Annotated in this window: 89 protein-coding genes, 3 tRNA genes and 2 rRNA genes (2 of these 94 only partly in view); 46 read left to right on the plus strand and 48 right to left on the minus strand. The window is 61.3% G+C overall.

Annotated features, from left to right (window positions below):
• The 8 genes from WDB86_RS09210 to WDB86_RS09245 form a co-directional block, all read right to left on the minus strand.
• Nucleotides 1-293 carry the beginning of a flagellar biosynthetic protein FliR gene (locus WDB86_RS09210; RefSeq protein ID WP_406735744.1) on the minus strand. 478 nt of this gene lie to the left of the window's left edge, so 293 of the gene's 771 nt are visible here — the first part of the coding sequence; the start codon lies at nucleotides 291-293; the stop codon falls past the left edge of the window.
• Nucleotides 290-2,314: a flagellar biosynthesis protein FlhA gene (gene flhA, locus WDB86_RS09215; RefSeq protein WP_406721628.1), complete on the minus strand. Its 2,025-nt coding sequence runs from the start codon at nucleotides 2,312-2,314 to the stop codon at nucleotides 290-292. Before flhA ends, WDB86_RS09210 begins: the two co-directional genes overlap by 4 nt.
• Before the next feature lie 53 nt (nucleotides 2,315-2,367).
• Entirely contained in the window at nucleotides 2,368-2,760 is a 393-nt protein-coding gene (locus WDB86_RS09220; protein WP_406735745.1) for a hypothetical protein, read from the minus strand.
• Nucleotides 2,761-2,859: 99 nt separating this feature from the next.
• The gene (locus tag WDB86_RS09225) at nucleotides 2,860-3,642 is read right to left on the minus strand and encodes a 3'(2'),5'-bisphosphate nucleotidase CysQ (RefSeq protein WP_406721627.1); all 783 of its coding nucleotides are present in this window, start codon (nucleotides 3,640-3,642) and stop codon (nucleotides 2,860-2,862) included.
• On the minus strand, nucleotides 3,635-4,978 hold the full coding sequence (locus WDB86_RS09230; protein ID WP_339108744.1) for a TldD/PmbA family protein: 1,344 nt from the start codon (nucleotides 4,976-4,978) through the stop codon (nucleotides 3,635-3,637). The genes WDB86_RS09225 and WDB86_RS09230 overlap by 8 nt, the downstream gene beginning before the upstream one ends.
• A gap of 70 nt (nucleotides 4,979-5,048) precedes the next feature.
• The gene (locus WDB86_RS09235) at nucleotides 5,049-6,548 is read right to left on the minus strand and encodes a DUF2125 domain-containing protein (RefSeq protein WP_406735746.1); all 1,500 of its coding nucleotides are present in this window, start codon (nucleotides 6,546-6,548) and stop codon (nucleotides 5,049-5,051) included.
• Between the two features lie 170 nt (nucleotides 6,549-6,718).
• Entirely contained in the window at nucleotides 6,719-8,104 is a 1,386-nt protein-coding gene (gene ahcY, locus WDB86_RS09240; RefSeq protein WP_406735747.1) for an adenosylhomocysteinase, read from the minus strand.
• A gap of 87 nt (nucleotides 8,105-8,191) precedes the next feature.
• Nucleotides 8,192-8,743 (minus strand): hypothetical protein, encoded by a 552-nt coding sequence (locus tag WDB86_RS09245; RefSeq protein WP_339108741.1) that lies wholly within the window; start codon nucleotides 8,741-8,743, stop codon nucleotides 8,192-8,194.
• A 285-nt stretch (nucleotides 8,744-9,028) separates the two neighbouring features.
• Between WDB86_RS09245 and WDB86_RS09250 the strand changes: the two genes are divergently transcribed.
• Together WDB86_RS09250 and WDB86_RS09255 are read left to right on the plus strand one after the other, a co-directional pair.
• On the plus strand, nucleotides 9,029-9,994 hold the full coding sequence (locus WDB86_RS09250; protein ID WP_406735748.1) for a glycosyltransferase family 8 protein: 966 nt from the start codon (nucleotides 9,029-9,031) through the stop codon (nucleotides 9,992-9,994).
• On the plus strand, nucleotides 9,991-10,575 hold the full coding sequence (locus WDB86_RS09255; protein ID WP_339108739.1) for a hypothetical protein: 585 nt from the start codon (nucleotides 9,991-9,993) through the stop codon (nucleotides 10,573-10,575). Before WDB86_RS09250 ends, WDB86_RS09255 begins: the two co-directional genes overlap by 4 nt.
• Here the strand turns inward: WDB86_RS09255 and WDB86_RS09260 are convergent, their stop codons facing one another.
• Nucleotides 10,576-11,607 (minus strand): LacI family DNA-binding transcriptional regulator, encoded by a 1,032-nt coding sequence (locus WDB86_RS09260; RefSeq protein WP_339108738.1) that lies wholly within the window; start codon nucleotides 11,605-11,607, stop codon nucleotides 10,576-10,578.
• A 304-nt stretch (nucleotides 11,608-11,911) separates the two neighbouring features.
• Between WDB86_RS09260 and WDB86_RS09265 the strand changes: the two genes are divergently transcribed.
• The 3 genes from WDB86_RS09265 (at nucleotide 11,912) to WDB86_RS09275 (ending at nucleotide 14,724) form a co-directional block, all read left to right on the plus strand.
• Nucleotides 11,912-11,988 (plus strand) — tRNA-Arg (locus tag WDB86_RS09265).
• Nucleotides 11,989-12,281: 293 nt separating this feature from the next.
• Complete coding sequence (locus WDB86_RS09270) at nucleotides 12,282-13,379, plus strand: helix-turn-helix domain-containing protein (protein ID WP_406735749.1); 1,098 nt, start codon at nucleotides 12,282-12,284, stop codon at nucleotides 13,377-13,379.
• Complete coding sequence (locus tag WDB86_RS09275; RefSeq protein ID WP_406735750.1) at nucleotides 13,372-14,724, plus strand: plasmid recombination protein; 1,353 nt, start codon at nucleotides 13,372-13,374, stop codon at nucleotides 14,722-14,724. Before WDB86_RS09270 ends, WDB86_RS09275 begins: the two co-directional genes overlap by 8 nt.
• 416 nt (nucleotides 14,725-15,140) lie before the next feature.
• Here the strand turns inward: WDB86_RS09275 and WDB86_RS09280 are convergent, their stop codons facing one another.
• Together WDB86_RS09280 and WDB86_RS09285 are read right to left on the minus strand one after the other, a co-directional pair.
• Nucleotides 15,141-16,028 carry a hypothetical protein gene (locus tag WDB86_RS09280; protein WP_406735751.1) on the minus strand — a complete coding sequence of 296 codons (888 nt, stop codon included), beginning with the start codon at nucleotides 16,026-16,028 and terminating at the stop codon, nucleotides 15,141-15,143.
• Nucleotides 16,029-16,158: 130 nt separating this feature from the next.
• Entirely contained in the window at nucleotides 16,159-16,740 is a 582-nt protein-coding gene (locus WDB86_RS09285) for a helix-turn-helix domain-containing protein (RefSeq protein ID WP_406735752.1), read from the minus strand.
• A 136-nt stretch (nucleotides 16,741-16,876) separates the two neighbouring features.
• On the opposite strand from WDB86_RS09285, the gene WDB86_RS09290 reads away from it, so the two are divergent.
• Together WDB86_RS09290 and WDB86_RS09295 are read left to right on the plus strand one after the other, a co-directional pair.
• Nucleotides 16,877-17,101, plus strand: coding sequence for a hypothetical protein (locus tag WDB86_RS09290; RefSeq protein WP_406735753.1), 225 nt, complete (start codon nucleotides 16,877-16,879; stop codon nucleotides 17,099-17,101).
• A 238-nt stretch (nucleotides 17,102-17,339) separates the two neighbouring features.
• Nucleotides 17,340-18,425, plus strand: coding sequence for a tyrosine-type recombinase/integrase (locus WDB86_RS09295; RefSeq protein WP_406735754.1), 1,086 nt, complete (start codon nucleotides 17,340-17,342; stop codon nucleotides 18,423-18,425).
• Between the two features lie 67 nt (nucleotides 18,426-18,492).
• Here the strand turns inward: WDB86_RS09295 and WDB86_RS09300 are convergent, their stop codons facing one another.
• Nucleotides 18,493-19,134 carry a hypothetical protein gene (locus WDB86_RS09300; protein WP_406735755.1) on the minus strand — a complete coding sequence of 214 codons (642 nt, stop codon included), beginning with the start codon at nucleotides 19,132-19,134 and terminating at the stop codon, nucleotides 18,493-18,495.
• Nucleotides 19,131-19,574, minus strand: coding sequence for a hypothetical protein (locus WDB86_RS09305; protein WP_406735756.1), 444 nt, complete (start codon nucleotides 19,572-19,574; stop codon nucleotides 19,131-19,133). Before WDB86_RS09305 ends, WDB86_RS09300 begins: the two co-directional genes overlap by 4 nt.
• Here WDB86_RS09305 and WDB86_RS09310 point away from each other — a divergent pair.
• On the plus strand, nucleotides 19,544-20,653 hold the full coding sequence (locus tag WDB86_RS09310; protein ID WP_406735757.1) for an ATP-binding protein: 1,110 nt from the start codon (nucleotides 19,544-19,546) through the stop codon (nucleotides 20,651-20,653). The two genes, WDB86_RS09305 and WDB86_RS09310, sit on opposite strands and share 31 nt — an antisense overlap.
• A 290-nt stretch (nucleotides 20,654-20,943) precedes the next feature.
• Here WDB86_RS09310 and WDB86_RS09315 read toward each other — a convergent pair whose 3' ends face one another.
• The 3 genes from WDB86_RS09315 to WDB86_RS09325 form a co-directional block, all read right to left on the minus strand.
• Nucleotides 20,944-21,417 (minus strand): hypothetical protein, encoded by a 474-nt coding sequence (locus WDB86_RS09315; protein ID WP_406735758.1) that lies wholly within the window; start codon nucleotides 21,415-21,417, stop codon nucleotides 20,944-20,946.
• Nucleotides 21,418-21,796: 379 nt separating this feature from the next.
• Nucleotides 21,797-22,051 (minus strand): TniQ family protein, encoded by a 255-nt coding sequence (locus tag WDB86_RS09320; RefSeq protein ID WP_406737036.1) that lies wholly within the window; start codon nucleotides 22,049-22,051, stop codon nucleotides 21,797-21,799.
• A 6-nt stretch (nucleotides 22,052-22,057) separates the two neighbouring features.
• Nucleotides 22,058-22,237 (minus strand): hypothetical protein, encoded by a 180-nt coding sequence (locus tag WDB86_RS09325; protein ID WP_339108732.1) that lies wholly within the window; start codon nucleotides 22,235-22,237, stop codon nucleotides 22,058-22,060.
• 477 nt (nucleotides 22,238-22,714) lie between these two features.
• Between WDB86_RS09325 and WDB86_RS09330 the strand changes: the two genes are divergently transcribed.
• From WDB86_RS09330 to WDB86_RS09345, 4 genes are all read left to right on the plus strand, one after another.
• On the plus strand, nucleotides 22,715-24,121 hold the full coding sequence (locus WDB86_RS09330; RefSeq protein ID WP_406735759.1) for a PLP-dependent aminotransferase family protein: 1,407 nt from the start codon (nucleotides 22,715-22,717) through the stop codon (nucleotides 24,119-24,121).
• Nucleotides 24,122-24,222: 101 nt separating this feature from the next.
• Nucleotides 24,223-24,927 carry a pyridoxal-phosphate dependent enzyme gene (locus WDB86_RS09335; RefSeq protein ID WP_406735760.1) on the plus strand — a complete coding sequence of 235 codons (705 nt, stop codon included), beginning with the start codon at nucleotides 24,223-24,225 and terminating at the stop codon, nucleotides 24,925-24,927.
• Nucleotides 24,928-24,947: 20 nt separating this feature from the next.
• Nucleotides 24,948-26,162 (plus strand): benzoate/H(+) symporter BenE family transporter, encoded by a 1,215-nt coding sequence (locus tag WDB86_RS09340; RefSeq protein WP_406735761.1) that lies wholly within the window; start codon nucleotides 24,948-24,950, stop codon nucleotides 26,160-26,162.
• 125 nt (nucleotides 26,163-26,287) lie between these two features.
• A complete protein-coding gene (locus WDB86_RS09345) occupies nucleotides 26,288-26,578 on the plus strand; it encodes a ParB N-terminal domain-containing protein (RefSeq protein ID WP_406735762.1) in 291 nt (96 codons plus the stop codon).
• Nucleotides 26,579-27,188: 610 nt separating this feature from the next.
• On the opposite strand, the gene WDB86_RS09350 is transcribed toward WDB86_RS09345, so the two are convergent.
• The 5 genes from WDB86_RS09350 to WDB86_RS09370 all read right to left on the minus strand — a co-directional run bounded on the left by WDB86_RS09350 (nucleotide 27,189) and on the right by WDB86_RS09370 (nucleotide 31,650).
• A tRNA-Pro gene (locus WDB86_RS09350) sits at nucleotides 27,189-27,265 on the minus strand.
• 61 nt (nucleotides 27,266-27,326) lie between these two features.
• Entirely contained in the window at nucleotides 27,327-28,328 is a 1,002-nt protein-coding gene (locus WDB86_RS09355; RefSeq protein WP_406735763.1) for a DMT family transporter, read from the minus strand.
• Nucleotides 28,329-28,488: 160 nt separating this feature from the next.
• Nucleotides 28,489-28,809, minus strand: a complete 321-nt coding sequence (locus WDB86_RS09360) for a DUF6280 family protein (RefSeq protein WP_339108726.1) — start codon at nucleotides 28,807-28,809, stop codon at nucleotides 28,489-28,491.
• Between the two features lie 308 nt (nucleotides 28,810-29,117).
• The gene (locus WDB86_RS09365; RefSeq protein WP_339108725.1) at nucleotides 29,118-29,852 is read right to left on the minus strand and encodes a folate-binding protein; all 735 of its coding nucleotides are present in this window, start codon (nucleotides 29,850-29,852) and stop codon (nucleotides 29,118-29,120) included.
• A 55-nt stretch (nucleotides 29,853-29,907) separates the two neighbouring features.
• On the minus strand, nucleotides 29,908-31,650 hold the full coding sequence (locus WDB86_RS09370; protein WP_406721580.1) for an ABC transporter ATP-binding protein: 1,743 nt from the start codon (nucleotides 31,648-31,650) through the stop codon (nucleotides 29,908-29,910).
• Nucleotides 31,651-31,836: 186 nt separating this feature from the next.
• On the opposite strand from WDB86_RS09370, the gene WDB86_RS09375 reads away from it, so the two are divergent.
• Nucleotides 31,837-33,042: a pyridoxal-phosphate-dependent aminotransferase family protein gene (locus tag WDB86_RS09375; RefSeq protein WP_406735764.1), complete on the plus strand. Its 1,206-nt coding sequence runs from the start codon at nucleotides 31,837-31,839 to the stop codon at nucleotides 33,040-33,042.
• Between the two features lie 22 nt (nucleotides 33,043-33,064).
• Here WDB86_RS09375 and WDB86_RS09380 read toward each other — a convergent pair whose 3' ends face one another.
• From WDB86_RS09380 to WDB86_RS09390, 3 genes are all read right to left on the minus strand, one after another.
• Nucleotides 33,065-33,454 carry a DUF305 domain-containing protein gene (locus WDB86_RS09380; RefSeq protein ID WP_339108722.1) on the minus strand — a complete coding sequence of 130 codons (390 nt, stop codon included), beginning with the start codon at nucleotides 33,452-33,454 and terminating at the stop codon, nucleotides 33,065-33,067.
• Between the two features lie 103 nt (nucleotides 33,455-33,557).
• Nucleotides 33,558-34,670 carry a pyridoxal phosphate-dependent aminotransferase gene (locus WDB86_RS09385; RefSeq protein WP_406735765.1) on the minus strand — a complete coding sequence of 371 codons (1,113 nt, stop codon included), beginning with the start codon at nucleotides 34,668-34,670 and terminating at the stop codon, nucleotides 33,558-33,560.
• 45 nt (nucleotides 34,671-34,715) lie between these two features.
• Nucleotides 34,716-34,982 (minus strand): DUF1674 domain-containing protein, encoded by a 267-nt coding sequence (locus WDB86_RS09390; protein ID WP_406735766.1) that lies wholly within the window; start codon nucleotides 34,980-34,982, stop codon nucleotides 34,716-34,718.
• Nucleotides 34,983-35,067: 85 nt separating this feature from the next.
• Between WDB86_RS09390 and WDB86_RS09395 the strand changes: the two genes are divergently transcribed.
• The 12 genes from WDB86_RS09395 to WDB86_RS09450 all read left to right on the plus strand — a co-directional run bounded on the left by WDB86_RS09395 (nucleotide 35,068) and on the right by WDB86_RS09450 (nucleotide 49,056).
• Nucleotides 35,068-36,342, plus strand: a complete 1,275-nt coding sequence (locus WDB86_RS09395; RefSeq protein ID WP_406735767.1) for an RsmB/NOP family class I SAM-dependent RNA methyltransferase — start codon at nucleotides 35,068-35,070, stop codon at nucleotides 36,340-36,342.
• A gap of 115 nt (nucleotides 36,343-36,457) precedes the next feature.
• Entirely contained in the window at nucleotides 36,458-38,239 is a 1,782-nt protein-coding gene (locus WDB86_RS09400; protein ID WP_406735768.1) for a heparinase II/III family protein, read from the plus strand.
• Between the two features lie 16 nt (nucleotides 38,240-38,255).
• A complete protein-coding gene (purH, locus tag WDB86_RS09405) occupies nucleotides 38,256-39,842 on the plus strand; it encodes a bifunctional phosphoribosylaminoimidazolecarboxamide formyltransferase/IMP cyclohydrolase (RefSeq protein WP_339108718.1) in 1,587 nt (528 codons plus the stop codon).
• 48 nt (nucleotides 39,843-39,890) lie between these two features.
• The gene (locus WDB86_RS09410) at nucleotides 39,891-40,157 is read left to right on the plus strand and encodes a hypothetical protein (protein ID WP_406721573.1); all 267 of its coding nucleotides are present in this window, start codon (nucleotides 39,891-39,893) and stop codon (nucleotides 40,155-40,157) included.
• Between the two features lie 60 nt (nucleotides 40,158-40,217).
• A complete protein-coding gene (gene lspA, locus WDB86_RS09415; RefSeq protein WP_339108716.1) occupies nucleotides 40,218-40,712 on the plus strand; it encodes a signal peptidase II in 495 nt (164 codons plus the stop codon).
• A 52-nt stretch (nucleotides 40,713-40,764) separates the two neighbouring features.
• A complete protein-coding gene (locus WDB86_RS09420) occupies nucleotides 40,765-41,298 on the plus strand; it encodes a DUF3035 domain-containing protein (RefSeq protein WP_339108715.1) in 534 nt (177 codons plus the stop codon).
• A gap of 126 nt (nucleotides 41,299-41,424) precedes the next feature.
• Nucleotides 41,425-42,765: a M16 family metallopeptidase gene (locus tag WDB86_RS09425; protein WP_406721572.1), complete on the plus strand. Its 1,341-nt coding sequence runs from the start codon at nucleotides 41,425-41,427 to the stop codon at nucleotides 42,763-42,765.
• Entirely contained in the window at nucleotides 42,762-44,063 is a 1,302-nt protein-coding gene (locus WDB86_RS09430) for a M16 family metallopeptidase (protein WP_406721571.1), read from the plus strand. The genes WDB86_RS09425 and WDB86_RS09430 overlap by 4 nt, the downstream gene beginning before the upstream one ends.
• Before the next feature lie 85 nt (nucleotides 44,064-44,148).
• Nucleotides 44,149-46,089 carry a DNA mismatch repair endonuclease MutL gene (mutL, locus tag WDB86_RS09435; RefSeq protein ID WP_406735769.1) on the plus strand — a complete coding sequence of 647 codons (1,941 nt, stop codon included), beginning with the start codon at nucleotides 44,149-44,151 and terminating at the stop codon, nucleotides 46,087-46,089.
• Between the two features lie 17 nt (nucleotides 46,090-46,106).
• Nucleotides 46,107-47,537, plus strand: coding sequence for a DNA recombination protein RmuC (gene rmuC / locus WDB86_RS09440; protein WP_406735770.1), 1,431 nt, complete (start codon nucleotides 46,107-46,109; stop codon nucleotides 47,535-47,537).
• Between the two features lie 69 nt (nucleotides 47,538-47,606).
• Entirely contained in the window at nucleotides 47,607-47,951 is a 345-nt protein-coding gene (locus tag WDB86_RS09445) for a DUF3775 domain-containing protein (RefSeq protein WP_339108710.1), read from the plus strand.
• A 139-nt stretch (nucleotides 47,952-48,090) separates the two neighbouring features.
• Entirely contained in the window at nucleotides 48,091-49,056 is a 966-nt protein-coding gene (locus WDB86_RS09450; RefSeq protein WP_406735771.1) for a hypothetical protein, read from the plus strand.
• Between the two features lie 119 nt (nucleotides 49,057-49,175).
• On the opposite strand, the gene WDB86_RS09455 is transcribed toward WDB86_RS09450, so the two are convergent.
• Nucleotides 49,176-49,862, minus strand: a complete 687-nt coding sequence (locus WDB86_RS09455) for a response regulator transcription factor (RefSeq protein WP_339108708.1) — start codon at nucleotides 49,860-49,862, stop codon at nucleotides 49,176-49,178.
• 188 nt (nucleotides 49,863-50,050) lie between these two features.
• On the opposite strand from WDB86_RS09455, the gene ribA reads away from it, so the two are divergent.
• Together ribA and WDB86_RS09465 are read left to right on the plus strand one after the other, a co-directional pair.
• Nucleotides 50,051-51,124 (plus strand): GTP cyclohydrolase II, encoded by a 1,074-nt coding sequence (gene ribA / locus WDB86_RS09460; RefSeq protein WP_406735772.1) that lies wholly within the window; start codon nucleotides 50,051-50,053, stop codon nucleotides 51,122-51,124.
• Nucleotides 51,124-51,654, plus strand: coding sequence for a L,D-transpeptidase family protein (locus WDB86_RS09465; protein WP_339109457.1), 531 nt, complete (start codon nucleotides 51,124-51,126; stop codon nucleotides 51,652-51,654). The genes ribA and WDB86_RS09465 overlap by 1 nt, the downstream gene beginning before the upstream one ends.
• Here WDB86_RS09465 and WDB86_RS09470 read toward each other — a convergent pair.
• A complete protein-coding gene (locus tag WDB86_RS09470; RefSeq protein ID WP_339108706.1) occupies nucleotides 51,651-52,310 on the minus strand; it encodes a YggS family pyridoxal phosphate-dependent enzyme in 660 nt (219 codons plus the stop codon). The two genes, WDB86_RS09465 and WDB86_RS09470, sit on opposite strands and share 4 nt — an antisense overlap.
• Before the next feature lie 121 nt (nucleotides 52,311-52,431).
• A complete protein-coding gene (locus WDB86_RS09475) occupies nucleotides 52,432-53,448 on the minus strand; it encodes a porin (RefSeq protein ID WP_406735773.1) in 1,017 nt (338 codons plus the stop codon).
• Nucleotides 53,449-53,777: 329 nt separating this feature from the next.
• Between WDB86_RS09475 and WDB86_RS09480 the strand changes: the two genes are divergently transcribed.
• The 6 genes from WDB86_RS09480 to WDB86_RS09505 all read left to right on the plus strand — a co-directional run bounded on the left by WDB86_RS09480 (nucleotide 53,778) and on the right by WDB86_RS09505 (nucleotide 61,127).
• Nucleotides 53,778-54,314, plus strand: a complete 537-nt coding sequence (locus WDB86_RS09480; protein WP_406721564.1) for a DUF3576 domain-containing protein — start codon at nucleotides 53,778-53,780, stop codon at nucleotides 54,312-54,314.
• A 150-nt stretch (nucleotides 54,315-54,464) separates the two neighbouring features.
• Nucleotides 54,465-57,020, plus strand: a complete 2,556-nt coding sequence (gene leuS, locus WDB86_RS09485) for a leucine--tRNA ligase (protein WP_406735774.1) — start codon at nucleotides 54,465-54,467, stop codon at nucleotides 57,018-57,020.
• Nucleotides 57,007-57,504, plus strand: coding sequence for an LPS assembly lipoprotein LptE (gene lptE / locus WDB86_RS09490; protein WP_406735775.1), 498 nt, complete (start codon nucleotides 57,007-57,009; stop codon nucleotides 57,502-57,504). Before leuS ends, lptE begins: the two co-directional genes overlap by 14 nt.
• A 57-nt stretch (nucleotides 57,505-57,561) precedes the next feature.
• Nucleotides 57,562-58,584, plus strand: a complete 1,023-nt coding sequence (gene holA, locus WDB86_RS09495; RefSeq protein WP_406735776.1) for a DNA polymerase III subunit delta — start codon at nucleotides 57,562-57,564, stop codon at nucleotides 58,582-58,584.
• Complete coding sequence (locus WDB86_RS09500) at nucleotides 58,581-59,777, plus strand: TIGR03862 family flavoprotein (RefSeq protein ID WP_406735777.1); 1,197 nt, start codon at nucleotides 58,581-58,583, stop codon at nucleotides 59,775-59,777. The genes holA and WDB86_RS09500 overlap by 4 nt, the downstream gene beginning before the upstream one ends.
• Before the next feature lie 114 nt (nucleotides 59,778-59,891).
• Nucleotides 59,892-61,127 (plus strand): MFS transporter, encoded by a 1,236-nt coding sequence (locus tag WDB86_RS09505; RefSeq protein ID WP_406735778.1) that lies wholly within the window; start codon nucleotides 59,892-59,894, stop codon nucleotides 61,125-61,127.
• A gap of 62 nt (nucleotides 61,128-61,189) precedes the next feature.
• Here the strand turns inward: WDB86_RS09505 and WDB86_RS09510 are convergent, their stop codons facing one another.
• The 4 genes from WDB86_RS09510 to WDB86_RS09525 all read right to left on the minus strand — a co-directional run bounded on the left by WDB86_RS09510 (nucleotide 61,190) and on the right by WDB86_RS09525 (nucleotide 63,813).
• On the minus strand, nucleotides 61,190-61,789 hold the full coding sequence (locus WDB86_RS09510) for an outer membrane beta-barrel protein (protein WP_339108698.1): 600 nt from the start codon (nucleotides 61,787-61,789) through the stop codon (nucleotides 61,190-61,192).
• An 81-nt stretch (nucleotides 61,790-61,870) separates the two neighbouring features.
• A complete protein-coding gene (locus tag WDB86_RS09515) occupies nucleotides 61,871-62,542 on the minus strand; it encodes a phosphatase PAP2 family protein (RefSeq protein WP_406735779.1) in 672 nt (223 codons plus the stop codon).
• 84 nt (nucleotides 62,543-62,626) lie between these two features.
• A complete protein-coding gene (locus WDB86_RS09520; RefSeq protein WP_406735780.1) occupies nucleotides 62,627-63,514 on the minus strand; it encodes an SDR family oxidoreductase in 888 nt (295 codons plus the stop codon).
• Nucleotides 63,511-63,813, minus strand: coding sequence for a SelT/SelW/SelH family protein (locus tag WDB86_RS09525; protein ID WP_339108695.1), 303 nt, complete (start codon nucleotides 63,811-63,813; stop codon nucleotides 63,511-63,513). Before WDB86_RS09525 ends, WDB86_RS09520 begins: the two co-directional genes overlap by 4 nt.
• 89 nt (nucleotides 63,814-63,902) lie before the next feature.
• On the opposite strand from WDB86_RS09525, the gene ade reads away from it, so the two are divergent.
• The 4 genes from ade (at nucleotide 63,903) to WDB86_RS09545 (ending at nucleotide 68,627) form a co-directional block, all read left to right on the plus strand.
• Nucleotides 63,903-65,696 (plus strand): adenine deaminase, encoded by a 1,794-nt coding sequence (gene ade, locus WDB86_RS09530; RefSeq protein ID WP_406735781.1) that lies wholly within the window; start codon nucleotides 63,903-63,905, stop codon nucleotides 65,694-65,696.
• Nucleotides 65,693-67,168 carry an AMP nucleosidase gene (locus WDB86_RS09535; RefSeq protein ID WP_406735782.1) on the plus strand — a complete coding sequence of 492 codons (1,476 nt, stop codon included), beginning with the start codon at nucleotides 65,693-65,695 and terminating at the stop codon, nucleotides 67,166-67,168. The genes ade and WDB86_RS09535 overlap by 4 nt, the downstream gene beginning before the upstream one ends.
• Nucleotides 67,169-67,341: 173 nt before the next feature.
• The gene (locus WDB86_RS09540) at nucleotides 67,342-67,629 is read left to right on the plus strand and encodes an HU family DNA-binding protein (protein ID WP_339108692.1); all 288 of its coding nucleotides are present in this window, start codon (nucleotides 67,342-67,344) and stop codon (nucleotides 67,627-67,629) included.
• Between the two features lie 77 nt (nucleotides 67,630-67,706).
• Nucleotides 67,707-68,627: a DMT family transporter gene (locus WDB86_RS09545; RefSeq protein WP_339108691.1), complete on the plus strand. Its 921-nt coding sequence runs from the start codon at nucleotides 67,707-67,709 to the stop codon at nucleotides 68,625-68,627.
• Nucleotides 68,628-68,714: 87 nt separating this feature from the next.
• Here the strand turns inward: WDB86_RS09545 and WDB86_RS09550 are convergent, their stop codons facing one another.
• On the minus strand, nucleotides 68,715-69,329 hold the full coding sequence (locus WDB86_RS09550; protein WP_406735783.1) for a hypothetical protein: 615 nt from the start codon (nucleotides 69,327-69,329) through the stop codon (nucleotides 68,715-68,717).
• A gap of 183 nt (nucleotides 69,330-69,512) precedes the next feature.
• On the opposite strand from WDB86_RS09550, the gene WDB86_RS09555 reads away from it, so the two are divergent.
• The 4 genes from WDB86_RS09555 (at nucleotide 69,513) to WDB86_RS09570 (ending at nucleotide 72,284) form a co-directional block, all read left to right on the plus strand.
• A complete protein-coding gene (locus tag WDB86_RS09555; RefSeq protein WP_339108689.1) occupies nucleotides 69,513-69,764 on the plus strand; it encodes a GlsB/YeaQ/YmgE family stress response membrane protein in 252 nt (83 codons plus the stop codon).
• 110 nt (nucleotides 69,765-69,874) lie between these two features.
• A complete protein-coding gene (locus WDB86_RS09560) occupies nucleotides 69,875-70,243 on the plus strand; it encodes a hypothetical protein (RefSeq protein ID WP_339108688.1) in 369 nt (122 codons plus the stop codon).
• 175 nt (nucleotides 70,244-70,418) lie between these two features.
• Nucleotides 70,419-71,687 (plus strand): lytic murein transglycosylase, encoded by a 1,269-nt coding sequence (locus WDB86_RS09565; protein WP_406721553.1) that lies wholly within the window; start codon nucleotides 70,419-70,421, stop codon nucleotides 71,685-71,687.
• A 36-nt stretch (nucleotides 71,688-71,723) separates the two neighbouring features.
• Nucleotides 71,724-72,284, plus strand: a complete 561-nt coding sequence (locus WDB86_RS09570) for a DUF4202 domain-containing protein (RefSeq protein WP_406735784.1) — start codon at nucleotides 71,724-71,726, stop codon at nucleotides 72,282-72,284.
• Between the two features lie 191 nt (nucleotides 72,285-72,475).
• Here the strand turns inward: WDB86_RS09570 and dapD are convergent, their stop codons facing one another.
• A complete protein-coding gene (dapD, locus tag WDB86_RS09575; RefSeq protein ID WP_406735785.1) occupies nucleotides 72,476-73,303 on the minus strand; it encodes a 2,3,4,5-tetrahydropyridine-2,6-dicarboxylate N-succinyltransferase in 828 nt (275 codons plus the stop codon).
• Nucleotides 73,304-73,442: 139 nt separating this feature from the next.
• Here dapD and WDB86_RS09580 point away from each other — a divergent pair, with 139 nt between their 5' ends.
• Complete coding sequence (locus WDB86_RS09580; RefSeq protein WP_339108684.1) at nucleotides 73,443-74,291, plus strand: LOG family protein; 849 nt, start codon at nucleotides 73,443-73,445, stop codon at nucleotides 74,289-74,291.
• Between the two features lie 6 nt (nucleotides 74,292-74,297).
• Here the strand turns inward: WDB86_RS09580 and WDB86_RS09585 are convergent, their stop codons facing one another.
• The 7 genes from WDB86_RS09585 to WDB86_RS09615 form a co-directional block, all read right to left on the minus strand.
• On the minus strand, nucleotides 74,298-75,023 hold the full coding sequence (locus WDB86_RS09585; RefSeq protein WP_339108683.1) for a gamma-glutamyl-gamma-aminobutyrate hydrolase family protein: 726 nt from the start codon (nucleotides 75,021-75,023) through the stop codon (nucleotides 74,298-74,300).
• Nucleotides 75,020-75,994 (minus strand): amidoligase family protein, encoded by a 975-nt coding sequence (locus tag WDB86_RS09590; RefSeq protein ID WP_406735786.1) that lies wholly within the window; start codon nucleotides 75,992-75,994, stop codon nucleotides 75,020-75,022. The genes WDB86_RS09585 and WDB86_RS09590 overlap by 4 nt, the downstream gene beginning before the upstream one ends.
• A gap of 119 nt (nucleotides 75,995-76,113) precedes the next feature.
• A complete protein-coding gene (locus WDB86_RS09595; RefSeq protein WP_339108681.1) occupies nucleotides 76,114-76,443 on the minus strand; it encodes a DUF3140 domain-containing protein in 330 nt (109 codons plus the stop codon).
• A 118-nt stretch (nucleotides 76,444-76,561) separates the two neighbouring features.
• Nucleotides 76,562-77,743 (minus strand): 23S rRNA (adenine(2503)-C(2))-methyltransferase RlmN, encoded by a 1,182-nt coding sequence (gene rlmN / locus WDB86_RS09600; protein ID WP_406735787.1) that lies wholly within the window; start codon nucleotides 77,741-77,743, stop codon nucleotides 76,562-76,564.
• A 167-nt stretch (nucleotides 77,744-77,910) separates the two neighbouring features.
• The gene (gene lpxK, locus WDB86_RS09605; protein ID WP_339108679.1) at nucleotides 77,911-78,912 is read right to left on the minus strand and encodes a tetraacyldisaccharide 4'-kinase; all 1,002 of its coding nucleotides are present in this window, start codon (nucleotides 78,910-78,912) and stop codon (nucleotides 77,911-77,913) included.
• Nucleotides 78,913-78,937: 25 nt separating this feature from the next.
• Nucleotides 78,938-80,128 carry a 3-deoxy-D-manno-octulosonic acid transferase gene (locus tag WDB86_RS09610; RefSeq protein ID WP_406735788.1) on the minus strand — a complete coding sequence of 397 codons (1,191 nt, stop codon included), beginning with the start codon at nucleotides 80,126-80,128 and terminating at the stop codon, nucleotides 78,938-78,940.
• Between the two features lie 9 nt (nucleotides 80,129-80,137).
• Nucleotides 80,138-80,395, minus strand: coding sequence for a DUF4170 domain-containing protein (locus tag WDB86_RS09615; RefSeq protein ID WP_339108677.1), 258 nt, complete (start codon nucleotides 80,393-80,395; stop codon nucleotides 80,138-80,140).
• A 117-nt stretch (nucleotides 80,396-80,512) separates the two neighbouring features.
• On the opposite strand from WDB86_RS09615, the gene zapE reads away from it, so the two are divergent.
• Both zapE and WDB86_RS09625 read left to right on the plus strand, forming a co-directional pair.
• Nucleotides 80,513-81,610, plus strand: coding sequence for a cell division protein ZapE (gene zapE, locus WDB86_RS09620; protein WP_339108676.1), 1,098 nt, complete (start codon nucleotides 80,513-80,515; stop codon nucleotides 81,608-81,610).
• A gap of 1 nt (nucleotide 81,611) precedes the next feature.
• On the plus strand, nucleotides 81,612-82,541 hold the full coding sequence (locus WDB86_RS09625; protein ID WP_406735789.1) for a hypothetical protein: 930 nt from the start codon (nucleotides 81,612-81,614) through the stop codon (nucleotides 82,539-82,541).
• Between the two features lie 12 nt (nucleotides 82,542-82,553).
• Here WDB86_RS09625 and WDB86_RS09630 read toward each other — a convergent pair whose 3' ends face one another.
• From WDB86_RS09630 to WDB86_RS09645, 4 genes are all read right to left on the minus strand, one after another.
• Nucleotides 82,554-83,594, minus strand: coding sequence for an LLM class flavin-dependent oxidoreductase (locus tag WDB86_RS09630; RefSeq protein ID WP_406735790.1), 1,041 nt, complete (start codon nucleotides 83,592-83,594; stop codon nucleotides 82,554-82,556).
• 85 nt (nucleotides 83,595-83,679) lie between these two features.
• Nucleotides 83,680-84,951 carry a bifunctional folylpolyglutamate synthase/dihydrofolate synthase gene (locus tag WDB86_RS09635; RefSeq protein ID WP_406735791.1) on the minus strand — a complete coding sequence of 424 codons (1,272 nt, stop codon included), beginning with the start codon at nucleotides 84,949-84,951 and terminating at the stop codon, nucleotides 83,680-83,682.
• Nucleotides 84,952-85,082: 131 nt separating this feature from the next.
• Nucleotides 85,083-86,051, minus strand: coding sequence for an acetyl-CoA carboxylase, carboxyltransferase subunit beta (gene accD / locus WDB86_RS09640; RefSeq protein ID WP_406735792.1), 969 nt, complete (start codon nucleotides 86,049-86,051; stop codon nucleotides 85,083-85,085).
• Nucleotides 86,052-86,124: 73 nt separating this feature from the next.
• A complete protein-coding gene (locus WDB86_RS09645; RefSeq protein WP_406735793.1) occupies nucleotides 86,125-87,009 on the minus strand; it encodes a lysostaphin resistance A-like protein in 885 nt (294 codons plus the stop codon).
• Between the two features lie 160 nt (nucleotides 87,010-87,169).
• Here WDB86_RS09645 and WDB86_RS09650 point away from each other — a divergent pair, with 160 nt between their 5' ends.
• Nucleotides 87,170-87,928 carry a TSUP family transporter gene (locus tag WDB86_RS09650; protein WP_339108670.1) on the plus strand — a complete coding sequence of 253 codons (759 nt, stop codon included), beginning with the start codon at nucleotides 87,170-87,172 and terminating at the stop codon, nucleotides 87,926-87,928.
• Here the strand turns inward: WDB86_RS09650 and WDB86_RS09655 are convergent.
• Complete coding sequence (locus WDB86_RS09655) at nucleotides 87,909-89,810, minus strand: acyl-CoA synthetase (protein ID WP_406735794.1); 1,902 nt, start codon at nucleotides 89,808-89,810, stop codon at nucleotides 87,909-87,911. The two genes, WDB86_RS09650 and WDB86_RS09655, sit on opposite strands and share 20 nt — an antisense overlap.
• A 281-nt stretch (nucleotides 89,811-90,091) precedes the next feature.
• Here WDB86_RS09655 and WDB86_RS09660 point away from each other — a divergent pair, with 281 nt between their 5' ends.
• A complete protein-coding gene (locus WDB86_RS09660; protein ID WP_406721625.1) occupies nucleotides 90,092-90,613 on the plus strand; it encodes an invasion associated locus B family protein in 522 nt (173 codons plus the stop codon).
• Between the two features lie 462 nt (nucleotides 90,614-91,075).
• Here WDB86_RS09660 and WDB86_RS09665 read toward each other — a convergent pair.
• From WDB86_RS09665 to WDB86_RS09675, 3 genes are all read right to left on the minus strand, one after another.
• Nucleotides 91,076-91,152, minus strand: a tRNA-Met gene (locus WDB86_RS09665).
• Between the two features lie 60 nt (nucleotides 91,153-91,212).
• A 5S ribosomal RNA gene (rrf, locus tag WDB86_RS09670) occupies nucleotides 91,213-91,327 on the minus strand.
• A gap of 77 nt (nucleotides 91,328-91,404) precedes the next feature.
• Nucleotides 91,405-92,959: ribosomal RNA gene (locus tag WDB86_RS09675) — 23S ribosomal RNA — on the minus strand; it runs 1,276 nt beyond the window's last position.

Raw genomic sequence — 92,959 nt, forward strand, 5'->3', positions numbered from 1 at the left:
AGCCCGTAGATGAACATCCGCATGATCACACCGATCGAAAGGCCGATCGCGGTTTCGGGTAGGATCAGGCCAAGGCTGACATCATGGGGCAAGTGCGCAAGCTGCGGGCTGACCGCGGGGGCCACCACTGCCGTGAAGGCCAAAGCCGCACCCAGCTTGACGCGGCTCGACAGGTTCTGTTCGCCGAAGCCGGGCATGACCGATACCATCGCCCCGACCCGCAAGAATACCGCGAAAACGATCATGAACCCCTGATGGGTAAGATTGAGCACTTGCGCCGCCAGATCGATCATGCGGGCACAACCCCCAGCATCGCAGGTTTCGCATCCAGCCCGATCTCTTCGAAAGACAGCACCGGTGCCGAAATCCCCTTGGCCCCCAGAACGGTCTTGATGAACCGCCGCCGACGCGCCGAGGTCACGATGGCCGGAAACACGCCCTGCTCCCCCACCCGAGCGATACGTTCCGCGATGTTATTGACCAGACGCGAGAATTTCTCGGGCGGAAGCGCAATATCCCCATTCCCGTTATCACCGGGCAGTTGATAGGCCGTAAAGGTCTCTTCCCATTCTGGTGCCAGTTGCAGCAGGGGCAAGGTGCCATCCTCGCGGCGGTATTCCGCGACAAGCTGGAAGCCCAGACGCTGGCGGACATGCTCGGTGATCAATTCGGGCGAACTCATCCCGCGCGCCTCGGAGATCGCCTCGACGATCAGCAGCAGATTACGGATGGAAACACGCTCTTCCAGCAGCAGACGCAGCACCGCCAGCAGCATATCGATCGACACTTTATCCGGCACCAGCTCGTCGAGGATACGGCGGTTGGCCTCGCCACGGGCCGGATCGGAGAGGTTGCCGGTTTCCTCCAGCAGGCGGCGCAATGTCTTCAGCGTCATCAGGCGCCCGAAATTGTTCTTGATGACTTCCAGAAGATGGGTCGCCAGAACCTCGGTCGGTGTCACCACGGTCGACCCCGTCAGCGCCGCCTCTTCCTGCGCATCCAGCGGCACCCAGCGGGCGGGCGCGCCATAGACCGGCTCGCGGACATTTTCTCCTTTGGGAAGCAATTCGGCATTATCCGCCAGCAGGGCCAGCACCTTTTCGGGGTATAGCCTGTCGCGCGCCTGTTCGACCCCCTGAATGCGGATGCGGTATTCCCCCGGGGCCAGCGTGGAATCGTCGGTCAGACGGATCTCGGGCAGGATCAGACCGAAGCTTGCCGCCACATGATTGCGCATATTGTTGATCCGCACATCCAGTCCCGTCGCGGGGTCCAGCGCCATTGCTACCAGATCGGCGGAAAATTCCACATGGATATCATCGACATCCAGCACATCCCCCATAGATTTCTTCTTCTTGGGTTCGGGGGGCGGCATGCGCATGGCCGCCTTGGCCTCTTCTTTCTTGGTCTTCTTGTGCAGATGATAGGCAGCACCGCCCAAAGCCGCAGCCCCCAGCATGAAGGGCACGAAAGGCAGGCCCGGCACCAATGCGAAAAGCGCCATCAGCACGCCCACGGTAATCAGCGCCGGCGGATATTTCGAAAGCTGTCCGAAAAGGTCGCTATCGGCCGAGCCATTGGCTCCACCGCGCGACAGCAGGATCGCGGTCGCTATCGAGATGATCACGGCGGGGATCTGGCTGACCAGACCATCGCCAACCGTCAGGATCGCATAGGTCTTGAGCGCATCCGAGAGCGCCATACCATGCACCGCCATGCCGATCGACAGCCCCACAATCATGTTGAGCATCGTGATCATCAGGCCCGCAACCGCATCCCCCTTCACAAATTTCGACGCCCCGTCGAGCGAGCCGAAGAAGGTGGTCTCCTTCTGTTCACGCTCGCGGCGGGTACGCGCTTCGGCATGGTCGATGGCCCCCGCGCTCATATCGGCATCAATAGCGAGCTGCTTGCCCGGCATTGCGTCCAGAGCAAAGCGCGCCCCCACTTCGGCCATCCGGCCTGCGCCCTTGGTGATCACGATGAAGTTCACGATCAGGATCACACAGAACACCACCAGACCGATCAGGACAGAGCCGCTCATGATGAAATTCGCGAAGCCCTCGATCACGCCCCCCGCCGCACCGGTGCCGGTATGGCCCTGCCCGATGATCAGCTTGGTCGAGGAAACATTGAGCGAAAGCCGCAGCATCATCGAGGTTAGCAGAACCGTCGGGAAAGACGAGAAATCCAGCGGTCGTTCGATGAAAAGCGTGATGGTGAAGATCAGGATCGCGATGGCAAAAGACACCGCCAGCCCCAGATCCAGCACCCATGACGGAACCGGCAGAATCATCATCACGATGACCGCCATCAGGGCCAGTGCCAACAGGATCGTCGGCTGGAAGATTTGGGCAATGGTGATTTTCACTGTGCGTCCTCCTGCGCGAAGGCCGCGTCATTTTCGGCAGCGACATCCGTCATGGGGACCAGTGTCGGCGGGGCAACGGCAAACAGGCTGCCCGCACCGGTCGACGACGTTGCGGTGCCCTTCTGGAAGAACGGGTAGGTATTGACCCGCGGCTCGGGCGGGGTCTCGGCCACAAGCGCATCGGCACGCAGCACGCGCCCATCAGGAAGCTGGGCAAGCTCCGGCAGCTCGGGGATCTCCGGCAGGCCGTCCGAAGGGGCAGGATCGTTCCAGACCGCCATCACATCCGCACGCAAGGCAGAAAGCGGCGCCTCATCCGCCAACACCACGGACGCAAGCCCGAGGACACCGATTAAAAAGACAGCCAGTAGCCGCCGGTAATTGATCATGGGATTCGCCCCGCAAACGCAATTCTTGCTTTGTGGGACGCTAGGGCGAAATCGTTAGCAATTCGTAACTAGCGACTTTGATTAAAGTTTTATCGAGCCCTAGTTCCGAAGCTGTGCCATGAAATCCGCATGCAATTCCGGCGGCGCCACAACCAGCCCGTCTTCCTGACATTCCGGACGGTTAAAGCCGAAAGGTTCGCCAAGGCGGTTGGTCACCCGCACCCCCGCGCGCTCCGCGATCAGACTGGCGGCCGCCACATCCCATTCCCAGGACTTGCGCATGGAGATCGTTGCGTCAAAACGCCCCTCGGCCACCAGACATAGCCGCCACGCCATAGAGGGACGGAAGGCGCGCTCGTAGCCCGGAAAGCCGTTCAGCCAGATCCCCGGATCATCGCTCAGCTTCGAGGTCAGCACCGTAGCGCCGCGTATCTGCGTGGTCTTGCTGGGCTGGATCGGTGCGCCATTCAGCAGCGCAGGCCCGTCCAGCGTGGCGGTATAGGTCAGGTCCAGCGCGGGCATGTGCACGACACCGGCAATCACGCGCCCGTTTTCGGCCACCGCGACAGACTGCCCGAACCCCGGATCCTCGCCCAGAAACGCGCGGGTTCCATCAATCGGGTCGATGATGAAGACACGTTCGTTTTCAAGGCGTTCAGCCCCATCCACACTTTCTTCCGAAAGCCAGCCATAGGCAGGGCGCGCCCCGCGCAGATGGCTTTCCAGAAAGTCGTTCACCGCCAGATCGGCCTCGGAGACGGGGCCCTGATCGGCGGGCTTGTTCCACGCCTCGGGGGATTGTTTCCAATATTGCAGTGACAGCTCGCCCGCCTCGCGCGCGACCTTCTCAAGAAGCTGCAGATCGTCGATGTAATCATTCACCGGCAAGTGTTAACCCCTCAACCAGAAGCGACGGAACAACATGGCTGAGATGCGCACGCGCATCATTGGCCGCGATCATGCTGCGCAGCATATCACGCAGGTTGCCCGCAATCGTGCACTCATTAACAGCATAGGCAATCTGCCCGTTCTCGATCCAGAACCCGTTGACCCCACGCGAATAATCGCCGGTGTTAGGGTTGATCGTGGCACCGATGAACGAGGTCACCAGAAGGCCTGTGCCCATCTGCGCCATCAGCGCCTCGCGGCTGAGATCCCCTTGGGTCAAGGCGATATTCCCCGCCGCAGGGGCCGGCGCGGAAGACAGACCGCGCGAGGCATTGCCGGTACTTTCAAGCCCGAGCTTGCGCGCGGTTGCCAGATCCAGCGTCCAGCTTTTCAGAACCCCGTTTTCCACGATCACCCTCCGACGGGTCGGCAGACCCTCGGCATCGAACGGGCGGGAGCGCGAAATCCGCACGCGATGCGGGTCTTCGATGATCGACATCGTCTCCGGCAGAACCTGCTCGCCCATTGCATCGCGCAGCCACGAGGACCCGCGCGAGATCGAGCTGCCATTCACCGCCGACAACAGATGCGAGATCAGGCTCGAGGACACGCGCTCGTCGATCAGAACCGGATAGGCACCGGTTTTCGGGCGGCGCGGGTTCTGCCGTGCAACGGTCCGCTCTGCCGCCAGACGCCCCACCTCTTCGGGGCTGGGCAGATCGGCCTGAAAGATACGGCTTTCTCCGGCATAATCGCGTTCCATCGTCAGGCCCTCGCCCGAGATCGCAACACCGGACAGCCCCCGCGATGAACGCGCATACCCGCCGCTAAATCCGTTGCTGGCGGCCATTTCAACACGTTGGCGCGTGAAGGACGCAGACGCGGCCGACACTTGGGTGATCCCCTCCACCGCCAGAGCCGCGGCCTCAAGACGCAGGGCGTCCTCTTCCAGAGCCTGCGCGGTGGGATCCTCCGAGGGGTCCTCCAGCTCGAGCGCCGCAATATCCCAATCACGGGCAAGCTGCGACGGATCGGCAAGGCCCGCATAGGGGTCTTCAGGCGCAATCCGCGCCATCGTCACCGCACGCTCGGCCATGTCACTGATCGTGCGGTCGGAAATATCCGATGCCGACACGCAGGCCTGACGCCCGCCAATCAGCACCCGCAAACCGATCTCGACCCCTTCGGCGCGTTCGGCCTGTTCCAGAGCCCCCTGCCGCACGTCAATCGACACCGCCGTACCATCGACGGCCATCGCATCCGCGCTCTGCGCCCCTGCCTTCTTGGCAGCGTCCAGCAGTCGGGCGGTCAGATCACTGAGATCAGACATGGGGGTCTCCTTGGTCTAGATGGCAAGACGCCCGGCACGGACCGGGCGACTCACACGATTTCTCATGCTCTTACTGGATACGCTGGCCATTTGCCAGAATTTGCCCGTCTTCGGTAAATTCCAGATCGGTTTCCATCGCATCGTCACCGGTTGGTTTTGCATATAGCCCGAGGATCATCTGGGCAAACATCGCCTGATCCTGCGGCAAAAGCCCCATATCGGTCAGTTTCGACATCAGCCCCTTGGCCCCGCTCAGCGCCAGATGCACTTTGCCCACCGGCCACGGAATCCCCGCCGCACTGTCAAACGTTACCGCGCCTTTCCCTTGCAGATCCACCCCGACCGCATTCAGATGCAGGGTATCGAGGTTCATATCCCGCAACTCGCCCGGCGCGCCGGGAAGCGTTGCGAAATCTTCCGAGAAGATGTCCTGATTGACCAGGGCATGGCCCGACAGCTTGAGGTCGAGATGGGCGGGATCGTGCGGCAGCTTGCCTTGCGGGTCGAGCATGGCCCAGACCTGATCGCTCAGCGTCAGACCGGAAAGGCCCAGATCCAGCCCGAAGGGTTTGGGATCCTTGCCCGCCGCGATCGGGAAATCCGCACCGCTTTGCGCATGATCAAGCGCGAAAGAAGCCTCGATCGGCATATTCGGTGCCTTGACGTTCATTTTGATGGCATTGCCGTTGGCATGGTAGAAAACCATGCCGTCTTTCATGTCGATTTTCTGATCGCCATGCTCCGCCTTGAACTGGATGCTGGCGTCGCCATCTTCCGATTGCGCGTCGAAATTCAGCGACATCGGGCCGACCTTGCTGAACAGGCGGCTTTCCACGCCCGGGGTGCTATAGGCGGCCATCTTGCCGTCAAGCGTGACGCCCTCCGGCAGGGTCGTGGACATGTCGGTAGAAATATCGCTGAGCGCCCCAGCCACGACAAAGCTGCCGCCAGCCGGATCGCTGCCCTTCCCGTTCAGAGTGCCCTGATCGATGTGATAGGTGCCGCTTTGCTTGGTGCCCGCGCGCAGGTCGTTATTGAAATCGCCCTTCATACCGGTCAGGCCAAGGGTCACAACGGTCGGGAAATCGGCCTCGTCCTGATGCACGGTCTGCTTGAGATCCATCTGCAGATCATCAATCCGCAGATCGTAATGCACATTCTGCGGCACGCCCGAGGCCACCACATCGGCCCCCTTCACGCGGAAATCGGAGGCCGCCGTCACAACCGGCTTCCCCTCGAGCACCGTCTTGCTATCGCCCTTGATATCCTTGCCGATATCCACACGCACACGCCCGTCGCCCATCTCGATAAAGTCGAGCTTTGAGACCGTGAAACTGTTGGCGGATGTCACCTTGTCGCTGCCCGGTGCCTCGCGCGTCAGCGTCACGCCCTGAACGGTCAGGCCCTTGCCATTCGGCGTGACGGATTGAGCCGAAACCTCGAACCCCATCCCGCGATACAGATCCTGCACATTGGTCCAGACATCCTGCGCCGTGACATCTGCAAACCCTGCCGTCCCGATCATTGCCAGACAGGTCGCCGTGACGGCCACCCCAGTAATACGAGCCATACAAAAGCCCCCTTTAACGAAATTTGGCACACAATCCTTTTTGCCGCCCGCCGCGTCAACCCCGCGCCGCGCCCCCGAAGATCATCTTTCCATGCTTTTGACGAAAACCCTGTGCAAAAAACAAAGCCCCGGCGCGGGCCGGGGCTTTATCAGAACGGATGACCGTCAAATCAGTAGCGGTAATGTTCCGGCTTATAGGGGCCTTCGACCGTGACGCCGATATATTCGGCCTGATCGGGGCGCAGTTCGGTCAGTTTCACACCGATACGGTCCAGATGCAGGCGGGCCACTTTCTCGTCCAGTGCCTTGGGCAGGATGTAGACGCCCGGCTGGTAATCTTCGCCCTTGGTCCAGAGTTCGATCTGCGCCAGCACCTGATTGGTGAAGGAGGCCGACATCACGAAGGACGGGTGACCGGTGGCATTGCCGAGGTTCAGCAGACGACCTTCGGATAGCAGAATGATGCGCGCGCCCGAGGGCATCTCGATCATATCCACCTGATCCTTGATGTTGGTCCACTTGTGGTTCTTCAGCGCCGCGACCTGAATCTCATTATCGAAGTGACCGATATTGCCAAGAATCGCCATATCCTTCATCTCGCGCATATGCTCGATACGGACGATGTCCTTATTGCCGGTGGTGGTGATGACGATATCCACATCCGAGATGACATCTTCCAGACGCACGACTTCAAAGCCATCCATGGCCGCCTGAAGCGCGCAGATCGGGTCGACTTCGGTGACCTTCACACGGGCACCTGCGCCGCGAAGCGAGGCCGCCGAGCCTTTACCCACATCGCCATAACCGCAGACAACCGCAACCTTACCGGCCATCATCACGTCGGTCGCGCGGCGGATACCGTCGACCAGCGATTCCTTACAGCCGTATTTGTTGTCGAATTTCGACTTGGTGACGGAGTCGTTGACGTTGATCGCGGGGAACGGCAGCTGGCCCTTCTTATGCAGATCATAGAGGCGGTGCACGCCGGTGGTGGTCTCTTCCGAAACGCCCTTGATCGCGTCGCGGGTCTTGGTGAACCAACCGGGGCTTTGCTCCATGCGCTTCTTGATCTGCGCTTTGATCACGGCCTCTTCTTCGGATTGCGGCACGGGGATGATATCCTCGCCCGCTTCGGCACGTGCGCCCAGCAGAACGTAAAGGGTGGCATCGCCGCCATCGTCGAGGATCATATTCGCGCCCTCGGGGAACTGGAACGAACGGTCGAGATAATCCCAATGCTCTTCCAGCGACTGGCCCTTCACGGCAAAGACCGGAACACCTGCTTCGGCAATCGCCGCGGCAGCGTGATCTTGGGTCGAGAAAATGTTGCACGACGCCCAACGCACATCCGCCCCAAGCGCCACCAGCGTCTCGATGAGAATAGCGGTCTGGATCGTCATATGCAGCGAACCAACGATGCGCGCACCGGCCAGAGGCTTGGATGCGCCGAACTCGGTGCGGCAGGCCATCAGCCCCGGCATCTCGGTTTCGGCGATGTCCAGTTCCTTGCGACCGTAAGCCGCAAGCGCGATGTCTTTGATTACGTAATCAGCCATGCTCGGCTCCCAGTTACCCTTGCTGGGGGATTACCTAGCATCCCCCTGCGTTCTGGGCAATTCTGACGAGCCATTTAACGTAGTGTCTTATCCCTTAACGGGAAGGATTTCTGCGTTTTCCAGCATAGCGACAGGGCTATCACCACGCTCCCAGCCCATACCGGAGGACAGAACACAGGCAACGCCATCCGCACGGTTATAGACCGCCGTCCACGTGCCCATGATATCCGAGGCCCAGAACTCGATCGAACGGTGGTCCCCGATCTCGCGCTGCATCCGTTTCTTCTCGGCGAAATCATGGTCAAGCGTCCGGGTCAGGGCCGCCGGTTTGTCACAATAAGGGACATTGGTGGCCTGATCATCGCCGATCTGCTGGATTTCATCAAACATCGACAGATCGCCGTTGCCATAGATCGGCCCCATCGGCTCGTCCATCGGGCGCCCCATATCTCCGTCATAAGAAACCGTTTGCGGAGCGGCGACAGGGTCCGCCTGCGCCGCCGCAAGGCCGATTTCAGGAACATCCATCTCGAACCCGTCAAAGTTATCCACCTTTGACATGGCAACTGTAACCGGCAGCGCAACCGCAAGGGCCGTAACAGCAGTGATCGTCGCAACTTTCTTTGGGCCGAGGCGCATGATGTTCCTCCTTATGTCCTGTTCGATCCCTCAACGCGCCCCGACCGCCCTTTGTTCCCGTTTCACCGATTTCGCGCTTATCTGACGGGGCTGCAGGTATAACAGCGCCCTGCCAAGGACCGTAAACGGTATTGGATCAAGCCTTTTCATAGGCCGCCTAAATCTGATAAATCCGCGTCGATCTTGTGGTGCAAAGCCGGGTCGTAGCACTCGCCCCAGAATTGCGCCTGACAGATTTCGAATCGGTTAAGAGACGCTTGCGTCACCTTTCATGCGGGAGAAATTATGACCATCAAGGTAAATGCCAGCCGCCCCGCTGCCCATCGAAAGGCGATTATTTTCTGCTGCGACACGGGCTACCTTCCCTATGCAAGCCTCGCCGCAGAGCAGATCCTGCAATCGACACCGCGCCATGATTTCGACATCTGCATCGCCTTCAACGAACGCCCTGTGCGCCTTCCCGAAAGCCTGTCACATCTGAACATCCGCCTTCTGAAGGTGGATATAGGCACGATGTTCGAAGGGCTGCGACTGGATGCAGGCAAAAGCCATGACGTGTATCTCCGGCTCGCCCTGCCGCAAGCACTCCGCGAAGAGTACGACCGCATTCTCTACATGGATGCCGATATCTACGTGCAAAGCGGGGATTTCTCGGCCCTGATGGACTGCGATCTGGGCCCCCGCCCGCTCGCCGCCGTGCGGGACAACATCCAGTGGCGCACCCCCACGCGGCGGGCGATGCAGTTCAAACGGCTCGGGCTGCCAAGTGCCCCCTATTTCAATGCAGGCATTCTGCTGATGGATGTCCATAACTATATGGCCAGCAACCTGCTGGAAAAATGCGTGGACCTCGGGCGCAAAGAAGCGTCGCGCATGATCCGCCATGACCAGAATCTGTATAATTCGGTGCTGCAAGGAAACTGGGCCGAGCTAAGCCCGTTCTGGAATTGGCAATATAGCTGGGCCGCGCGGTTCTTTTGCGACGTACAGGGCCCGCATGTGATCCATTTCATCGGCAATTCGAAACCTTGGAAAGACACGGACGGACAATTCCCTCCCCGCTTCCGTCTGCATTACAGCCGTTTCATCCGCGCGCATTTCCCCGACCATCCGGACTGCCATATCCCGCACTCCCAACTGCCCCCCGATGGTATCAGGATGCGGAAGATGCTGATCAAGCACCTCCTCTCGTCAAAGGCCATCGGGCGCTATCTGGGCCGCTTCCCGACCGATCTGACGGTGATCAAATGAAACGCGCATGGCAACGCATGCTGTCTGGCCGCAGGCTGGATCTGCTGGACCCGACGCCTATGGATATCGAAATCGAGGATATCGCCCACGGGCTATCTTTCGTGGCGCGCTGGAACGGGCAGACCATCGGCGACTGGGCCTATTCCGTCGCCGAGCATTCCATTCTGGTCGAGGAAATCTTCGGCCTTCTCTATCCCAAAGCGACAGCCAGATCGCGCCTGGCAGCGCTGCTGCATGATGCCCCCGAATATGTGCTGGGCGACATGATTTCCCCCGTCAAGGCGGCCATCGGGCAGGATTATGGCGTTCTGGATGCGCGCCTGACGGCCGCGATCCATCTACGCTTCGGATTACCGGCACAGATCAGCCAACAGCTCAAACGCCAGATCAAGCGCGCCGATATCGTCTCGGCGCGCCTTGAGGCCGAACGGATCGCAGGTTTCTCCGCCACAGAGGCCGACAAGATCTTCGGCAGGGTCGATGCCGATCTCGCGGCGCGGCTGGAAATCCAGCTACGCCCCCCGCGCGAGACACGCACAGCCTTTGTCGCGCGCCACGCCAGATTGCTGGAGGCGCTCTGATCAGACCTTACGAATGGTGTCGCCCATCTGCAGCACCGGCTCCAACACCAGCTTCTCGCCCCCGATCATCCCGCTATGCGGCACACCGGCGATAATCTCTGCCGCCTTGAGCCCGATCTCGCGGCGGCAGGAATCCATCGTGGCCAAGCGCCGCGAGAATCCGTCCAGCAACCGCAATCCGTTAAACCCCGCCATCCCGATCTGGTTGGGCACATCATAGCCATTATCCAGACACCACAGCATCCCCCCTGCCCCGATCATATCGTTCGAGTAATAGAGAAAATCGAGATCGGGAGAACGGGTCAGGATCGTCTGGGTCATCTCGCGTCCCTTCGCCAGCGCCGATCCACCGCCATAGAATTCCTCATCGGCAATCGACAATCCCGCTGCGGCAAGCCCTTCCTTGAACCCTTCGAAACGCTTCCGTGCGCGATGGTCTTCCGGCATTTTGGACCCCAAGAAGCCGATCCGCTTATATCCCGCCGTCACGATGGCTTCGGCCATCTGCAAGCCCGCACGACGATGCGAGATCCCCACGACCGAATCCACGCCCTCGCCATCGGCATCCATGATCTCGACCACAGGAATACCCGCATTGATCAGCATGGCACGGGCGGCCTCGCTATGTTCAAGCCCCGCGATGATCACCCCCGAGGGACGCCAGGACAGCATCTCGTACAGAACGCTCTCCTCCTTTTCAGGCGAATAATCGGTCACACCGACCACGGGCTGCAAGCCACTGCCCTCCAGCCCGTCGGAAATTCCGGCCAGCACCTCCGGAAAAACGAGGTTGCCAAGCGACGGGATAATCACCCCCACCAGATTGACGCGCTGCGAGGCCAGAGCCCCCGCAATCTTGTTGGGCACATAACCAAGCTGCTTTGCGGCTTCCAGAACCCTGCTGCGCGTGGTGGCCGACACATCTCCACGGTTGCGCAACACACGGCTCACCGTCATCTCGGAGACACCGGAGGCCTCGGACACATCACGCAGGGTCAACGGGCGGCGTGTATCATTGGGCGGTTTGGTCACGATGATGTCCTCGACTGCTGTTTATTCTTGTTAGCGTCAATTATTTGTCTTGCGCAAGTGCAACCGCTGCGCTATGTTAGCGATAACAGAAGGGGCGAGAATCCGAAAAACCCCGACTGACATAGGCAAGACCGCGTGTAGACTCCGATCGCGGGATCGCTAAGGCAAAGGGGAAGCGGTGGGCCAATTCGCTTCCCCTTTTCATTTTGCGACCATCATTTGTGATGCGAAAAGCAAATAGGCTTGAAACCGATAGCATTTGTGGGCATCAAGACCCTGCCTCAAGACCAAGTCAGTCTTGCGGGGCCCCGTGGCTCAACTGGATAGAGCAGCCCCCTCCTAAGGGGCAGGTTACAGGTTCAAATCCTGTCGGGGTCACCAATTTTCGCAGCAATTTCAGAAGCTTGCGCAACGCACCCTGCAGATACCTGCAATATCATACGCCGGATTACGCGCGACTACGGGACTGATCCCCGAACATCCGGTACAAAACCTGTACAGCACCCTTGGCCTTCAGGTCCAGTGCAGACAAACGAAAACCCCGGCTCGGCGGCAACCGGAACCGGGGTCAAACGTCAGAAGAAAGCACTCAACTTTCCTGCACAGGGTATCGCAACCCCTGCCCGGCGATCAATCGCAAAAGTTATTCCGTATATTTTTTGCGGGGTGCGGGCATGACACACCACCTCACGCATACCGGTTTGCCGCCCGGTCTGGACCGTTGGGCGCTGCTGCGATTCCTCAGAACCGCGCGCCGCAAGCTCGGTCTGAGCAAAGGGGCTATCGGCTATCTGGCCCTTGCCATCGAGCGCACGATGGATGGCGATTTCGTCACAGGGCGCATCTGCGCCTTCTGGATGTCCGTCACCGAGATCGCGACATCGCTAGATATGGAGCGCCGTCAGATCGCCCGCATCGAGGCCGAGCTGATGGCCCGAGGGCTGATCCACAAATCCAGCACCACGCGTGGAAGACGTTGCGGCACAAGGCTGCGCGGGCTCATCCAGCATGAGTTCGGGATCAATCTCGCTCCGCTCATAGAGCGCGCGCGGGAAATCAAGGCCACGGCCCTTGCCGTCGAGGACGAACAAAAGGCGGCGAAAGCCCTTCGCCCGCATATCAACAAGCTGTTCCAGCGCATCCGCGATCTGGGTGATGAAAAGGCGATGATTGCGGCAGACACCATCCTGCCCAGCCACCGCCCCTCGCTGATCCATGATCTGGCGCGTCTGCAGGATGTGGCGGCGGCGCTTGAGGCGGTTCTGAACGACTATGATAGCGCGGGCGGTCATGCGGAAATGTCCCACCAGTGGGACATTTTGACCCCACCCAATACTCATAAGAAAACAATCCATAAAACCTGTAGTGCCAAGAAGCCGGAAGCAGCTCGGCCGCTCCGCACCACGGCACGGCAGATCTGGCTTCTGGCGTCGGAACCCTTCCGTGAATATCTGGCCTTTTACGCCTCGGGCATGGAAACGGGCGGGCTCCCCGATGAAAGGGCCTTGGCGCTGGCCGCGCAGGATTATGCACAGAATCTCCAGCTTTCCATGAAGGAATGGCATCGGGCATGTGAGACCCTTGGCGCGTCACGGGCGGCGCTTTGCCTCCTTATCGCGGATCGAAATGCCCAGAGGAACGATCAGTTCAGGGTCAGGGATGCCGCGCGGGCCTTTGTCGGCATGGCCCGCAAGGAGGCGCGTGAGGGCGCTGTACTGCAGGCCCTGCTTGCGGAACTGACCGATTTCAGCGCGAGGCATCCGAATGTCTGAGAACAGAGGCAAATCGATCTTTGCGCATAAGGCGACCTTCTCTGCCAAGGGCAATGGCAAGAACATCTCGGCCCGCGCTGTTGCCGAAGAGGCCGAGCGCCTTCAGGGCGCCTGCCCGCATGTGCCAAACCCCTTGCCCCCGATCATCATCGAGGGGATGCGCCCGACCGCCGCGATGGATCTGCTGGAAGAGCGTATCACTCAGCAGAACAAACGCCTGCGCGCTCTGCGCAAGGCGCATCCCGAACTTAAGGGCGAATATCGCGGCATCCGCAATGACACCCATATCCTCGTCGCCAGCGTCTTCAGCTTCCCCGATCCCGTGTCTGACATGATCGAAGAGGAATACCGGCGCTGGCGCGAAGACGTCATCGCCTTCGCCAAGGCGGATGCGGCCAGCAATGGCACCGAGGTACTCAGTATTGTCGAGCATCGGGACGAAGCGCATCCCCACATCCACATTCTGGCCATCCCCATCTGCACGAATGACAATATGCGGATGAACGCGAAGCTGTGCCACGAAGGGCATCGCGACCAGCAGACGCATATCGATGCAAAATGGTCTGGCTCCCCTTCCCGCAGCTACAAGCTGGCCATGAAAGGCTGGCAGGACCGCTATCACGAGGCGGTTGGCAGCAGGCACAATCAGGCCCGTACAGGCCCGCGCCGTCGTCGCCTCGACCGCAAGTCGTGGAAGGCCGAACAGGAGCGGCTTGGCGCGCAGAAACGCACCGTTCTGGCCCTGCAGCGGGAAGACGCGGCCACCCGAGCCGCAGATACCGCAGAGAGCCGCCAAAGGGCTGCGCTTGAAGTGTCGGTCGCGCAGATGATCGAAGAGGCGGAGCTGGCACATATCATCGCAGAAGAAGGGCTGATCGCCGCCCTTGAGCACCGGCAAGCCGCCCCCGAGCTTATCAACCGCCTGAGTGCCCGTCGTGACGGCATGTCACGAACCTACCGACCGGAGGAACGCGCCGAGATGCGGACGGACCTCTGGCCCGCCATCGCGGACGGCATCAATCGCCTACAGCAGCCACCCAACGCGGCCACGCCGGTTTCAGGATTCGAGCAGCTTTTTCGGCAGCTGGACAACTGGCTGGGAGATCTCGCGCGCATTCGTCCCCGCTGGTTGACATGGGAGGATCTGGGACAGGAAATCGGCCAAGAGGCGCGTAAAGCCTTCGATCTCCCCTTCACCCCGATGAGTCTGGCAAATACCGTCGAACAGTCGCCCGCATGGAAGCAGCTAAGGGCCGTCCGAAGCGGCCTACTTCGTCTCTCGTATTTTCCTATACTTCTCAGCTTGAGCCTTGATATCTATCACGGCTCCTTTTTCGGTATTTAGGACGCCGTACGTCGACAAGACTAAACGCCTAAATTCCGCACCAGGGTCTCCGGCATTCTCGACCCGCCGCTCCCTATCAAGCTTCAACACGTGAGCAATTGATCGCTTTGCGTCAGCTGACACTTCGTCACAACTTCCTAGAGCCTCGTAGAAGACGATCACTCGCCTTGAACTGACTGTAGCGTCTCGCTTCTGGAATGAATCTTTACGTTCAAGGGTAGCTTTAATCTCGCGAGCCGCAGGACCGTAACTATCATTGACCCAAGTGAGCCCTTCGACTTCCCCTCTTTGGTTGATCCTCAAATGCCAGTCGATCAGGTAGGTCAGTAAATTCATCTTACCTAAGGTGAGGTCCTTCGCATACTCGCTAGGGAACAAGGCAATAGTGGTGTGTAGGACTTGAAGCAATCTGTCCATTATACGTCTGCCTCCCTAGCCAGAGCCGGATCAGTGAGATACCGTTGGGTAGTGCCAATCAAGCGCTGGAGATTGACCCGTTCGTCGTCGAGAACACGGGAGAAATTGTCAAAGTTGATTATGCCGTGCTTCTCTGCTTCAATAACAATGATCGCGATCGGATTATTATCGCCATCTTCAATCCTATAGGCTCCTAAGGAGACGGTGTTCATCCTGAGATTGTTGAACGTACCGAGTGGAATCTGGTAGTTTTGAAGAGCCCTCTTTCCCCTCACTTCTTTTGTCAAAGACATTTCACTCCACACCTCTTTCCCGTTGCTCCACGCCTTTCCTATGCAGCCCTCGGAGAACGGCAGTTGCGTGCGCCCCTGCAAGCGATGGATAGCGTTGTAGCTAAATCTACCTACCGGCGTAAAATGCTCTTTGTCAGACGAAGGGATATAGGCCGAAATCCGCACATCAGGCGTAGAATCCAAGTTCATCCTTCTCAAGATCGTCTCCAAGACAGACGTATAGACAGAACGTAGGTTCGGAGTAAGGCTCGCGAGTGTCTCGGTTAACTTCGCGTTCTGCTCTGTGAGAACATCAATTTCTGCCTGCAACTTCTTTGCACCATCGCTACGAAGACGTACAGAAACTCGGCATACCACTAGCACGCATAGAACAATGGAAATCAAACCAAGGCTGTATAGACTGTCAGAAATCGCTTTCGCCATGTCTTCTCGAAAGCCAGCTGTTTGGAGAAAATTGGTTATTCTAGGAGCCTGTATCGCCGACAACGCCACGAAATAAGCAGCCGCAAGCACTTCAATGCCAACAAGCCATTTATAAAAACGCTGCGAAAACTTCGTCAGGGCGACACGCGCATCGCCAAGAAATTTCATCAATTCAAATAAACCTTTTTGAAGGTAGCGTCGAAGAAAATCCCTAGCGAAACAAAGTTCTACAGATCACAACACTAAGAATATCGCCATTAATTGCAACGAAAATTCTAGCCTCTCTAGTCGACATTCGTTGTCACTCGTTGGCCGCCCCTTCATAGAACGCGCTGTTGCGCTTCACAGCCTCTTCAATCTCTTCCCAGCCCAGCTGGAAAGATGGATCACCCCGATATACCCGCTGTAGGTCACGCTCGCGTAGAACCGCCTTTACGACGTCGCGCAGTTCAGTCCCCGTCAGGCCCTCTTTCAGGCCGAACTTCGCCCCATCGACCCGCTGGTATGTCTTGTTGATATGCATGGCCATATCCAGCACGTCATCCACAACAACGTCATAATTCACCTTGGATGGCGAACCCATCAGAACAAGCCCAGGATCCACGTCCAGGAACTCGACAAGGCGCTGAAGTACAGTTGCGGGCACATGGAGCGTCTCTTGTATCTCGTAGGCTTTATATGACCGCAGGCTGATCCCAACAATCTTCGCCATTTGCTGCTGGTTCAGGCCTTTCGCGCGACGTGCTTTCTTCAATAGATCGCCCAATTGTCCCGGCTTCTCGCGCCATTCATCCTCAAACGCACCTTCCGCGTTTATTGGGGGCTCCCAATCCTCCTCCTCGTCATCACCGAAAGGGAGGTCTGGTGGGTTTTTGGGCTTCATTTACGCCATCTCCCTGCAGCTTCTTGCAAAAAGTGCAGGATCCTGCACTAAAAATACCAATAAATAACAATGCGTTGACGAAAAGTTCTTTTGACCATCATCTGTGAAGCATCCCGCCTTTCAAGAGGAAAATGATATGTCGAAAATCTTTGATCTCGGTCGCACCCCTGAAGAATGGTCCGCAAAGCTCCGCCCCCGCGGCGTCGAGCTCTCGCCCCGCACCCTGCGTTCGAAGGCGCGCGAGCATGGGCAGTATTTCTCTATCGGGCGCGCGATCTTCATCACCCCCGACCAGATGGACGAGATCCTGCTGCGCGAAGCCAGACATGCACAGGACCGCTCCCGACACATCACTCACTGACGCTAAAGGCAGGAGGCCACGCTGTGCAGAATGAATATCAGATCGAAACGGGATCAAAAATACTGGACACTGCACTGACCCCGTCCGAGTGGGTCGACCGTCTCAACACCCGTGGGCTTCGCATTTCCGAGCGTACCCTACGCGAAAAAGCCAATCGCTTCGGGACATGCTTCCGGTTTGGTAACACGCTTCTGATTACCCCAGCCCAGATAGACCAGCTCCTACAGGAGGATCAAAAATGCCGCTCACCCCGTACAAAAGAGGCAACGTCTATTGGGCGCGTGGCTGGATCGAGCTCGAAGGCCGCCCCATCGCTGGGCCATACCGCCAGACTACGTACTCACTTACAGAAGCTGGCGCGCGCGACTGGATAAACATCGAGACCGAAAAGCAGAAGCGCCGCCACATAGTAGGCGACGAGTACTGCATGGATTTTGCGGAAGCGCTAAGCCACTACCCAATTCCGGCCAAAGACGCGCGTCGTTACCTGCTCCTGCTGGATGAGCTCGGCCCCTACCCGCTGAACAAGATCACCGGTGCGCTGCTGAAAGATCTCGCCCGCCGCCTGAAGCCGAATGTCTGCGCCGATACGTGGTGGCGCGAGATCATCACCCCCGCGCGCGCCGTCATCAACTACGCGCATGAGCAACACGGCACCCCGATGATTAAGGTATCGGGCTTCGACAGTCAGGAACGCATGGCGCAAGACCGCAAACGAGGCAGACCCAGCCGCATCACCCGCACACCCTCTACCCGTGCTTGGGTCGAAGCTTTCTGCGCCCATGCCGATCCCTATAACGCGGCATTGCTGAGATTTATGTTCGAGACGGCTGCCCGCATCGATCAGGCCACATCGATCCGCCCCAGAGACCTTCACCCTTCGCAACCCAAGGTGCGACTGAAGGCCCAGAAGGGCCATATCGAATGTTGGGTGACAGTGTCAGACGAGATGATGGCAGAGATGCGCGCATTGCGCCCCAAATGCCCGCGCAATCGCAAGCTGGGTACGCTGCAGGAAGCGCGCGTCTTCGGGTACGGCTCTCCGACCGGTTACGCCAAGCGTTGGCAGACCATCTGCAAGAAAGCGGATATCCAATATCTCTCGGCACACGCAGCCGGACGTCACGGTTTCTATACCCATCTTGTCGTTCACGAAGGGGTCGACCCCGCCACGGCAGCAGCAGCAGGTCGATGGGCCGATGTCAGCCTTCCGATGAGGATTTACGCCCATGCCAAAACTGATGAAGAACAGCAAATTCGGGCGCGTTTTCGTACAAAACCAGTACAGACACCCGATTCAGTTCATGCTAACATTCTGGGATAAAATGGAGAAACGGGAAATGACAGACACCCTCCTAAGGGGCAGGTTACAGGTTCAAATCCTGTCGGGGTCACCAATTTTCACAGCAATTGCTCTCGTTCCTTAGATAGATCGGCCCCGCATCCAGCCCATCTGGCCGGAATGGTGTCACGCTCGCCGCCGAGAACACCGCGAAGATGGTATTACGATGCAGTCCCGTCTCCTCAGCAATCATCGTCGGCGTCACGAATCGCTGCCGGAAAGCTGCGATCTCCGTGTCCGACATCATCCACTGGAACCGCGCGGTTTTTACGCTTTTGACCTGAGTGGCTGGGATATGGCCCGCTTCGATCAGCGTGGTGAAAGCCGCATAGTCCCTCAGCCCGATCGAACGGGCAAAAGCTGCGGCGGCCATCTGCTGCTCTTGCAGCACTTCCAGAGCGGCGAGCTCGACGACGATCCCGTGATAGCCAAAGACCTCTGGCAGCTTCTTGGGCTGGAGCCGTCCCTCGCGGATCGCTTCTACGATCCGGGCAACTGGCAGACCCACCTGTTTGCTTGCAAGGTGGATGGTTTCCCAGCCAGATGCGCCAGCAGGCAGCGGCGTCGCCGGATGTTCCAGATCTTGCAGCAGCGCCAAGCCATCAGGAAGGTGCCAAGGGTTCTTGACCGTCTCGAGCTTCGATCTCGGCACCAACACGCCCTCTGCCACCAAGGCCCTGAATTCCGTCAAGTTGCCCCTATGCCGTCGCGCATGGCCTTCGGCCCGACACGGATCGCGATCTCGTCCAGCAGGTCTGCGTGGATCCGCGCATCGAAGAGTTTGCGTGATGGCAGGCGTTGGTCGCCTTCCGCGAAAACGCCGGCTTCGGTCAACAGCGCGTCCAGAAGTCCAGGAACGATCTTCGTCTCCTGCGAAGCACTCAAAAGCGAATGCACCAGTCGCTCCTCAAGCGGCTGGCCGAGCAAGGGCTCACCTGCGGCGAGCGGCCAGATCCGGATGACATGCGCGCGCAAAAGCGCACGAAACGCGTCAAAATCCGGATCGTCGCGATAGATATATTCGAGCTTGTCGAACAGGGCGCCAAAGGCGCGGCGGCTTCCTGGAGTTGATGACGCAGTACCGGCGCGAAAACCCCGAGTTGACGACGCTCTATAGAGATCGGATCGCAAAAGTTCGCCTCAAGAGACAGGATCAGCTCAAGAAAATCGGGGTCGAGCGGCGACTGCCAAGAAGCTATGTCACCCAAACCGAAGCCTGTAGGAAGGCCAAGAGCCTGTTCGCCTCTTCCCAGAACCGCGTCAACGCATCGCTCGATTTGCAGGGCGGCCATTATAAGTTCCCGCGTGCGGCAACGCTCCGCAATTCTTTCGACGACTGCCTGCATGACTACTTTGTCAAGGCCTCCATCGGCGGGCACTTCGAAGTGCGCGGCTTGTTGGTCACAGGGGAATCCCGCGTTGGTAAAACCTCCGAGACCGTCCGGCTTGTCGAGGAATTCAACGCCAGCAAGACGCCGATGCCCAACGGTAAGCCGGGCAGGATTGTCTATTGCAAGCTGGATGGGTCGATCAGCTGGAAGGATCTTGGGCACAAGACCCTCGAGGCAATGGGCTATAGCGCGAACCCTCGGCGCACGCAGGGCGAGCTCTGGAAAATGGTCCACGAACAGAGCCGCGAGCTCGGGGTCATCGGCCTCTATTACGACGAATGCCAGCATGCATTCACATCTGGTCCGAAGTCGAATGAAAAACTGCTCGATCGTTTCAAAGCGCTGATGAAAGAACCCGAATGGCAGCTCATGCTCATCCTGTCCGGTGTCCCGGTACTGGCCAGCCATGTGAACGCCGAAGAGCAGATCGCCCATCTCCTCTCCCACATCCATTTTGACAAAATCATCCTTGGCCGATTTGCCGATCCGACGAGAGATCCCGACATGATCGAGCTGAACAAGCTCGTCTACACCTATGCGGATCGCGCCGATATCGATGTCGACGATCTTGTCGATTTCGACTTTCTGCAACGCCTCGATTTTGCCTGCGCATCCCGCTGGGGCCTTGTCATCGAGTTGCTGATCCGCGCCTTCGGCTTGTGCAGACTGCAGGGCCAGAAGACCGCCACCGTCGAAATGTTCTCCGAGGCCTACGCCCAGAACTCTCGCCTGCCTCAGGGCCTGTGCCCCTTCACCGCACCCGACTACCAGAACATGATCGACGGCGGCAAACTCATGGAGATGGTGCTAGACGAATAGCGGCTGGCCAATACTGGTATCGACGTTTCGGGGCTCGCAGTGCGGGCCCTTTTTTTGGCCCCCGCCGTGCATGCTTATGTGTCACTCGTGCATGCTTATGCCTTAGGGCGGAAAAGACCAGCCATCAAGAAACTGAAATCGCTGTGTTATTTTTACGATTCACAATGACCGAATCACTTGGGTGTGCAAGCTTATGGTGCATTGGCAAGCTGCCAATGCACCATAAGCTTGCACGAAATGGCGTTTTTCCATGCACCCCCCTGTCAAGGACTATTTTCAGGGCTTTGTTCTTAGCGTTTGGCCAGATAATCCGCGATGGCAGGCATGCTCTCGTTCCTTAGATAGATCGGCCCCGCATCCAGCCCATCTGGCCGGAATGGTGTCACGCTCGCCGCCGAGAACACCGCGAAGATGGTGTTGCGATGCAGCCCCATCTCCTCAGCAATCATTGTCGGCGTCACGAATCGCTGCCGGAAAGCTGCGATCTCCGCGTCCGACATCATCCACTGCAAGCGCGCGGTTTTTACGCTTTTGACCTGAGTGGCTGGGATATGGCCCGCTTCGATCTGCGTGGTGAAAGCCGCATAGTCCCTCAGCCCGATCAAACGGGCAAAAGCTGCGGCTGCCATCTGCTGCTCTTGCAGCCCTTCCAGAGCGGCGAGCTCGACGACGATCCCATGATAGCCAAAGACCTCTGGCCGCTTCTTGGGCTGGAGCCGTCCCTCGCGGATCGCTTCTACGATCCGGGCAACTGGCAGACCCACCTGCTTGCTTGCAAGATGGATGGTTTACATCCGGATTTCCATCGTCAGCGGTGCTCAGGATGGTGAAGGCGTCCTCGATCGCAATCGGGCCAGCCGAAGCGTATCGGAAGCCGAGCGCCTTGGCGGACCAGTCATCCTCAGCCAGACCTTGGGCGCACTGGAGCTCTGCCCCTAGCAATCCGCAAAATGTCATCGCGGCAAAGAGCGACTGCTCCGCCAGCCATGTCTGATCCCCGCGGCCCGACAGGCGGTCATCAAGCCAGCGATCATAGGGGGTCGGCTCGATCAGCGGCTGATCCAGCCGGCCGTCGCGCAGATCCGGCCAGATCGCGGTCAGCCGCGCGCCGATATCTTCCCGCATAAGCGGCGTGGTCTCCTGTCAGAGCGGCACCAGCATGTGGTTATGCTCCACGCAAACATTGACACCGCGACACAGCCAGCTGCCTTGCATGACCATCTTGCGCAAAGGCGGTCGCTCATCCTTGCTGTCCCCGCGAAGACAGATCGGGCAACCACGGATGATCGGGTTGCGCAAAGCCCGCGACACCATCACCTCGCCCCGATAGCGCATGCGGACATCCCCCATTCGCTCTCCTGTCCAGGACAGAAGCTCCGCAAGCTGGTCATCGGTCAGACCGGCTCAGGCGGCGAACGTGGCGATCGCCTCCGGGTCGTGATCCACGATCCGCTTGAAATTGATCCCGATATCCATCGCGAACCCGAAGGCTTCGGTGCCTTGTAACGCAGCCATACGGCAGAAAAAGGAGGGCAGTGTCTCGCGCTCATCAGGCACGACGGTAAGGGAGAGTTTCTTGAGCAAGGGCATGTTCTAATCGAGAAAATGACTGCTTTTGCATACCTCGGGATTTCAGCTGTCCCAGGTCATAATCGCACACCTGATCTAGGAAGTGTCGTCAAATTCATTCAAATCGTGCTGCACGGAAAGAAGGGCGGATATCGTTAAAAAACTCCAATGCAGCACATTTCCTTTACTATATACTGATCTTCAGGCATGCCATGTAGCACATTTAGTATGTAATTTCGGCGCCGCCTGACTTTTTCAACAATATGGGCGGTTTGCCGACTGTGAGGTCGTGGCATCGCCGCCGCAGCAACCGGCGAATAGCCGCCGTTCACCGGCCTAGATGTCATTCCGCCCCCAGCCGGAATCGACACCTATCTTTCCATTTGTGTCGGGGGCGAGCGATACTTCGGCGACGCAGCATTTAGATGTTGGGCGATTTGAGGAGCTTTCCCGATGTTGTGCCCAGTGACGCGCAAAGGTTTTTGAGACGCGATGAGAAAACTTTCCGAGAAATACATCTATCTGCAAGTTGCCCGGGCGATCGAGGACAAGATTGCCCGAAAGGTTCTGTGCCCAGGGGACAAGATCCCGTCCGTTCGGGTGTTGATGCGCGATGCCGGGGTCAGCCGGAAGACTGTCGAGAAGGCTATCGACGAGCTGCGGCGCCGGGCGGTTATCTACACGCGCGATCGCATCGGTCACTTCGTGGCCGACACCGAGTCGATGCGCAGCAACTGGCTGGATGGCTTCGACGCCGGGCAAACGGACGAGGCGATGGTCGCCCGGCTGATCCTGGGCGGGGAGGAACGCGAGCGGTCCTTTTCGTCGGCGGTTCTCGAGACGGATCTGATCCCGGCGGCGCGGATCGCGACCTTGGCCAAGCAGGCGATCGGACAATCTTGGGACGATTTCGTGACACTGGAATTGCCGCCGGGCAGCGTCCGATTGAGGCGCCTGATCGCGCAGGCTCTGATGCGCCGCGGCGTTCAGTGCTCGGCGGATGATGTTCTCATCACCGAAGGGGACAACACATTCCTGCGCCTGCTGCTACAATTTCTGTCGAAGAGGTTCGGCGCAATCGCGCATGACCGGATCTGCTATTTCGGCTGTCTGAGGGCCGTCGAGGGGCTGCAGCTTTCGGTGCATAAGCTGGAGTCCGATAGTGTGCGTGGCTTCGATACCGAGCGCGCGATCGAGCTTATCGAAGCGGACAAGATTGGGATCCTGTTCGTCAATCCGACCCTGAGCAATCCGTTGGGTTACACCTTGCCCATCGAGGACCGGCGCCGGCTGGTGATGGCTGCGCAGGCGCATGAATGCGTCATTATCGAGGATGATGTGTTCGACGGACTTCTCGAGGGCAAGGACAGTCCGCCGCCCTTGAAAGCCTTCGATGAGACCGGATGTGTCCTCTATCTTGGATCGCTCTCCAAGATTTTGGCACCCGGATTGCGGGTCGGGTGGTGTCTTCCGGGGCGCTTTCATGCGGATCTGACAGGCAAGCTGCTGTCCGAGAACCACTGCACCTCGACCCCTGGACAGAGGATTGCGGAGCGGCTGATCGGCTCGCAGATGCTCGAGGACCACTTGAAGGGCGTGCGCCAGATCTTCGCCCGCCAAAGGCAGGAGATCCTTGGCCTCATTCAGACCCATTTCCCCGCTGGAACGCAAATTTCCCGCCCGCTGGCCGGAGGGGTCTATTGGATCACGCTGCCCGATCGCACCGATGCCGAGGCCTTTTTCTCGACGTTGGAAGCGCGCGGGATCGAGGTTTCGCGCGGCACGATCTTCGGGGCGCCGCGGACCCCGGCAAGCTTTCGGCTCTGCGTGACGCGGAGGCTCTGTGTCTCGTCGCGCGCGGTGTTGATCGAGATCGGCGAGATCGCCGCGAACTGCTGAAATCCCCGGGTCTGTGTCTCTCCGAAATCGGCCTCTGTGCCCCTTTTGGTTGAGTTGGTACACGCATAGGCTGCGCAAAATTTCAATCCTACGAGGTGGCTATGCTAGCGGCTGCAACGCGCTCGCTTTCACAAGATCGGCAAATCGGCGATACGGGGTTCCTGTGGAACCTGATCAGCCCGACGCAATTCGCCGAGATCGATTTCGGGCCGGATCTGAATGTCGTGGTGAAGTTCGAGGGCTTGAACCCGGGCGGGTCGATCAAGTTGAAGACGGCGCTTGCGCTGGTGGCCAATTGCGAAGCGGCCGGTCGGTTGCGCCACGGCGGTCATGTGATCGAATCCTCTTCGGGCAATCTGGGTATTGCCTTGGCCATGGTCTATGCCAACCGCGGGTACAAATTCACCTGCGTGGTCGACCCAAATGCCGCGAAAGACAGCCTCGAGTTGATCCGGGCGCTCGGCGGCAATCTTGTCGTCGTCTCCGAAAGGGACGCGAATGGCGGCTATCTAGGAAGCCGGATCGCCTATATCGAGACCGCGCTGGCGCGCGATCCGGCGCTCGTCTGGACCAACCAATACGCCAACCCCGCCAATCCCGAGATTCACGCGCGCACCACCGCGAACGAGATCCTGATGACCTACCCGGAGGTCGATTACCTCGTCGTCGGGGCGGGCACGATCCGTGCGCGCGAACAGGATCTGCTGGGGCCGCGGTCCGAGGCCGTAATCGTCAGTACCGGCAATGGTCTCAAGGACATCTCCAGCCTGCGCCGCATGATCGCCATGCCCTATGCCCCCAAATGAGTTCAAAAGGTCAACTTCCCGTGTTTCAGAAACTCCTTGAAGATACATCGTTCAGTGCGATCACCGCTGGCCTGGTGGCCGTGATCGTCTCCTATGCCGGGCCTCTGGTCATCGTGTTTCAGGCCGCCAAGACGGCCGGTCTGAGTGATATGCAGCTGGCCACATGGATCTGGGCGGTCTCGCTTGGCAGCGGCATTGCCGGTTTGATACTGAGCCTGCGCTACAGGCTTCCGATCATCACCGCCTTCTCGACACCGGGGGCGGCCCTTCTGATCGGTGCTCTGGGCATCTATTCCTATCAAGAGGCGATCTTTGCCTTTCTGGTCACCGGCGCGCTCATTCTTGCCTTGGGATTTTCGACGGGATTTCAGCGGTTGGTGTTGAAGATGCCCCCGCAGATCGCGGCGGCGATGCTGGCGGGGATCCTGTTGCAGTTCGGCTTACAGCTGATCGGGTCGATGCAGAAAACCCCGCATCTTGTCATTCCCATGGCGGTGGTCTTTCTGCTTGGCCGGCGGTTCTATCCGACCTATGCGGTGATCGGCGCCCTCCTGATCGGTCTCGCGATAAGTCTGATCGGGGGCGAGGTGGACACCCACACCATGCAGCTCGCGATCGTCCATCCGGTCATGACCTGGCCCACCGTGTCGCCCGAGGCGCTTGTCGGGATCGCAATCCCGCTCTTCGTCGTGGCCATGGCCTCCCAGAATATTCCGGGGCTGGCTGTGCTCGAGGCAGCGGGCTATTCGCGGCCGCCCGTCACGGGGATCCTGCAGACCACGGGCGCCGTCTCGGTGGGCCTTGCGCCGTTCGGCTCGCATGGGATCACGCTGGCGGCCTTGACCGCGGCCATCTGCACTGGCCCCGAAGCCCACAAGGACCCCTCCAAACGCTATGTCGCCGGTGTCTTTTGCGGCATCTTCTATATCATCTTCGGCCTTCTCGGCCCCTCGGTCGCCAGTCTGATCCAGTCTCTTCCAGTGGAGTTCATCTCTGCCACGGCCGGGCTTGCCTTGCTCTCGGCACTGACCAATGGACTGACAGGTGCGCTGAGCAATGCCGAGCATCGTGAGGCGGCGATGATCGCTTTCCTTGTGACGGCATCGGGGATCGTGGTCTGGGGGATCGGGTCGGGGTTCTGGGGTCTGTTCGCCGGTCTGATCGCCCTCGTGACCACGAGAAGCCGTCTGTCAGAGGTCCTGCGCAAGGGCGGTCGCGGAGCGCGCCTGCCGTAAGATGTGCCATCTGCCACTGACGAGGCGGCTCGGCCGTAGGGGCTTGGTCGCCGGAATGGATGCGCCGATCGGGCACATGTTTGAACACACAGTCATCTGCAACAACAACGATAGGCCAACGCATCATGCACGCCCCGAACATCAGACTGGTCGAAACGTCCCGGCTCTTGCCCACCGAGGAGCACTATCCGGACCGCGCGGAGCGCCTTGTCCGTGACATTGCGAGCTGTGGGGTCTGGACGACCCCCATCCTTGTGCTCGATCAGCACTACATCGTGCTCGATGGACATCACCGATTGCAGGCGTCACGGACCCTCCGCCTGGATCGCATCCCATGTCTGCTGGTCGCGGCAGGCAGTCCGGATCTCAGCCTGTCGTGTTGGAGAGTTGTCGCATCGTCGTATCCCGACGAATAGCTTCCATACGCAGCGCCTTATGCGCCTCGGGGCTCAGGGAGAATGCAGCACGGCTCCTCCCTTGAGCGGGTGTCTTGCCATTCGGGTTGCTCATCGGAACCATGCCTCCTGCAGCCTCGTAATCACGCGATGCATCACAAACCCTATCGTTCCGAACAGGATTATGAACGGGCTGAAGAGCATGAAGAGGATCAGCCCCTCCTTGATCCCCATCGTCCAAGATGTTGATACCGCCCAGCCGGAAATGACCGCGCCAATACCAGCCCCTACGCCTCATGCAGATTCTGGTCGCAAAGACCGAGGCTGGTTGCCCGGCCGCCGCCGTTTCGTCGCGACGGCGGACATGAGGGCGCGCCCCAGTCAGGCTGTCGACCTCGGCCTTCAGAACCATGAACGACCGATAGCCCGGGATCGCGCGCAACCCTCAGCGAACACAAGACACTTACGGAGGTGAGCCGCTACATTGCTGTCGCGAGTCGTGCCATGATAGCAGAACGCGCATTTTTCGCCCTTGGCCGGACGGAAGCACGAACCTAACGTGTCAAATGTCAGGGAACAGTATGACAACCGGCCCCGCAGGGCGTTGATACGTATCGGGATTTTTTGATTATGGTCGGAGCGAGAGGATTCGAACCTCCGACCCCCTGCTCCCGAAGCAGGTGCGCTACCAGGCTGCGCTACGCTCCGACCGTGGGCGGGGATGTATCGCTCCGACGACATAAGATCAAGAGGAAATCTGCCTGCCGTTTCATTTTGTTTCACGAACCCGCATCTCGCGTCCCAGACCCGGTGTCACGGGCCGCTTAAGCAGCCGCCCCAGAAGCGACGAACGGGGCGCATAGGGCATCTCCAGACGGTGGCGCGTATTGAGCACCGGCATGTTCTGCGAAGTGCCCGCGCTTTTCTCGCGCAGGACCATATAGACGCCCGAGGCAATCACGACGCCCGCCCCGACAAGGGTCGTCAGATCTATTCCCTCGCTGAAGAACAGGTAGCCGAAGACCACGGCCCAGATGATCTGGCTGTATTGCATCGGCGCGACAATCACCGCCTCGCCCTCGCGATAGGCCAGAATGGTGATGAAGCTTGCAGTCAGCCCGAATAACGCGATGGTTCCCATCAGGGCGAAATCGGTCATGTCCATCGGCACGTAAACGAAAGGCAGCGCCATGCCCATTGCCAGAAAATTGCCCATCATCGGGTAGATCAGCAAAACGATCGAACGCTCCTGCGTCCCGATCTTGCGCACAATGACCGAAGCCAGCGCCGTACAGAAGGCCGAGAGCACAGCGGCCAGATGCCCCAGTGCCAGATCCGCCTGTCCGGGGCGCACCACGATCAGCACACCGGCAAGACCGACCGCAATCGCCACCCAGCGCCGCAACCGGACCGTCTCGCCCAGAAGCGGGATCGACAGGATCGTCACCAGAAGCGGTGTCGCGAAGAGGATCGGATAGACCTGCGCCAGCGGCAGCGTCGAGAAGGCATAAAACGCCGTCAGCCCCGCAATGATCATACAGACAGACCGCAGGATCACCCAGCCCGGATAGGCTGGCCGCAGATGCCCCGCCTTTTTGTCGTTGAGCATGATGAATGACAGGATGGGAAAGCTCAGCAAGGCGGCCACAAAGACGATCTGGATCGCCGAGAACTTGCCGCCCAACCCCTTTACGATCGCATCATGCGACGCATAGATCGCCATCGCCAGCAGCCCGTAAAGCGCGCCCTTCAGATTGGATTTTTCCTGCATTACCTGCCTATCCTCTTCCCGAAGAGACAGGCTAGCGACGGCCTCGTAGGTTTCAAGCCATCATTTGGACATAGCGGGCGTTTTAAACACAAAAGACCCCGACGCCAAACGCCGGGGTCTTTTGAAGAGACGATCTTGCGGCGGAACCTCCGCCTGAAGATCAGGCAGCCTCGGCTTCTTCGGCTGCCATACGGCGTTCGCTTTCCTCACGCGACAAAGCGACAGAGGTCCGAATGCCCTTGGAAACGAATTCCATCAGGCCGCTGACAACCCGTTCGTTGGGGTCGATACCGGCACAGGACAGAACCTCGCGGCCATCGCGCGAGCGTGCCCAGCGTGCAATCTGCTCTGGGCCATTTCCGTATTTCTTATCGTCGGCAATCGCATCATCCAGAGCTGCCAGAACGACGGCAGCAAACAGCTTCCGTGCGCGTTGACCTTGTTCATAGTTGAATGCGGAGCCATCCACGAAATCGCGCATTATTCCGTCCTTGTATTATTGCTCTTGCGTTTCCGGGCGTGACGGTCATGTAGGCTGCTTAGCTTCCGATTCGATACAGCCAGCAAATCATAGCTGATATGCGCCCAGGGAATACCTGGTTGCAATAGCCGTGAATACGGTAGAATTTTATCTATCGAACACAATATGTAGTAGTTTTTATAAGTAGGGTCACATTGTGGCGCACGTTAACCAATTAACGCCGAGCTGTGTTCCGAACGCAACGGGCGCATGGCTCACAGATAAGTGACGGGGAAATCCGGCAAACCTGTCCGCTTTCCCCAAGACACTCAACCATACGAGACCAGCGCATCGCCCGCCCGCATCTGCGCGCCCGCGCGATCAAGCCGCAGATAGGCGATCGCATACCCGCCGGACTGGGTAAACAGGACCCCCGCAGGCTTCTCTCCGGCGCGGATCTCGGTTCCGGGGGCGGCATGCCCGGTAATCGCGACCCGCACCAGCCCCTTACGCAGCTCGGTCTTGTGCTTCATCCGTGCGGTCACTTCCTGCCCCACATAGCAGCCCTTGCGGAAATCCACACCATGCAGGCGCTCGAACCCCGCTTCCAGAATGAAGGTGTCGGGCGTCAGCTCGATCCCAGTCTCGGGGATACAATGCTCGACGCGGATCGCGTCGAAATCACTGCCATCATCGCCCTCGGTCTCGCCATAAAGCCGCCAGCCCAGCGCGGGATGACGCGGGTCCATCACAGCCCCGTCGGGCCTGACCTCCGAGGTGCCGCGATACAGCTTGAGGTCCGTCTCCGAGATCTCGGCCTTGGCGCGCAGCTTATACATCATCAGGCGGCGGACCGTCGCCTCTGCCAGCCCCGCATCAATATCCAGCAGGATCTCCTCACCCCACGGCACCAGCAGGAAATCGGCCAGATATTTCCCCTGCGGCGTCAGCAGCGCGGCATAGACCGGCCCGTCCTTCAGGCGCGTCACGTCATTGCTGACCAGCCCTTGCAGGAAATGCTCGCGATCGGGACCGCTGATCTTGTAGATACGACGCTGGCTCATGATGGTCTCCTTTGCGCCTGATATAGGCCCGCAACGAAGACGCGTCTATGGGGGCTCACTCGATCAACTGCATCGCGCAGAGATCGGCATAGGTGCCGCCGCGCGCCAGAAGCTCTTCATGCGTCCCCTCATCCTCGACACGACCTTCGCGGATCACCACGATCTTGTCGGCATTGCGCACGGTGGACAACCGGTGGGCAATCACCAGCGTCGTCCGCCCCACAGACAGCTTCTCCAGCGCTTCGGACACCCGTTTCTCCGACGCCGTATCCAGCGCCGAGGTCGCCTCGTCCAGCAGCAGGATCGGCGCATCGCGCAGGATGGCGCGGGCAATCGCCACCCGCTGGCGCTGCCCGCCCGACAGAGCCGAACCACGCGGACCGGCAGGCGTGTCTATCCCCTCGGGCAGGTCCTGCGTGAACTCGCTGACATAGGCCCCGTCCAGCGCCTGACGCAGACGCTCGTCGCTCACCGTCTTGCCCAGCAACACATTCTCGCGGATGGTCTCGTCAAACAGGGCCGCATCCTGCGCCACGGTCGAAAACATCTGGCGCAACTGGCCCAGATCCAGCGTCCGGATATCTGCGCCCCCCAACAGGATCTGCCCCCCGTCAGGGTCCAGCAAGCGTGACAGAAGCGCGAAAACGGTGCTTTTCCCTGCGCCGGACGGGCCAACCAAAGCCGTGGTCTGGCCCTCTTTGGCGGTGAAGCTGAGCCCGTGCAGAACCTGCGTTGCCCCATAGGACAGCGTCACGTTTTCCACCGTGATATCCAGCGAGGCCGGAACCTGTGCCGGATGCAGGGGCGCGGCCACCGTCGGGTGCAGATCGAACAGCGTATAGATCCGCTCAAGACTTGCCGCGGCGGTCTGCCATTCACCGGTGCCCGCCGCCAGTCGCCGGATCGGCTGGAAGGTCAGCGTCATCGCGGTGAAGAAGGACATGAACTCCCCCACGGTACGCTGCCCCGACAGGATGCCATGCCCCGCCACCACCAGCACGGCAAAAAAGCCAAGCCCCGTCACGATATCCACCATTGCAGGGATCAGCGCACGGGTCGCGGCCATCTTGATCTGCTGACCCATGATCCGGTTGACCAACACACGGAAACGTCCTGTCTGCTGGTCCTCGATCCGGTTCAGCTTGACCGCGTTGATACCGTGGAACATCTCGTCCAGCCGCGTCGCGCGCTGGCTGGAACTGTCGCGCATCTGCATCGTCTTGCGGCGGATATAGCGCTGCGCGATGACCGCAGGAGCCAAGAGCAGCGGAAAGCCAACCATCGCCACCAGCGTCCAGACCACATCCACCCCCAAAGCCACGGCCATCAGACCGACAAGCGAGATCGCGTCGCGCCCCGCACCGGTGATGAAGGCTTTCCAGATATTCTGCACCGCCTGCGTATCGCCCTGAATTCTCTCGATCAGCGCCCCGGGCGGATTGATCTGGAAAAAGGACTGGTCCAGCCGCAACACATGCCCCACCAGATCGACCTGCATCGCTGTCGATGTCGATTGCGAGATTTTCGTCATGATCGTCTTCGAGGCGATCGAGGTGGCCGCACGGATCAGGAACAGCGCAAAAACCGCACCGCCCGCCCAGTAGATCAGCCCCGGCTCCTTGCCGGAGAACACCTTGTCGAACAATGGCTGCAAGAGCCAGCTCAGCGCCCCCAGCGTCGAGCCTTCGACCACCATCAGCAGCAAGGCGATCGCCATCCACCCCACATGCGGACGCAGATAGTCGCGCCAGATCCGGGCGACCATATGGCGCGAGGTATAGATATTTCGTTTGGCCATCTATCGCTCCTGCGGGAAAGGCTCGGTCGCGCGGTTTTAGCCCAGCCCTTGCACCCCATGCAAGTTCGCCTGCGAAACAGGCAGTTGTGCAGGCTGGCAGAGCTTTACTTTGTATCGTCACAAAGCTGCGGATTGACCCTGCCAAATGGAGTTTTTACCGATAGGTCAACCACAGGGAGACACCCAATGAGCCTTGCCAATGGCCGCACCTATCTTGCCATCCCCGGCCCCTCGGCCATGCCCGACCGCGTGTTGCGGGCCATGCATCGCGCCGCCCCCAATATCTATGAAGGCGAGATCGAGACCCTTGCCGCCGGTCTGGTGCGCGACCTGAAATCCGTCGCGCTGACGCGCTATCATTGCGGCATCTATATCGCGAACGGCCACGGATTGTGGGAAGCGGTCAACGCCAATCTCTTCTCGCGCGGCGAGACGGCACTGGTGATGGCCACGGGGCGCTTCGGGCATGGCTGGGCCGAGTATGCGCGCCGCATGGGGATCACGGTCGAGATGCTGGATTTCGGGCTGAAATCCCCTGCCGATCCGGCGCAGCTGGAGGCCGCGCTGCGCGCCGATACCGACCGCAAGATCAAGGCGGTTTTCGTGACGCATATGGACACGGCCACCTCGATCCGCAATGACATCCCTGCCCTGCGTGCGGCCATTGATGCGGCAGGCCACCCTGCCCTACTGGCGGTGGATTGCATTGCCTCGCTGGCCTGCGACGAATTCCGCATGGATGACTGGGGGGTGGATATCATGATCTCGGCCAGCCAGAAGGGGCTGATGGTGCCGCCCGGTCTGGGGTTCCTCTTTGCCTCGGATAAGGCGCTCGAGGCGGGCAAGACCGCCGATCTGCGCACGCCCTATTGGGATTGGACGCCGCGCCTGTTCCCCGACTATGTCTACGAATATTTCGGCGGCACCGCCCCGACCCACCATATGTTCGGACTGCGCGAAAGCCTTGATATGATCGCCGAGGAAGGGCTCGAGGCCATCTGGGCGCGCCACGCCACCCTGTCGCAATCGCTCTGGGCGGCCTTTGACGCGTGGTCGGCGGGCGGGCATGATATCGCGCTGAATGTGGCCGACCCCGCGCTGCGCAGCCATTCGGTGACGGCGGCACGGATCGGCGGCGGCAATGCCGAACGGTTGCGCAAATGGCTGGAGGCCGAAGCCGGCGTGACCCTTGGCATCGGGCTGGGAATGGCCGAACCGGGCACCCCCGAAATCGACAGCTATCTACGGGTCGCCCATATGGGCCATGTGAATGCGCATATGACGCTTGGGGTGATCGCCTCGATGGAGGCGGGCCTGCAGGCGCTTGGCATTCCGCATGGTGCAGGCGGCGTGGCGGCGGCGGCCAAGGTGATCGCCCGGCACGGCAGGTAACACCCGCCCCTGACGATTACTCCTAACGATTGCTGTGCGCGGCCATCCAGCCTTCAAGCCATTGCAGGTCGTCCTGCTGCGCCTTGATCAGCTGGGCCGCGCGCTGGCGCATGGCGGGGTCCTCGCCGTAATCACGCACCACCTCGGCCATCGCGATCTCGCTTTTCTTCTGCGGGATCATCTGGCGCACGAAATCCAGATCGACATTGCCGCTATAATCATGCGGCAGGGTGCGCGCCATTCGCGCCCGTGCCTGCTGGAATGCCGCCGTCGAGGGCGAGGCATCGGCGGTGGCCATCGCCGCCTTCGATATCTGTGGATAGCTGGCATCTTGGGCATAGGCCCCGAAGGCCAGCGCAAAGGCCACGGGGCTGAGCATCGCGATCTTGTGGATACGTGTCATGCGGCTCATTTCGGATCTCCTTCTCGGATACCCGAAATCTGGCCCCTTAGGCGGCATTGCGCAAATCACCGCTGGGCGATAGCGCCGTGACGTCAAGCGCCCGTGACATATGTTACAATGCGGCGGCGGCCCGTTCCAGCGCCTCGGGCAGGGCCTTGGCCAGCAGGTCCAGCTCGGCATCCGGCCCGCAGGAGATGCGGATACAGCGGTCCAGAGGCGCCACCCCCGGCATCCGCACGAACACATCCGCCTTGGCCAATTCTGCAAGCACAGCACGGGCATAGGCCCCGTCGCGTCCGCAATCGACGGCCACGAAATTGGTGGCCGAGGGGACAGCTTCCAGCCCGTTTTCGGCTGCGATCTCGGCAATGCGGCCCCGCGCGCCCGCAATCAGCCGCGCCATGAAGGCCGACCAAGTGGTATCGGCCAGCGCCGCCACAGCCCCCGCCTGTGCAATCCGGTTCACGCCGAAATGATTGCGGATCTTCTCGAATTGGGCAATCAGCTCGGCCGCGCCCATCGCATAGCCGATGCGCGCACCCGCCAGCCCGTAATGTTTCGAAAAGGTCCGCATGCGGATGACGCGCGGATCATCCACCGCCACCTGCGGCACGGCCTCTTCGGGGGCCATCTCGATATAGGCCTCGTCCAGCACCAGAAGACAGCCCTCGGGGATCTCCGCAATCATCGCCTCGATCGCGGCACCCGTGTTCCATGTGCCCATCGGGTTATCGGGGTTGGCGATATAGATCAGCTTGGCACCGACCTCCCGCGCCTTGGCAATCAGCGCCTGCGGGTCTTCATGGTCGCCCTTATAGGGCACCTTGTGCAGCACACCGCCAAAGCCCTCGACATGGAAGTTGAAGGTCGGATAGGCGCCTGCCGAGGTCACAACCGCATCGCCCGTCTCGATGATCAGCCGCACCAGACAGCCCAGAAGCCCGTCCACGCCCTCGCCCACCACGATGGTGTTTTCGGGGCGGTCATGATGGGCCGCCAAGGCCTGACGCAATTCAAGGCTGGTGCTATCGCCATATTTCCAGACCTCGCCCGCCTCTGCCGCCATCGCGGCAATCGCCCGCGGCGAGGGGCCGAAACCGTTTTCATTTGCCCCCAGACGGGCGGCAAAGGGGGCACCCCGCTCGCGCTCAAGCGTTTCGGGGCCAATGAAGGGCACCGAAGCAGGCAGGGACGAAACGAGGCGGGTATAGCGAGGATATGTCATGCGCAAATGGCTAGCAGGTTCGCGGCCAAGCGCAAGACGGGCGGTTCAGAAATCGACCGCGATGCCCTTCTTTTCCCAATCGCCATAGCGCACGGGCTCGGGGCCGTCACGCCCGCCCAGCTCGGTCGGCAGGCTCTGTGCCTGCGCAAGACGGCGGCGCTCTTCGGCCTCGGCCAAGGCACGCTGCGCGGCGGGCGGCAGGTCGGGGGCGGGTGTCGGCGGCGGGCCTGCGGGCAGATCCGGCTGGGGCATTGGCGGGATCGCGGGCGGCAGATCGGGTTGGGGCTCTTGCGGGGCGGCGTCTTTCGACATGGGGCACCTCTTGTCATGAGAGTTGTCTTAACGACCCAACTGATATAGGCCGCGAAATCGATCCTCACAAGCCGGAGGCCAAGCTATGGCAAAACCCGACCCTGCCCGCCGCGCGGCCCTTGGCCTGATTGTTGGCGTGTTTGACGACCATCTGTCACTGGCCGACCAGATCGCGATGGATGCGCTGGATGGCCTCAGCCCCGGTGAAAAGGCGCGGGCCCAGCGGCTGGCGACCTCGACCCTGCGCCATATGGAGCGGGCCGACAAGATGCTCAAGCCCTTCCTCAAGCGCAAGCCCACGCCCGATATCATGGCGCTTCTGCGGTTGGCGACGGTCGAGCTATGTGCCGAAGGCGGCGCGGATCATGGCGTGGTGGATGCCGCCGTGACCCTGTGCAAATCGGGCGGGCGCCGCACCGATAGTTTCGCGGGGCTGGTGAATGCCGTGCTGCGCAAGGTGGCCGAGGATAAGGCCCGCTGGGAGACCCTGCCCTATGGCCAGCTTCCGGGCTGGCTGCGCGGGCGGCTGATGTCGGCCTATGGCAAGGTCTCGGTGCAGAAGATGGAAGAGGCGCATCAGCGTCCCGCCCCTGTGGATATTTCCGTCAAGGAGAACCCCGCCGATTGGGCCGAGCGGCTGGAGGGCGAGGTTCTGCCCACGGGCTCCGTGCGGCTGCATCAACCGGGCCAGATCCGCGACCTTCCGGGTTTTCCCGAGGGGGACTGGTGGGTACAGGATGCGGCGGCCTCGCTGGCGGCCAAGGCACTGGCCCCCACCGCAGGCATGCGGGTGCTGGACCTGTGCGCAGCCCCGGGTGGCAAGACGCTGCAACTGGCGGCGATGGGGGCGCAGGTCACCGCGCTGGATCTGTCCGAACGTCGCCTTGCGCGGCTGCATGAAAACCTTGAGCGCTGCAAGCTGAGTGCCGAAGTCGTGGCCGCCGATGCGCTGGACTGGACCCCCGAGGCGCCCTTCGACGCGATCTTGCTGGATGCGCCCTGCTCGGCCACCGGCACGATCCGCCGCCACCCCGAATTGCCCGCCATCAAGGATAGCGCCTCGATCAAGGGGCTGTTCGCGCTGCAAGAAGAGATCCTTGAGCGTGCGATGGGCTGGCTGACCCCCGAGGGGCGGCTGACCTATGTGACCTGCTCGCTTCTGCCCGAGGAAGGCGAGACCCAGATCCGCCGCGCGCTGGAGCGCCACCCCGAGTGGGAGGTCATCCGCCCCACGCTGGAGGGCATCGACCCCGAGTGGATCACCGAAGAAGGTGGCTTGCGTCTGCGCCCCGACTACTGGGCCGATAAAGGCGGGATGGACGGGTTTTATGTGGCCACGTTGAAACGGCGGGCAGAATAACGCCCATCATTTGGCGCAGGCTAGGCGGGGGCCTCTTGGCACCCCCTTCCGCCCGACGCATAATCGCCGCACTTCAAGCCCGCGCGGCCCCCTAGATAATTCGAGCGACAGAACCTTGGCCAAACCCACAGCCAGAAAGCCGACCCCCTCTCCCAGCGGACAAAAGCGCGCCCGTCTGGCGCAGGCGTTGAACACGCTGGCGGCACGCAGGGCGGCGCGGGGTGCTCCGGCAACGGGGTTCACCAGCCAGCCCGAGCCGCGCACCATCGGCTCTGTCGCACGCGGGCGGCAGCTGATTGGCGGCAACTTCCTGCTGGCGGGCTTTCTAATCGAGGGGCGCGACCGCAGCCCTTGGGATCTGGCGATGCCCGATCCGGCCTTCGAGGAGGCGCTGCACGGTTTCGGCTGGCTGGATGATCTGGCCGCCGTGGGCGACCGTACCGCACGGGCCCGCGCACAGGATTGGGTCTTTGGCTGGATCGACCGCTATAGCCGTGGCACCGGCGCGGGCTGGCAGCCCGATCTGACGGGTCGCCGCGTGATCCGCTGGATCAATAACGCGCTGATGATCCTGCATGCACAGGACAAACCCAAGGCCGATGCTTTCTTTGCGGCGCTTGGCGCGCAGACCACCTATCTGGCCAAACGCTGGAAATCGGCACCTCCGGGCCTGCCGCGGTTCGAGGCGCTGACGGGGCTGATCTATGCCGCGCTCTCGCTGACCGGCATGCAGGGCCATAGCGCGCAGGCGCTGGCGGGGCTGGCCGCCGAATGCGCCAGCCAGATCGACATCGAAGGCGGTATCGCCACCCGCAACCCCGAAGAGCTGCTGGAGGTTCTGACGCTTCTCAACTGGGCCAAACAGGCGATCGAAGCCACCGGCGCCGCCCCCGATCCGGCCCATCTGGCCGCCATCGAAAGGATCGCCCCCACCCTGCGCGCCTTGCGCCATGCCGATGGCGGGCTGGCGCGTTTTCATGGCGGCGAGGCCTGCAACCCAGACCGGATCGACCAGACGCTGGTCGAAACCGGCATCCGGCGCGGCCCCACCGGAACTCTGGCAATGGGTTTTGCGCGCCTGCATGTTGGCGGCACCAGCCTGATCATGGATGCCGACAAACCACCCGCAGGGGCGGCATCGACCGATGCCCATGCGTCCACACTGGCCTTCGAGCTCACCTCGCGACGCAGGCCGATCATCGTTAATTGCGGCTCCGGCGCGCAGTTTGGCCGTGAATGGCATCAGGCCGGACGGGCAACGCCCAGCCATTCGACGCTGGCCCTTGGCGGCTATTCTTCGTCACGGCTCGGCCCCGAACGCAGCTTTGGCCGCAGCCCGCATAGCTGGCTGGAAGAAACCCCCGAACTGGTCTGGGCGGTGCGCGATGAAGACAGCGGCCAGAGCTGGATGGCGGGCCATGACGGCTATAGCGCCACCCACGGACTGACCCATCTGCGCCGCCTGTCGCTTGCCACCGACGGCCGCCTGCTGGAAGGGTGCGATTCGCTTTCGGCGGCCACACCGCAGGGGCAAAAGCGGCTGCAAACGGTGCTGGAGCGCGAGAAACTTACCGGCATTCCCTACCAGATCCGGTTCCATCTGCATCCCGAGGCCAATGCCACGCTGGATATGGGGGGCCACGCCGTTTCCATCGCGTTGAAATCCGGCGAGATCTGGGTCTTCCGCCATGACGGGGCGCTAAAACTGGCGCTTGATCCGTCCGTTTACCTTGAAAAGGGCCGCCTGAGGCCGCGCGCGACGCAACAGATCGTGCTTTCAGGCCGTCTTTTGGACGAAAGATGTCAGATTAGCTGGACCTTCACGAAGGCACAGGATAGGTCGCAGGGCACACGCGACCTGCAGTATGGTGCGGATCGCGACGATTCCGACACCTGATCCAAGGATGCTGCCCGTGACCCGTTCCGTTCCGCTCACCCGTGCTTTGATCTCGGTCTCCGACAAGACCGGCCTGATCGATTTTGCCCGCGCACTTTCCGCGCGCGGCGTTGAACTTTTGTCCACCGGCGGCACTGCCAAAGCCCTGCGCGAAGCGGGCATGTCGGTGCGCGATGTGGCCGAGGTCACCGGCTTTCCGGAGATGATGGATGGCCGCGTGAAAACGCTGCACCCCAAGGTGCATGGCGGCCTGCTGGCGCTGCGCGACAACGAAGAGCATCTCGCCGCGATGAAAGAGCATGATATCCTGAATATCGACCTGCTCGTGGTGAATCTCTACCCGTTCGAGGCGACCGTCGCCAAAGGCGCGGCATATGACGACTGCATCGAGAATATCGATATCGGCGGTCCGGCAATGATCCGTGCAGCGGCCAAGAACCACGGTTTCGTGGCGACCGTGGTCGATGTGGAAGATTACGACGCGGTTCTGAAAGAGCTGGACGAGAATGACGGTGCGACCACCCTGCCCTTCCGTCAGAAGCTGGCGCAGATCGCCTATGCCCGCACCGCAGCCTATGATGCGGCTGTTTCCACCTGGATGGCAGGCGCCATCGGCGAGAAAGCCCCGCGCCGCCGTGCCTTCGCTGGCACCATCGCGCAGACCCTGCGCTATGGCGAGAACCCGCACCAGCAGGCGGCCTTCTATCTGGATGGCACGAACCGTCCGGGCGTGGCGACGGCCAAGCAGCTTCAGGGCAAGGAACTGTCCTACAACAACATCAATGACACCGATGCGGCCTTCGAGCTGGTGTCGGAATTCGGCACCGAAAAGCCCGCCGTTGCGATCATCAAACACGCGAACCCCTGTGGCGTGGCCACCGGCGAGACCGTGATCGAGGCCTATAAACGTGCCTTCGACTGCGACCGCACCTCGGCCTTCGGGGGGATCATCGCGCTGAACCAGACGCTGGACGCCGAGACCGCCGAAGAGATCACCAAGATCTTCTCGGAAGTCATCATCGCGCCTGCTGTCGATGACGCCGCCAAAGAGGTCATCGCCAAGAAGAAGAACGTGCGTCTCTTGGAAACCGGCGGCCTGCCGGATGTCTATGCGCCGATCACCACCTACCGCCAAGTGGCCGGTGGCCTTCTGGTGCAGGACAAGGATAACGGCATCATCACGCTGGACGACCTGAAGGTCGTGACCGAGCGCAAACCGTCCGAGCAGGAACTGCAAGACCTGCTGTTCGCGTGGAAAGTCGCGAAACACGTCAAGTCGAATGCGATCATCTACGTCAAGGACGGCGCAACCGTGGGCGTGGGCGCAGGCCAGATGAGCCGCGTGGACAGCACCCGCATTGCCGCACGCAAGGCCGAAGACATGCAGGAAGCCTGCGGTTTCGACAAGACCCCGACCATCGGCTCGGTTGTCGCCTCGGACGCCTTCTTCCCCTTCGCCGACGGCCTGATCACCGCAGCCGAAGCAGGCGCCACCGCGATCATCCAGCCGGGTGGCTCGATGCGCGACCAGGAAGTCATCGACGCCGCCAACGAGCGCGGTCTGGCGATGGTCTTCACCGGCATGCGCCACTTCCGTCACTAATCCGCCAAAGGCGGGCCTTAGGGTCCGCCTTTTTCCAAACGGATTTCAATGAAACGCTTTGTCGGCTATATCCTGATCGCCATTACCTTTCCGCTTTGCCTTGCCACCCTGCTTCTTGGCCCTCGAATTGCCGGACAAGGCTGTGCCTTCGGCAGCGCGACCGGATGCAGCAAAGGGGAAGAGGCTCTGCTCCTCGCGATGTTTATCGGTCTACCGCTCGGCCTTGGCGGCGCAGGGCTCGCGCTTGGCATCTGGCTCCTGCGCTCATCGAAGAAACACCCGCCCCCCATCACCAAAACGCCATCCAGGCCCTAGATCTCTTGCCCCCGCCCCCGCTTTCGGGGCATAGGGGGATGATTGTAAAAGGGATCACGCATGCGTTTGGCAACTCTCTGGGCCTTGGTCGTTCTGGTGCTCGATCAGGCCTCGAAATATATCGTGGTGCATCTGATGCAGCTCGACCAGCGCTATGCCATCGAGGTGCTGCCTCCTTTCCTGAACTTTCGCATGGCGTGGAACAGGGGCGTGAATTTCGGGCTGTTCTCCGGCGATACCGACTATACGCGCATCCTGCTGATCGCCTTGGCCCTGATGATTTCCGTCTGGGTCGCCATCTGGATCGCGCGCAAGCCGCAGACGGCCAAGGTGCAGGCCTCCGCCGGACTGCTGATCGGCGGGGCTTTGGGCAATGTGATCGACCGCATTTTCTACGGAGCCGTGGCCGATTTCATCAACACCTCCCTCCCCGGCTGGCAAAACCCGTTTTCTTTCAACGTGGCGGATATCGCGATCTTCCTTGGCGCGGTCGGGCTTGCGCTCTTTACGGGCAATGAATCGCGCGGCAAAAAAGGACGGTCCAAAGGGGCGTGACGCCCGCTGGACTTTAGGTTATGACGAGGCAGTATCGATGAGGGAGTGGCCAATGTCGGCAGCATCAAATCTCGGGATCGCCCTTGCAGGGGTGCTTTTGCTGGGTGCCTGTGGCGGGTCGAATGTGCCCGAACTGATGAAACTGCGTACCAACCGGCCGGGTCCGGACGAGTTTGCCATTGTGCCGACCAAGTCGCTGCAAATGCCCTCGGACCTGAATGACCTGCCGACGCCGACGCCGGGCGGGCGCAATCTGGTTGACCCGACGCCGGAAGCCGATGCGATTGCGGCCCTTGGCGGAAGCTCCAATGCCCGCACGACCGCAGGCGCGGACCGCGCCCTGATCGGCTATGCAATGCGTAAAGGCACGGATCCTGCGATCCGCAGCCAGCTGGCGGCCGCCGATCTGGAATACCGCAAGGACCATAACGGGCGCCTTCTTGACCGCCTGACCGGCAAGACGCTCTATTATCAGGCCTATGCACCGATGGCCCTTGATCAGGAAGCCGAACTTGAACGTTGGCGCAAACTGAATGCCGCAACGCCGTCGGCACCGCCCTCGGGCGCGGCACAGGCCGCAAAATAAGGCCCGCTCTGCCGCGCAGCTATAATTTCTTCGTTATTTGAGGGGAGTTATCCATCAACTCCCCGTCAAACGACTTGCGGGCCACGGCAACAGGCGACAAGGTAGCGCAAAACACTTGAGGTCCGAATGTTGCGCGCATGGCTTGCCGCTGCCTTTGCCCTGACAGCCCTTCCGGCTGCGGCGGCGGAGGTCAGCTCCTTCACACTGGATAACGGGTTGCAGACCGTGGTGATCGAGGATCATCGTGCTCCGGTTGTGGTCCAGATGGTCTGGTATAAGGTCGGCTCTGCCGATGAGGTGCGCGGAAAATCCGGCATCGCCCACTATCTCGAACACCTGATGTTCAAGGGCACCAAGACCATGGCACCGGGCGAATTGTCCAAGACCGTCTCGGCCAACGGGGGGTCCGACAACGCCTTTACCAGCGATGATTACACCGCCTATTTCCAGCGCATCGCGGCAGACCGTCTGGATCTGGTCATGAAGATGGAAGCGGACCGGATGCATAATCTGCGCATCTCTCCCGATGACTGGAAAACCGAGCGTCAGGTGATTCTGGAAGAGCGGTCGCAACGGATCGACAGCAACCCGCAGGCACAGTTCGCCGAACAGATGAGCGCGGCGCAATACCAGAACTCGGCCTATGGCACCCCGATCATCGGCTGGCGCGCGGAAATGGAAGGGCTGACCCGTGAGGACGCACTGGCATGGTATAAACGCTATTATGCGCCCAATAATGCCGTGCTGATCGTGGCGGGGGATGTCACCCCCGAAGAGGTGAAGACGCTGGCCCAGAAATATTACGGCCAGATCCCCGCAAATACCCAGTTGCCGCCGCGCCTGCGTCCGCAGGAACCGCCGCAACTGGCCGAACGTAAGGTCGATTTTCAGGACCCGCGCGTGGCGCAGCCCTCTTTGATGCGGACCTATCTCGCCCCCGAGCGCAATCCCGGAGACCAGAAAGAAGCGGCGGCCCTGACCGTTCTGGCCGAGCTTCTGGGCGGCAATTCCCAGACCTCCGTTCTGGGCAAGAAGCTGATCTTCGGCTCGGGCGAGGCGATCTTTGTCAGCGCATGGTATGACGGAATGTCGATCGACAAGACGACCTTCGGCCTGTCTGTCGTGCCTGCCGCCGATGTGTCCCTGCCCGAGGCGGAAACCGCGCTGGACAAGGCGCTGGCCGATTTCATGGCCAACGGGATCGACCCCGACCAGTTCGCACGGATCAAGACCCAGATCCATGCCAGCCAGATCTATACCGAGGACAATGTACAGGGCCTTGCCCAACGCTATGGCACGGCGCTTGCGTCCGGCTTCTCGGTGGAAGATGTGCAGAACTGGCCCAAGGTGCTGGAAGCCGTCACCCCCGAAGATGTCATGGCCGCCGCGAAAGACGTGCTGAACAAGCGCAATGCCGTGACAGGCTATCTTGAGAAACCCGCCGCGCAGGAGGCGCCCAAACAATGATCCGGCTTTTCCTTGCAGGCCTTTTCGCGCTGACGCTGTCGCTGCCCGCGCGTGCTCTGGATATCGAACAGGTCACCTCTCCCGGCGGGCTTCATGCCTGGCTTGTGGAGGCGCATGACATCCCCTTCACCGCGTTGCGCATCAGCTTCAAGGGCGGTGCCAGCCTTGACGCGCCCAACAAGCGCGGCGAGATCAACCTGATGACGGCCACGCTGGAGGAAGGTGCAGGCGATATGTCGGCACAGGATTTCGCCGCAGCCGAAGAATCCCTTGCCGCGAAATTCGGCTTTGATGTGGGCGACGATACGCTGACCATCAGCGCGCAGATGCTGACCGAAAACCGCGATCAGGCGGTGGACCTGCTGCGTCAGGCGCTGATCAACCCGCGTTTCGACCAATCCGCCGTGGACCGTGTGCGCGGTCAGGTACAGGCCATTATCGCCTCGAACGCGCAAGACCCCAATGCCATCGCGTCCAAGACCTTTGCCCATGAGGCATTTGGCGACCACCCTTATGGCAGCTCGATCAACGGCACCGCCGAAAGCGTGGCCGCGCTGACCCGCGAGGATATGTTTGACGCCAAAGCCCGCGTCATGGCCAAGGACCGGATGGTTGTCTCTGCCGTGGGGGACATTACCGCAGACCAGCTTGGCCCGCTGCTGGACAAGCTGCTGGGGGATCTGCCCGCCAAAGGCGCGGATATGCCAGCCAAGGCCAAGCTGAAACTCAGCGGCGGCACCACGGTGGTGGATTTCGACACGCCACAATCGGTGGTGATGTTCGGTCAGGCAGGGATCGGCATGGAAGACCCCGATTTCTTCGCGGCCTTCGTGCTGAACCAGATCCTTGGAGCGGGCGGGTTTTCCTCGCGGTTGATGGATGAGGTGCGCGAGAAACGCGGGCTGACCTATGGCATCTACACCTATCTGATCGATCAGGATCTGGCGAAGACATGGCAGGGCAGCTTTGCCTCGGCCAATGACAAGACCGCAGAGGCGATCAAGGTCGTGAAAGACCAATGGGCCAAGGCGGCCGATGGCAAGGTCAGCGACAAGGAACTGGCCGATGCGAAGACCTATCTGACCGGCGCCTATCCGCTGCGCTTTGATGGCAATAGCCAGATCGCCAGCATTCTGGCAGGGATGCAGCTTTCGGATATGCCTGTCGATTATATCAACACGCGCAATGCCAAGATCGAAGCGGTCACCAAGGACGATATCGCCCGCGTGGCCAAGCGGCTGCTCAAGGCGGAGGATTTGCGCTTTGTTGTGGTCGGTCGGCCTACGGGCCTGAAATAACCTCCGGAGTAATGACCGAGATATCCACAGGAAAGCCTGCCCGAACCCGTTTCGGGCAGGCTTTATTTATGCTAGGTGTGGTGGCATGACGCTTGACACCCCCAATATCGGCCCGAAACGCCCCGTTATCCGCCAACTTGACGATGCCGCCGCCAACCGCATTGCGGCGGGCGAGGTGGTGGAACGCCCCTCCTCTGCCGTCAAGGAACTGGTGGAGAACGCCATCGACGCAGGCGCCACGCGGGTGGATGTGGCCTATGCCGATGGCGGCAAGACGCTGGTCCGCATCACCGATAACGGCTGCGGCATGACCGCCGAAGACCTGCCGCTGGCGCTGTCGCGCCATGCGACCTCGAAGATCGACGGCTCGGATCTGCTGAATATCCATACCTTTGGTTTCCGCGGCGAAGCCCTGCCCTCGCTGGGGTCGGTCGGGCGGCTGACCATCACCTCGCGTGCGGAAGGCTATGATGCGGCCACGATCACCGTGAACGGCGGGCTGATCGGCGCGGTGAAACCGGCAGCGCTGAACCGTGGCACCGTGGTCGAACTGCGCGATCTGTTCTATGCGACGCCCGCGCGGCTGAAATTCATGCGCACCGACCGTGCCGAGGCACAGGCGATCTCGGATGTGATGAAGCGGCTGGCGATGGCCGAGCCGAAGATCAGCTTCACCCTGCGCGATATTTCCGAAGGCCGGCGCGAGCGCGAGATCTTCCGCTTTGACGCCGAGCAGGGCGAAATGTTCGATGCGCTTGGCATGCGTCTGGCGCGGGTCATTGGCCGCGAATTTGCCGATAACGCAATCCGGATCGACGCCGAGCGCGAGGGCATCCGGCTGACCGGCTATGCGGCGTTGCCCACCTATTCGCGGGGGGCAGCGGTGGAGCAGTATCTTTTTGTGAACAACCGCCCCGTGCGGGACAAGATGCTGATCGGCGCCCTGCGCGCGGCCTATATGGATTTCCTCTCGCGCGAGCGTCATCCGGCGGCGGCGCTGTTTGTCAGCTGCGATCCCGAGCGGGTCGATGTCAATGTCCACCCCGCCAAGGCCGAGGTCCGTTTCCGCGAATCCCAAGTGGTGCGCGGGCTGATCGTCTCGGGTCTGCGGGCGGCTTTGGGGGGTGCCGGGCATCGTGCCTCGACCACGGTGGCCGATGCGACGCTGGCGGCATTCCGCCCCGAAGCGATGCCCGATCCTGTCGCCCAACAGCCCAGCTTTCCGCGTGTTTACCAGATGGACCGCCCCAGCATGGGGGCCACCCGCGCAGCCTATGCCGCCCAAGCGCCCGATTTCCAGCCCGCGCCCGCCTATCCGGCCCGCGCCTACCCTTCACAACCGCAGGACGGCTTTGCCGAAACGACCGCCTTCCACGAGGCCCAACCCGGCTACGACAGCCCCTCGGCACGGTTCGAGACCGCCCCCGCCCCTGCCGATCTGACCGCCCGTCCCTTGGGGGCCGCGCGCGCCCAGCTGCATGAAAACTACATCGTGGCCCAGACCGAACGCGGTATGGTGATCGTGGACCAGCATGCCGCCCATGAGCGTCTGGTCTATGAGCGTCTCAAACGCCAGATGGCCGAAAACGGCGTGCCTGCTCAGGCGCTATTGATCCCCGAGATCGTCGAGCTTTCGGCAGGGGATGCCGCCCTTCTGCTGGAACATGCCGAGGTGCTGGCCAAGCTGGGCCTCAGCATCGAGGAATTCGGCGGCCATGCGATTGCCGTGCGCGAAACCCCTGCGATCCTTGGGGAAATCAACGCCGAAAACCTGCTGCGCGATGTGCTGGACGAGCTGTCCGATCTGGGCGACAGCCAGCTGGTGCAGGCCAAAATCGAGGCCGTTCTGTCGCGTATGGCCTGCCACGGGTCCATCCGCTCGGGGCGTCAGATGCGCGCCGAAGAGATGAACGCCCTGCTGCGCGAAATGGAGGCCACGCCCCATTCCGGCCAGTGCAACCACGGCCGCCCCACCTATGTGGAACTCAAACTTTCCGATATCGAGCGGCTGTTTGGCCGCACCTGACCCAGTGGACCCGACCTGTGCAAACCCTGCTGAATGAACCTGTGGCGCTGGGGCTTGCGGCCCTTGCGCTTGTGCTGCTTCTGGCGCTGGTCGCCACATTGCGCCGTGCAGGGCGAGCCGAAGGCGCGCTTGCACAGGCCCGCGCTTGGGAGGGCGAGGCGCGGCGCATGCGCGAGGCGCTTTTGATCGAGGAAGCCAATTCCCAGCGTCTGCCCGATGTGATGGACGAGCTGCGCCAGACCCGTGCGCGGCTGGAGGGCGAATATCGCCACCGCGTGCAGGCCGAACAGGCCTTCCATTCGCTCAAGCGCGAACATGAGGCGCGGCTGGAAGAATTGCGCGGCATGAAGCGCGAGATCGAGGACCGGTTTTCCCATGTGGCCTCTGGCGTTTTGCAGCAGAACTCCGAAGCCTTCCTGCGGCTGGTCTCCGAGCGATTCCAGACCCATCAGCAGGGCGCGCGTGAGGAACTCGACCGCCGCAGCAAAGCCATCGAACATCTGGTGAAACCGCTGGACCAGCGTCTGGGCGAGATGGGTGTGAAGATCGCCGAGCTGGAAAAGGCCCGTGGCGAGGCTTACGGCGCGATCCACCAGCAGGTGCAGGCTCTGGCCGAGGGTCAGGCGCATCTGGGCCTTGAGACCCGCAAGCTGGTGCAGGCGCTGCGCGCGCCAAAAACGCGGGGCCGCTGGGGCGAGATGCAGCTGCGTCAGGTTTTTGAAATGGCGGGCATGACGGAAAATGTCGATTTCCATCTGGAACAGCATGTGGCCACAGATGAGGGTGCGCGCCGCCCCGATGCAGTGGTGCATATTCCGGGCGGGCGCTCGATTGTGGTGGATGCGAAGACGCCGCTTGAGGCGTATCTGGATGCGCTCGACGCCGAGACCCCCGATCAGCAGGCCGCGCAACTGGCCCGCCACGCCAGCCATATCCGCACCCATGTCAAACAGCTCGCCTCCAAATCCTACCAGTCGCAGATCGAGGGCACGCCCGATTTCGTGGTGATGTTCATTCCCGGCGAAACCTTCGTGTCGGCCGCCGCCGAAGCCGACCCCGGCCTGATCGACTATGCCTTTGCGCAGAAGGTGCTGATTGCCACGCCCACCACGCTGATGGCGTTGGTGAAGGCGATCGCTTATGGCTGGCAACAGGAACGCATGGCCCGAAACGCGTTGGAGGTGCAGAAAACCGCCCGCGACCTCTATGACCGGCTGAAGGTGTTCGGCACCCATATGGATGGAATCGGGCGCGCGCTCACCCAGTCGGTGGACCGCTACAACAAGGCCGTCGGCTCGCTCGAGGGGCGGGTGCTGCCCGCCGCGCGGCGCTTCGAGGTGATGGGCGTGGTGCCCGAGGAAAGCAGCATGGACAGCCCCGGCTTTGTCGAAGCCCATCCGCGCGGCCTCTCTTCGCCGCTTCTTGCCGATGATACGTCGCAAGCCTGAGATCCAAACGATTTCGCTTGCCGGAGGATCGCGATAGCGCAACACTACCGCTATATGGAGGACTTTCCCATGATGACGCTATCCCCGTCCAAACTTGCCACGATCATCATCCGTGCCCGCAAATTCGATGCCGATATTCCCGGCAGTGGCAAGGCGCGCGAGCTGAAAAGCTTTATCGCGGCCCTGAACGAGGACGAACAGGCCGAACTGACCGCAATCATGTGGATTGGCCGCGATACCTACGAGCCGGAAGATCTGGACGAAGCCATCGAAATGGCGAAAACCGAGGCTACCGTCCCGACCGAGGACTACCTTCTGGATAACCCGCTTCTGGCCGACCATCTGGAAATGGGCGCCGACGCGCTGGGGATCGATCTGGATGCCGCAGAGGAAGAGACCTTCCCCACGGTCTGAGCCGCGCCGGAAAACATGGACCGGACATCTCTATTTTTGTCAGATTAGTGAGGCCGCTTAGGGGTTTTGTCGTCTCTGCGGCCTTGCACAGCGACCTAGGTGCAGGCTACGAAAGAGATAGTTCTTTCGGATCTTTGGCATGCGCGCGCTTTTTTGTCTGATTCCTGCTTTGCTCTGGGCCGAGACGGCTTCTGCCCTGCCGGATGGCGGGTTCCTGCTGGCGACCCCCATTCTTGACAGCCAGACGACAGACCCGCGCTATATCCATCTGCAGATTGACGGCACCACCATCACGGTGACCTATGCCTCGGTCAAAACGCCCGATGTCACGACCTGCCGCGATACCGGCTATTGCGACATGCTCTGGGATGGGCTGAAGCTGCGCTATTCCGAAAAAGACGGCACCATCAAGATCACCGATCGCAATGTCACGCGCGACGACAAGCCCAGCGATGCCAATCGCAAAAGCGGCGATCCGACAGCCGATCAGAAACTCTATTACGAGCCGCTGATCCGGCGCATGAACGGTGCCAAGCTGACCGGCGATGCCGCCGGAGGGTTCACCCTGACCACCGATCTCGGCCAGACCAGATTCACGCCGCTCCCGCGCGAAGGCCTGCCCCTGCTGACGGCATGGGTCAACGAGACCGGTGCCGATATGGACCAGCTCGACTATTGTGACGTGCCACAATTCTCGCAGCTTTATACCTTCGATGCGGGGCGCAGCTTCCGCGAGGCGCTCGAGGTCTTTGCCGCGCTACAGGCCTCGGAGGCCGCCGCCAACCGCATGGGACTGATGGAGCCTCCGGACGAGGCCTCGAACCGCGAAACTCTGGGCAGCGCCTTCGAGGCGCGCCGCCCCGCAACCATTCTGGAAATGGCGATGTGGCGGCTGACCATCGAACCCGAGACGCCGCTACAGGATATCATCGAAGATATCAGCCGCCAGATCGGTACGCCGGAATCTATGGCGGTCGTAACGCCCCTTATTCCCGCGCTTCCCGCAGCCGCAGCCTATAAGGCCAAACTGCGCGCGATCCGCGACGCGGGCACACCGCTGAATGCGCCGCTCTGCATGGATATGACCTTGGGGCTGCGGCAATAGCATCTGTGGCGGCGACATCCCTGCCGAGACATCGCGCAAATGCAAAGGCCCCACCCGAGACGGGTAGGGCCAGTTCGCCAGAGTTTTCCCTTAGAGACAATAAGTGAAAAGGCGAAGGGTCAGGCGGCCAGTCGATAGCCGCCGGATTCGGTCACCAGAAGGCGCGCATTGGTGGGATCGGGTTCGATCTTCTGGCGCAAGCGGTAGATATGGGTTTCCAGCGTGTGGGTGGTCACGCCCGCATTATAGCCCCAGACCTCATGCAGCAGGATATCGCGCGGCACCACACCATCGGGGGCACGGTAGAGGAACTTGAGGATATTCGTCTCTTTCTCGGTCAGGCGGATCTTCTTGTCCTTATCGTCGACAAGCAGTTTGAGCGAGGGTTTGAACGTATATGGGCCAAGCTGGAATACGGCGTCTTCCGACTGTTCATGCGTGCGAAGCTGGGCGCGCAGGCGGGCCAGAAGCACGGGGAATTTGAACGGCTTGGTGATGTAGTCATTGGCCCCCGAGTCGAGACCCAGAATGGTATCGGCATCGGTGTCATGGCCGGTCAGCATCACGATGGGGCATTTCACGCCCTGCTTGCGCAGCTTCTTGCACAGCTCGCGACCATCGGTATCGGGCAGACCCACATCCAGAAGGACCAGATCATAAAGACCCGCCTTGGCCTTCTCGACAGCTTCGGCACCATTGCCCGCTTCGAAGACGTCGAAATCCTCCGTCGCGACCAGTTGCTCGGCCAGTGCTTCGCGCAGATCGGTATCGTCATCCACCAGAAGGATTTTCTTCAAACCTGACATTCATGCCTCCGTTCCGGCGGACAGGCCCTTCAAGGGTCACGGCACCGCCAAGTCGTTACTTACATTCTTCGGGTTAGACTTTGTGCCGATGCGCGAATTCGGCAAGGGGGGTGAAATCTTTCTCACGCGGACGTGTCAAAATCACGAGATATGTTTCAATTTGTTTCAGCCCCCGCTATCAGTTTCGCATGATGACCGGTTCTCTTTGCCCCTCGCCTGCCGAACGACTCAATCGCGCCCGCGCCGATTTGCGCATGGGGCTGCCGGTCGTGCTTGATGAAACGACGCTGGCCGCCTCGGTGGAAAGCCTCGATCCGGCGCGCCTTGCGGCGATGCGTGCGCTGGGGCCGCTGACCCTTGCCATCACCTCATGGCGGGCCGAAACGCTGAAGGCCCGCGTCTATGACGGGGATCTGGCCCGTATCATGGTCCCCGAAAGCGCCGATCTGCGCTGGCTACAGGCCATCGCGGACCCCGCGGACGACCTTGCAACCCCGATGAAGGGGCCTTTCAGAACCCAGCGCGAGGACGACGCCTCGGTTGCGCGAGCCGCGATCCGCTTGGTGAAATCGGCCCAGCTTCTGCCTGCCGCGCTTCTGGTTCAGGTGGCTGACGCGCCCGAGGGCCTGACCCGCCTGACCGTCACCGAAGCGACGGAAGGCATGGCGAACGAGGCCCGTTTCGCGCCTGTCTCTGCCGCACGGGTGCCGTTGCGGGCCTCCGAAGCGGGGCGCGTGCATGTGTTCCGCCCCGATAATGGTGCCGAAGAGCATTATGCCATCGAGATCGGCGCGCCCGACAGGATGAAGCCCGTTCTGGCGCGGCTGCATTCGGCCTGTTTTACCGGCGACGTGCTGGGGTCCCTGAAATGCGATTGCGGCCCGCAGCTTGATGCCGCCTTGCGCCAGATGGGCGAGGCAGGGGCCGGTGTCCTGCTCTACCTCAACCAAGAGGGGCGCGGCATCGGGCTGGCCAACAAGATGCGCGCCTATTCGCTACAGGATCAGGGATTTGACACAGTGGAGGCCAATCACCGGCTGGGCTTTGAGGATGACGAGCGCGATTTCCGTATCGGGGCGGCGCTGCTGAAACGGCTGGGCTTTTCCCAGACGCGGCTGCTGACGAACAATCCCAAGAAGGTCGCCATGTTGCAAAGCCACGGCATAGATGTGGTGGAGCGGGTGCCGCTGAAAGTCGGGATGAGCCGCTTCAACGCCAATTATCTGGCAACCAAAGCGGCAAAATCGGGGCATATCCTGTGATGCGCCTCACGCCGCGGGGGCTGTGGATGCGCGGGCGGGTTCTGCCGGTGGAAATCGGTCGTGGCGGGCTGTCGGAGGACAAGCACGAGGGCGACGGGGCCACGCCGGTCGGGACACTCCGGATTGTCGGCATGCGCTACCGCGCCGACCGGATCGCCGCGCCTGCGGCCTGGGCCATACCCATCGGGCCGCGCGATCTGTGGTGCGATGCCTCCGGCCATCCCGCCTATAACCAGCAGGTCCGCGCCCCCTTCCCTGCCAGCCACGAGATACTGCGTCGCGCCGACCCGCTTTACGATATCATCCTGCTGACAAGCTGGAATTACCCGCAGGCAGAAGACGGCAAAGGCTCCGCCATTTTCCTGCATCAACGCCGCCGCGCGGGCTTTCCGACGGCGGGCTGTCTGGCCTTTCGCCGCGATCACCTGATCTGGCTGGCGCAGAATGTGGAACAGGGCGAGACCCTCGTGATCCCGCCCCTTGCCTGTTACCCGCATCGGCACACGGCCAAGCCGCGCGACAAGGCCTAGGCTTTGGCGTAATCGCGCGCGCCGAAAATGGCCGATCCCACACGCACATGGGTCGCCCCCGCCGCAATCGCGTCCTCGAAATCCGACGACATCCCCATCGACAGCCCCCAAAGCCCGTTGCGGCCTGCCATCTCGGCCAGCGCATCGAAATGCGGGCGGGCGGGGGCGCCCTCGGGGGGGATGCACATCAGCCCCTGCACCGGCAGGTCCATCGCAATCAGCTCTTTCACGAAGGCGTCTAGATCCTCGGGCAGGATACCGGCCTTCTGCGGCTCGCGGCCCGTATTCACCTGCACGAAAAGATCGGGCGTTTCACCGCGCTCCTGCGCCAGATGGGCCAGCTTCTTGGCCAGCGACATCCGGTCGACCGAATGGATCGCCTCGAACAGCTCGACCGCCAGCTTGGCCTTGTTCGATTGTAGCGGCCCGATCATTTCCACCCGCACATCGGGATAGGTCTCGCGCCAGCTTGGCCATTTGCCTTGCGCTTCCTGCACGTAGTTTTCCCCGAACAGCCTGTGGCCCTGCGCCAGAACGGCCTCGACACGTTCGGCAGGCTGGACCTTGGAGACCGCGATCAGCTGCACCGACCCCAGCGCACGCCCCGCACGTTTCTCGGCGCTCGCGATGCGCTCGATAATGTCTTCCAGCCCCATGATCCTGTCCTTTGCCTAAACCTCGTCGGGCGCAAGACACCACGCGACAGACAAAAAGGCAAAGCACAAATGCAAAAGAGCGGGCACAAGGCCCGCTCTTTCCGTTCAATCCGGTTAGGGATTAGAACGAGAACTTCATGCCGAGGTCGTACATGACATCGGTGTCGTCCAGGTTCGAGTCAGCGATACCGCCTTTGACCGACAGACCGCCGCCCAGATCGTATTCTGCGCCCAGACCGTACCAGGTCACGTCGTCCGAACCGTCTGCGAAGTAGGTGTTGTCGTCCAGCTCAGCGTATTGGACGTAGCCACCGAAGGTCCATGCGTCCATGGTGTAGTCGGCGCCGATTGCGAAGTAGTTGTCAACCGGGTTGTCTTTGCCGCCTTTAGCGTAGACTGCTTTTACGTTCAGGTCGTTGAACGCGCCAACAAATGCCAGCTCAACCTGGTCCATTTTGTTTGCGGTGTCTGCCGAAACAACAGCGGTTGCTGCGTCGTAGTTGTACAGGCCGGTGACGAAGTTGCCAGCATCGTTGCTGTCAGCATATTCGTAGCCGATACCGAAGGTGTAGTTCTGCCAGGTGTAGGCAGCTGCAACAGCCATCTCTTGGTGATCGTTCTGATCGGTGTAGCCTTCTTTGCCATCCGAGAACGATGCTGCCAGCGAGATCGGGCCGGTCGAGTAGGTGTACAGCAGAACGGGGTTTTCGTTGCCTGCAACGCCGAGGTTGCTGTCGCCGGTCAGGTACGCGATGTCGTTGCCGAGACGGCCTTCTTCGTCGCCCAGATCGGTGTAGCCAACTTCGTAGAAGTCGCCCCACAGTGCTTCGGGTGCGCCAACTGCGTCGCCCATTTCAACACGGCCGAACGAACCCGAAACGAACACGGTGCCCGCGCCGCCTTTGGATGCCGAAGCGCCGTTTTCGTCTTCTTGGTCAACACGGAACGAACCGCCGAATGCGATACCCGAGTCCGACTCACCCGACAGGGTGAATTTCACACGTGCACGGCTCGAGAAGTTGATCGCGTCGTCAACCGACTTGACACCCATACGGCCATCGCCCGAAAGCGAAACTTCTGCTGCTGCGACGCCTGCGGACAGGACCAGAGCGGTCGTCGCGAAGAGAACCTTTTTCATCGTTTTCCCTCATTGTCTCTAAGGTCAGCCCCAACTCAGGGAAATCCGAATTGGGTATGGCAGTCTTTTCACCCTCTGCGCCGCGCAATGCAACGAAAAGCAAAGCCTCGTGAGCACAGGCATATTTGCGTGGTGCACTCTTGCCACACCCCGCCACACGGCGCGGCCCCGCCAATGCGCCCTTTTCCGGCAGTGTGATGACGAATGTTTAAAGGGAAATGCCTTGTCCCCTCTTGGGCCATAAGATAAGGACAAAACCAATAGACGACACTAGATCCTGCGCGCGTGTATGAAGTGTGTGTGGCAGGCGATCAGGGGGCAGCGTTTTGATGACGATCCAAAAGACCATCCGCATGACGGCAGTTGGCGGCCTTATTCTGTCTCTGGCTGCATGCGGCCATAATTTCACGTGGAATCAGAAAAATGCGCCCGAGGGCGGATATCGCGATGTTTCGAAAGAATCGCATATGAGCGATGATGTCGAAGGCGCGACCCGCACGAATCCGGCGGATCGTGGCCCGCGTTCGACGCTGTTCGATCTGTTCAAAAACAATGACGACCCGAATGTGACGGTCGAGGTGAACAAATATATCTGGCAGGCCAGCCTTGATGTGCTCGATTTCCTGCCGATCCAGTCGGTCGACCCGTTCACCGGCGTGATCGTCACCGGCTATGGCACCCCGCCCGGCGGTGGCCGTGCCTATCGTGCCACGATCCATGTCACGGACCCGGCACTGGATGCGCGCTCGTTGAAAGTCGCGCTCGAATCGCGGGGCGGGACGGTATCGGCGGAAACCGTGCAGGCGGTCGAGGATGCGATCCTGACCCGCGCCCGCCAACTGCGCGTGGCCGATTCGAAGCTGTAAGCGGCCCCGACAGAGGTTCCGAAACGCCCGGCCAAGTGCCGGGCGTTTTGCATAGGGGCCATGCTTTATCCCCAAGCTGTCTGGACCTTGGCCCTGTGGACAGTGTAGCAAGCACGTAAATACAGTAATTCGCAGCTCAAGGGGCGAGACATGGCGCAATACGCACCGAGCCAGACCGAACAGAAATGGCAAGACGCATGGGCGGAGGCCGGTGTTTTCACCGCTAAGCCCGATGCCGATAAAGAGAAATACTATGTGCTCGAGATGTTCCCCTATCCGTCGGGGCGCATCCATATGGGCCATGTGCGCAACTACACCATGGGGGATGTGGTTGCCCGTTACAAAATGAGCTGCGGTCTGGCCGTGCTGCACCCGATGGGCTGGGATGCCTTCGGGATGCCCGCCGAGAATGCCGCGATGGCCTCGGGCGGTCATCCGAAAGACTGGACCTATGCCAATATCGAGACGATGAAGGGCCAGCTGCGCCCGCTGGGCTTCTCGCTTGACTGGACGCGCGAATTCGCGACCTGCGATCCGGAATATTACGGCCAGCAGCAGGCGATGTTCCTTGATATGCTGGAAAAGGGTCTGGTCTATCGCAAGAATGCCGTCGTGAACTGGGATCCGGTCGATATGACCGTTCTGGCCAATGAGCAGGTGATCGACGGCAAGGGCTGGCGCTCGGGTGCGGATGTCGAGCGTAAGGAACTGACGCAATGGTTCTTCAAGATCTCCGATATGGCGGGCGATCTTCTGGATAGCCTCGAGGGGCTGGACCATTGGCCCGAGAAGGTGCGCCTGATGCAGGCCAACTGGATCGGCAAGTCGCAGGGTCTGGAATTCGGCTTTGAAACGCTGAACGCGCCTGCCGGTTTCGAGACCATCGACTGCTATACCACCCGTCCCGACACACTGATGGGCGCGGGATTCGTCGGGATCTCGCCCGATCACCCGCTGGCGAAAGAGCTGGAGAAGGGCAACCCGGAGTTTGCCGCTTTCCTCGCCGACTGCCGCAAGGGTGGCACCACCGAGGAAGCCATCGAGACCGCCGAGAAGCTGGGCCGCGACACCGGCATCCGCGTGAAACACCCGCTGGACCCGAATTGGGAGCTGCCCGTCTGGGTCGCCAACTTCATCCTGATGGATTACGGCACCGGTGCGATCTTCGGCTGCCCCGCCCATGACGAGCGCGATTTCGAATTCGCCACCAAATATTCGCTTCCGATCACCCCTGTTTTCACCGCCGAAGGCGCGGATGAGGCGGCACTGACCGAAGCCTTCGTGCCTGCCAAAACCGAGAAGGTCCGCTATATCCGCGGTTTCGCGGGCGCCGAGGTGCAGACGGGTGAAGAAGGCGTGGCGGCTGCGATCAAGGTGGCCGAAGACAAGGGCTTTGGCAAAGGCGTGACCAAGTTCCGCCTGCGCGACTGGGGCCTGTCGCGTCAGCGCTATTGGGGCTGCCCGATTCCGGTTGTCCACTGCCCGACCTGCGGCGTGGTCCCCGAATCGAAGGCCAATCTGCCCGTCCGCCTGCCCGATGACGTCACTTTCGACGTTCCGGGCAACCCGCTGGACCGTCACCCGACATGGCGCGATTGCGCCTGCCCGAAATGTGGGGCAGCGGCCAAGCGTGAAACCGATACGATGGACACCTTTGTGGACAGCTCGTGGTATTACTCGCGCTTCACCTGCGCGCGGGCCGATACGCCGACCACCGACGAGACCAAATACTGGATGAATGTCGATCAATATATCGGCGGCATCGAGCATGCGATTCTCCACCTGCTGTACTCGCGCTTCTTCGCCCGTGCGATGAACGAGACCGGCCATCTGCCCGATTCGGCCCGCGAGCCCTTCAACGCGCTGTTCACCCAAGGCATGGTGACCCATGCGATCTTCAAGACCACCGGAGCAGACGGTCGCCCCGTCTATCATTACCCCGAGCAGGTCGAAGAGCGCGAAGACGGCACCTATGTGAAGGAAACGGGTGAGAAGGTCACCGTGGTGCCCTCGGCCAAGATGTCGAAATCGAAGAATAACGTCGTGGACCCGATGAATATCATCCGCGATTTCGGTGCCGATACCGCACGCTGGTTTGTTATGTCCGACAGCCCGCCCGAGCGTGATGTCGAATGGACGGCGGCCGGAGCGGAAGCCGCCAGCAAGTTCCTTGCCCGTGTCTGGCGCATTGCCAATGACATCGCGGAAGGGGCCGATGGCGATGCAAAGGCCGATGAGGACCTGATGCGCGCGACCCATAAGGCCATCGATGAAATCACCAAATCCATCGAGGGCTTCGCCTTCAACAAGGCCATCGCGAAACTCTATGAACAGGCCAATACCCTGTCGAAAACGCAGGCCTCGAATGCGGCCCGCCGCGAGGCGATGAAGCTGACCGCGCAGCTGATGTCGCCGATGGTGCCGCATTTGGCCGAGGATATCTGGGCGCTGATGGGCGGTGAGGGTTTTGTCGTGAAGGCCGCTTGGCCCAAGGCCGATCCGGCGCTGGTGGTGGATGACAACGTCACCCTGCCGATCCAGATCAATGGCAAGCGCCGCTCGGAACTGAGCGTGCCGAAGGATATGCCCAAAGACGAGGTTGAAAAACGGGTTCTGGCAGACGAGCATGTGCAAAAGGCGCTGGCCGGTGGTCAGCCCAAGAAACTGATCGTTGTTCCGGGGCGTATCGTCAATGTGGTCATCTAACCGCCGAACCTTCCTGCTGGGGGCGCTTGCCGCCCCCGCTTTGGCCGCTTGCGGCTTCACTCCCGCCTATGGCCCGCAGGGCGGTGGCGCGAAACTCCTGTCGGCCTTGCAGGTCGATGCCCCCCAAAGCCAGGACGACTTCGCCTATCGCCGCCGCCTGTCCGAACGTCTGGGTCCGGCGCAAACTTCGCGCTACCGCCTGTCCTACACGATCACCACCGGCGTCATGGGGCAGGCCATTAGCCAGGACGATGTGACCAACCGCTATTCGCTCAACGGAACGGCCACCTACCGGCTGTATGATATGGCCAATGATGCGGTCCTGTTGACGGGGCGTGTCAGCTCCTTCACCAGCTGGTCGGCAACCGGCACCATTGTTGCTACCCAGACCGCCGAGCGCGACGCCCATAAACGCCTGATGCGTATTCTGGCAGACCAGACCGTGACACGGCTTCTGGCGCAGGCCGGATCGCTTCCCGAATAACCCCATGCGGGCCGTTCCGGCCTTTGCAAGCAAGACCGGCCCAAGAAAGACTCTGGCATGAAACTGACCGGCGCCGCTGCCACACGCTATTTTGCCAAGCCCGATCCAGACCGTATGGGGCTGCTGATCTTCGGGGCGGATGCGATGCGGGTGGCCTTGCGCCGGCAAGAGATGTTGAAGGCGCTTCTGGGGCCCACCGCCGAAGAAGAGATGCGGCTGACCCGCATCGAAGCCTCCGAGCTGCGCCGCGACAGTGCCTTGCTGGCCGATGCCGTCAAAGCCGTGGGCTTCTTCCCCGGCCCTCGGGCGGTTTTCGTGGAACAGGCAACCGACGGTCTGACCGATGCCATCGCAGCGGCGGTCAAGGACTGGCATGCGGGGGACGCACAGATTGTGGTCACCGCAGGGTCGCTGACCGCCAAATCCAAGCTGCGCAAGGTCTTCGAGACCCACCAGAACGCCTATGCCATCGGCATCTATGACGACCCGCCCTCGCGCGAGGAAATCGAGGATATCCTCAAACGCGCGGGCATTGCCCAGATGACGCCCGAGGCCACGACAGACCTGCATAACCTCGCCCGCGCCCTTGATCCGGGTGACTTCCGGCAAACGGTTGATAAGCTTGCGCTTTATATGTATGGCGAAAGCGCCCCCGTCACCCCCGCCGATATCCATGCCTGCGCGCCCGCCACTATCGAGGCAGGCACGGATGATCTGTTGAACATCGTTGCCGAAGGCCGCGCCAATGAGCTGGGGCCCATGATGACCCGCCTGACCGGTCAGGGCATCCAGCCCGTCGCACTTGCCATTCAGGCGCTGCGCCACTTCCGCGCCCTCCATGCTGCGGCCTCCGACCCCGGCGGCCCCGGAGCAGGCATCGCCAAGATGCGCCCGCCCATCTTCGGCCCGCGCCGCGACCGGATGCAAAGACAGGCGCAAAGCTGGGGCATGTTCCGTCTGGAAGAGGCGCTCCAGATCCTGATCGAGACCGACCTCACCCTGCGGTCCGCCTCGCGCACACCACAAATGGCCCTGATCGAGCGTGCCTTCCTTCGGCTGTCGATGATGGCCAGACGATGACGGCGCTGGTCATTGGCGCAGGCCCTGCGGGGCTGATGGCCGCCGAACAGATCGCCCGCGCAGGCCATGCGGTGACCTTGGCAGATGCGATGCCCACGCCCGCCCGCAAATTCCTGATGGCGGGCAAATCCGGGCTGAATCTTACCAAAGCCGAACCGCCCGAGGCCCTTGCCGCCCATTACCCCGAGGCATGGATCCGCCCCTATGTCACCTCCTTCGGCGCCGCGCAGATGCAGGCCTTCGCCCGCGACCTCGGCATCGACATATTCACGGGCTCCAGCGGACGCGTCTTCCCCACCGGCATGAAAGCCTCGCCTTTCCTGCGCGCTTGGCTCGCCCGCCTCGACAGCCTCGGCGTCACAAGACACCAGCGCTGGCACTGGACGGGCTGGGACGGCACCGCCGTCCTTTTCAACACCCCCGACGGCCCGCAAAGACTAACCCCCAAGGTCTGCGTCCTCGCCTTGGGCGGTGCCTCATGGCCCAAACTCGGCTCGACAGGCGGCTGGACCGACGCGCTCAAGGCAAAAGGCGTCCTCCTCACCCCCTTCCAACCCGCCAATATGGGCTTCCACATCGACTGGTCGCCCCATATGCAGCCCCATTTCGGCAACCCGCTGAAATCCATCGCGCTCATTACCCCGACCCGCAGCCTGAAAGCAGAATGCGTTCTCTCTGCCCGAGGGCTGGAAGGCGGCGGCATCTATGAACTCTCGGCCGAATTACGCAATGGCGCCCCGCTGGCACTGGACCTGCTGCCCGACACGCCACTCGACGCACTTGCACAGAAACTCGCCAAACCCCGCGGCAAGGCAAGCCTCTCCAACCACCTGCGCAAAGTCACCAGACTCGACCCGACCAAGCTGGCACTCCTGAACGAATGGGCCCGCCCGCTCCCACAAGACCCATTCCAACTGGCCCAACGCCTGAAACATCTCCCCGTCCCTTTGGGCGCGCCCTTCCCGATCACCGAAGCCATCTCCACGGCAGGCGGCATCGCCGCCACGGCCCTGACAGACGGCCTCGAACTCACAGCCATCCCCAACACTTTCGCCGCAGGGGAAATGCTCGACTGGGAGGCCCCGACAGGCGGCTACCTCCTGACCGCCTGCTTCGCCACCGGATATGCCGCAGGCCGCGCCGCCGCCCAAAGGCTCTCGAACCTTCCAGCTGCCGGAAATATCCCGGGGTGAATGGCCCGCAAGGGCCAGAGGGGCAGCGCCCCTGCCGCGATTGTATCCATCACAAGCCCCCGCTTGACGCGCCAGAGCATTCCCCCGACTGTGGCCGCAAGACAGGGAGCCCCCATGCAAAACCAACGCCTTTTCACCCCGATCCTGATCGGATCCGCCATTATCCTGATGATCAGCTTCGCCATCCGCGCAAGTTTCGGGGTCTTCCAGATCCCGATCGCCGAAGAGTTCAGCTGGCCCCGCGCCGAGTTCTCGCTCGCCATCGCCATCCAGAACCTGTTCTGGGGGATCGGCCAACCCATTTTCGGGGCCATCGCCGAACGTTTCGGCGACCGTCGGGCAATCATTCTGGGGGCCTTCCTTTACGCCGCAGGGCTGGTCTTTTCCTCCTTCGCGACAACGGCTCTGCAACACCAGTTTCTTGAAACCCTCGTCGGGTTCGGCATTGCGGGCACAGGCTTTGGCGTCATCCTCGCCATCGTCGGGCGGGCCAGCTCCGACAAGAACCGGTCTCTGGCGCTTGGCATCGCCACGGCCGCAGGGTCGGCGGGGCAAGTCTTCGGTGCCCCTCTGGCCGAGATCCTGCTGGCCTTCATGAGCTGGCAGAGCGTCTTCATAATCTTCGCCCTGATGATCCTTGCCACCCTCTCCCTGCTGCCCATGCTGCGCGCCCCCGAGGCCAGCGCCCCGAACGGTCCGAGCGAAAGCATGGGGCAGGTGCTGGGCCGCGCGTTCCGCGACCCGAGCTATTCGCTGATTTTTATCGGCTTCTTCTCCTGCGGCTACCAGCTTGGCTTCATCACGGCGCATTTCCCCGCCATGATTACCGAAATGTGCGGCGCCATCGCTCCCGGCTCGCTTCTGGCAGGGCTCGGCATCGAGACAACCTCGGCGCTTGGGGCGGTCTCGATTGCCGTCATCGGCATGGCCAATATCGCAGGCACCGTCTTTGCGGGCTGGGCCGGCCATCGCTGGTCCAAGAAATACCTGCTGGCCACGGTTTATCTGGGCCGGACGATTGCGGCAGGGGCCTTCATCCTGTTGCCGATCACCCCCGCCACTGTGCTGGTCTTCTCGCTGGTGATGGGCGCGTTGTGGCTGGCCACGGTGCCGCTAACCTCGGGGCTGGTGGCCCAGATTTACGGGCTGCGCTATATGGGCACGCTCTACGGGGTGGTGTTTTTCAGCCATCAGCTTGGGGCGTTTCTGGGCGTCTGGCTGGGCGGGCGGTTTTACGACATCTACGGCAATTACACCGCGGTCTGGTGGGTGGGCGTCGGGGTCGGGCTGCTCTCGGCCATCATCCATCTGCCCGTGAGAGAACGCCCGCTGGACCTGCAAACCGCCTGAGCCAGCACGCAACGAAAGCCCCGCATCTGCGGGGCTTTTTCCTTCAGGCACCGCTTGTCGCGTCAGAACGCATAGCTTACCCCGATATTCACCGCATTGGTGACAAGATCCGTCGTCAGGCTGCCGCCCTGCTTGAAATCCACATCATTGCGCGACCATGTAAACTGGTATTCGCCAAAGGCCGACCAGCGTTCGGTAAAAGCATAGCTGACGCCCGCGCCCAGCCGGACCGCAGGACCGCCCAGCTGATACCCCCAGGTGCGGTCATTGGCCGTCACCGTCTCAACATGCGGGATGGACACCCCGACCCCTCCCAGCACATAGGGCGTCACCTCTGGCCGCAGCACACCGGGCCAGCGATACATCACATTGACCGTGGCGATATTCAGCCCGTCCGAAAACTCGAAATGCGACATACCGGCCTTGGCCAATGTGGCGCGATCGGCATAGACCTTGGTATGCGTAAACTCCGCGCCCCAGCCAAAACGGGCATCCTGCCAGCGGGTGATACGCGCCCCCCAGTAATAGGGGGCCGTCCAGGAGTTCCCGTCCCAACCGGCTGTAAAGTCGCGGTCACCAAGGTCGAGATGATCGCGGATCCTGACCCCCGAATGCGGAGCGGACTGGCCGCCCAGATAGACCGAGACGTCCGTTTCTGCCAATACGGGTTCAGCCAGCGCAAGCCCCGCGCACCCGCAGGCGACAATTCCGCAGGCAACGCCCCTTGCACGGACCCGCATCGCTCATACTCCCTTTCTGGTACGCAATGGCTTGGCCCGACGCAGCGCGAAAACCTGCGCCGGAAGCCCCGCTCCTGCGGCAAGAACCGGACGCATCCCGCGACGGGCTGCACGACCCGCCGCTTTCGCGCCCCGTCGCAGCACCCGCCGCATGAAGCTTTCGCGCCGGAACAGGCCATTGCAGGCGATCCCCCAGATCGCGCCCGCCAGAACCTGCCAGATGTCATGATTATGCGACTGGATACGGCTGGCACCGGTGAATGCCGCCGCCAGAATCACCGCCCCCTTTGCCACAGGGCTGGAAAGCAGGCAGCTGTTCACAAGGCTTGCAGCCCCGAATGTGGCCGTCGCGGTATGGCCCGAGGGGAAGCCATAAGGCTTGCCATTGGGCCGCGTGTTCAGCGGAATATCCCCAAGCGTGCGTTTGGTGCCGTGAATTCCGGCAAACAGCACCGCATAGCGGCCCAGATATTCGAGGCCATTGCCATTGGCGATCTCGCAGCCCAGCGCCAGAACCGGCAGCGCGATTTGCAGGTGGTCACCATAGCGGCGCGGGCTGGGTGGGCTAAGCGCGATCACCAGCGCCAGAATCCCCATCACCAGAAGCGGCACCCGCTTTGCACGCAGGCGGCGGCCCGAAGACAGGGAAAAGCTGCGCAAAGGCTGGTTGATCATGGACCACTCCACAACATAAAACGTTGTGGAGTGTTTTCGGAAACGAACCTTACAACCAGATGACAGCCTGTCGGAAAAGGCCGTCTAGCGCGCGTCCTGATCCAGCCCCTGATCTAGCAGAGCCTGCAATCCGGTGCGATAATCGGGGTATTTCAGTGTAACGCCCAGCTCATCCTTGATGCGGTCGTTCTTCACGCGGCGCGATTCCGAATAGAAGCTGCGCGCCATCGGCGACATCTCGGCGCTATCGAAATCGACCACGGGTGGTTTGGGCAGGTTCAGCAACTCGGCAGCATAGGCCAGCACCTCGCCCGGATCGATGGGGCAATCGTCGCAGACATTCCACGCCCCCGCCAGATCGCGGCGCAGGATCGCGGCATGGACCACCTGCGCGATATCGTCGACATGGATGCGCGAAAACACCTGCCCCGGTTTGTTGATGATACGGGCCTTGCCTTGGCGCACCTTTTCGAAAGGGCCTCGTCCCGGACCATAGATGCCCGCCAGCCGGAACAGGTTGACCGGAATATCCGCGATCTGGCCCAGACGCGTCCACATCTCTTCGGCCTGAAGGCGGGCGCGCCCCCGCGCGGTAGACGGGGTCCGCTCGGAATATTCATCCACCCAGCCGCCCTCACGGTCGCCATAGACGCCGATGGTGGACAGATAGCCCATCCATTCGAGCTGCGGCGCATGGGCGATCTCCATCGCGGCGCAGGCCAGCACTGGGTCCATCTGGTCCTCGCCACGCTCGGGCGCCACGGATGACAGGATATGCGTGGCCTCATCCAGCGGCAGCACCGACGGATCATCAGGCGCGGTCCAGATAATCGGCTTGACCCCCTGCGCCTCGGCCAAAGCGGCACTTTCTTCCGTGCGGACGGTGCCATAGACCGTCCAGCCATTCTCGATCAGTGCAGGCGCAATCGCGCGGGCCGAATAGCCATGCCCGATGGAAAGAAGGGTCTTCATGGCTTTGCCTCGCTATGTTTGTCGATATGGCCCAGATCGCGGTCGGGTTCGATCACATCGCGGATGCGGCGCTTGATCTCTTTGGGTTCGGGGAAGCCGCCATCGCGCTTGCGCTCCCAGATCAGATCGCCATCCAGCCGGATTTCATAGACCCCGCCATAGCCGGGGATCAGCGAGACCTCGGCCAGATCTTCGGTGAAGGTCTGCAACAGTTCCTGCGCCATCCATCCGGCACGCAAAAGCCAGTTGCAGCCGGTGCAATAGGTGATCGAGATCTTGGGTTTTCGCATCTGTGTCATACGGAAGATGTAGCGCGGACAAAACGTCAAAACAACGCATGATGTTCGCACCATCTTGCGTTGTGGAAAAACCCAAGACACAGTGGGACATGGATATGAACACACTGAAAACATGGCCCGAAGCCGCCACGCGCCTGATTGCCGTGGCCGCAGGGCGCGCGCCCGCCGATCTGGTGATCCGTCAGGGCAAATGGGTCAATGTCCACACCCGCGAGGTGCTGGACGGCCATGATATCGCGATTGCCGATGGCCGCATTGCGGCCGTAGCCCCCGATCTGTCGGCCTCTATCGGTCCCGAGACAGAGGTGATCGAGGCCAATGGGCGCTTCATGCTGCCCGGCCTATGTGATGCGCATATGCATATCGAAAGCGGCATGCTGACACCGGCGGAATTTGCCGCAGCCGTGATCCCGCATGGCACCACGACCATGTTCACCGACCCCCATGAGATCGCCAATGTGCTGGGCCTTCAGGGCGTGCGGATGATGCATGACGAGGCCGCCCTTCAGCCGGTGAATATCTTCACCCAGATGCCGTCCTGCGCGCCCTCGGCTCCGGGGCTGGAGACGACGGGCTTCGAGATTTCGCCCGAGGATGTGGCCGAGGCAATGACCTGGCCCGGGATCATCGGCTTGGGCGAGATGATGAACTTCCCCGGAGTGGTGAATGCCGACCCCAAGATGCTGGCCGAGATCGCCGCGACCCAAGACGCGGGCAAGACGGTGGGCGGGCATTACGCCTCGCCCGATCTGGGGGCGCCCTTCCGCGCCTATGTCGCAGGTGGTCCGGCGGATGACCACGAGGGCACCTGCGAGGCCGATGCCATTGCCCGCATGCGGCAGGGGATGCGCGCGATGGTGCGGCTCGGGAGCGCTTGGTATGATGTGGAAAGCCAGATTACCGCCATTACCGAAAAGGGTCTGGACCCTCGCAATTTCATCCTGTGTACCGATGACTGCCACTCCGGCACTCTGGTCAACGAAGGCCATATGAACCGCGTCTATCGTCACGCGGTCGAGTGCGGGGCCGATCCGCTAGTGGCTTTGCAGATGTGCACGATCAACACCGCCACCCATTTCGGACTGGAGCGCGAGCTGGGCTCGGTCACGCCGGGGCGGCGTGCCGATATTATCCTGTCCTCGGATCTCAAGACCCTGCCGGTGGAACATGTCATCGCGCGGGGCCAAACGGTCGCGATGAATGGCACGCTGATGGTGGAGTGTCCGCATTACGACTGGCCGCCTGCGGCACGCCAGACGGTGAAGCTGGGCAAACGGCTGGACGCCGATGACTTCATCATCGCAGCGCCCGAGGGCGCCAATGAGGTCACCGCCCGCGTGATCGGGGTTGTGGAAAACCAAGCGCCGACCCGCGCGCTGACCGCCACCCTGCCCGTCACCGAGGGCCGCGTGGAGGCTCGGGGCGAGGTCGCCCAGATCGCGCTGGTCGAACGCCATCGCGCCACGGGACAGGTCACCAACGGGTTTGTGTCGGGCTTCGGCTATACAGGAAGGATGGCGATGGGCTCCACTGTGGCCCATGACAGCCACCATATGATCGTTGTGGGCACCGACCGCGAGATGATGGCCAAATGCGCCAACCGTCTGGGCGAGATGGGCGGCGGGATTTCCGTCTGGAAGGATGGCGAGGAGCTGGCCTCGGTGCCGCTGCCGATCGCGGGGCTGATGTCGGATGATCCGGCGGCCACCGTGGCGGGACGCGCCGATGCGATGGTCGCGGCGATGGCCGCCTGCGGCTGCACCCTGAACAACGCCTATATGCAGCATAGCCTGCTGGCCCTTGTGGTGATCCCCGAAATCCGGATCTCGGACCTTGGCCTTGTGGATGTGACGAAATTCGAACTGACGGAGCTTTTTGAATGAGTGAGCGCCTCGAAATCCAGATGCCCGCAACCGCCGAGCCGGAATTCTTTGATGATGCGAAGGCCGCCGTGGCCCGTGTGATCGCGCTTTACGAAGAGGCGACCGGCTTTCTGCTGGAGAAGTTCAACGCCACGATGGAAAGCGGTCAGGCCGCCACGCGGTATCGCGCCTTCTATCCGGAAGTTCGGGTCACCGTGGCCTCGCATCTCAAACATGACAGCCGGCTGAGCTTTGGCCATGTGCCGGTGCCGGGGGTCTTTGCCACCACGATCACCCGGCCCGATCTGTTCCGCAACTATCTGACCCAGCAGCTGGACCTGATGATCCGCAATCACGGTATCAAGGTGCAGGTGGGGCCCTCCGACACCGCGATGCCGGTGCATTTCGCCGTGGCGTCAAAGCCCGATGTGACGATCCCGCAGGAAGGCGCGCTTGATTTCTCGCTGCGCGATGTCTTCGATGTGCCCGATCTGGCGAATATGAACGATGACATCGTCAATGGCACCTTCACTGTAGGCCCCGATGGCACCAAACCTCTTGCGCCCTTCACCGCCCAGCGGGTGGATTATTCGCTGGCGCGGCTGTCGCATTACACCGCGACCTCGGCCGAGCATTTCCAGAACCATGTACTGTTCACCAACTACCAGTTCTATGTGGATGAGTTCGAGAAGATGGCCCGCGAGAAACTGGCTGATCCGTCTTCGGGCTATACCAGCTTTGTCGCTCCGGGGAATTTCGAGATCACCGATCCTCAGGGCGATATTCCGGGGCTGGCGAAACTGCCGCAGATGCCCACCTATCATATGAAGAAACCCGATGGTCAGGGGATCACGCTGGTCAATATCGGGGTCGGCCCGTCGAATGCCAAGACCGCGACCGACCATATTGCCGTGCTACGTCCGCATGCATGGCTGATGGTGGGCCATTGCGCGGGGCTGCGCAATTCGCAGAAGCTGGGGGATTTCGTGCTGGCCCACGCGTACCTCCGCGAAGACCATGTGCTGGATGATGACCTGCCGATCTGGGTGCCGATCCCGCCCTTGGCCGAGATTCAGGTGGCGCTTCAGGATGCCGTGGCCGAGGTCACCCGGCTTGAGGGCTACGAGCTCAAGCGCATCATGCGCACAGGCACCGTGGCCAGTATCGACAACCGCAACTGGGAGCTACGCGACCAGACAGGCCCCGTGCAAAGGCTCAGCCAGTCCCGCGCCGTGGCGCTGGATATGGAAAGCGCCACGATTGCCGCCAACGGGTTCCGCTTCCGTGTGCCCTATGGCACGCTTCTCTGCGTGTCGGACAAGCCGCTGCATGGCGAGCTGAAGCTGCCCGGCATGGCCACCGAATTCTACCGCACGCAAGTGGCCAACCATCTACAGATCGGGGTGCGCGCGATGGAACTGATCTCGGCCATGCCGCTGGATCGCATCCACAGTCGCAAATTGCGAAGCTTTGAAGAAACCGCCTTCCTCTAAATGGGTCTCGCCTGCCAATCATGCAGAATTCATGTATCGCGCGCGATTTTTCGCGCGTGACATATGAAAAACCCTTGCAGGCGCGCGAAAAACCGTGTGTTACAAGGCCCACGAGCGATTTTCGCGCCTGATAATTGATCCCGCAAAAGCGGGGCGACAAAGAGGAATATTTGATGTCGAAACCGATGACCAAAACCCAACTGGTGACCGCTCTGGCCGAAACCATGGGTTCGGATAAGAAGACTGCATCGGCAGCTCTGGATGCGATCAGCGAAATCGTGACCAAAGAAGTGGCTGAAGGCGGCGCTGTGACGCTTCCGGGTCTTGGCAAATTCATGTGCAAAGATCGCCCCGAGCGTCAGGTCCGCAACCCCGCCACCGGCGAAACCATGACCAAACCGGCAGACCGTCAGGTGAAAGTCACCATCGCAAAAGCGCTGAAAGACTCGGTCAACGGCTAATTTCGCCGACAAACGACATCTTGGAGAGGGTCGCCGTTACTTCGCGCGGCCCTCTTTTCGTATCGGATAGGACAATCATGGATTTCCGTGCAATTTTCATGGGGCTGGCCTTTGCCCTGATGTGGTCTTCGGCCTTCACGTCCGCCCGGATCATTGTCACCGAGGCCCCGCCAATGGCGGCGCTGGCCGCGCGGTTCCTGCTGTCGGGTCTTGTCGGATGCGGACTTGCCGCCGCTTTAGGCCAGAGCCTGCGGCTCAGTGCCGCCCAATGGCGCGGCGTGATCATCTTCGGCCTGTGCCAGAACGCGATCTATCTGGGGCTCAATTTCATCGCCATGCAATGGGTGGGGGCCTCGGTTGCCTCGATCATCGCCTCGACCATGCCGCTGATCGTGGCCGGACTGAGCTGGATCGTATTGCGTGACCGGATGAAGCCGCTCGGTCTTGCCGGTCTGGTGCTTGGCATTCTGGGAGTTGCCATCATTATGGGCGCGCGTCTTTCGGGCGGGATCAGCCCGATGGGAGTGGCATTGTGCTTTGCGGGCGCAATGGCGCTGGCCGTGGCGACCTTGGCCGTGCGCGGCGCGACCTCGGGGGGCAATGTGCTGATGACCGTCGGCTTGCAGATGTTTGTCGGAGCCATTCCGCTCAGCCTGCTTTCGGCCTTCTTCGAGCCGCATGATATCATCTACACACCGAAACTGGTGATCGCCTTTCTGTATACCGCCTTGGTGCCCGGTGTTCTGGCGACGTGGGTCTGGTTCCTTCTGGTCGAGCGTCTGGGCCCGATCAAGGCGGCCACATTCCACTTCCTGAACCCCTTCTTCGGCGTCGCACTCGCCGCGATCATCCTGCACGAACCTCTGGGCTTGGGCGATTTCATCGGTGTGGCCGTGATCACGCTGGGCATTATCGCCGTGCAATATTCCAAACGCAGCCCCTCGCAACTGAAGCTGACCCCCAGCACCACCCAAGAGCCCGCCCCCTCTGGCCACTAGGGGCTTGGCCCTGCAGGCGGTCGCGCCAGAGGGGCTGGCAGGCGCGGGCGTCCGCTTTCCGCCCCTCGCAGAACAGAACCGGCGGGCTTATTTCAGGATGGCGCGCAACCGTTCCAGCGCGGCATCGGCCTTGGCGGCAGACTCGGCCAGCCCGTCGGCCACATCACCGCGCAGATCGTCCGTCATACTGTCGCGGCGCAGGATCTTGGCACCGGACCGCGTCACCGATGTCAGATTGGCCAGCGTATGCGCGATGTCCCGCAATTCCTCGCGCAGGTCGGTTTCGGTCCGCCTGCTGATATCCGTGCGCTTGGCACAGATCAGGATATGCTGGATCCGGTTGTCACGATCTTGCAGCGGCATCATGGTGACATCCCAATGGGTGGCATATCCCGGCCCGTGCCAAACCGTCTGGAAACCGCTCCGCTGCCCCTGAAACGCCAGATCGACACAGCTCCGCGCGGTCGCCCCGTCCGGACCCTCAAGTACATCGGCCCAAGCCTGCGTACAGATCTCGACAAATCCGGTATCCCCCAACAAGACCCCATGCCGATGGGCGGCCACGATAAGGTTCTGCCTGTCGAGGATCAGCGCACAGGTCTCTGCCGGCGGCGTCGCATCCGTACCGGATGTCTCGACCTCGGTATATTCGGCAGGGGCCGAAAATCCCTGCGCCTGCAGAAATTCCTTTACCAACAACATAGGCTTGTTCCGCTGAAATCATCGTTCTGCGGCCAGTATCGGAAAATCAGGCCTTTTCATCAATAATTTTCTATAGTTTCAGCCCAATACGTTAGGACAAAAACAAGAGATATCGAGCAGGGCGGGAACCGAATCCGCTGGCAGGTGTTGTTAGCTCAAACGCAGTTAGCTTGGAGTAGTAACATGGCCGGACTTGGTTGGATTGCAGCAATTATCGTGGGTGGCCTCGCCGGATGGATCGCTGAGAAGCTGATGCATTCGAATATGGGCCTGCTGATGAATATCGTTCTGGGCATCGTTGGTGCCGTTGTTCTGAACTTCATCCTGTTCGCCATTGTCGGCACCACGATGGGCGGCTGGATCGGTCAGCTGATCGTTGGTGTGATCGGCGCCTGCCTGCTGATCGGCGGCTATCGCATGATCCGCCGCGCCTAAACGCGCCCCGCCTTCATTGTCTCGGAAAAGCCTGGCCCTCTTGGGTCAGGTTTTTTCGTTTGACGCGACGGGCTGCGCTTTCTAAGCGAGAGAAAAAGGAGCGCGCCCCGATGAGTGACAAACCCGTATCCGACAAATCTGTCGAGCCCCCGAAAAAGCCCAAACGCCCGCAGGAGGTCTATACGCTGGTCGTCGAGGTCGGGCGCTGCGCCAATGACGGCCTGCCCAAAGGGGCAACAGGCGGGGCGCTGATGTGCTTTGCCTCGGGGGTCGACGAGGCCGAAGCCGTGCGCGAAACCGTGGCAATCCTCAAACAGGCCGAGCTGGCCCCGCTGGATGTGAACAGCTACGGCACCTTGGCCGAGCGCGAGAAACAGGGCCATGAGGTGGGCGAGGACGAGCGCGCCCTGATGCAGCGGGCTCTGGACGAGAATTCGGTTATCGTTGCGCAGATGACCCCGTTCTTCAAAGACAGCTAAGCGCCCCATACCGGACCTGCGCCCGACTGACGGGAAACGGGTGGCAAGAAGCTGCTGCCCGTCCTGCTCTTTCACGCGGGCTCACAGCGGCTTGATTGCAACCCAACGGCGTCCTGCTACACTGGTCACAAAGGCGGCATATAAGCCGCGTGTTCGAGCAGAAAAAGGGACGCCCATGTTTCGTGCCGCTAAAGTGACTTTCATCTCTCTGATGGCTCTGACCAGCCTGTCGGCCTGTGCGGGGCCGGTCGATGTCTCGCCGCGCCCGATGGTGCGGGGGGCGGATCCGGTGGCAGATCCGGTGCCGGATACTGATCCGGCCACGCAGGCCCGTTTTCAGGCTTGGGTCAATAATTTCCGCAGCCGTGCCCTGTCGAGCGGGATTTCCGAACGCACATGGGACCGCGCCACCCGTGGCATCAAATATAACCCCAAAGTGATCGAGCGCGACCGCTACCAGTCCGAGTTCACCAAATCCATCTGGGACTATCTCGACAGCGCGGTCTCCGATACCCGCATTGCCAATGGCCGTGCGGTTCTGGCGCAAAACCGTGCCGCGCTTGACAAGATCGAAGCGCGCTACGGGGTGCCCAAAGAGGTCGTCGTGGCCGTATGGGGGATGGAATCCAATTACGGGGCCAATCGCGGCAAAATGGCTGTGGTGTCCTCGCTGGCGACGCTGGCCTATGATGGCCGCCGTGGCGAGTTTTTCGCCAAACAGCTGATTGCGGCGCTGCAAATCATCGATGCGGGGGATATCGATGCCGACCACATGACCGGCTCTTGGGCGGGGGCGATGGGCCATACCCAGTTCATCCCCACCTCCTATCTCAGCTATGCGGTTGATTTCACGGGAGATGGCCGCCGTGACATCTGGTCGAACGACCCGACCGACGCCTTGGCCTCGACCGCGTCCTATCTGGCGAAATCCGGCTGGCAGCGCGGGCAGGAATGGGGCCGCGAAGTGGTGCTGCCCGCAGGTTTCAACTATGGCCTGACGGGCAAGGGAACGCGCAAGACGGCAGCGCAATGGGCGGCACTTGGCGTGCGTGATGCGCAGGGCCGCGCGCTTCCCGATATGGGCGCCACCTCGATCATCGTGCCGGCAGGGGCCAAGGGACCGGCCTTCCTGATTTCGGGCAATTTCCGTGCGATCCTGCATTACAACAATGCCGATAGCTACGCGCTGGGGGTGTCGCATCTGGCGGACCGGATCGCGGGCAAGGGGCCCTTCGTGCGGGATTGGCCGCGCACCGGAAAACCGCTGAGCGAGGCCCAGAAGATCGAACTGCAAGAGCGCCTGACCGCGCGCGGTTTCGACACGCAGGGCACCGACGGCAAAATCGGAGCCAATACCACCGAGGCAATCGTTGCCTACCAGCGCTCGGCGGGTCTGGCACCGGACGGGTATCCGACATTGGAACTCTTGCAGACCCTGCGCTAACGCGCTTTCATGGCGGGACCAGTTAGGAGCCCCGCCATGACGACCCAGCTAGAGACCGCTTTCGCCGCCATTGATGCCGCAAATGCGCAAGACCCCAATCTGGAGGACGGCCAGCCTGCCGCCCTGCTATACGGTCAGCGCATGAGCGCCGAGCAGGCGGCGCTGTGTCCCCATGCCTCGGACCGCCTGAAAATCGCGGCGCGGGGCCAGCATATCGAACGCTGGACATTGCCGCGCGACACCTATCCACAAGGTCGTGCAGGCTATCTGGAATGGCGTCGCGAACAGGGCCGCAGGCATGCCGCCCGTGTGGGGGCGATCATCGCAGAGGCGGGCTATGGGGCCGAGGATGTCGCGCAGGTCGAAAAGATGCTGCGCAAGGAAGGGATCAAGCGCGACACGGAAGTGCAGGCGCTGGAAGATATCATCTGCTTTACCTTCATCCGCCATTATCTGGGCGGGTTCGCGCAGACCCAAGAGACGGAGCAGCTTCTGGAGATCGTCCGGAAAACTGCGCGTAAAATGTCGCCCGAGGCGCGCGAGAAAGCCCTTGCCACATTCGAGATGCCCGAGGCCTTCGCGGCAGCCTTTGCCTGAGGCTTTGCCCCGGATTTTGCCCTGACTTTATCAGATGATGTCGCCAGAGCCGGAGCCGTTCGCGGAAAGCCGCTTCCGGTCTGCCCCCTATCTGGGCGTGGCAAACGTACGGCTGTTTACGAAAACAGCCCCCGAAGAGATCTTCGGGGGCTGTCTGGCAGAATGGCAGCCCTGAGGGGCTGCACCGGAAGTCAGTCGCGCAGCAACTCGTTCACGCCGGTTTTCGAACGGGTCTTTTCGTCCACACGTTTCACGATCACGGCGCAATAGAGGCTGACGCCGTTTTTCGACGGCATGGAGCCCGAGACGACCACCGAATAGGGCGGCACTTCGCCATACATCACTTCGCCGGTTTCACGGTCCACGATCTTGGTCGACTGGCCGATATAGACGCCCATGCCCAGCACCGAGCCCTCGCGGACGATCACGCCCTCGACAACCTCGGAGCGCGCACCGATGAAGCAGTTGTCCTCGATGATGGTCGGACCCGCCTGCATGGGTTCCAGCACGCCGCCGATGCCGACGCCGCCCGACAGGTGCACGCCCTTGCCGATTTGTGCGCAGGAGCCGACGGTCGCCCAAGTATCGACCATGGTGCCTTCATCGACATAGGCGCCGAGGTTCACGAAAGAGGGCATCAGCACCACGCCCTTGGCGATAAAGGCAGATTTGCGCACGACGCAGTTGGGCACGGCGCGGAAGCCTGCGGCCTTCCACTGGTTCTCGCCCCAGCCTTTGAACTTGCTGTCGACCTTATCCCACCAGCCGCTGCCTTGCGGGCCGCCTTCGTGGATTTCCATGTCTTTCAGGCGGAAGCCCAGCAGCACGGCTTTCTTCGCCCATTGGTTCACATGCCAGTTGCCGTCTGCCTGCTTTTCGGCCACGCGCAGCTTGCCCGAATCCAATGCGTTCAGGGTATCGGTGATCGCCTCGCGGGTCTCGCCGGTGGTTGCGGGCGTGATCGTGTCGCGGGTTTCCCAGGCGGCTTCGATGGCCGCTTCAAGCTGTGCATTCGACATGGTCTTCTCCAAGCATTTCGATTGAGACCCGTAATGCCAGTGCTTTCGGAATTTCTCAATGCAAAACCTGTTTTATGGGAGTCTGGCAGAACCGCGACAAAGCGCATAGGTTCGCCGAAATTCAGAAACAGGAGTTTTCATGGCCAGCGAACACGACCCCGCCTTTCAGGAGCCGCATAATTCGACGCTGCGCGACAGTGTCGAGGATGCCCGCTCTGCCGAGCGTGTTCCCGACACGCCGCAGACCCGCTCGCCCGCCTACAAGCTGGCCTTCACCGATAAAGACTTCCTGATGCGCGAAGAGCTGCGGCCCGTGCGCCTGCAGCTTGAACTGCTCAAGCCACAGCTCATCATGGATGAACGTGGCATCGAATCGACGGTGGTCATGTTTGGCGGTGCACGCATTCCCTCGCCCGAAAAGAAAGACACCGCCAAGACACCGCAACTGGCCGAGCTGACAAAATATTACACCGAGGCCGAACGGTTTGCCGAACTGGTCACCGCCCGTTCGCTCGAGGCCTATGGCCGCGAGCTGGTGGTCTGCACGGGCGGCGGCCCGGGGGTGATGGAGGCCGGCAATCGCGGTGCGCATAAAGCGGGCGGGGAATCTATCGGGCTGAATATCCTGTTGCCGCATGAACAGGCCCCCAATGCCTATGTCACCCCTGCCCTGTCCTTCAACTTCCACTATTTCGCCATCCGCAAAATGCACTTCCTGATGCGCGCCGCGGCGATCGTGGTCTTTCCGGGGGGCTTCGGGACATTGGACGAGATGTTCGAAAGCCTTACCCTGATCCAGACCCGACGGATGAAACGGGTGCCGGTCATCCTGTTCGGCCGTGAATTCTGGCAGAAGATCATCAACTGGGAGGCGCTGGCCGAGGCAGGCACCATCGCGCATGAGGATCTGGATCTGGTGCGCTTTGTCGAGACGGCAGAAGAGGCGATGGCCGTGCTGGAGGCTTTCCACCCCGAGTGTGAATGCTGACCCCGCCTAAAGGGTCAGCGCCTCGGCACTGACTTCGGCAAGCTGCGCGCGATCCTCCCGACAGGCGCGCGCAGCCGCCACCAACGCCCGAAACAGCGCGCGCTGACGGCGGGCATAGGTGAGATATTCGGGATGCCATTGCACCCCCAAGGCAAAGGGATCGGCGATCCGTTCAATGGCCTGCACCATTCCCGAGGGGTCGCGCGCCGCCACCACCAGCCCCTCTCCCAGACGGTCCACGGCTTGACTGTGCAACGCGTTCACCCGCATCGGCGCCGCCCCTGTCAGCTGGGCCAGTCGGGTGCCCGCAATCACCTGCACATCCTTCTTGGGCAAGAGCGTCGAATATTTGCGCGCGCCATAATGGCTGTAGGCATCCTGATGCAGCGTGCCGCCCAGTGCCACATTCAGCATCTGCGACCCGCGGCAAATGCCCAAAACCGGCTTCCCCAGATCGAAGGCCTGCGCCACCACCCCCGCCTCGAGCCTATCGCGCGCGGGGTCCAGCACGGCCGTTGTGACCAGCTCTCCGCCATAAAGCTCGGGCGAGATATCATCCCCGCCGCCCACGATGACACCGTCCACCTGCGTTGCATCGGCCTCGCCCCGCGTGCTCCAGCGCACCGAACGTCCCCCCGCCAGCCAGACCCCGAAGGCGATGAACGGAAAGACCCGCCAGCCGGTTTTCACCGAAGTGGTGACCCCGATCACAGGGCGCATCCCGCGGCTCATCCGATCAGATCCGCATCGCGCAGGATGCGCCCGACATGTTCGGGCCAGCCCAGACCAAGGAAGTTCATGCCGCTATGCTCGGCGGGCCAGTCACGGCAAAGCTGCCGCAGCACCGCTTCCTTGCTGGCCACCTGTTCGACGAGCCACCAGCGGCGCCATTCGTAATCCAGCGACCATTGCGGGTCCGAGATACGGCAATCGGGCAGCCGGAAGTGGAAAGCGGGGCGCGGATTGACCGTGCCGCCCTTGCCATCGCTTGCGGCAATGATCTCGGGATGCAGCTCGACAAAGACCGGCAGCATATCCAGCCCGTGATTGCGCGACAAAGTGGCCTCGCGATAGGCGCGGATCACATCGGGCAGGGAAGCCTCCGGCCCGAGTTCCACCAGATGGCGCACCAGCTTTTCGGGATAGCGGTCGGTAAAGGGCAAAGCCTGCCGCGTCATCTCGATGGGAAGCGCCCGCCGCATCCACGGTTCAAGCAGCGCATAGGCCAGAAGCGGGCGCACCACATGGTCCGGCCCCGCAATCGAGGGGTTAAAATGCACGCCAAAGCCGTAAAAGGCGCTGGCTTCGCTGCCCAATGCCCCGCGCTCGCGCAGCGTTGTCAGAAAGGTGGAAAGATCGGCAAGCTGCTCCAAAGTCAGCGGCTGGGTCACGATCTCGACCGGAAGCACCTCGCGCCCGAGCCGCATCCCGAGATCGCGCAGCGGACCGGAAAGCGATTTGCGCAACGCGATGTCCAGATAGATATCCAGATCACCGATCCGCGTGCCACGCACCTTCCAGTCATCCCCTTCGGCGCGCTGAGCCGTGCCGCCCAGAAAAGTGGCGGCAAGTCGGGCCGTTTCCGCCTCGTCCAGACCGGCAAATTCCACCTCGACGCCGATACGGCGCGGGGTGCCATCCGGTCCGGTCCTATTGGGCAGCGGGGCAAAACGCTCTGGCGCGGCGATCCTTATATCGGTCATTCTCGTCTCCGTCCTATCCGGTGAACGCATCCCATCACGGAAACGTTCCCCAGATGTGACCGCCTTGCGCAACGCGGGCTTTCGACACCGGTCGCGGAGAAAGCGTCAGGGACGGGGCGTCAGTATCGCAAGGGATCGTGGCCGCAATTCATCAAAGCATAGCGCCAAGCGGCCTGCTGCGACAGATCTGCCGGACGGCCTGCCGCCAAGGTCCGCTCGATATCAAAGGTGATCTCGCGCATCTTGCTCCATTCGGCGGCGGTCAGATCGGTGGGCTTGAGGCGCGCAAGCTCCAGCACCTTCAGCGCCGTCAACTGGCCGTTCTGCCCCAGCATCGCACAGGCGCTGCGGCTTTCCTCGGTGTCCAGCCATGCTTCCAGCTCGGCCGGTTTCATATTCATCAGGTCATGCCAATCATCAAGAATGTCGCGTTGTTCATCCTGCGTCATGATGCCCCCCAGGTCAGGAATTGATCTGGAAAGAACGCCGCGCCGCAGCATCCGGTTCCCGAAAAGTTTACGGAACCGTCACAATGCAAAAGGCCGCCCCGAAGGGCGGCCCGAAGGCTTACAGACCGGCCTCGGATTCGATGTCCTTGCGGGACTTCCGCGCCCGTTCGGTGGCGGATTTCAACTGGCCACAGGCGGCCATGATATCCTCGCCACGCGGGGTGCGGATCGGCGAGGCATAGCCCGCTTTATAGATGATATCCGCGAACCGCTCGATCCGCTCCCAATCCGAGCGCTGATAGGGCGCGCCGGGCCATTCGTTGAAGGGGATCAGGTTGATCTTGGCGGGAATGCCCCTGATCAGCTTGATCAGACGGCGTGCATCCTCGTCGGTGTCATTCACATCCTTCAGCATCACATATTCAAAGGTGATGCGTTCCGAATTCGACAGGCGCGGGTAATCGCGCAGCGCGTTCAGCAGCGCCTCGATATTCCAGCGCTTGTTGATCGGCACCAGCTTGTTGCGCACCTCGTCGGTGGTGGCGTGGAAGCTGATCGCCAGAAGGCAGCCGATCTCTTCGGCGGTCTTGGCAATCTCCGGCACCACGCCCGAGGTCGACAGCGTGATCCGGCGACGCGAGAGCGACAGCCCCTCACCATCCATCACCACTTTCATCGCATCGCGGACGTTATCGAAGTTATAGAGCGGCTCGCCCATGCCCATCAGCACGACGTTCGACACAAGACGCTGTTCGTTCTTGGGCGAGTTCTGCTCGGGCCATTCGCCAAGATCGTCGCGCACCAGCATCAACTGGCCGACAATCTCGCCTGCGGTCAGGTTGCGCACCAGTTTCTGCGTGCCGGTATGGCAGAAGGAGCAGGTCAGCGTGCAGCCCACCTGAGACGACACGCACAGCGTCCCGCGCCCCTCTTCGGGGATATAGACGGCCTCGACCTCATGCCCGCCCTGAATACGCAGCAGATATTTGCGGGTGCCATCCTCCGAGATCTGACGCGTCACCACTTCGGGCAGGCGGATCTCGAACTTGGCCTCCAGCATCTCGCGGTAGGCTTTGGCCAGATTGGTCATCGCGTTGAAATCGCGCACGCCCCAGTAATAGACCCATTGCCAAATCTGGCCTTCACGCATCTTCGCCTGCTTCTCGGGCGTGCCAGCCTCGATGAGCGCCGCGCGCAGCTGCGGGCGGGTGAGGCCAACAAGATTGATCTTGTCGGAAGAGAGGTCTCTACGCGGGATCGTCAGCACGTCCTGCGTGATCGGTGCGGATGCGTCGGTCATGGCGATTTCCTGAAAATGAGTGGCCCCTATACAGGATTCGGCGCAAAATTCAAATAGCAAAGGCGCACAGGCCCAGCGCATCGGTCCCCGGGCCGCAAACCGGCGTGGTTATCGCCCCTGCAACTGTCCAACGACGGGCCAATGTCACCTGCGCCCGCCCTCCGGCTTCAGCCCTGCCGAGGAGGGATCAGGCCCCTGAGCACATCGCGCAACATGGCCTTTTGCGCAATCTCCAGCCGCACCGGAAGCGTCAGCACCTGCGGTCGGAAACTTGCCGGAAGGCGCACGGCGTCCTTTTCCGTGGTGACAAGCTGCAGTCCGGACTGTCTCGCCTCCAGCTCCAACCGCGACAGAAGCTGTCGGGTAAAGGGCTGGTGGTCATCCAGCGCCTCGCACCGCTGAAGATCCGCACCGAGGCCGCGCAGCGTGTCGAAAAACTTCTCGGGATGCCCGATGCCGGCAAAAGCAAGGCAGGCCAGCCCCTGCCAGTCCATGCCGGTGGCCAGAGGTTGCAGACTGGCCTTGAGATGCGGACAGGGCAAGGCATCGCCCCAAAGGGTCTGGAACCGCATCTGGGCCGCCTCGTTCCCGATCGACATCAGCAGATCCGCGCGCGCAAGCCCCGTTGCAACAGGTTCGCGCAAAGGGCCTGCAGGCAGACAGCGACCATTGCCGAAGCCCTTATGGGCATCCACCACCACGATCGTCAGATCCTTGACCAAGCCGGGATTCTGGTGACCGTCATCAAGCAAGATGACATCCGCACCCGCAGCTTCGGCGGCCTCGCCCCCACGGGCGCGGTCTTTTGAAACCCATGTCGGGGCAAAGGCGGCCAGTAGCAGAGGCTCGTCGCCCACCTCCGCCGCCTGATGGCGATCGGGATCAACCTGCACGGGCCCCTCCAGATGCCCCCCGTGCCCGCGGCTGACAATATGCGGGGTCAGCCCTTCCTCCTGCAGCATCTGCGCGATGGCGATGGTGGTCGGGGTCTTCCCCGTGCCGCCCGCATTGATATTCCCGACACAGATCACCGGCACCGAAAGGTGAACGCCCCTATGCGCAAGACGCTTCTGTGTGGCTTTCGCGGTCACATGTCCTAACGGGGCCAGCAATCTTGCCATAAGGCTTGGCTGTGAAGGGGCGCTATACCAGAAGGCGGGCGGGCGCATGGGTGGCTCCGATCATGACAGGGAATTAGGGCGCGGCGGGAAGGGCCTGATGGATGGCATCGATCAGGGCTTCTATCGCGCCCGCACCAGCGGTTTCAACATCCCAGGCATTGCGGGCCAGAAAGGCGGCGCGATGCGGGGCAAGCAGGTCGATCACCGCTTCGGACAGATCGTCCTTCGAGGTCAGGCGCTTGCTGGCCTGACCGGCCTGAAGCTCGTGATAGGCGGCCTCGAAGGCGCCGGTATCCGGCCCGTGCAGCACCGCCGAGCCAAGAGCGGCGGCCTCCATAGGCGAGCGCGGCGCGCGCGACTGGCCACTGAAGGTGCCGCCGATATAGGACAGCGGGGCCAGCCGGTACCACAAGCCGTAATCATCGGGGTCATCGGCAATGAAGACCTGCGTATGCGGGTCCGGCTCGCCCTCCAGAGAGCGCCGCGCGACATGCCAGCCCTCATCCGTCAGCCTCTGCGCCAGCTCCACGGCATCGCCGGAACTGTCGGGGGCCAGAAACAGCAGCAGCCGGTGGGCATGGCGCAGGGCCTGCATATGGGCCTCAAGCACCATGTCCATCTCGTCCTCGGGCACCGAGGTCGCAAACCATGTGGGGCGGTTTTGCAAAAGATCGCCCATCGCCACCAGCTCTTTTCCGGAACAGCTTAACGGCGGCGGCGGCAGCGACAGCGGGCCGCAGGCGATCAGCCGGTTCGGATGCGCGCCGAGGCCGATCAGATGCAGGTTTTCCTCGGTGGTCTCGGTCAGAATGGTATGGACCATGCGCAGCAGCCGCGCGGCATAGGCGGTTCGGGGATGGTGCCCGCCCGCCAGAATGATCGGGATCGCGTGGCTATGCGCCCCCGAAATCAGCGCAGGCGGCAGATCCTGCCCGATCAGCAGCACCAGATCGGGCGCCCAGACCGTGAGCGCGGCGTGGATATCGGCATTGGTATCGGGCGGATCGGGAAAGGGATGGCATTCCCGCGGCAGCGCCACACGATCCAGCAAAGTCGCAGGACCTGTCACGATAAACGGACGGTCCGCCAGACGCCCGATCAGCATCTGCAGCACAGCTTCGATATGGGGAAGGGAGGAAACGCCCGACAGCCGGACCCAGATGGGTGGCTTCGTGCGGCCTGCAACGGGCGTCAGACGCTCGGGCAGGGCAGATGGCCGGTTCAGCCCCGACAGTTTCAGGTGCAACCAGAGCGGAACCGGCATGATAGGGTATCAGAACCCGAGTTCGGCGGTCGGCGCCGCTTCCATTTCTTCATCGCGCAGGCGATGGAGATGCGCGATGAAATAACGCATATGGGCGTTATCCACGGTGCGCTGCGCTTCGGCTTTCCAAGCGTTGAAAGCTTCCGCATAATTGGGATAGATCCCGACGATGTGGATGTCTTTTACGTCGCGAAAGACGGTCTTCTGCGGATCGATGAGTTCGCCGCCGAACACGAGATGCAGACGTTGCGTCGGAGATTTGGGCATTTCGATGAACCTCTCTTGTGAGAATGGCGCGACCCTAGGCCAAGCGCGCGCGCTTCTCAAGGTATGCAGCGCATTTGGTTGCTTTTCAAATGCGTGAGCAAGAGATACCTAATTGCCATGACACAGACACTTTCCCAGATCTACGAGGCCCGCGTGGCCGAGGGCACCCTGCGTGGCGATGATGCGCAGCGCGCCGTATTACCGCTTCTGGAGCGCGTTCGCCGCGATCTGGAAACCCTCCCCGAGACCCCGCCCAAAGCCGGATTTTTCGGTATGTTCGGCAAAAAAGCCGCGCCGCCGCAGATCAAGGGCTTGTATCTTTGGGGCGGCGTAGGACGCGGGAAATCCATGCTGATGGACCTGTTCTGCGAGGCGGTCACAGCGCCCAAGCGCCGCGTGCATTTCCACGCCTTCATGCAGGAAGTGCAAAACGACATCGAGAAAGCGCGCAAGGCCAAGGTCGAGGATGCGATCCAGCCGGTGGCAAAACGAATCGCTTCCGAGCTGAAACTGCTCTGTTTCGACGAGATGCAGATCACCGATATCGCCGATGCGATGATCGTGGGGCGGCTGTTCGAGTTGCTGTTCGAAGCGGGTGTCGTGGTGGTGACCACCTCGAACCGCGTGCCCGAGGATCTGTATAAGGACGGGCTTAACCGCCAGCTTTTCCTGCCCTTTATCGCGATCCTGCGCGACAAGCTGGAGGTGCACGAGATCATCTCGGTCAATGACTACCGCCAGAACCGTCTGTCGGGGCAGCAGGTCTATTTCACCCCCGCCGACCGTGAAGCCAAGACGCAGATGGACAGCCTTTGGGCTGAACTGACCGGCGGCCATGACGAGAAACTGTCTCTGGCCCATAAGGGCCGCGAAATCACGTTGCCGCATTACCACAATGGCGTGGCGCGCGCGTCGTTCTGGGATCTATGTGCCGCAAATTTGGGCGCTGGCGACTATCTGGTTATCGCCGAAAATGTTCGCGTTTTGTTTTTGGACGGGATTCCCAGTCTGGATTCATCTAAATTTAACGAGGCTAAGCGTTTTGTAACCATGATCGATGCGCTCTACGAGGCGAAGGTCCGGCTGATTGCCTCTGCAGCAGCCGAACCCGAACATCTCTATAACGAGGGCACCGGCAGTTTCGAATTTGAACGCACCGCCTCCCGTTTGCGCGAAATGCAGGCCGCGGATTGGGGGCAAGACCACGGAGACTGAGATGCAGGCCCTAGAGCGCGATATTTCCCGGATCGAAGAGATCGAAGCGGTTGCCCGAGATCTGAAACGCGCTCTGAACCTGTTACCCGGCTGGGCGGGCACCCGTGTGGAAGAGGTGCTGCGCCTGACCCCAGACCGCGCCGTGGCGGTCATCCGCCGCCGCGACGAAAGCTTTGTGCTCAAGCAGTTCTTCGGTGACAAGGGCCCTGCCCGCGCCACCCTGATGGCCGAGGCTCTGGGCCATGCGGGCCATATGCAGGACGGGGCGCATCGGGTGGTGGCGCTGGTGGCCTCTTTCGCCTCGCAGGGCATGATCATCATGGGCCGCACCCCCGGTCTCCGGCTGGATCGCGTCCTCAAAGATGCCGCCCCCGATATGCGGCTGCGGCTGGTCGGGGCGGCGGGACACTGGCTGGCACGCTACACCGCGCCCACCCGCGAAGAAGGCCGGTTCTACGCCACTTTCTGGCTGCGCCAGATCGAGGACCTTCCGCACCGGCATATGCAGGGCGAGGCGCGCAGGCTATCGGGCGAAATCCTCGACAAACTGGCCCGTATGGCGCCCGATCTGAATGGCAAGATGGTGCTGCGCGCCCGCAGCCACGGAGATTTCGTCGACCGCAACCTGAATGTCGCCCCTGACGGTAAAACGCTCTGGGGCTTCGATATCGACCGGTTCCCGCTCCTGCCGATTGCCCGTGATATGGCACGTTTCCTCAGCTGGCGGGCGAGCGACCGCGCGGAGCATCTGGGGCGCGCCGGCCTGCCGGTCGACGAGGTTACGGCCATGTCGGCAAGCGATGTCCTGCCGCAGGCCGAATGGCAGGACATGGTGCCCTTCTTCGCGGGCGAGACATTGGTCCGCCGGTTTGCCGACCGCCTCGGCGACGCGGACCGCCTGATCCCCGTCGCTAAGGCGTGGCTTGGCTGATCGGCGCGGCCCTCAGCTTCTGGGCATCTGGTCAAGGATCTCGCGTACGCGCGGGATCACCTTCGTGCCGTAAAGCTCGATATTGCGCAGGATGGCCGAGGCTTTCTGCGGACCCGAGCTGTATTTCAACTGGAACCGGCTCAGCCCCAGCGTCGCCACTGTCGAGGCGATTTTCAACGCGACCGTCTCGGGCGCGCCGACATAAAGCGAGCCATGTTCGATTTCGCGCAGGTAATCCTCGCGCCGCAGCGGCGGCCAGCCCCGCGAGGCGCCAATCGACGCATGCATCTTCTGGTAGCCCTCGAAATAGGTCTCGCGGGCAAGCTCGTCGGTTTCGGCCACAAAGCCCGGACTATGCACGCCGACCTCTTTCGGCGTGGTCCCCATCTGCGCATGGGCGCGGCGATACAGATCCACCAGTGGCGCAAAGCGCGCAGGCGCACCGCCGATGATCGCCACCAGCAGCGGCAGATCATGCGCCGCCGCCGAGACGATACTCTCGGGCGAGCCCCCCACACCGCGCCATGTCCGGATGGGAACTTCGGGGCGCGGATGGACCATGGCGTTTTTCAGGGCAGGCCGGAAGCGGCTTTCAAAGCTCACCTTCTCGTTGCGGATCAATGTGACGAACTGTTCGAACTTCTCGTCAAACAGCGCCTCGTAATCCTCCAATGCGAAACCGAACAGCGGAAAGCTCTCGGTAAAGGACCCGCGGCCAAGGGTGACTTCGGCGCGCCCCTGCCCGAAAGCATTCATGGTGGAAAACCGCTGGAACAGGCGGATCGGGTCGTCCGAGCTGAGCACCGTCACCGACGTTCCGACCTTGATACGCGAGGTCTGTGCCAGAATGGCCGACATGATCGGCTCCGGCGAGGAGATCGCGAAATCGGGGCGGTGATGCTCGCCCAGACCAATGAAATCGGCCCCCGCCTCTTCGGCCAGAACCCCTTCGGCCACGGTATTGCGGATCACCTGCGCCGGCGACAACCGCTCGCCGCTATCGTCGGTCGTGATATCCCCGAATGTATCGAGGCCAAGTTCGAGATGGGTCATGAAAGGCTCCTTCGCTGGAGCACAATCTAGGCAAAACGGGGCCAGCTCCCCAGCCCCTTTCCCGCACAGACCCTGTTCAAAAAGATCAGCCGTTCTCGCGCAGCACAGCGCCCGCCAGATAGAGCGAGCCGCAGATCAGCACCCGCGCATGGGGATCTTTCGCGACAATATCCGCCAGAGCCTGCGCAACCGTCTCTGCCTCGGCCACATGGGCAAAGCCCGCGCGGGTGGCCGCCTCTGCGGTGGCCTCTGCCGGAAGGGTATTGGCCTCACCGGGGATGGACACAGCCGTCAGGCTCCGGGCGCGCTTGGCCAGCGGATGCAGATACCCCACGATATCCTTGGTATTCAACATGCCGCAAATCAGATGCGTAGGGCGGGCGGGCAGGCGGTCCAGCGTTGCCGCAATCACCGCGCCTGCGGCAGGGTTATGCCCGCCATCCAGCCACAGCTCCGCACCTTGCGCGGCCTCGACCAGAGGGCCGGTCTTCAGCTTCTGCATCCGTGCGGGCCACTCGGCCTGTGTCACCGCCGCCTCACAGGCGGCCTCGTCACAGCCAAGGAAACGCAGCGCCGTCAGCACGGCGCCTGCATTCATCACCTGATGCGGTCCGGGAAGATTGGGCAGCGGCAGATCCAGCAGGCCGGTCTCGTCCTGATAGACCAGACGCCCCGCCTCTTCGCGCACATGCCACTGCTGGCCATAGGCCAGAACCGGCGCGCCCAGACGCGCGGCGCGGGCCTCGATGACCTCCAGCGCCTCGTCATGCTGCGGGCCGATGATCACCGGAACCCCGCGCTTGATGATGCCCGCCTTCTCGGCGGCAATCTCGGCCAGAGTCTCGCCCAGATATTGCTGGTGGTCCAGATCGACAGGCGTGATGATCGACAGCGCAGGCGTGATCACATTGGTCGCATCCAGCCGTCCGCCAAGCCCCACCTCCAGCAGCGTGTAATCCGCCGGATGGCGCGAAAAGGCCAGAAAGCCCGCACAGGTGGTGATCTCGAAAAAGGTGATATTCCCGCCGTTGTTGCGGGCCTCGCATTCATCCAGCATGGCAGAAAGCTCGGCCTCGGAAATCAGCTCTCCGGCCAGACGGATGCGCTCGTGAAAGCGCGCCAGATGCGGTGAGGTATAGGCATGGACCGACTTGCCCGCCGCCTCGAGCCCCGCGCGGATCATGGCTTGGGTGGATCCCTTGCCATTGGTCCCCGCAATATGGATCGCGGGCGGAATCTTGTCCTGCGGCTCGCCCAAAGCGGTCAGCAGACGCTCCATCCGGTCCAGCGTCAGATCGATGATCTTGGGATGCAGCCCCATCAGACGCTGCAGGATGATATCGGACGTGTCCCTCATGAAAGCCCCCTCAGGCATAGGCAATCAGGGTGCGCCAATGGCGCATCCCTGCGCGGGGGCGGGGGCTCGATGCCCGCGGCGCCGCGACCCGCCGATATCGTGCAAACGCCGGGTCGCTCCGGCGCGACAGGTCAACCCTTGGCGTCCGCCGCAGGCTGGGGCGCGGCTTTGGCGGCGGCAGGCGCCTCCTCAGCCACTTCAGGCACCTCTGCCTTGATTTCCGGCGCAGGCAGATCGGCGGCAATCGCAGGCGGCATGTTCATCATCATACGGATGATGGTGATCAGTTCCTCACGCAGCTCCTTGCGGGGCGTCACGCGGTCCAGCATACCGTGATCCAAGAGATATTCGGCGCGCTGGAAACCCTCGGGCAGCTTCTCGCGGATGGTCTGCTCGATCACACGCGGGCCTGCAAAGCAGATCAGCGCATTGGGCTCGGCAATCTGCACATCGCCCAGCATCGCATAAGAGGCCGTCACCCCACCGGTGGTCGGATGGGTCAGCACAACAATATAGGGCAGGCCCGCTTCGTGCAGCATATCCACAGCCACAGTCGTGCGCGGCATCTGCATCAGCGACAGAATCCCCTCCTGCATCCGCGCACCACCGGCGGCCGAAAACAGCACCAGCGGGCGGCCCAGTTTCACCGCGCGTTCGGCTGCGGCCACAATCGCATTGCCGACATACATCGACATCGACCCGCCGATGAAGCTGAAATCCTGCGCCGCCGCCACGATGGGGGTGCGACCGATCTCGCCCTCGACCACCAGCATGGCTTCTTTCTCGCCGGTATTCTTCTGGGCGGCTTTCATCCGCTCGGGATATTTCTTCTGGTCCTTGAAATGCAGCGGATCGACGATCGGCTCCGGCACTTTCACCTCGGTGAAGATGCCACCGTCAAACAGCGCCTCGAAGCGCCTGCGGGGGCTGATCGCCATGTGGTGGCCGCAATTCGTGCAAACATTCAGGTTCTGAGCCAGTTCGCGGTGAAACAGCATGGACCCGCATTCCGGACATTTCGTCCAGAGATTTTCCGGGATCTCCCGGCGCGAGAAAAGCGAATTGATCTTCGGGCGGACGTAGTTCGAGATCCAGTTCATGTTCTTGCGGCCCCTTTGGCTCCTATTGCGGTCCAGATAAGACGGGTCGCGAAGAAATGCAATCAACCAGCGTTCAAACCCGCAGGCTCAGGCGGATCAAAAGCCATGAAACCGTAATTGACGCACCATCGACCAGCATTGCTGGGGCGATTGTGTTAAAATCTTGGAGGTTCGCCACAATACTGAACAGGGCAACCCCGTCGATATGGCCGTAATAGCTGACCAGCAGGATCGCCGAGAGGTTATTGACCAAATGGAAGGCCAGCGCCGCGCCCAGATTGCCGGTCCGTGCGGTCAGATCCGAGGCCAGAACACCGTAGAACGCCGCCCAGATCACCGGCCACAGCGCCTGTGCGCCATAGGTGCCCGCGTCGTAATGCAGCACCCCGAACAGGATCGATGGCCCCCCCATGCAGATCAGGACATTGTTGTTCGACCACGCGCCCAGCTGCTGCATCAGAAAGCCGCGAAACAGCACTTCCTCGGAGCAGATCTGCACGAAGACAAGCGGGATAACCACAGGCCACCACGGCAGCGCCGCCGACAGCGCCGTGGCATGGCCGACATCCGGTGCCCGTGAACCGATCCACGCCATCACCACCCCCAACGCCAGCAGGGGCCAGAAGGCACGGCGGAAATCGGCCCCCCATCCGGCGCCGAACAGGCTGTTGGCGGGGCGTTTGCACAGATATTGCGTGACAATCAGCACGCCAGCCACAAGCGGCAGAAAGCTTGCCAGCAGCACGGTGACGCCAAAGGGGCTGGAGCCGGTGGCAATTTCCTGCAACCGGAAAACCTGCGCCATCCCCGTCATATGGGCGAGGCTCATCCCGATCAGGGTCGAGGCCCCCAGCGCATAGATCGCCATAATCGCGAGAATCCCGACAAGGCTGCGCCAGAGTTCGGCGGTGGCACGGGCGGGGGCGGTGTAGCTGGCAAGCAGGGGATAATGGGGCACGTCAGATCCGGGCGGTTACAGAATATGCCGCACAGTAAGAGCTTTGCGCGGCCTTGTCATCAAACGCTCTTTCGGGTTGCGCCTCTTTACATTCCCTGCCGGCCGGCAGACAGTCGCGATCCTGTTTTTCCCACATCCATACGGCCTTAGGGAGGTTCCTGTGTTTGAAGTCTCGTTCGATCTGGCCATGCTGCTTTTGGGAGCCGCTTTTCTGGCGGGGTTTGTGGATGCCATTGCCGGAGGGGGCGGGCTGATCACCGTGCCGATCCTGATCATGGCAGGGGCCTCGCCGCTACAGGCGCTGTCCACCAATAAGGTGCAGGGCGTCTTCGGAGCCGCCACCGCGGCTTTATCCTATGCCGGATCGGGGCATGTGAATTTGCGGACACAATGGAAGGCGGCGCTTTTGTCGGGCTGTGCGGGTCTGCTGGGCGCAGTCCTTGTGTCGAAGATCCCGACCGACGGGCTGCGTTATGCGCTGCCGGTGATCCTGATCGCGATTGCCGCCTTTTTCGCCTTCCGTCCGGGCCTGGGGGACGAGGACCGCGCCCAGCGTATGCCCCCCGCCACCTTCACCGCCTTCATCGTGCCCCTGATCGGCTTTTACGATGGCCTGATCGGCCCCGGCACGGGGAGCTTTTTCATGATCGGCTTCGTGATGCTGGCGGGCTATGGCGTGCTGAAGGCCACCGCCCATACCAAGCTTCTGAATTTCGCCTCCAATACCGGCGGGCTGATCGGCTTTGCCGCGATGGGTGCCCCTTGGTGGATCATGGGGCTCTCGATGGGCGTGGCGCAGATTTTCGGGGCGCGGCTGGGCTCGCATATGGCCATGAAAAACGGGGCCCGACTGATCCGCCCGCTGCTGGTGGCCACCTCGAGCCTGCTGGCGCTGAAGCTTATCTGGGATCTGCTGTAACGCCCGCGCCCTCCAGCTCGTAAGGCAGGGCAAATTCCTCCAGCCTGTGGCGCAGCTGCGCGTGATCACATTCGGGGGCGGTCCGGATATGCGCCACAAGCCCGCGCCTGCGGTCCTGACGCACCTCCGCGACATGCGCTGCCAGTCCGGCTTCGGCCAGAACATCCGAAAGCACGCGCTGGATCGCCCGACGCCGGAGTTCGGGCTTGAAGATTTTGCCCACCGCCGTCTTCGGCAGTTCCGGCAGGATTTCGATATGTTTGGGAATGGCGGCGCGTTCATGGACATGCTCGCGCAGATAGGCCATCAGCTCGGCCTCGCTGACCTGATGGCCCTGACAGAGTTCGACATAGACACAGGGCAATTCGCCCGCAAAGGCATCCGGCTGGCCGATGGCACCGGCATTGGCAATCGCGGGGTGGCGGGCCAGCGGCTCTTCGATCACCGCAGGGTCGATATTATGCCCACCGCGAATGATCAGATCCTTTGCCCGCCCCGTGATCCAGAGATAGCCATCGGCATCGATACGCCCCAGATCACCGGTGCGCAGGAAGCCGTCTTCGGTATGGCGGGCCTCGCCATTGGGGCAGGCATCCTGTGCCACCCCGGGATTGCGCACACAGATCTCGCCGATCTCGTCCACGGCACAGGCGATCTCGTCCCCGTATTCCTGACGCCGGATACTGACCTGCGTATAGGGCATCGCAATACCGATAGAGCCGATCTTCTTGACCCCGTCGGGCGGGTTCACGGCCACCAGACAGGTGGCCTCGGTCAACCCGTAGCCTTCGGCGATCTCGACCCCCGTGGCGGCGGTGAAGCGGTGATAGAGCTCGCGCGGCATCGGCGCCGAGCCCGAGATCGCGATCCGCAAAGACGAGATATCAGCATCGACCTTGCGCTGCATCAGCGCCGAACAGGCCGTGGGCACGGTGATCAGGAAGGTCACCTTCCAGCGTTCGATCAGCTTCCAGAAATTGTCGAACACCCCTGTCCCGCGATAGCCCGCGGGCGTGGGGTAAATGACATGCGCGCCGCTGGCGATGGCCGACATCAGCACCGGATAGGCCGCAAAAACATGGAACATCGGCAACGGACACAGCAGCACATCCTCTTCGGTGAACAGAAGATGCCCGCCCAACCAGCCGTTATAGATCATCCCCGAGACCCGATGCTGGGCAATCTTGGGTGCGCCCGTAGTGCCACCGGTATGGAAAATCGCCGCGATACGATCTTCGGGCGGATCATCAAAGACCAGACGGTCCGCAGGCTGGCTTGCGCAGAGGCTATGGAAATCGTGATAGCGGCGGTTTTCAAGCCGCGCCGTTTTGGGCCGCAGGAAAGGCACGGCCAGCCGTTTGACCCCGCGCAGATAGCGCGCCAGATCGATCTCGATGATATCGGTGACCTCGGGCGCATCAGCCAGGGCCTGCGCCATCTTCTGGGCGATATCGGTCTGGGGAAAGGCGCGCAGGGTGATCACCACACGGGTTCGGGTCTCGCGCAGGAGCGCCGCGATATGTTCGGCATCCAGCAGCGGGTTGATCGGAAAGATCGTCGCTGCCACCGTACCTGCCAGAAAGCTGATCACGGCTTCATTGCAATTTGGCAGCACATAGGCCACGCGGTCCTCCTGCCCGATCCCGCGCGCATGGAGCGCATTGGCCAGCCGGGTCACCGCCGCCAGAAGCGCGGCCCAGTCCAGAGTTTCGGCAGGGGCTTTAGGGGCCGAGAACAGCTGGAAGGAAATCGCCGGACGCTGCGGATGCGCCTGCGCCGTTTGCGAAAGGAAGCGGTGGATCGTGGGCGCTTTGGGACGGTCGGGCCAGGCCATCTCGGCCTCGACGGTCTGGCGATCCTCTAGGGTCTTAAAATGTCTCATCGCGCGACATCCCACTGGTCAAATAATACCCGCCTCAAGCGTGATTGTGCTGGTCTAACGAATTTGGCAGGGTAAATCCACGGCTTGCTTGCGCGCAGATGCACGGGAAATCGGAAGAATGCCTCAACAATGATGTGAAATTCATCCACAGGGGCTTTCCTGTAGGGTCAATTTTGCGCTACTATCCGCAAATCGAGTTGAAATCCGTTTCACGCTAAGAAAAAGAGCATAAGCCATTCTGGCGGGACCGAGGCACCAAGCAGCTGGAGGCTGTATCTATGATGAATTCCGTTCTGCGCACCACTGTTGCCGTGGCGATGACCTGTGCGGCCATGAGCCTGCCTGCATTGGCGCAGGAAACCACCAACCGTGTCGCTGCTGAAACCGACTGGAGCGTCTTTGTTGAAAACAGCCCGAAAGAATGCTGGGGCGTTTCGGCACCGAAGACGACCGTGAACACCAAAGACGGCAAGCCGGTTCAGGTGCGCCGCGGTGATATCCTGCTCTTCGTCACCTTCCGCCCGGGCAAACAGCCCGAAGTGTCTTTCATGGGCGGCTATCCCTTCGCAGGTGGCTCGACCGTGGATATGACCGTGGGCAGCAACACATTCAAGCTGTTCACCGATGGCGAGGGCGCATGGGCCGGTTCTCCTGACGAGGACAAGAAGATCATCGCAGCGCTGAAAGCCGGTGCCGATGTCAAGCTGACCGCCCATTCCGCGCGCGGCACGCAAACGCAGGACACCTTCTCGCTCATGGGCTTCACCGCCGCAATGGGCGAGGCGGAAAGCCGCTGCAAATAAGCGGACGCTTAAGTTAATAAAAAACGGGCCAAACGGCCCGTTTTTTATTGCCGCGATACCGGTGCGGTTTTCGCCAGACTCCAGGCACAAGCGGGCCGGTGATGTTCAGAGTGACCTGCCTGATTGAGCACATCGCACGCGGGGGCTATCTTCAGGCGCAAGAAAACCTCTGCGCTAAACCGCTATTTTCACGGGCTTTGGCCAAAGATGCCCCTCCGTACAAATAGCGGACGCCTTTCCGATGCGCAGTCCACCCGGATCGAAGCCGCCATCGCCAGCACCACGTCGCAGATCGAGGCTCTCAATACGGATCATGGCCATGACCCAGACAGTCGAGACGGGATGCGGATCACGATCATCAGCAATGTAGGGAGCCTCTTCGGAGGCCCTTCTTCGCTCCAAGGTGTTGATAGGCAACAAAAAAGCCTCCCTAGGGAGGCTCTGCGGCTCGTTCGCTAAATTTGGTTGCGGGAGTAGGATTTGAACCTACGACCTTCAGGTTATGAGCCTGACGAGCTACCGGGCTGCTCCATCCCGCGTTATTTGTGTCTGATTTGGGGGGTGTTATCGTTATAGAGATGAATGACGCTCTTTATTAGGTTTGGCGGTGACCTACTCTCCCACGTCTTGAGACGCAGTACCATTGGCGTGTTGGCCCTTAACGGCCGGGTTCGGAATGGGACCGGGTGTATAGCCAGCGCTATGACCACCAAACCGAATAAAGAGCGTCCAAGTCAAGTTGTGTTGTATGCATGATTTTGATCTGCAGGAGTGTCTGTCTACTACTGGATCAAATCAAGCCAATCGGGCAATTAGTACTGGTCAACTGAATGCATTGCTGCACTTACATCTCCAGCCTATCGACGTGGTGGTCTTCCACGGCCCTCAAGGGATACCTAGTTTTGAAGGGGGCTTCCCGCTTAGATGCTTTCAGCGGTTATCCTGTCCGGACATAGCTACCCAGCACTACCGTTGGCACGATAACTGGTCCACCAGTGGTCCGTTCACCCCGGTCCTCTCGTACTAGGGGCAACTCTTCTCAAGTATCCTACACCCACGGCAGATAGGGACCGAACTGTCTCACGACGTTCTAAACCCAGCTCACGTACCTCTTTAAACGGCGAACAGCCGTACCCTTGGGACCTGCTCCAGCCCCAGGATGAGATGAGCCGACATCGAGGTGCCAAACGGTGCCGTCGATATGGACTCTTGGGCACCATCAGCCTGTTATCCCCAGAGTACCTTTTATCCGTTGAGCGATGGCCCTCCCACTTGGGACCACCGGATCACTATGGCCGACTTTCGTCTCTGCTCGACTTGTCAGTCTCGCAGTCAGGCAGGCTTTTGCCATTGCACTCAACGACCGATTTCCGACCGGTCTGAGCCCACCTTCGCGCGCCTCCGTTACTCTTTGGGAGGCGACCGCCCCAGTCAAACTACCCGCCACACAGGGTCCCGGATCCGGATAACGGACCGCGGTTAGACATCAAGAGTGCGAAGGGTGGTATCTCAAGGATGCCTCCACCGGAACTGGCGTTCTGGTTTCAAAGGCTACCACCTATCCTGCACATCACAATCCTGATGCCAGTGTGAAGCTGTAGTAAAGGTTCATGGGGTCTTTCCGTCTAACCGCGGGTAGTGTGCATCTTGACACACAGTTCAATTTCGCTGAGTCCACGTTTGAGACAGCGGGGAGATCGTTACGCCATTCGTGCAGGTCGGAACTTACCCGACAAGGAATTTCGCTACCTTAGGACCGTTATAGTTACGGCCGCCGTTTACCGGGGCTTCAATTCAGAGCTTGCACCCCTCCTTTTAACCTTCCGGCACCGGGCAGGCGTCAGACTGTATACGTCGCCTTACGGCTTCGCACAGCCCTGTGTTTTAAGTAAACAGTCGCCACCCCCTAGTTTGTGCCCCCCACCACTAGTTGCCTAGCGATGGGGCCTCCTTCTCGCGAACTTACGGAGGCATTTTGCCGAGTTCCTTAAACGTGGTTCTCTCAAGCGCCTTGGTATTCTCTACCAGTCCACCTGTGTCGGTTTCGGGTACGGTCTTATAGAGAGGCTATTTCCAGGGACCTGTAGGCTGCCCACACAATCCGATAAGTGTGAACAACGGTTCAGATCCGTCACCATCTCACGGCCCAGGAATATTAACCTGGTTCCCATCGACTACGCCTTTCGGCCTCGCCTTAGGGGCCGGCTTACCCTGCTCAGATTAGCTTTAAGCAGGAACCCTTGGACTTTCGGCGACAGGGTCTCTCACCCTGTTTGTCGCTACTCATGTCAACATTCTCACTTCTGATCACTCCACCGGATGCCTTACAGCCCGGCTTCACAGTCA

The organism is Thioclava sp. GXIMD4215 (assembly GCF_045291555.1).
Taxonomy (GTDB): Bacteria; Pseudomonadota; Alphaproteobacteria; order Rhodobacterales; family Rhodobacteraceae; genus Thioclava; species Thioclava litoralis.

Excerpts from the sequence above, each read along its gene's own strand:
- WDB86_RS09660 (WP_406721625.1), top strand. The coding sequence starts at position 90,092 with ATGAATTCCGTTCTGCGCACCACTGTTGCCGTGGCGATGACCTGTGCG.
- WDB86_RS09290 (WP_406735753.1), top strand. The coding sequence starts at position 16,877 with ATGTCGAAAATCTTTGATCTCGGTCGCACCCCTGAAGAATGGTCCGCA.
- WDB86_RS09275 (WP_406735750.1), top strand. The coding sequence starts at position 13,372 with ATGTCTGAGAACAGAGGCAAATCGATCTTTGCGCATAAGGCGACCTTC.
- WDB86_RS09585 (WP_339108683.1), bottom strand. The coding sequence starts at position 75,023 with ATGAGCCGCGGGATGCGCCCTGTGATCGGGGTCACCACTTCGGTGAAA.
- WDB86_RS09445 (WP_339108710.1), top strand. The coding sequence starts at position 47,607 with ATGATGACGCTATCCCCGTCCAAACTTGCCACGATCATCATCCGTGCC.
- WDB86_RS09545 (WP_339108691.1), top strand. The coding sequence starts at position 67,707 with ATGGATTTCCGTGCAATTTTCATGGGGCTGGCCTTTGCCCTGATGTGG.
- WDB86_RS09380 (WP_339108722.1), bottom strand. The coding sequence starts at position 33,454 with ATGAGCCGCATGACACGTATCCACAAGATCGCGATGCTCAGCCCCGTG.
- WDB86_RS09270 (WP_406735749.1), top strand. The coding sequence starts at position 12,282 with ATGACACACCACCTCACGCATACCGGTTTGCCGCCCGGTCTGGACCGT.
- WDB86_RS09525 (WP_339108695.1), bottom strand. The coding sequence starts at position 63,813 with ATGACACAGATGCGAAAACCCAAGATCTCGATCACCTATTGCACCGGC.
- WDB86_RS09465 (WP_339109457.1), top strand. The coding sequence starts at position 51,124 with ATGCGCCTCACGCCGCGGGGGCTGTGGATGCGCGGGCGGGTTCTGCCG.
- WDB86_RS09500 (WP_406735777.1), top strand. The coding sequence starts at position 58,581 with ATGACGGCGCTGGTCATTGGCGCAGGCCCTGCGGGGCTGATGGCCGCC.
- WDB86_RS09385 (WP_406735765.1), bottom strand. The coding sequence starts at position 34,670 with ATGACATATCCTCGCTATACCCGCCTCGTTTCGTCCCTGCCTGCTTCG.
- WDB86_RS09515 (WP_406735779.1), bottom strand. The coding sequence starts at position 62,542 with ATGATCAACCAGCCTTTGCGCAGCTTTTCCCTGTCTTCGGGCCGCCGC.
- rlmN (WP_406735787.1), bottom strand. The coding sequence starts at position 77,743 with ATGACCGACGCATCCGCACCGATCACGCAGGACGTGCTGACGATCCCG.
- WDB86_RS09345 (WP_406735762.1), top strand. The coding sequence starts at position 26,288 with ATGCACGCCCCGAACATCAGACTGGTCGAAACGTCCCGGCTCTTGCCC.
- WDB86_RS09595 (WP_339108681.1), bottom strand. The coding sequence starts at position 76,443 with ATGACGCAGGATGAACAACGCGACATTCTTGATGATTGGCATGACCTG.
- WDB86_RS09655 (WP_406735794.1), bottom strand. The coding sequence starts at position 89,810 with ATGAGACATTTTAAGACCCTAGAGGATCGCCAGACCGTCGAGGCCGAG.
- WDB86_RS09480 (WP_406721564.1), top strand. The coding sequence starts at position 53,778 with ATGACGATCCAAAAGACCATCCGCATGACGGCAGTTGGCGGCCTTATT.
- ahcY (WP_406735747.1), bottom strand. The coding sequence starts at position 8,104 with ATGGCTGATTACGTAATCAAAGACATCGCGCTTGCGGCTTACGGTCGC.
- WDB86_RS09590 (WP_406735786.1), bottom strand. The coding sequence starts at position 75,994 with ATGACCGATATAAGGATCGCCGCGCCAGAGCGTTTTGCCCCGCTGCCC.
- WDB86_RS09330 (WP_406735759.1), top strand. The coding sequence starts at position 22,715 with ATGAGAAAACTTTCCGAGAAATACATCTATCTGCAAGTTGCCCGGGCG.
- WDB86_RS09625 (WP_406735789.1), top strand. The coding sequence starts at position 81,612 with ATGCAGGCCCTAGAGCGCGATATTTCCCGGATCGAAGAGATCGAAGCG.
- WDB86_RS09245 (WP_339108741.1), bottom strand. The coding sequence starts at position 8,743 with ATGCGCCTCGGCCCAAAGAAAGTTGCGACGATCACTGCTGTTACGGCC.
- WDB86_RS09630 (WP_406735790.1), bottom strand. The coding sequence starts at position 83,594 with ATGACCCATCTCGAACTTGGCCTCGATACATTCGGGGATATCACGACC.
- WDB86_RS09390 (WP_406735766.1), bottom strand. The coding sequence starts at position 34,982 with ATGTCGAAAGACGCCGCCCCGCAAGAGCCCCAACCCGATCTGCCGCCC.
- WDB86_RS09550 (WP_406735783.1), bottom strand. The coding sequence starts at position 69,329 with ATGTTGTTGGTAAAGGAATTTCTGCAGGCGCAGGGATTTTCGGCCCCT.
- WDB86_RS09230 (WP_339108744.1), bottom strand. The coding sequence starts at position 4,978 with ATGTCTGATCTCAGTGATCTGACCGCCCGACTGCTGGACGCTGCCAAG.
- WDB86_RS09540 (WP_339108692.1), top strand. The coding sequence starts at position 67,342 with ATGTCGAAACCGATGACCAAAACCCAACTGGTGACCGCTCTGGCCGAA.
- WDB86_RS09365 (WP_339108725.1), bottom strand. The coding sequence starts at position 29,852 with ATGAGCCAGCGTCGTATCTACAAGATCAGCGGTCCCGATCGCGAGCAT.
- mutL (WP_406735769.1), top strand. The coding sequence starts at position 44,149 with ATGACGCTTGACACCCCCAATATCGGCCCGAAACGCCCCGTTATCCGC.
- WDB86_RS09395 (WP_406735767.1), top strand. The coding sequence starts at position 35,068 with ATGGCAAAACCCGACCCTGCCCGCCGCGCGGCCCTTGGCCTGATTGTT.
- WDB86_RS09610 (WP_406735788.1), bottom strand. The coding sequence starts at position 80,128 with ATGCCGGTTCCGCTCTGGTTGCACCTGAAACTGTCGGGGCTGAACCGG.
- WDB86_RS09255 (WP_339108739.1), top strand. The coding sequence starts at position 9,991 with ATGAAACGCGCATGGCAACGCATGCTGTCTGGCCGCAGGCTGGATCTG.
- leuS (WP_406735774.1), top strand. The coding sequence starts at position 54,465 with ATGGCGCAATACGCACCGAGCCAGACCGAACAGAAATGGCAAGACGCA.
- WDB86_RS09570 (WP_406735784.1), top strand. The coding sequence starts at position 71,724 with ATGACGACCCAGCTAGAGACCGCTTTCGCCGCCATTGATGCCGCAAAT.
- WDB86_RS09355 (WP_406735763.1), bottom strand. The coding sequence starts at position 28,328 with ATGCAGGAAAAATCCAATCTGAAGGGCGCGCTTTACGGGCTGCTGGCG.
- WDB86_RS09555 (WP_339108689.1), top strand. The coding sequence starts at position 69,513 with ATGGCCGGACTTGGTTGGATTGCAGCAATTATCGTGGGTGGCCTCGCC.
- WDB86_RS09370 (WP_406721580.1), bottom strand. The coding sequence starts at position 31,650 with ATGGCCAAACGAAATATCTATACCTCGCGCCATATGGTCGCCCGGATC.
- WDB86_RS09220 (WP_406735745.1), bottom strand. The coding sequence starts at position 2,760 with ATGATCAATTACCGGCGGCTACTGGCTGTCTTTTTAATCGGTGTCCTC.
- WDB86_RS09560 (WP_339108688.1), top strand. The coding sequence starts at position 69,875 with ATGAGTGACAAACCCGTATCCGACAAATCTGTCGAGCCCCCGAAAAAG.
- WDB86_RS09430 (WP_406721571.1), top strand. The coding sequence starts at position 42,762 with ATGATCCGGCTTTTCCTTGCAGGCCTTTTCGCGCTGACGCTGTCGCTG.
- lptE (WP_406735775.1), top strand. The coding sequence starts at position 57,007 with ATGTGGTCATCTAACCGCCGAACCTTCCTGCTGGGGGCGCTTGCCGCC.
- WDB86_RS09535 (WP_406735782.1), top strand. The coding sequence starts at position 65,693 with ATGAGTGAGCGCCTCGAAATCCAGATGCCCGCAACCGCCGAGCCGGAA.
- WDB86_RS09520 (WP_406735780.1), bottom strand. The coding sequence starts at position 63,514 with ATGAAGACCCTTCTTTCCATCGGGCATGGCTATTCGGCCCGCGCGATT.
- WDB86_RS09475 (WP_406735773.1), bottom strand. The coding sequence starts at position 53,448 with ATGAAAAAGGTTCTCTTCGCGACGACCGCTCTGGTCCTGTCCGCAGGC.
- WDB86_RS09410 (WP_406721573.1), top strand. The coding sequence starts at position 39,891 with ATGAAACGCTTTGTCGGCTATATCCTGATCGCCATTACCTTTCCGCTT.
- WDB86_RS09425 (WP_406721572.1), top strand. The coding sequence starts at position 41,425 with ATGTTGCGCGCATGGCTTGCCGCTGCCTTTGCCCTGACAGCCCTTCCG.
- WDB86_RS09375 (WP_406735764.1), top strand. The coding sequence starts at position 31,837 with ATGAGCCTTGCCAATGGCCGCACCTATCTTGCCATCCCCGGCCCCTCG.
- WDB86_RS09455 (WP_339108708.1), bottom strand. The coding sequence starts at position 49,862 with ATGTCAGGTTTGAAGAAAATCCTTCTGGTGGATGACGATACCGATCTG.
- dapD (WP_406735785.1), bottom strand. The coding sequence starts at position 73,303 with ATGTCGAATGCACAGCTTGAAGCGGCCATCGAAGCCGCCTGGGAAACC.
- WDB86_RS09580 (WP_339108684.1), top strand. The coding sequence starts at position 73,443 with ATGGCCAGCGAACACGACCCCGCCTTTCAGGAGCCGCATAATTCGACG.
- ribA (WP_406735772.1), top strand. The coding sequence starts at position 50,051 with ATGATGACCGGTTCTCTTTGCCCCTCGCCTGCCGAACGACTCAATCGC.
- WDB86_RS09335 (WP_406735760.1), top strand. The coding sequence starts at position 24,223 with ATGCTAGCGGCTGCAACGCGCTCGCTTTCACAAGATCGGCAAATCGGC.
- WDB86_RS09250 (WP_406735748.1), top strand. The coding sequence starts at position 9,029 with ATGACCATCAAGGTAAATGCCAGCCGCCCCGCTGCCCATCGAAAGGCG.
- WDB86_RS09470 (WP_339108706.1), bottom strand. The coding sequence starts at position 52,310 with ATGGGGCTGGAAGACATTATCGAGCGCATCGCGAGCGCCGAGAAACGT.
- WDB86_RS09235 (WP_406735746.1), bottom strand. The coding sequence starts at position 6,548 with ATGGCTCGTATTACTGGGGTGGCCGTCACGGCGACCTGTCTGGCAATG.
- WDB86_RS09635 (WP_406735791.1), bottom strand. The coding sequence starts at position 84,951 with ATGAGGGACACGTCCGATATCATCCTGCAGCGTCTGATGGGGCTGCAT.
- zapE (WP_339108676.1), top strand. The coding sequence starts at position 80,513 with ATGACACAGACACTTTCCCAGATCTACGAGGCCCGCGTGGCCGAGGGC.
- WDB86_RS09420 (WP_339108715.1), top strand. The coding sequence starts at position 40,765 with ATGTCGGCAGCATCAAATCTCGGGATCGCCCTTGCAGGGGTGCTTTTG.
- holA (WP_406735776.1), top strand. The coding sequence starts at position 57,562 with ATGAAACTGACCGGCGCCGCTGCCACACGCTATTTTGCCAAGCCCGAT.
- lspA (WP_339108716.1), top strand. The coding sequence starts at position 40,218 with ATGCGTTTGGCAACTCTCTGGGCCTTGGTCGTTCTGGTGCTCGATCAG.
- WDB86_RS09565 (WP_406721553.1), top strand. The coding sequence starts at position 70,419 with ATGTTTCGTGCCGCTAAAGTGACTTTCATCTCTCTGATGGCTCTGACC.
- WDB86_RS09615 (WP_339108677.1), bottom strand. The coding sequence starts at position 80,395 with ATGCCCAAATCTCCGACGCAACGTCTGCATCTCGTGTTCGGCGGCGAA.
- WDB86_RS09285 (WP_406735752.1), bottom strand. The coding sequence starts at position 16,740 with ATGAAGCCCAAAAACCCACCAGACCTCCCTTTCGGTGATGACGAGGAG.
- WDB86_RS09450 (WP_406735771.1), top strand. The coding sequence starts at position 48,091 with ATGCGCGCGCTTTTTTGTCTGATTCCTGCTTTGCTCTGGGCCGAGACG.
- WDB86_RS09505 (WP_406735778.1), top strand. The coding sequence starts at position 59,892 with ATGCAAAACCAACGCCTTTTCACCCCGATCCTGATCGGATCCGCCATT.
- flhA (WP_406721628.1), bottom strand. The coding sequence starts at position 2,314 with ATGGCGGTCATCGTGATGATGATTCTGCCGGTTCCGTCATGGGTGCTG.
- accD (WP_406735792.1), bottom strand. The coding sequence starts at position 86,051 with ATGAACTGGATCTCGAACTACGTCCGCCCGAAGATCAATTCGCTTTTC.
- ade (WP_406735781.1), top strand. The coding sequence starts at position 63,903 with ATGGATATGAACACACTGAAAACATGGCCCGAAGCCGCCACGCGCCTG.
- WDB86_RS09360 (WP_339108726.1), bottom strand. The coding sequence starts at position 28,809 with ATGCGCGATTTCGTGGATGGCTCCGCATTCAACTATGAACAAGGTCAA.
- lpxK (WP_339108679.1), bottom strand. The coding sequence starts at position 78,912 with ATGCGCCCGCCCGCCTTCTGGTATAGCGCCCCTTCACAGCCAAGCCTT.
- WDB86_RS09295 (WP_406735754.1), top strand. The coding sequence starts at position 17,340 with ATGCCGCTCACCCCGTACAAAAGAGGCAACGTCTATTGGGCGCGTGGC.